The sequence below is a fragment of the Vibrio sp. BS-M-Sm-2 genome (assembly GCF_041504345.1).
GTDB classification, from domain to species: Bacteria; Pseudomonadota; Gammaproteobacteria; order Enterobacterales; family Vibrionaceae; genus Vibrio; species Vibrio satsumensis.
This window is the reverse complement of record NZ_CP167894.1, coordinates 2,422,200-2,537,542: the sequence shown is the minus strand read 5'-3', so window position 1 is coordinate 2,537,542 and position 115,343 is coordinate 2,422,200. Positions and strand designations below refer to the sequence as shown.

At 45.1% G+C, this 115,343-nt stretch carries 87 protein-coding genes, 10 tRNA genes and 3 pseudogenes (2 of these 100 cut by a window edge); 35 read left to right on the top strand and 65 right to left on the bottom strand.

Annotation, left to right across the window (positions count from 1 at the left end):
* Positions 1 to 530, bottom strand: the start of a protein-coding gene (tyrS, locus tag AB8613_RS11705) for a tyrosine--tRNA ligase (protein WP_017059402.1). The gene continues 658 nt to the left of window position 1, outside the view; the window shows 530 of its 1,188 coding nt (coding positions 1–530); it begins with the start codon at positions 528 to 530; its stop codon lies off the left edge, out of view.
* 129 nt (positions 531 to 659) lie between these two features.
* Here tyrS and AB8613_RS11700 point away from each other — a divergent pair, with 129 nt between their 5' ends.
* The gene (locus AB8613_RS11700) at positions 660 to 1,949 is read left to right on the top strand and encodes a peptidoglycan DD-metalloendopeptidase family protein (RefSeq protein WP_372383852.1); all 1,290 of its coding nucleotides are present in this window, start codon (positions 660 to 662) and stop codon (positions 1,947 to 1,949) included.
* 96 nt (positions 1,950 to 2,045) lie between these two features.
* Here the strand turns inward: AB8613_RS11700 and AB8613_RS11695 are convergent, their stop codons facing one another.
* The 3 genes from AB8613_RS11695 to erpA all read right to left on the bottom strand — a co-directional run bounded on the left by AB8613_RS11695 (position 2,046) and on the right by erpA (position 6,955).
* Positions 2,046 to 5,135, bottom strand: coding sequence for an efflux RND transporter permease subunit (locus tag AB8613_RS11695; protein ID WP_372383851.1), 3,090 nt, complete (start codon positions 5,133 to 5,135; stop codon positions 2,046 to 2,048).
* 10 nt (positions 5,136 to 5,145) lie between these two features.
* The gene (locus AB8613_RS11690) at positions 5,146 to 6,270 is read right to left on the bottom strand and encodes an efflux RND transporter periplasmic adaptor subunit (protein WP_285954255.1); all 1,125 of its coding nucleotides are present in this window, start codon (positions 6,268 to 6,270) and stop codon (positions 5,146 to 5,148) included.
* Positions 6,271 to 6,613: 343 nt separating this feature from the next.
* The gene (gene erpA / locus AB8613_RS11685) at positions 6,614 to 6,955 is read right to left on the bottom strand and encodes an iron-sulfur cluster insertion protein ErpA (RefSeq protein WP_004734539.1); all 342 of its coding nucleotides are present in this window, start codon (positions 6,953 to 6,955) and stop codon (positions 6,614 to 6,616) included.
* A gap of 296 nt (positions 6,956 to 7,251) precedes the next feature.
* On the opposite strand from erpA, the gene hemL reads away from it, so the two are divergent.
* The 14 genes from hemL (at position 7,252) to AB8613_RS11615 (ending at position 30,021) form a co-directional block, all read left to right on the top strand.
* Positions 7,252 to 8,547 (top strand): glutamate-1-semialdehyde 2,1-aminomutase, encoded by a 1,296-nt coding sequence (hemL, locus tag AB8613_RS11680; protein WP_146490649.1) that lies wholly within the window; start codon positions 7,252 to 7,254, stop codon positions 8,545 to 8,547.
* A gap of 342 nt (positions 8,548 to 8,889) precedes the next feature.
* Positions 8,890 to 9,975 carry an AI-2E family transporter gene (locus tag AB8613_RS11675; protein ID WP_285954254.1) on the top strand — a complete coding sequence of 362 codons (1,086 nt, stop codon included), beginning with the start codon at positions 8,890 to 8,892 and terminating at the stop codon, positions 9,973 to 9,975.
* Between the two features lie 110 nt (positions 9,976 to 10,085).
* Positions 10,086 to 11,108, top strand: a complete 1,023-nt coding sequence (rsmC, locus tag AB8613_RS11670; protein ID WP_372383850.1) for a 16S rRNA (guanine(1207)-N(2))-methyltransferase RsmC — start codon at positions 10,086 to 10,088, stop codon at positions 11,106 to 11,108.
* 216 nt (positions 11,109 to 11,324) lie between these two features.
* Positions 11,325 to 14,714, top strand: coding sequence for a response regulator (locus tag AB8613_RS11665; protein ID WP_372383849.1), 3,390 nt, complete (start codon positions 11,325 to 11,327; stop codon positions 14,712 to 14,714).
* Between the two features lie 699 nt (positions 14,715 to 15,413).
* Positions 15,414 to 17,096: an ABC transporter substrate-binding protein gene (locus AB8613_RS11660; RefSeq protein ID WP_060982640.1), complete on the top strand. Its 1,683-nt coding sequence runs from the start codon at positions 15,414 to 15,416 to the stop codon at positions 17,094 to 17,096.
* A gap of 169 nt (positions 17,097 to 17,265) precedes the next feature.
* A complete protein-coding gene (locus AB8613_RS11655) occupies positions 17,266 to 18,252 on the top strand; it encodes an ABC transporter permease (protein ID WP_017633262.1) in 987 nt (328 codons plus the stop codon).
* A 2-nt stretch (positions 18,253 to 18,254) separates the two neighbouring features.
* A complete protein-coding gene (locus tag AB8613_RS11650; protein WP_060982641.1) occupies positions 18,255 to 19,280 on the top strand; it encodes an ABC transporter permease in 1,026 nt (341 codons plus the stop codon).
* A 2-nt stretch (positions 19,281 to 19,282) separates the two neighbouring features.
* Positions 19,283 to 20,266: an ABC transporter ATP-binding protein gene (locus AB8613_RS11645; RefSeq protein WP_048658172.1), complete on the top strand. Its 984-nt coding sequence runs from the start codon at positions 19,283 to 19,285 to the stop codon at positions 20,264 to 20,266.
* 87 nt (positions 20,267 to 20,353) lie between these two features.
* Positions 20,354 to 21,349 (top strand): ABC transporter ATP-binding protein, encoded by a 996-nt coding sequence (locus tag AB8613_RS11640; RefSeq protein WP_060982642.1) that lies wholly within the window; start codon positions 20,354 to 20,356, stop codon positions 21,347 to 21,349.
* A 97-nt stretch (positions 21,350 to 21,446) separates the two neighbouring features.
* On the top strand, positions 21,447 to 23,168 hold the full coding sequence (locus tag AB8613_RS11635) for a glycoside hydrolase family 9 protein (RefSeq protein ID WP_372383848.1): 1,722 nt from the start codon (positions 21,447 to 21,449) through the stop codon (positions 23,166 to 23,168).
* 2 nt (positions 23,169 to 23,170) lie between these two features.
* Complete coding sequence (locus AB8613_RS11630; protein ID WP_372383847.1) at positions 23,171 to 24,055, top strand: BadF/BadG/BcrA/BcrD ATPase family protein; 885 nt, start codon at positions 23,171 to 23,173, stop codon at positions 24,053 to 24,055.
* 12 nt (positions 24,056 to 24,067) lie between these two features.
* A complete protein-coding gene (locus AB8613_RS11625) occupies positions 24,068 to 26,002 on the top strand; it encodes a beta-N-acetylhexosaminidase (protein WP_372383846.1) in 1,935 nt (644 codons plus the stop codon).
* Positions 26,003 to 26,128: 126 nt separating this feature from the next.
* Complete coding sequence (locus AB8613_RS11620) at positions 26,129 to 28,534, top strand: GH36-type glycosyl hydrolase domain-containing protein (protein WP_372383845.1); 2,406 nt, start codon at positions 26,129 to 26,131, stop codon at positions 28,532 to 28,534.
* A gap of 74 nt (positions 28,535 to 28,608) precedes the next feature.
* A complete protein-coding gene (locus AB8613_RS11615; protein WP_285954249.1) occupies positions 28,609 to 30,021 on the top strand; it encodes a phosphoglucomutase/phosphomannomutase family protein in 1,413 nt (470 codons plus the stop codon).
* A 150-nt stretch (positions 30,022 to 30,171) separates the two neighbouring features.
* On the opposite strand, the gene AB8613_RS11610 is transcribed toward AB8613_RS11615, so the two are convergent.
* The 10 genes from AB8613_RS11610 to hrpB form a co-directional block, all read right to left on the bottom strand.
* A complete protein-coding gene (locus AB8613_RS11610) occupies positions 30,172 to 31,200 on the bottom strand; it encodes an ABC transporter ATP-binding protein (protein ID WP_372383844.1) in 1,029 nt (342 codons plus the stop codon).
* The gene (locus tag AB8613_RS11605) at positions 31,200 to 32,825 is read right to left on the bottom strand and encodes an iron ABC transporter permease (RefSeq protein ID WP_285954247.1); all 1,626 of its coding nucleotides are present in this window, start codon (positions 32,823 to 32,825) and stop codon (positions 31,200 to 31,202) included. Before AB8613_RS11605 ends, AB8613_RS11610 begins: the two co-directional genes overlap by 1 nt.
* A gap of 245 nt (positions 32,826 to 33,070) precedes the next feature.
* Positions 33,071 to 34,084, bottom strand: coding sequence for a Fe(3+) ABC transporter substrate-binding protein (locus AB8613_RS11600; protein WP_048658180.1), 1,014 nt, complete (start codon positions 34,082 to 34,084; stop codon positions 33,071 to 33,073).
* Between the two features lie 295 nt (positions 34,085 to 34,379).
* Positions 34,380 to 35,609, bottom strand: coding sequence for an ammonium transporter (locus tag AB8613_RS11595; RefSeq protein WP_146490638.1), 1,230 nt, complete (start codon positions 35,607 to 35,609; stop codon positions 34,380 to 34,382).
* Between the two features lie 27 nt (positions 35,610 to 35,636).
* On the bottom strand, positions 35,637 to 35,975 hold the full coding sequence (gene glnK / locus AB8613_RS11590) for a P-II family nitrogen regulator (RefSeq protein ID WP_004738200.1): 339 nt from the start codon (positions 35,973 to 35,975) through the stop codon (positions 35,637 to 35,639).
* Between the two features lie 248 nt (positions 35,976 to 36,223).
* Positions 36,224 to 36,592 carry a YacL family protein gene (locus tag AB8613_RS11585; protein ID WP_372383843.1) on the bottom strand — a complete coding sequence of 123 codons (369 nt, stop codon included), beginning with the start codon at positions 36,590 to 36,592 and terminating at the stop codon, positions 36,224 to 36,226.
* A gap of 159 nt (positions 36,593 to 36,751) precedes the next feature.
* A complete protein-coding gene (gene acnB / locus AB8613_RS11580; RefSeq protein ID WP_146490637.1) occupies positions 36,752 to 39,340 on the bottom strand; it encodes a bifunctional aconitate hydratase 2/2-methylisocitrate dehydratase in 2,589 nt (862 codons plus the stop codon).
* 272 nt (positions 39,341 to 39,612) lie between these two features.
* The gene (locus tag AB8613_RS11575) at positions 39,613 to 41,946 is read right to left on the bottom strand and encodes a patatin-like phospholipase family protein (protein WP_372383842.1); all 2,334 of its coding nucleotides are present in this window, start codon (positions 41,944 to 41,946) and stop codon (positions 39,613 to 39,615) included.
* 38 nt (positions 41,947 to 41,984) lie between these two features.
* Entirely contained in the window at positions 41,985 to 44,384 is a 2,400-nt protein-coding gene (gene mrcB, locus AB8613_RS11570) for a penicillin-binding protein 1B (RefSeq protein ID WP_146490635.1), read from the bottom strand.
* Positions 44,381 to 46,819, bottom strand: a complete 2,439-nt coding sequence (gene hrpB / locus AB8613_RS11565; protein WP_372384820.1) for an ATP-dependent helicase HrpB — start codon at positions 46,817 to 46,819, stop codon at positions 44,381 to 44,383. Before hrpB ends, mrcB begins: the two co-directional genes overlap by 4 nt.
* Positions 46,820 to 46,913: 94 nt before the next feature.
* On the opposite strand from hrpB, the gene sfsA reads away from it, so the two are divergent.
* From sfsA to panC, 7 genes are all read left to right on the top strand, one after another.
* Positions 46,914 to 47,639 carry a DNA/RNA nuclease SfsA gene (sfsA, locus tag AB8613_RS11560; protein ID WP_327783530.1) on the top strand — a complete coding sequence of 242 codons (726 nt, stop codon included), beginning with the start codon at positions 46,914 to 46,916 and terminating at the stop codon, positions 47,637 to 47,639.
* A gap of 135 nt (positions 47,640 to 47,774) precedes the next feature.
* On the top strand, positions 47,775 to 48,221 hold the full coding sequence (gene dksA / locus AB8613_RS11555) for an RNA polymerase-binding protein DksA (RefSeq protein ID WP_004738189.1): 447 nt from the start codon (positions 47,775 to 47,777) through the stop codon (positions 48,219 to 48,221).
* 179 nt (positions 48,222 to 48,400) lie between these two features.
* A complete protein-coding gene (gluQRS, locus tag AB8613_RS11550) occupies positions 48,401 to 49,276 on the top strand; it encodes a tRNA glutamyl-Q(34) synthetase GluQRS (protein WP_372383841.1) in 876 nt (291 codons plus the stop codon).
* Positions 49,277 to 49,459: 183 nt separating this feature from the next.
* Positions 49,460 to 50,815: a polynucleotide adenylyltransferase PcnB gene (gene pcnB / locus AB8613_RS11545; RefSeq protein ID WP_017059432.1), complete on the top strand. Its 1,356-nt coding sequence runs from the start codon at positions 49,460 to 49,462 to the stop codon at positions 50,813 to 50,815.
* Positions 50,812 to 51,297: a 2-amino-4-hydroxy-6-hydroxymethyldihydropteridine diphosphokinase gene (gene folK, locus AB8613_RS11540; protein ID WP_372383840.1), complete on the top strand. Its 486-nt coding sequence runs from the start codon at positions 50,812 to 50,814 to the stop codon at positions 51,295 to 51,297. The genes pcnB and folK overlap by 4 nt, the downstream gene beginning before the upstream one ends.
* A gap of 22 nt (positions 51,298 to 51,319) precedes the next feature.
* On the top strand, positions 51,320 to 52,114 hold the full coding sequence (gene panB, locus AB8613_RS11535; RefSeq protein WP_372383839.1) for a 3-methyl-2-oxobutanoate hydroxymethyltransferase: 795 nt from the start codon (positions 51,320 to 51,322) through the stop codon (positions 52,112 to 52,114).
* Positions 52,115 to 52,122: 8 nt separating this feature from the next.
* Complete coding sequence (gene panC / locus AB8613_RS11530) at positions 52,123 to 53,013, top strand: pantoate--beta-alanine ligase (RefSeq protein WP_285954241.1); 891 nt, start codon at positions 52,123 to 52,125, stop codon at positions 53,011 to 53,013.
* Positions 53,014 to 53,117: 104 nt separating this feature from the next.
* Here the strand turns inward: panC and AB8613_RS11525 are convergent.
* From AB8613_RS11525 to AB8613_RS11515, 3 genes and pseudogenes are all read right to left on the bottom strand, one after another.
* A pseudogene (locus AB8613_RS11525) lies at positions 53,118 to 53,887 on the bottom strand (ABC transporter permease).
* Between the two features lies 1 nt (position 53,888).
* Entirely contained in the window at positions 53,889 to 54,806 is a 918-nt protein-coding gene (locus AB8613_RS11520) for an ABC transporter ATP-binding protein (RefSeq protein WP_146490628.1), read from the bottom strand.
* Between the two features lie 314 nt (positions 54,807 to 55,120).
* On the bottom strand, positions 55,121 to 56,752 hold the full coding sequence (locus AB8613_RS11515) for a SulP family inorganic anion transporter (RefSeq protein WP_327784267.1): 1,632 nt from the start codon (positions 56,750 to 56,752) through the stop codon (positions 55,121 to 55,123).
* Positions 56,753 to 57,038: 286 nt separating this feature from the next.
* Here AB8613_RS11515 and can point away from each other — a divergent pair, with 286 nt between their 5' ends.
* Positions 57,039 to 57,707 carry a carbonate dehydratase gene (gene can / locus AB8613_RS11510; protein ID WP_019824387.1) on the top strand — a complete coding sequence of 223 codons (669 nt, stop codon included), beginning with the start codon at positions 57,039 to 57,041 and terminating at the stop codon, positions 57,705 to 57,707.
* Positions 57,708 to 57,780: 73 nt separating this feature from the next.
* Here the strand turns inward: can and hpt are convergent, their stop codons facing one another.
* Entirely contained in the window at positions 57,781 to 58,311 is a 531-nt protein-coding gene (gene hpt / locus AB8613_RS11505; protein ID WP_017633235.1) for a hypoxanthine phosphoribosyltransferase, read from the bottom strand.
* Between the two features lie 337 nt (positions 58,312 to 58,648).
* Here hpt and AB8613_RS11500 point away from each other — a divergent pair, with 337 nt between their 5' ends.
* Positions 58,649 to 59,254 (top strand): LuxR/HapR/OpaR family quorum-sensing transcriptional regulator, encoded by a 606-nt coding sequence (locus tag AB8613_RS11500; RefSeq protein WP_019824386.1) that lies wholly within the window; start codon positions 58,649 to 58,651, stop codon positions 59,252 to 59,254.
* A gap of 192 nt (positions 59,255 to 59,446) precedes the next feature.
* Here the strand turns inward: AB8613_RS11500 and lpdA are convergent, their stop codons facing one another.
* The 5 genes and pseudogenes from lpdA to ampD form a co-directional block, all read right to left on the bottom strand.
* Complete coding sequence (lpdA, locus tag AB8613_RS11495; RefSeq protein ID WP_017630530.1) at positions 59,447 to 60,877, bottom strand: dihydrolipoyl dehydrogenase; 1,431 nt, start codon at positions 60,875 to 60,877, stop codon at positions 59,447 to 59,449.
* A gap of 241 nt (positions 60,878 to 61,118) precedes the next feature.
* Positions 61,119 to 63,012 (bottom strand): annotated as a pseudogene (gene aceF, locus AB8613_RS11490) (pyruvate dehydrogenase complex dihydrolipoyllysine-residue acetyltransferase).
* Positions 63,013 to 63,038: 26 nt separating this feature from the next.
* Positions 63,039 to 65,702 carry a pyruvate dehydrogenase (acetyl-transferring), homodimeric type gene (aceE, locus tag AB8613_RS11485; RefSeq protein ID WP_086711966.1) on the bottom strand — a complete coding sequence of 888 codons (2,664 nt, stop codon included), beginning with the start codon at positions 65,700 to 65,702 and terminating at the stop codon, positions 63,039 to 63,041.
* A 62-nt stretch (positions 65,703 to 65,764) separates the two neighbouring features.
* Positions 65,765 to 66,526, bottom strand: coding sequence for a pyruvate dehydrogenase complex transcriptional repressor PdhR (gene pdhR, locus AB8613_RS11480; RefSeq protein ID WP_017629813.1), 762 nt, complete (start codon positions 66,524 to 66,526; stop codon positions 65,765 to 65,767).
* 483 nt (positions 66,527 to 67,009) lie between these two features.
* Positions 67,010 to 67,608, bottom strand: a pseudogene (gene ampD, locus AB8613_RS11475) (1,6-anhydro-N-acetylmuramyl-L-alanine amidase AmpD).
* 83 nt (positions 67,609 to 67,691) lie between these two features.
* On the opposite strand from ampD, the gene nadC reads away from it, so the two are divergent.
* From nadC to yacG, 8 genes are all read left to right on the top strand, one after another.
* Positions 67,692 to 68,582, top strand: a complete 891-nt coding sequence (gene nadC / locus AB8613_RS11470) for a carboxylating nicotinate-nucleotide diphosphorylase (protein ID WP_285954237.1) — start codon at positions 67,692 to 67,694, stop codon at positions 68,580 to 68,582.
* A 252-nt stretch (positions 68,583 to 68,834) separates the two neighbouring features.
* Positions 68,835 to 69,299 (top strand): pilin, encoded by a 465-nt coding sequence (locus tag AB8613_RS11465; protein WP_372383838.1) that lies wholly within the window; start codon positions 68,835 to 68,837, stop codon positions 69,297 to 69,299.
* Entirely contained in the window at positions 69,299 to 70,984 is a 1,686-nt protein-coding gene (gene pilB / locus AB8613_RS11460) for a type IV-A pilus assembly ATPase PilB (RefSeq protein WP_372383837.1), read from the top strand. Before AB8613_RS11465 ends, pilB begins: the two co-directional genes overlap by 1 nt.
* Before the next feature lie 15 nt (positions 70,985 to 70,999).
* Positions 71,000 to 72,229, top strand: a complete 1,230-nt coding sequence (locus AB8613_RS11455) for a type II secretion system F family protein (RefSeq protein ID WP_285954234.1) — start codon at positions 71,000 to 71,002, stop codon at positions 72,227 to 72,229.
* A gap of 65 nt (positions 72,230 to 72,294) precedes the next feature.
* Positions 72,295 to 73,164: an A24 family peptidase gene (locus AB8613_RS11450; protein WP_327783519.1), complete on the top strand. Its 870-nt coding sequence runs from the start codon at positions 72,295 to 72,297 to the stop codon at positions 73,162 to 73,164.
* 2 nt (positions 73,165 to 73,166) lie between these two features.
* A complete protein-coding gene (gene coaE, locus AB8613_RS11445; RefSeq protein ID WP_372383836.1) occupies positions 73,167 to 73,781 on the top strand; it encodes a dephospho-CoA kinase in 615 nt (204 codons plus the stop codon).
* Positions 73,782 to 73,807: 26 nt separating this feature from the next.
* Positions 73,808 to 74,548, top strand: coding sequence for a cell division protein ZapD (gene zapD, locus AB8613_RS11440; protein ID WP_086711973.1), 741 nt, complete (start codon positions 73,808 to 73,810; stop codon positions 74,546 to 74,548).
* 80 nt (positions 74,549 to 74,628) lie between these two features.
* Entirely contained in the window at positions 74,629 to 74,826 is a 198-nt protein-coding gene (gene yacG, locus AB8613_RS11435) for a DNA gyrase inhibitor YacG (RefSeq protein ID WP_327783518.1), read from the top strand.
* A gap of 57 nt (positions 74,827 to 74,883) precedes the next feature.
* Here the strand turns inward: yacG and AB8613_RS11430 are convergent.
* The 6 genes from AB8613_RS11430 to ffh form a co-directional block, all read right to left on the bottom strand.
* A protein-coding gene (locus AB8613_RS11430; RefSeq protein ID WP_210446792.1) for an IS3 family transposase occupies positions 74,884 to 76,055 on the bottom strand; the annotation gives its coding sequence in 2 pieces (ribosomal slippage) (positions 74,884 to 75,773 and positions 75,773 to 76,055; 1,173 coding nt in all).
* Positions 76,056 to 76,362: 307 nt separating this feature from the next.
* The gene (gene rplS / locus AB8613_RS11425; RefSeq protein WP_004735514.1) at positions 76,363 to 76,716 is read right to left on the bottom strand and encodes a 50S ribosomal protein L19; all 354 of its coding nucleotides are present in this window, start codon (positions 76,714 to 76,716) and stop codon (positions 76,363 to 76,365) included.
* A gap of 59 nt (positions 76,717 to 76,775) precedes the next feature.
* The gene (gene trmD, locus AB8613_RS11420; protein WP_019826347.1) at positions 76,776 to 77,516 is read right to left on the bottom strand and encodes a tRNA (guanosine(37)-N1)-methyltransferase TrmD; all 741 of its coding nucleotides are present in this window, start codon (positions 77,514 to 77,516) and stop codon (positions 76,776 to 76,778) included.
* Between the two features lie 26 nt (positions 77,517 to 77,542).
* On the bottom strand, positions 77,543 to 78,097 hold the full coding sequence (rimM, locus tag AB8613_RS11415; RefSeq protein WP_017063236.1) for a ribosome maturation factor RimM: 555 nt from the start codon (positions 78,095 to 78,097) through the stop codon (positions 77,543 to 77,545).
* 23 nt (positions 78,098 to 78,120) lie between these two features.
* Positions 78,121 to 78,369: a 30S ribosomal protein S16 gene (rpsP, locus tag AB8613_RS11410; protein ID WP_004410028.1), complete on the bottom strand. Its 249-nt coding sequence runs from the start codon at positions 78,367 to 78,369 to the stop codon at positions 78,121 to 78,123.
* Positions 78,370 to 78,581: 212 nt separating this feature from the next.
* Positions 78,582 to 79,976, bottom strand: coding sequence for a signal recognition particle protein (gene ffh / locus AB8613_RS11405; RefSeq protein ID WP_146490618.1), 1,395 nt, complete (start codon positions 79,974 to 79,976; stop codon positions 78,582 to 78,584).
* Positions 79,977 to 80,176: 200 nt separating this feature from the next.
* Between ffh and AB8613_RS11400 the strand changes: the two genes are divergently transcribed.
* Together AB8613_RS11400 and AB8613_RS11395 are read left to right on the top strand one after the other, a co-directional pair.
* Positions 80,177 to 80,971 carry an inner membrane protein YpjD gene (locus tag AB8613_RS11400; protein WP_019825854.1) on the top strand — a complete coding sequence of 265 codons (795 nt, stop codon included), beginning with the start codon at positions 80,177 to 80,179 and terminating at the stop codon, positions 80,969 to 80,971.
* Between the two features lie 127 nt (positions 80,972 to 81,098).
* On the top strand, positions 81,099 to 82,370 hold the full coding sequence (locus tag AB8613_RS11395) for an HlyC/CorC family transporter (protein ID WP_019825852.1): 1,272 nt from the start codon (positions 81,099 to 81,101) through the stop codon (positions 82,368 to 82,370).
* Between the two features lie 132 nt (positions 82,371 to 82,502).
* On the opposite strand, the gene luxS is transcribed toward AB8613_RS11395, so the two are convergent.
* The 24 genes from luxS to pncC all read right to left on the bottom strand — a co-directional run bounded on the left by luxS (position 82,503) and on the right by pncC (position 101,547).
* Complete coding sequence (gene luxS / locus AB8613_RS11390) at positions 82,503 to 83,021, bottom strand: S-ribosylhomocysteine lyase (protein WP_146490617.1); 519 nt, start codon at positions 83,019 to 83,021, stop codon at positions 82,503 to 82,505.
* Positions 83,022 to 83,045: 24 nt separating this feature from the next.
* Positions 83,046 to 83,696, bottom strand: coding sequence for a hypothetical protein (locus AB8613_RS11385; protein WP_372383835.1), 651 nt, complete (start codon positions 83,694 to 83,696; stop codon positions 83,046 to 83,048).
* A 10-nt stretch (positions 83,697 to 83,706) separates the two neighbouring features.
* Positions 83,707 to 85,275 carry a glutamate--cysteine ligase gene (gene gshA / locus AB8613_RS11380; protein ID WP_372383834.1) on the bottom strand — a complete coding sequence of 523 codons (1,569 nt, stop codon included), beginning with the start codon at positions 85,273 to 85,275 and terminating at the stop codon, positions 83,707 to 83,709.
* A 99-nt stretch (positions 85,276 to 85,374) separates the two neighbouring features.
* Positions 85,375 to 88,233, bottom strand: a complete 2,859-nt coding sequence (locus AB8613_RS11375) for a M16 family metallopeptidase (protein ID WP_372383833.1) — start codon at positions 88,231 to 88,233, stop codon at positions 85,375 to 85,377.
* A gap of 9 nt (positions 88,234 to 88,242) precedes the next feature.
* Positions 88,243 to 88,704 (bottom strand): YqaA family protein, encoded by a 462-nt coding sequence (locus tag AB8613_RS11370; protein ID WP_146490614.1) that lies wholly within the window; start codon positions 88,702 to 88,704, stop codon positions 88,243 to 88,245.
* A gap of 6 nt (positions 88,705 to 88,710) precedes the next feature.
* Complete coding sequence (locus AB8613_RS11365) at positions 88,711 to 89,664, bottom strand: NADP-dependent oxidoreductase (RefSeq protein ID WP_146490613.1); 954 nt, start codon at positions 89,662 to 89,664, stop codon at positions 88,711 to 88,713.
* A gap of 174 nt (positions 89,665 to 89,838) precedes the next feature.
* Positions 89,839 to 90,969, bottom strand: coding sequence for a sodium ion-translocating decarboxylase subunit beta (locus AB8613_RS11360; RefSeq protein WP_019825842.1), 1,131 nt, complete (start codon positions 90,967 to 90,969; stop codon positions 89,839 to 89,841).
* A gap of 9 nt (positions 90,970 to 90,978) precedes the next feature.
* On the bottom strand, positions 90,979 to 92,754 hold the full coding sequence (oadA, locus tag AB8613_RS11355) for a sodium-extruding oxaloacetate decarboxylase subunit alpha (protein ID WP_372383832.1): 1,776 nt from the start codon (positions 92,752 to 92,754) through the stop codon (positions 90,979 to 90,981).
* A gap of 31 nt (positions 92,755 to 92,785) precedes the next feature.
* A complete protein-coding gene (locus AB8613_RS11350) occupies positions 92,786 to 93,043 on the bottom strand; it encodes an oxaloacetate decarboxylase subunit gamma (RefSeq protein ID WP_004741884.1) in 258 nt (85 codons plus the stop codon).
* A 375-nt stretch (positions 93,044 to 93,418) separates the two neighbouring features.
* Positions 93,419 to 93,495: transfer RNA gene (locus tag AB8613_RS11345), tRNA-Arg, on the bottom strand.
* A gap of 81 nt (positions 93,496 to 93,576) precedes the next feature.
* Positions 93,577 to 93,653: transfer RNA gene (locus AB8613_RS11340), tRNA-Arg, on the bottom strand.
* A gap of 57 nt (positions 93,654 to 93,710) precedes the next feature.
* Positions 93,711 to 93,787, bottom strand: a tRNA-Arg gene (locus tag AB8613_RS11335).
* 58 nt (positions 93,788 to 93,845) lie between these two features.
* Positions 93,846 to 93,922, bottom strand: a tRNA-Arg gene (locus AB8613_RS11330).
* 68 nt (positions 93,923 to 93,990) lie between these two features.
* Positions 93,991 to 94,067, bottom strand: a tRNA-Arg gene (locus AB8613_RS11325).
* A gap of 79 nt (positions 94,068 to 94,146) precedes the next feature.
* Positions 94,147 to 94,223, bottom strand: a tRNA-Arg gene (locus AB8613_RS11320).
* A gap of 53 nt (positions 94,224 to 94,276) precedes the next feature.
* A tRNA-Arg gene (locus AB8613_RS11315) sits at positions 94,277 to 94,353 on the bottom strand.
* Between the two features lie 88 nt (positions 94,354 to 94,441).
* Positions 94,442 to 94,534 (bottom strand) — tRNA-Ser (locus AB8613_RS11310).
* A 44-nt stretch (positions 94,535 to 94,578) separates the two neighbouring features.
* A tRNA-Arg gene (locus AB8613_RS11305) sits at positions 94,579 to 94,655 on the bottom strand.
* 43 nt (positions 94,656 to 94,698) lie between these two features.
* A tRNA-Ser gene (locus AB8613_RS11300) sits at positions 94,699 to 94,791 on the bottom strand.
* 474 nt (positions 94,792 to 95,265) lie between these two features.
* On the bottom strand, positions 95,266 to 95,463 hold the full coding sequence (csrA, locus tag AB8613_RS11295) for a carbon storage regulator CsrA (protein ID WP_004415691.1): 198 nt from the start codon (positions 95,461 to 95,463) through the stop codon (positions 95,266 to 95,268).
* 92 nt (positions 95,464 to 95,555) lie between these two features.
* Positions 95,556 to 96,737 carry an aspartate kinase gene (locus tag AB8613_RS11290; protein WP_083702796.1) on the bottom strand — a complete coding sequence of 394 codons (1,182 nt, stop codon included), beginning with the start codon at positions 96,735 to 96,737 and terminating at the stop codon, positions 95,556 to 95,558.
* A 220-nt stretch (positions 96,738 to 96,957) separates the two neighbouring features.
* Entirely contained in the window at positions 96,958 to 99,540 is a 2,583-nt protein-coding gene (gene alaS, locus AB8613_RS11285; protein ID WP_372383831.1) for an alanine--tRNA ligase, read from the bottom strand.
* 332 nt (positions 99,541 to 99,872) lie between these two features.
* Complete coding sequence (recA, locus tag AB8613_RS11280; protein ID WP_017056586.1) at positions 99,873 to 100,913, bottom strand: recombinase RecA; 1,041 nt, start codon at positions 100,911 to 100,913, stop codon at positions 99,873 to 99,875.
* 139 nt (positions 100,914 to 101,052) lie between these two features.
* Positions 101,053 to 101,547 carry a nicotinamide-nucleotide amidase gene (gene pncC, locus AB8613_RS11275; RefSeq protein ID WP_372384819.1) on the bottom strand — a complete coding sequence of 165 codons (495 nt, stop codon included), beginning with the start codon at positions 101,545 to 101,547 and terminating at the stop codon, positions 101,053 to 101,055.
* A gap of 124 nt (positions 101,548 to 101,671) precedes the next feature.
* Here pncC and mutS point away from each other — a divergent pair, with 124 nt between their 5' ends.
* Positions 101,672 to 104,233, top strand: coding sequence for a DNA mismatch repair protein MutS (mutS, locus tag AB8613_RS11270; protein WP_372383830.1), 2,562 nt, complete (start codon positions 101,672 to 101,674; stop codon positions 104,231 to 104,233).
* A gap of 140 nt (positions 104,234 to 104,373) precedes the next feature.
* Here the strand turns inward: mutS and rpoS are convergent, their stop codons facing one another.
* From rpoS to relA, 12 genes are all read right to left on the bottom strand, one after another.
* The gene (gene rpoS / locus AB8613_RS11265) at positions 104,374 to 105,354 is read right to left on the bottom strand and encodes an RNA polymerase sigma factor RpoS (RefSeq protein WP_017059027.1); all 981 of its coding nucleotides are present in this window, start codon (positions 105,352 to 105,354) and stop codon (positions 104,374 to 104,376) included.
* 98 nt (positions 105,355 to 105,452) lie between these two features.
* The gene (gene nlpD / locus AB8613_RS11260) at positions 105,453 to 106,367 is read right to left on the bottom strand and encodes a murein hydrolase activator NlpD (RefSeq protein WP_050620526.1); all 915 of its coding nucleotides are present in this window, start codon (positions 106,365 to 106,367) and stop codon (positions 105,453 to 105,455) included.
* A gap of 34 nt (positions 106,368 to 106,401) precedes the next feature.
* Positions 106,402 to 107,028 (bottom strand): protein-L-isoaspartate(D-aspartate) O-methyltransferase, encoded by a 627-nt coding sequence (locus AB8613_RS11255; protein ID WP_372383829.1) that lies wholly within the window; start codon positions 107,026 to 107,028, stop codon positions 106,402 to 106,404.
* Positions 107,029 to 107,772, bottom strand: coding sequence for a 5'/3'-nucleotidase SurE (gene surE / locus AB8613_RS11250; RefSeq protein WP_086711985.1), 744 nt, complete (start codon positions 107,770 to 107,772; stop codon positions 107,029 to 107,031).
* Between the two features lie 81 nt (positions 107,773 to 107,853).
* Positions 107,854 to 108,900, bottom strand: a complete 1,047-nt coding sequence (gene truD, locus AB8613_RS11245) for a tRNA pseudouridine(13) synthase TruD (protein WP_372383828.1) — start codon at positions 108,898 to 108,900, stop codon at positions 107,854 to 107,856.
* Positions 108,901 to 108,922: 22 nt separating this feature from the next.
* Complete coding sequence (gene ispF / locus AB8613_RS11240) at positions 108,923 to 109,402, bottom strand: 2-C-methyl-D-erythritol 2,4-cyclodiphosphate synthase (RefSeq protein WP_086711987.1); 480 nt, start codon at positions 109,400 to 109,402, stop codon at positions 108,923 to 108,925.
* A 2-nt stretch (positions 109,403 to 109,404) separates the two neighbouring features.
* Positions 109,405 to 110,106, bottom strand: a complete 702-nt coding sequence (gene ispD / locus AB8613_RS11235; protein ID WP_146490605.1) for a 2-C-methyl-D-erythritol 4-phosphate cytidylyltransferase — start codon at positions 110,104 to 110,106, stop codon at positions 109,405 to 109,407.
* Positions 110,106 to 110,387 carry a cell division protein FtsB gene (gene ftsB, locus AB8613_RS11230; protein WP_010435786.1) on the bottom strand — a complete coding sequence of 94 codons (282 nt, stop codon included), beginning with the start codon at positions 110,385 to 110,387 and terminating at the stop codon, positions 110,106 to 110,108. The genes ispD and ftsB overlap by 1 nt, the downstream gene beginning before the upstream one ends.
* Positions 110,388 to 110,693: 306 nt before the next feature.
* Positions 110,694 to 111,992, bottom strand: coding sequence for a phosphopyruvate hydratase (gene eno, locus AB8613_RS11225; protein ID WP_017059033.1), 1,299 nt, complete (start codon positions 111,990 to 111,992; stop codon positions 110,694 to 110,696).
* Positions 111,993 to 112,072: 80 nt separating this feature from the next.
* Positions 112,073 to 113,713, bottom strand: coding sequence for a CTP synthase (locus tag AB8613_RS11220; protein ID WP_017063214.1), 1,641 nt, complete (start codon positions 113,711 to 113,713; stop codon positions 112,073 to 112,075).
* 150 nt (positions 113,714 to 113,863) lie between these two features.
* Positions 113,864 to 114,661 (bottom strand): nucleoside triphosphate pyrophosphohydrolase, encoded by a 798-nt coding sequence (gene mazG, locus AB8613_RS11215; RefSeq protein WP_372383827.1) that lies wholly within the window; start codon positions 114,659 to 114,661, stop codon positions 113,864 to 113,866.
* Positions 114,662 to 114,922: 261 nt separating this feature from the next.
* A protein-coding gene (relA, locus tag AB8613_RS11210) for a GTP diphosphokinase (RefSeq protein WP_060982689.1) crosses the window boundary here: on the bottom strand, positions 114,923 to 115,343 show its 3' end. It continues 1,802 nt past the right edge of the window; the window shows 421 of its 2,223 coding nt (coding positions 1,803–2,223); its start codon lies beyond the right edge, outside the window; it ends in the stop codon at positions 114,923 to 114,925.

Sequence of the window (115,343 nt, the reverse complement as noted above, 5' to 3'; positions counted from 1 at the left end):
GAGTCGTGACCTTGTAGAAGTGGGTACATGAATTCGTGGATTGCAATCGGTTGACCACCAGCGTAACGCTTTTTGAAGTCATCACGCTCAAGCATACGAGCAACAGTTTGGTTAGAAGCAAGACGAATCATGCCTTCAGCACCAAGCTCAGATAGCCACTCAGAGTTGAAACGAATTTGCGTTTTCGCAGGATCTAGAATCTTGAATACTTGCTCTTTGTAAGTTTCAGCATTCTTCAATACGTCTTCACGGCTTAGCGGTGGACGGGTTGAGTTCTTACCTGATGGGTCACCAACCATTGCAGTGAAATCACCGATAAGGAATGTCACTTCATGACCAAGCTCTTGGAAAGCACGAAGCTTGTTAAAGATAACCGTATGGCCTAGGTGGATATCTGGAGCTGTTGGATCAGCACCCAGTTTAATGCGTAAAGGACGACCTTCTTTTAATTTAGCAATTAGTTCGTCTTCTGGAATCAGTTCTTCTACGCCACGTTTGATCTCGGCTAGTGCAGCTTCAATACTCGCCATTCTTGTTCACTCCCACAGATTTGGCAAAAATATAATAATTAGACATCTTACTTGAATAGCGATGTATTTTGAAACCAGTTACACTATTCCGTCGTCGATTTTCATAATATTTACAGAACGAACCGGAACATGTTGTCTATTTTTGCACGCCTTCCTATTTTGCACCGGGCTTTTATCGCATTTTTTAGTGCCGTAATTTTCGTCGCGATTTTCTTACTCCCCGACGTCAACAGTTTACGTGACGATACGGGCGCTTTAGTGGTGGGGAAACATTACCCACTGACTATCAATACATCCGCGCTTATGGGCTCAAGTGATGCGCCACCAACAGCTGTGCTCAATTGGGAAAAATATACCGTTCGTTCTGGCGAAAGCACTTCTGTTCTATTCGAACGTATTGGCCTCTCATACCGCTTGCTGATCACCCTACTTAATACCAACAATGATATTAAGAAGCAGCTGTCTAACCTAAGACCTGGTGATGTATTGCAGTTTGGCTTTGATGAAAACAACGACCTTATTCAGCTAAAACGACAGCTTAGTGCGTTTGAAAGCTTTAAGATCACTAAGTCTGGCGATTCGTTTTCCTCTAGTTTCGACAAAAAAGAGGTTGCCTACCAATACAATTATGCCGAAGCCGACATCACCTCGAATTTCTGGAACGCTGGCGTAAGCGCAGGTTTAACCGCAAACCAAATTATGGAACTGGCGGGCATCTTCGGTTGGGATATCGACTTTGCGTTAGATATTCGTAAGAATGACAGCTTCAAAATCTTATACCAAGAAAAAGTAGTTGAAGGTGAAGTGGTTGGTCGCGGTAAGATCATGGCAGCCGTATTCAAAAACCAAGGTGATTCATTTACCGCGGTATTAGATGATAAGAGCGGCAATTACTTCGATGAAAATGGTCGTGCAATGAAGAAAGCGTTCTTGCGCTCTCCTATTGATTTTCGTCGTGTAACATCGAACTTTAACCCTAACAGAAAACACCCAGTAACCGGTAAGGTTCGCGCTCACCGCGGCACTGACTACGCAGCCCCTGTTGGCACGCCTATCTGGGCTGCCGGTGACGGTATCGTTCAGAAGTCTGGTTACAACCAATTCAATGGTAACTACGTGTTCATACGCCACAGCAACACCTACATCACCAAGTACCTGCACATGAAGCGACGTATGGTGAAAACTGGTCAGCGCGTAAAACAAGGCCAAACCATTGGTACTTTGGGTGGTACGGGCCGAGTGACTGGCCCACACTTACACTATGAATTCTTGGTCAATGGCGTACATAAGAATGCGCGTACCGTGAAATTGCCTCAATCTAAGTCGTTAACCGGTAAGGCAAAAGCAACCTTTATTGCCAACTCAGAGATTCGACTGAATAACCTAGAGCGGTACGGCCAGTTGCTAGCGACTAATTAGGCTACTAGTGACTAATTAGATTAATAGCCATATAAACCAACGAAAAGAGCGCCCACCAAGGCGCTCTTTTTTATGTTCATCGAACCACTGTATCGACTATTCTTCAGGCTTCTTGTCTCGCCCTAGCATCAATAGACAAGGCGTCAGTACCAAAGTTAGGACTGTCGCGAATGCTAAGCCTCCCGCAATTGCGGTAGCGAGTTGCGACCACCACTGCGTACTCGGAGCACCGAATTCTATCTTTTGATTAATCAGGTCGATGTTCATCTCTAACACCATCGGCATCAAACCTAAAATAGTAGTGACAGTAGTCAGCATTACAGGTCTTAAACGTTGAACTCCGGTTCTTAGAATCGCATCTCGCTTATCCAAGCCTCTTTTAATCAACTGGTTATAGGTATCGATCAGCACAATGTTGTTGTTCACCACTATACCTGCCAGTGCAATCAATCCAATACCAGACATCACGATGCCAAACGGACGCTGGAAGATAAGCAAACCAACAAATACACCTACCGTCGAAAACAACACTGCACTAAGAATCAAAAACGCTTGATAGAAGCTATTAAACTGAGTAATCAGAATCAAAGCCATCACCGCCAGAGCAACCAAGAAAGCACTTTGTAAGAAAGCAGAAGAGTTTTCTTGTTCTTCATTTTGACCACGAATACGAAACTCGACACTACTTGGTAGACCCAACTCACTCAACGCTTGCTCGATCTTTGGCAACTCGAGAGCAAGGTTATAGCCCTCTTCCATATCACCCATGATGTTCACTACACGCTTACCATCAAGACGTTTGATCGTGTCTTGCTTATGGTCAGGGACTATCTGCGCAAAATTGGTGATCGGCACTAAGCCTGCAGGCGTTTTAACTCTCAGTTGGTCGAAGCGTCCGATATCTCTTTTATCATTAGGGTAACGCACCAAGATATCGACCTCTTCTGAAGAATCATCAGGCAGGTAATCACCAATCTTGAGACCATTGGTAACAAATTGAACGGTATTACCCACCAAAGTCGCATCAGCTGCAAAACGAGCGGCATCGTCGCGGCGAATATCCACCTTCCAATCGATGCCGTCTTTGCTTGCTGTATCGCTGATATTAGTCAGCGCTTGATTACCATCCGCCCAATGTCTCACAATTTTTGCGGCCTGATTCAGTTGCTCTGGCGTTCTTGCCGACAGCTCTATCACTAAATCATTCTCAACCGGAGGCCCTGCATCTGGAAACTTATATTCAATCTCAACACCAGCGTATTGATCGGTTTGTACCTTCAACTCATCAATGATCGCTTTAACACTGCGGCGGTATTGCCAATCAACAGGCGTAATCGAGATCAAACCAATCTGGTCGTCACCACCAGTGCGCGTATAAACGGTATCGAACTCATCATAGTTGAGCATCATCAGCTCAATATCACGCATGATGCCATCCTTTTCTTGGATAGAGAGATCACCATGTGAGCGGACTTTGACATTAAAGAATGGCGGATCAACCTCAGGGAAGAATTCAGCCCCAAGACCGGCTTTGGAGTAAGTAAATCCAACCGCAACCGCGAGCAGTATCGCACTACAAAGAATCTTAAAGGGGTGCTTAATCGCAATCGACAGTGTGTGGTAATACGCCTTAGTTAAGCCGGTGGCTTGTGAAAAGTCACCATTATGCAGTGCGACCATTCGAGCTTGGCTTTTAGACGATACGTATTGAGGTTTGCCAATCAAGCCGCCTAATACGGGCACAAATAACAGCGCCATGATCAATGAAGCAGTTAAAGTAGCGATAAGGGTTAACGGCAAATACTTCATGAATTCGCCCGTCACATCCGGCCAAAACAATAACGGAGCAAATGCCGCCAAGGTTGTCGCAGTAGACGCTGTTATCGGCCATGCCATACGTTTAGCTGCATCCCGGTAAGCGGCTTTACGTCCTTCACCTTCTTGCATTCGCCTGTCTGCAAATTCGGTCACCACAATCGCGCCATCGACCAACATACCAACCGCCATGATCAAAGAGAACAGCACTACAATGTTGACGGTTAAACCGAATACAGACAGCACTAGTAGCCCGGTAAGGAATGATCCAGGAATTGAAATTCCGACCAATAGCGCGGTTCGGACACCAAGAATGGCGATGATAACGATCACCACTAAAATGATGGCGGATAGAATGTTGTTTTGCAGATCATTGAGCATGATCTTCACATCTTTGGATTCATCCCAAGTGTACTTAACCAATAAGTTATTTGGCCATTCGGCTTGCTGTTGAGCGCCAGCCATTACGGCTTTCACTAACTCAACCGTTTCAATGATGTTTTCACCTGCGCGCTTCTTAATGTCCAAGACAACCGCGGATTTACCATCTAAGCGAGCAAAGCTTTCAGGATCTCGAAACGCTCGACGAACCGTGGCCACATCACCAAAGGTCACGACCTGCTTACCATCCACTTTAATTGGTAGCTCAAGCACGTCTTTTAGAGAGTTAAACACCGAAGGAACTTTAACCGAGAAACGACCATAGCCAGTATCGACAAAGCCTGCAGCAACCACTCGATTGTTTAACGCAATCAGGTTATAGATATCGGCTTGATCTAGGCTGTAGCTTTCCATTAAAAGAGGATCAACAATGATTTCAACAATATCTTCCCTGTCACCCGCTATATCGACCTCTAATATCTGACGATAACTTTCGAGTTTATCTCCCAGCTCTCGAGCAATTTGTACGATAGTACGTTCTGGTACAGTTCCAAACAGAACTACAGAAAGTACAGGCTGCTCCGAAGCAAGTGTCACTTCATTTACAACCGGTTCATCACTATCTTCTGGCAGTTTTGGCTTAGCCAGATCAACCGCGTCACGCACATCGGCCATCGCTTTGGTAAGATCGACGCCAACATTAAACTCCAACACAACAGAAGCGTGGCCTTCTGCAGCGGTTGCCGTCATCTCTTTTACGCCTTCAATCGACCTAAGCTCTTGTTCTATTGGGCGTACCAGTAAACGCTCCGCATCGGTTGGCGAGATCCCTTGGTGCCCTACTGAAACGTAGATAATTGGAATGGTGATATCTGGGCTAGATTCTTTGGGTATCGTGATATAGGTAATGATACCGGCGACAATAATTAACGCCAAAAGGGAGAGCATTGTTCGAGCACGAGACAATGCTGCATCAATAATTGAATACATCGATTGTCTCCTACTCTGCGGTTACGTTAGAGAGTTCAGCGCCTTGCTCAACAGCAATCACCGGATCACCATCACGCACAAAACCTTGCCCCACCGTGATGATATCGACACGCTGACCTAACCCCGTCAGCCACACTCCATCTTGCTCAGCTTTCACCAGTTGAATACCGACAAATTTCACGATTGGTGAGTCATCAATTGAAACCAAAGTTTTGACTCCAAGATTGCCCGCCTCATCTAGTGCCAACATGGCAGGTGTCACTTTGATAGCGTCTCTCGTTTCTAGATTGAGGGTTACTTCGGCACTGACACCAGCAGGTAACAGGCCATCGGAGTTATCGATTTCAATCTCAATTGGGAAGGTATTGGTTGAGGCAGAAGAGATTCGAGAAACATAACGTAAACGGCCTTCCGCTTCTTCTCTTCCCAGCAAGCGAACCAAGGTAGACTGATTAACTAACAAATGCTGGATATGACGTTCACTCACATCGGCTTCGATGACCAGAGGATCGAGGTCAATCACGCCCGCGACCGGATCGCCAACCCCAACAAAGTCACCAAGCTCCACCATCAAATCTTGAACCACACCAGAGAACGGGGAAGTAATTACCGTATTCTTTAAAGCCAACTCCGCATTGCGCATCATGGCTTTTGCTTCTGTTAACGAAGCCTCTGCTGTGGTGTAGGCGATTTCGCCTTGCAGCCCTCTTTTCTTCAGTGATTGCGCCGCTTTAAACTCTTTCTGCTTCAAGCGATATAAAGCTGAGGCTCGCTCAAGTTGAATCTCCAAATCACCCTTATCTATCTGGGCAATGGCTTGTCCTGCTTTAACCATATCCCCCTTAACAACATTCAATCTGACAATTTTGCCCGCGACTTCTGCGCCTAGACGAGCATGCCTATCGGGCGCCGTTCTTCCATAGAGATCAATCGTTTTAAAGGTCGGTGATGAAGTGAAGGTTTGAAAGGAAACTTTAGCCAACGGAATTTCTGTCGCCTTTTTTTCAGGTGACTCTTCTGCTTGCCCTACGCCTAAACCAAGCCAGATCGACAACAACACGACTAGAGTCAGAGAAACTAGCCACGGCTGCTTAAGTTTCTGAAAAAGTGGTGAGTTAGGAAATAGAGTGGGCATAACAAATCCTTTTGTCCGATGTAATTAAGGTGAGCTAATTGGCTTAACACTGTTATGTGCAACTTCCATATGCACAGAGATAACCTTACCAGACCAAAACCAAACGAAGTTGGACGCTATCGACAGTTTAAAGAATATGCCGTGTACTAAAAATGAAGGAAATACTTTGAAAAATAATAGGTTAAATATCGAGGTAAGTACTGATTTCGATGAAAAAGCCAAGCGGTCGACAGTCAGGTTTAACTTACTACGGCTTTTTGAGGAGTCTATAACACAAAAACGCCGAACATAGGTTCGGCGTTTGCAGTGTTTCTAATGTAGCTTTCAGCTTTTTCTGTTCAAGCTATACGCTAAATGAAGCACCACAGCCACATGTTGTTGTAGCGTTCGGGTTGTTCACAAAGAAACGTGCGCCTTCTAGGCCTTCTGTGTAATCAACCATGCCGCCCATTAGATATTGTAGGCTCATTGGGTCAACAACTAGCGTTACACCGCTGTTTACAATCGTAGTGTCGCCATCATTTACTTTTTCATCAAATGTGAAGCCGTATTGGAAACCACTACAACCACCACCTGTAATGTATACACGCAGTTTTAGTTCTGGGTTTTCTTCTTCAGCGATTAGCGTTTGTACGCGGGTAGCTGCTGCATCAGAAAAAGACAATGGGATATTTACTTCGCTCACGACAACCTCTCTTACCTGTGTCAAAAACAACATGATACAAATCTAATTCGAGACCATAGTTGTTGAGTATTTTCTTATATTCTACTGATTATCTAATACCTGACTGAAACGTTCAAGTATTCACCACCGGATCGCCTCTTTTAGTGCAGTAAAGTAGTCAATATTGAGCAATTAAAACGTGTAACCACACAAAACAACCAGATTCGGGCGATTATATCAGCGAAAGCATTCCTAGTTGGATTATGGATAGGTACAATGCGTGCCAATTGGTCCGACAGTCAAAAGAGGATATATCAATGACCAAATCAGCAGAGCTGTACGAAAAAGCACAGCAAACTATTCCTGGTGGCGTAAACTCTCCAGTTCGTGCATTCAATGGCGTAGGTGGTTCTCCAATCTTCGTTGAACGCGCTGATGGCCCACTTATTTTTGATGCTGATGGTAAAGCGTATATCGATTACGTTGGCTCTTGGGGTCCAATGATCCTTGGTCACAACCACGTTGTCATTCGTGATGCTGTTATTGCAGCAGCTCAACGTGGCCTTAGCTTCGGCGCTCCAACCGAAACTGAAATCAAAATGGCTGAACTTGTCTCTGAGATGGTTCCATCAATGGAACAGCTACGTATGGTGAGCTCAGGTACAGAAGCAACAATGAGTGCAATTCGTCTAGCTCGTGGCTTCACTGGTCGTGACAAAATTCTTAAGTTTGAAGGCTGCTACCACGGTCACGCAGACAGCCTACTTGTAAAAGCAGGTTCTGGCGCACTGACTTTAGGTCAGCCAAGCTCACCAGGCGTACCGGCTGATTTTGCGAAACTAACGCTAACAGCAACCTTCAACAATCTAGATTCAGTACGTGAAATCTTCGCAGCAAATAAAGGCGAGATCGCTTGTATCATCGTTGAGCCAGTCGCGGGCAACATGAACTGTATCCCTCCTGTAGAAGGCTTCCACGAAGGTCTACGTGAAATCTGTGACCAAGAAGGTGCATTGCTAATCTTTGATGAAGTAATGACAGGTTTCCGCGTTGCTGAAGGTTGTGCTCAGGCTTACTACAACATCAAGCCAGATCTAACGTGTCTTGGTAAAGTAATCGGCGGCGGCATGCCAGTGGGTGCTTTCGGTGGTCGCAAAGAAGTGATGCAATACATCGCACCTACAGGCCCAGTTTACCAAGCGGGTACTCTTTCAGGTAACCCTGTTGCAATGGCTGCTGGCTACGCGTGTTTGAACCTTCTAAGAGAAGAAGGCAACGAAAAGCGTCTAGCTTCAAAAACTAAGCAATTAGCAAATGGCTTCAAGCAACTTGCTGACAAACACGGCATCCCAATGCTAGTTCACCAAGTTGGTGGTATGTTTGGTTTCTTCTTTACAGATCAAGAAACTGTGACGTGCTACGAAGATGTAACTAAGTGTGATGTAGAACGCTTCAAGCGCTTCTTCCACCTAATGTTAGATCACGGTGTTTACCTTGCACCTTCAGCATTCGAAGCAAGCTTTACTTCTCTTGCTCACGGTTCAAAAGAACTGGATGCAACACTAGAAGCCGCCGATCGCTCTCTTGCGATCATTGCAGCTGAAAGCAAATAATCGAAAGCACTTTATAAGTCGCTAACTGATTGAATTTAGGGCTGCATTAGGTGCGGCCCTTTTTGTACGCCACGTTCATCAACTGTGAATATGGCAGCTTGCCTATCAGCCAACTAAGACCAAAATTGAACTAAAAACACCTAACGTTCCCAAAAAAGAAAAACCAACAGCATCAAGGTACCTAGGAACATTCTGAACCAAGGGATCTCTTTTTTTGTTTGCTGTTCTTCATCTTGGCATTTCTTATCTTTATTACAGCATCCCATTATCAAAACTCCTCATTGCTAACTCTCTGTTTTGCAGCCATTATAAACTTAGAACGCAAATATAGAGACCATTACCGTGTCAGAAAAAATTAGAATCAATTCCAGTCACTGGGTGATCATCATAGCCTTACTTGCGGCTGCTTATGCTTGTTACCTGCTTATCGAGCCGTACGTTAATTCAATTGTGATGGCTTTCATCATTTCACTGTTGATGTTCCCGATCCACGAGTGGCTTGAAAAGAAGATTCCGAATAAAGAAAACATCGTCTCTCTGCTGTCTTGTGTCATCCTGACTTTCATTATTGTGATTCCTTTATTAGCAGTGTTCGCAGCGATTGTGCAGCAAGGTTCTCTGTTCTCTCAGAACACTTACCAATGGGTGACACACGGCGGTATTCAGACTCTGTTTGAGCACCCTATCGTTGTTAAAGCACTGTCGTTCGTAAATAACTACCTGCCTTTTGATAACATTGAACCTAAAGCCATCGCACAGAAAGTTGGCGAATTCGCGACAAGTTTTGGTTCTAAGTTGGTTGGGATCAGTGCGAAAATCTTAGGTGATGCGACCAATTTCTTAATGGACTTCTTCTTGATGCTGTTCGTTTTGTTCTTCTTATTAAGAGATCACGACAAAATCATTAGTGTGGTGCGTCATATTCTTCCGCTATCTCGTAGCCAAGAAGACAAGCTTCTAACAGAGATAGAGCAAGTATCTAAATCAGCAGTAATGGGCTCATTCTTAACGGCCATCGCGCAAGGCTTTGCGGGTGGTTTAGGTATGTGGATTGCTGGTTTCCCTGGGTTGTTCTGGGGAACCATGATGGGCTTTGCCTCTTTCATCCCAGTCGTGGGAACCGCTCTCATCTGGATCCCTGCTGCGACATACTTGTTCCTAACAGGCGATACCACTTGGGCGATTTTCCTAACGGTTTACTGTGTAGCAATTGTTGGTTCAATTGATAACCTGCTACGTCCGTTGTTGATGCAAGGCAGTGCAGGCATGAATACCCTAATGATCTTCTTCTCACTGTTAGGTGGTATTCAACTGTTTGGCCTAATTGGTCTTATCTATGGCCCACTAATCTTTGCGATTACCATTGTCCTATTCAACATCTACGATGAAGAGTTTAAAGACTTTTTAAACCAGCAAGACAAGAGTTAATCAACAGCTCAGCAACTTGGTTGCCGAACGAGTATTAAACACTTCAAGCTTTGGGCGGATTATGCGAAAATCCGCCCTCATTTTTTGCTAACGATTCAACAGAGTATCCTATGTCAGCTTATATTGCCCCAAGCCAGATTGCTCAACGCCAACTCGCCTACTTTGAAGGCAAACATGTTTTAGTTGCAGGTGAGGCAGAAGACTTGTTCCCTGTTGAGTTAGCGAAACATTGTGAATCTGTCTCTGTATTTACGTCTAATTACAGCTACTACCGTCAATTGGAAGGCTGTAACACCATCCAACGTTTTTATGGTGCTGAGTTTACTGAAGAGACCAAAGCAGACTTAGTGATGCTGTATTGGCCAAAGGCCAAGGCAGAAGCAGAATTTTTGTTAGCGATGTTATTTGCCAAGCTAGGCAAAGATACCGAAATCGTCGTGGTTGGTGAGAACCGCTCAGGCGTGAAAAGCATCGAGAAGATGTTTACTCCTTACGGCAAAGTCGTTAAATACGATTCAGCACGTCGCTGCTCTTTCTACTGGGGTCAATGCTTCGAGCAACCACAAGCATTCAACCTAAAAGACTGGTTTAAGACCTACACGGTTAACATTGATGAACAACCTCTGACGGTAAAAAGCCTTCCTGGCGTCTTCAGTCACGGTCAATTCGATGTCGGCAGCCAACTTCTGCTTGATACTCTGCCAAAACTAAAAGGCAAAGTACTGGACTTTGGTTGTGGTGCAGGCGTATTAGGCGCGGTAATGGCATCTCGTAACCCTGATATCGAACTAGAAATGTGCGACATCAGTGCATTTGCCGTGGCATCCAGCCAAGCAACCCTAGAAGCGAACGGTTTAACGGGTAAAGTCTTCGCTTCAGATGTCTATTCTGATACTGCAGAAGACTACCAGTTCATCATCAGTAATCCACCATTCCACTCAGGTTTGGATACTAGCTACAGTGCGACTGAGACCTTACTTGCTCAGGCTCCTAAGCATTTGAAACGTTCTGGTGAGATGATTATTGTTGCGAACAGTTTCTTAAAATACATTCCAATTATTGAACAAGCGTTTGGAAAATGCGCGACTCTAAATAAGACCACTAAATTCGCGATTTATCACGCAAGCAAATAGCCTACCTAACACAGCGCAGGGTCATTATCTGCGCTGTCTGTTCATATTTTTGTCAAAACTCTATAAAAATGAGCTTTTGCACACGCTTTAAATACCACTTACTTGTCAAAGTAAAAAAACTCGTTAATTTCGTTAAATTGGAACCCGTTAATTCTATTCTCTGTACTTGTTTTCGCCCCTTTTAGCAGTACATCAAAGGAAAGTAGTACCCAATTTATGTTTAGATTCTATCGTAAGCAGAAGTTTAAGCGCCTTCAAAATACCCTAATGCTGGCATTTCTTGTCCTCAGTATTACCCCAGTGACACTTATCGCGATGTTTTTCCTCCAATCGCACAGTCAGGATCTCCAGGAACAAAGCACCTCACACCTTGTTTCGGTTCGTGATACTAAGCAGCAGCAAATTGTCGATTACCTACAAGCCCAAGAATCCCAAGTGATGGGCTTTGTTCGCTCAGAATTGGCCAATGCCAGTGGCGGGCGATTTTATGGTTTAATCAATGCTTTCCAACGATTGGGGTTAGATATTGACGAGGCACGCAGTAATGCGCAGCAACGCTACATTCAGGGATCTGGCGATCAAATCAAAACGTCGATTCTTCCAGAGTCCAGTAGCTTTATTGGCAGCGAGCGTTATCGACTACTTCACAAGCGCTACCATAATGCTTACCTAGAGCTGCTTAAACGCTCTGATTTTGACGATATTCTCTTGGTTGATATCAACGGTAACGTCGCTTATTCCGTCTTTAAAAATGATGATTACGGCACCAACCTGCTGACTGGAAAATACAAGGACTCCAACCTAGGTATTACCTTTCAACGACTAGCGAAAGACGTAACCGACCGACGCAAATCTAACGAAGATTACACGCCGGTTATCGTTTCTGACTTTAAAGACGAGAACGGCAAGCAGACCGCATGGCTAGGCGCACCTATCGTTCAACAGGGCTACCTACACAGTTACGCGATGTTTAGATTGCCAATCAACGGCATTACTAAGCTGATTGCGGATCTCAACAAGAGTTCGAATATTCAAACACTACTTGTGGGTGATGATCACCTGCCGCGTAGCCTTGCTCATTCACAAGAATCTATCAACTTAAGCTTAGATGTTGTCGATAAAGCATTGGCTGGCGAAACAGCGGTTGGCACCTTCGACAACACCCTGAATCAAGCGATCATCGCAGCCTATACACCAATTGAACTCAAGTACGCGACTTGGGCTCTTGTTGTCGAGCTTCCGGAGAAAGAGGCATTTGCCCGTATTCATCAGTTAGAAAAGATCTTCGTGATAGTGATGTTAACCGCGATCATTCTGGTTGTTGTCGCATCGCACTATCTGTCTAACTTCATCACCTCACCGCTACTTAAACTGACGTGGGCAGCCGAGAAAGTTTCTGCGGGTGATCTTGATGAGACGATGATCAATACCGAACGTAAAGATGAAATCGGTCGTTTGGCGGTAAGCTTTGAACGAATGCAGCGCTCCATTCGTGAAAAGATGCTGCTTATCAAAAGCCAAAATGATGAGCTTGAAGACAACCTCAAGACCATTAAAAAGCAAAACGAAGATTTGCAGCTGGCTAACAAACTCAAAGATGAGTTCTTAGCAACCACCTCTCACGAATTGAGAACACCACTGCATGGCATGGTGGGCATTGCTGAAGCGTTGATATCTGGAGCGAATGGTCCTATTCCTGCTAATCAGAAGTATCAGTTGGATATCATCATCAATAGTGGTCAGAGATTGGCGACCTTGGTTGATGATCTGCTTGATTATCACAAGATGCGCTATGGCAGCTTGGACATTAAGAAGTCAGCCGTTGATTTGTCTGCAGCCACCAGCTTGGTCCTAGAGTTGTCTCATCACCTGTTGGGCAATAAGCCAATCCGTATTATTAACCAAGTGCCAAGTGATTTAGGGCTGGTTTCATCGGATCCTCAACGACTTGAGCAAGTAATGTATAACTTGGTCGGCAATGCCATCAAGTACACCTCAGAAGGTAAAATTGTTATCTCTGCCAGCGTTATCGACGACAACATTCGTGTACAAGTTGTCGATACTGGCCAAGGTATTCCAGCCGAGTATCTTGAACACATCTTTGAGCCATTGATTCAAGCAGGACAAGATGCGAGTAACTACCGCCAAGGTGCTGGGCTTGGATTATCGATCAGTCGTCAGTTAATTGAGTTAATGGGCGGTTCGCTGTACGTAAGTAGCCAGCCAATGCTTGGCACTACGTTTAGCTTTACCCTGCCCCTAGCTACTCAAGATGAGCTGGACAGTTACAACGAATCAGGTCACTACTCGCACTTCCAAGCACCTGATTTAATTGATAACAGCCAACAAGAAAACAGTGTTATCAGTGAAAACCCAGATGGTCCGTTACTGGTTATCGCCGATGATGAGCCGGTTAACCTGCGAGTATTAGACAGCTTCTTGAAGTTAGAAGGTTATCGAGTACGTACTGCATGTGACGGCCCTGAAACCATCGAGTTAATTGAAAAAGAGAAACCGGAACTACTGCTGCTCGATATAATGATGCCAGGTATGAGCGGCTATCAGGTTTGTGAAGCACTGCGTAAGCAATACGATCATGCTCAATTGCCAATCATCATGCTAACGGCACTCAACCAAGCAGAAGACCGTGTTCGAGGTTTCGAAGCGGGTGCCAATGACTACTTATCGAAGCCATTCAACAAACAAGAACTGGCGGCTCGAATAACAGCGCATCTATCAGCAAGTAAAGCCGAACAGAGGCGCCTTGAAAACGACCAACTGCAACTCGAGCTCAAACATAGAGCGATGGTTGAGGCTAACCTGTTGGAAACTCAAGGACGCTTATTAGAACAGTTAGAATCGGCACCTGAGGCTATCATCTGTATTCGTGATGACCAACGTATTCGCTTTGCTAACGAAGCGGCAGCGAAGCTATTCAGGCGCGGTCAAGAACAACTTAAACGCTCAATGGCTGACGAGATCATCGCACCTAAATACCTTAAGGTGGAACAAGCACACTACTGCGGTGACATTGATATCTATATAGATGACACACGTCAGCGCATACCAAGTGACATCCTTAAGCTACCTGAAGGCTCAGGGCTCGACACCATGTATATCTTTAATGTAGGCGGTGGCGTTAACTCAAACCGTATTAATAACCTTGAGACCGCTGTTGAAGCGCTTTCTAGCTATGCATTTGAAGGTGATAAGGACAAACTGCAACAATTGAAAGAACTCGGTGGTGAGTTTACTCGTCTTGCAGATAAAGCCACTGGAGAAGGTAAAAACAAGCAAGAGTTAATGCGTGAGGTCTTAGTCGATGCGATGACTAATGCCATTATCTACTGGGAATCGGTGACTGGTGAAACCAAATTTGCTTTCGCCGAGAAGAGTGGCTTGTGGCGTGTCTACTTAGATCGCAGTACGTTGCAAACTCGAACGCTAGACAAATACCTACGCGTCGAAACCTTACCAAAAACACCTCGCTGGCGAACGGTATTGAGTTCTATCGAATTCATACTTGAGCACTGTAAAGAACAAACACCAGAGAGGACGCATATTGAGATGCTAAGGGATAAACTGCAGAAACTCTTGACCAGTTAAACCTGAACCAATACCTCCTTATTAGCCCACCTAGCGTGGGCTTTTTTGTGGGTATCATTCGTAATCAAAACACAAGAATGTCCATTCAAATACACTTCTTTCACGGTATTAAACAAGCAAAATGACACGTTACTCAAGCTTAAACAATCACCTGCTCAATCGCTATTTAGAAGCTTATTCTTGGCTGAATTTCACAGTTCTCCGACTCTTTGTTGCAGTTTGAGAAGCGAGTCACAACAGAACGGCAGATTTAATTCTCTAGGGAAATTTAACGTAAAACTGGCAAGTGACCGAGATCTACAATTACATCAGCACACCTTAAGGCATTATAAAAAAAGGCTAAAAGAGTAAGTAAGCACTAACATTATGATGCCATTGCAAAATCAAATGCGAGTCACATCACCTTAACAATTGCGCACAAAAAACCACCAAACCACCCATTTTTGACGTTAATGACGTGGAGTTAAGTATTTTTAACGTTTTTGACGGGAAACGAGTTTGATTAATTCATCGATAAGGTGTTTTCTTACTCCTGCCAAAGGCCTACAGGCCACTCTTACCACTTCTCAGAATCAACGATGAATCTGGAGCAACGAAGAAGAGGTAGGCCTTTAACCAGAGTGTGTATCTACTAAACAATTTAGCGACAGATAACATTCAATCCATTAGTGAAATGAAAGCAAATAGTAAGGAACAGCTATGCTTGCCAATATAAAAAAAACAGCAATAGCAACAGCAATTATTGCAACTGCTACAACAGGTTTTGCATCAGTAGCAACTGCTGCAGAACGCAGCGAACTGACCGTTCACCCGAAAGAGTACACTACATTCGTACGTAACTTTAACCCGTACCTTGGTGCTACTAACCTACATACTACAACTGACTTCATGTATGAGCCGCTAGTAGTATTTAACGAAATGCACGGTAACACTCCAGTGTTCCGTCTAGCTGAAAACTTCAAGATGTCAGATGATCTGATGAGCGTTGTTTTCGACATTCGTAAGGGTGTTAAATGGTCTGACGGAGAAACTTTCTCTGCTGATGATGTTGTTTTTTCTTTCAACCTTGTAAAAGAGAAGCCAGAGCTTGACCAATCTGGTATCAACTCTTGGGTAACTTCTGTAGAAAAACTAAACGACAACCAAGTTAAGTTCACTCTAACAGAAGCAAACTCAAACGTACCTTACGAGATTGCTAAAGTACCTGTAGTACCTAAGCACATCTGGAAAGACGTTAAAGATCCATCAACGTTTACCAATGAGAACCCGGTAGGTTCTGGTCCATTTACAGAAATCGATACGTTTACAGCGCAACTATACATCCAGTGTGCAAACCCGAACTACTGGGATGCAGACAACCTAGATGTTGACTGTCTACGTGTTCCACAAATTGCGAACAACGACCAATTCCTAGGTAAAGTTGTAAACAGTGAAATGGACTGGACGTCTTCTTTCGTTCCAGATATCGATCGTACATACGCAGCAGCTAGCCCTAAACACCACTACTGGTACCCGCCAGCAGGTACACAGGCATTCATCGTTAACTTCAAGCACCCTGATGCTGCGAAGCATGAAGCATTGAGTAACGTTGACTTCCGTCGTGCTTTCTCTATGGCTCTTGACCGTCAAACTATCATCGACATCGCATTCTACGGTGGCGGTACTGTGAACGATTTCGCATCGGGTCTTGGCTACGCGTTTGAAGCTTGGTCTGATGAAAAAACTCATAACAAGTACAAAGGCTTCAACACATACAACGCTGAAGGCGCGAAGAAGCTTCTTGCTGACGCTGGCTTCAAAGATGTAAACAAAGATGGTTTTGTTGACACTCCATCAGGTAAGTCTTTCGAACTAATGATTCAATCGCCAAACGGCTGGACTGACTTCAACAACACAGTTCAACTAGCGGTAGAACAGCTGAACGAAATCGGTATTAAAGCGAAAGCTCGTACACCTGACTTCTCTGTTTACAATCAAGCAATGCTTGAAGGTACATACGACGTAGCATACACAAACTACTTCCACGGTGCGGATCCATACACGTACTGGAACAGTGCTTACAACTCATCACTACAATCTGGTGATGGTATGCCTCGTTTCGCTATGCACTTCTACAAAAACGACAAGCTAGATGGTCTTCTAAACAGCTTCTACAAAACAGCTGATAAGAACGAGCAGCTAGACATTGCACACGGTATTCAGCAAATCATCGCTGCAGACCAAGTGACAATCCCTGTGATGTCTGGTGCTTACATGTACCAATACAACACAACTCGCTTCACTGGTTGGTGGAACGAAGAAAATCCAAAAGGCCGTCCAAACATTTGGGCTGGTATTCCAGAGCGTCTACTTCATGTACTGGACCTAAAACCAGTTAAATAAGTAATCGTTCAATCCTTGCGGCGTAACCTCTTACGCCGCTTATAAAAATCCCCACACTCTCAATTGAAAGTATGGCGCTAGTCGTCAGGGGATTTTTCGTTCCAAATTTCGCTAGGAGCGACCTGAATCCAGAAACAGGGAAACAATCTGGGTGAGTAAGGTGTGAGTTATGGGTTATTTTTTAAGACGTTTGTCATTTTATTTTGTCGCGCTATTAGTTGCTGCGACGTTAAACTTTATTATTCCAAGAGCAATGCCTGGTGACCCCGTTACCATGATGTTTGCGAACGCTTCTGTACAAGTTACTCCAGAGCGTATTGCTGCAATGAAAGAACTATTAGGCTTCGTTGATGGCGGTCTACTGGTTCAATACGTAGCGTACATGAAGAACATTCTTAGCTGGGAACTTGGTACATCAATTCAATTCTACCCACTTTCTGTAAACACACTGTTGGGTGGAGCATTCGGTTGGTCGCTTTTCTTAGCTGGCACTGCAGTTATTCTTTCTTTCTCGATTGGCTCAATCCTAGGTATTTTCGCAGCGTGGAAACGCGGCAGTAAATACGATGCCTTCGTAACTCCAGGGATGCTGATTCTACAAGCTGTTCCTCAAGTTGTTATCGCGATGATTGCACTATTTACCTTTGCAATTGGCTTAAAGTGGTTCCCAACAGGTTACGCCTACACCGCAGGTACTATGCCAGATTGGACAAGCTGGGCATTCATTAAAGATGTCGCTTACCACGCCTTCTTACCACTGTTCTGTGCTTCTGTTGTTCAAATTGGTGGCTTCCTAGTAAACATGCGTAACAACATGATCAACCTACTAGCAGAAGACTACATCACCATGGCGAAAGGCAAAGGCCTGAGCGAAAACCGAGTGGTATTCAACTACGCAGCTCGTAACGCGATGCTACCAAGTGTGACTGCTCTTTCAATGTCTCTAGGTATGGCAATCGGTGGTCAGTTAATTATCGAAATCATCTTTAACTACCCAGGTCTTGGCAGCGTACTTTTCAACGCAATTAACGCTCGTGACTACCAAGTACTGCAAGGTCAGCTGCTTATCATGACGCTATTCATGCTGTTCTTTAACCTAGTTGCAGACATGCTTTACGTTGTTCTTGACCCTCGTCTTCGTAAGGGTGGTAAATAATCATGAAAGACTTTCTAAAACTCATTTGGCGTAACCCGATGGCCCTAACAGGCGTCATCATCCTAAGTATTTTTATTCTTGGCGCGATTGCAGCACCATTAATCACCAAGCATGTGCCAGACAAACGTACAGGTAACCCACACGAATACCCTGGTTTCGTCGTTAAGTCTGCACAAACTAACCCTGATGGCTGGGTTGCTCAAAACCTAGCAGACGACCGTCGCACACTTATCATGTCTAAGAAGGCAGACCACGTACTAGGCACAACTCGTATGGGTCGTGACGTTTGGTCTCAGGTGGTATACGGCGCACGCGTATCTCTTGCAGTAGGTTTTGGTGCGGGTCTAACCGTATGTTTACTCGCAACTGTTATTGGTGTTTCTGCAGGTTACTTCGGCGGCCGTGTTGATGATGTGCTAACAGCCGCAATGAACATCATGCTGGTAATCCCTCAATACCCATTACTGTTCGTAGTAGCAGCCTTTATCGGTGAGGCAGGGCCACTCACCATAACCTTGGTTATCGGCTTTATGTCCTGGGCATGGGGAGCCCGTGTTGTTCGCTCTCAGACATTAGCACTGCGTGAAAAAGAGTTTGTAAAAGCCGCTGAAGTTTTGGGTGAATCTTCATTCCGCATCATCTTCGTAGAGATTCTGCCAAACCTTATCTCTATCGTTGGCGCAAGCTTCATCGGTTCGGTGATGTACGCAATCATGATGGAAGCAACCATCTCGTTCTTAGGTCTTGGTGACCCTAACACAATCAGCTGGGGCATCATGCTTTACAACGTTCAAACCTCTTCATCAATGCTGATTGGCGCTTGGTGGGAACTATTGGCTCCTTGTATCGCATTAACACTACTTGTAACTGGCCTTGCTCTGCTTAACTTCGCTGTCGATGAAATTGCCAACCCGCAACTGCGTTCTCATAAAGGCATGAAGCGTTGGAAGAAACTAGCGGCACAAGACAAACAAGAACGTGAACCAGAACTACCACCACAAAATGCACTTTGGAGCGGAGATAAATAATCATGTCTGAACCACTAATTTCTATCCGCAACTTATGCGTGGATTACATCACAGAGTCTGGCGATGTTCGTGCGTGTAACAACGTAAGTTTCGACATCGCTCCAGGTGAAGTATTCGGCCTAGCTGGTGAATCTGGCTGTGGTAAATCAACGGTCGCTTTCTCTCTTATGCGTCTTCATAAGCCGCCCGCTTACATCAGTGGTGGTGAGGTTATTTTCAACGGTGAGAACATCCTTGAATACAGTGATGACCGTATGCAAGCGTTCCGTTGGAGCGAGATGTCGATGGTATTCCAGAGCGCGATGAACGCGCTCAACCCAGTCCTACCAATGGAAGAGCAGTTCTGTGACGTAATCATGCGTCACACCAACATGACTCGTGAGCAAGCTAAACAACGTGCTGAAGGTCTACTAGAAATCGTAGATATTCACCCGAGCCGATTGAGTGACTACCCTCACCAATTCTCTGGCGGCATGCGTCAGCGCTTAGTTATTGCTATCGCGTTGGCACTGAATCCAAAGCTGATCATCATGGATGAGCCGACAACCGCACTTGATGTGGTTGTGCAACGCGAAATCCTACAAAAGATTTATGCACTGAAAGAAGAGTTTGGCTTCTCGATTCTGTTCATCACCCATGACCTGTCATTGATGGTCGAGTTCTCTGACCGTATCGGCATCATGTACTCAGGTGAGCTAATCGAAGTGGCTAACTCTCAAGATATTCTAGAAAACCCTTACCACCCTTACACCAAAGGGCTGGGAAGTTCTTTCCCTCCACTGACAGGGCCAAAGACAAAACTAGCAGGTATTCCGGGCAACCCTCTGAACCTGTTAGAGATCCCTGAAGGGTGTCGTTTCCAAGCTCGTTGTGACCGTGTACATGAAACGTGTACCAAGGTACCAACCAAGCTGCGTTCTATCGACCCGGGACATTTGTCTAACTGCCACCTGTACGGTGACCCAATAGTACAAAGGAAGCTATAGCTTGCACGCTAACTCAGCGTGAATAACGAACAAGGCGGCTCGACCACCTAAAAACAAGCAAAGCGAATAAGGATTCTGGAGACAATTATGAGCAAAGATTTCGGTCAATTATTGGTAGAAGGCAAGAATGTCGTAAAAGACTTCCCAATAAGCAGTACCACAATTCAAACCCCAATGATGCGTGCGATTAACGACGTGTCATTCAAGATGTACAAAAGCCGCGGCCTAGCAGTGGTTGGAGAGTCTGGTTCAGGCAAATCAACAACCGCAAAAATGATCGCAAAAATGTACGCACCTTCAGGCGGCACGATCGAATACAAAGGTCGTGATATCCAAGAGATCTCAAGCAGAAAAGATCTTATGCACTACCGTGAAGGCGTGCAGATGGTATGGCAAGACCCGTTTGGTTCTCTGAACCCAACGCACAATATCTTCCACCACATTGCTCGACCGCTGTTGATCCACAAGAAAGTATCCCCGGGTAACAAGAAAGAGTTAGAAGAACGCGTTTACGATCTTTTGGAGCAAGTGGGCTTAATCCCACCAAAAGAGACGGCGCAAAAATACCCTCACCAACTCTCTGGTGGTCAGCGTCAACGTGTCAACCTAGCTCGTAACATCGCGGTAGGTGCAGAGGTCGTTCTAGCGGACGAACCAACCTCAATGTTAGATGTATCAATCCGTGCAGGTGTTTTGAACCTAATGGAAGAGATGAAGTTTGAGAAGCAAATGTCTCTGCTTTACATCACGCACGATATCGCAACCGCTCGTTATATCGCGGAAGACCTATCGGTAATGTACGTGGGACACATGGTGGAATGGGGGGATACCGATGACGTTATTGCTAACCCTCAGCACCCTTATACCCAGCTACTGGTTTCAGCGGTTCCAGATCCTAAGAAATCGATCCATGAACAACTTGCTGGCAACAAAGGTGAGATCCCTCTTTGGACGCCAGTATCAGCAGGCTGCCCATTTGCAGGTCGTTGTACTCATGCAATGGACAAATGTAAAGAGCAGCTACCAGGGGTTACGCAACTAGCTGATAACCACTTTGTACGTTGTTACCTACACGAAAGCTAAGCAATAAAATCAAGTTAGGGTCTGCGGGCCCTACCTATTTATATCCAAAACATTCAAGTACCTAGCCAATAGAAACTAGGACTGTCGGAGAATATTGATGCTGTTATTGACCAACCATATTGGCTATGAATCCACAGGCCCCAAGCAGGCAATCTTACAAACTAAGAAAGCTCGCCTATCTAGCACAACGGCTTTACTCGTCTGTGCAGACAACCATATCACTGTCGGAAGTTTTGATGTGGTAAAACAAGGCCACGTAGCAAATTGGCATCAAGGGCAATTCTTCACTATCGACTTCAGTTCAGTCACTGAATCTGGTCGCTACTATCTACGTTTTGACAACCTGCGCTCTGAAGTATTTGAGATTGCTAGCAACCTATTAATGAACCACACGTTTTCTGATGTGCTTCATTACTTTAAGTCACAACGCTGTGGCGGTACTTTCGACAAGAAAGATCGACAAGCACAAATTCTCGGTACCGACAGGTACGTCGATGTCCACGGTGGATGGTATGATGCATCAGGTGATGTCAGTAAGTATTTTAGCCACCTGTCTTATGGCAACTACCTAAACCCGCAACAGATTCCAATGGTCGTTTGGAACATGCTGAAAAGCGTGCGCTTAACCAGCGACGATCCGGACTTCCCTAAATTCTCCATGACTCGTCTAACGGAAGAAGCGCTATTTGGTGCTGATTTCTTAGTGCGTATGCAAGACGCGGCTGGATACTTCTACATGACAGTATTCGATAAGTGGAGCAAAGATATCAACCAGCGCGACATCTGCGCTTATGCGACTCAAGAAGGCCATAAATCAACAGACTTACAAGCAGGCCATCGACAAGGTGCAGGTGTAGCTATCGCAGCATTGGCAGCCGCTTCTGAGCTTGAAATCTCTGGCAGCTACTCGAGCGATACTTACCTTGATACGGCAGCTAAGGGTTACTGGCACCTAAAAGAGCACAACCTCCAGTATCTAAACGATGGTGAAGAGAACATCATCGATGAGTACTGTGCCCTACTCGCAGCCAATGAACTGTATCGCGTAACAAAAGACCAGCAATACCTATCAGAAGCAAGAACTTGGGCAACTCGTTTAATTTCTCGCCAACAGTCAGATGATTCATTTGAGCACTTCTGGTCAGCGAATTCTGATGGCACTCGACCATACTTCCATGCAGCCGAAGCTGGTCTTCCTGTGATTGCGCTATGCGAATACCTCGACAACGAAACCGATGATGAATTAAAAGAACAGGCTCGCACAGTTGTTGAACAAGCTTGCCAGTTCGAAATCAACATTACCGACAAAGTCACTAACCCATTTGGCTACCCAAGACAGTACGTTAAGTCTGTCGATGGTGATAAACGTGATGCCTTCTTTGTCGCTCAGCAAAACGAAACAGGTTACTGGTGGCAAGGCGAAAACGCTCGCCTTGGCTCAATCGCAACCATGGCGTACTTAGTTCAGCCACACATTCAAGATAGCGAACTTAAAAAGCGTTTGATCCAACTTTCGCAAAACAGCCTCGACTGGATCTTGGGCCTCAACCCATACCACATGTGCATGCTCGATGGTCACGGTCACAACAACCCTGATTACCTACCACAACTTGGTTTCTTCAATGCGAAGGGCGGTATCTGCAACGGCATCACAGCTGGTTTCGAAGATGAACACGACATCGCGTTTAATCCACCAGCACAAAAAGACGACATGCTTCAAAATTGGCGCTGGGGTGAACAATGGATCCCTCATGGCGCTTGGTTCCTATTAGCAACCGCTGCACAGTTCAACTTCTTAGCACAAAGTAAGGAGCAATAATCATGACTCTTTACTTCATAGGTATTGATGGCGGCGGTACATCTTGTCGAGCTCGAATCCGAGATGACCAAGGCACACTCATTGGTGAAGCGAAAAGTGGCAGTGCTAACATCCTTTTAGGTGTCGATGTTGCAATGAGCTCAATTATTGATGCCATTACAAAAGCGGCACAACAAGGGCAACTAAACTCAAACCATTTTTCAAATATGCATGTTGGCCTAGCTCTGGCTGGTGCTGAGCAAAAGTCGGCATGGTTCGATTTCATGGCTCAACCACACCCTTTCGCAAGTATGACGCTCAACACTGACGCTTACGGTGCTTGTATTGGTGCTCACAATGGCCAAAACGGCGCGATCATGATTGGTGGAACTGGCTCATGCGGCATCTACCTGCAAGATGGTGAGCAGCACGTAGTTGGCGGTCGTGAATTCCCAATTTCTGACCAAGGTGGCGGTGCTGTGATGGGCCTTCGCTTGATGCAACAAGTTCTGCTTGCTGAAGATGGCATTCGCAACAAGACACCACTCACTCAACACGTGATGAACCACTTTGGCAATGATGTTGATGCCATCGTCGAATGGTCCAAAGGCGCGATTCCAAAAGACTACGGTCAATTCTCGCCAGTGATTTTTCAACTCGCTAACGAGGGCGATGAGCTAGCTATCGAGATGCTCAAGCAAACCGCAGCTGATATCGAAATGTTTGTGCTAGCACTTCATCGTAAAGGTGCGGATAAGGTATGCCTGATGGGCAGTATCGCTGAGCGCATTCTCAACTGGCTATCACCACCAGTACAACAATGGATCGTTGAACCTCAATTTGACGCTATCGAAGGCGCATTGATGTTTGCCGGTAAACCACAACACAACTTGTATCAACAGGCTTAGCAGGGAAGTTATATGAACTATCGCATCGACTTAGCTGTTCTCTCTGAACAAAAAAATAACTGCCGATTTGGCCTTACGGTACATAACTTAAGTGATCTTGATGTAACAGATTGGTCACTGCATTTTGCGTTTGATCGATTCATCCTTCAAGAGAGTCTGTCGCAGGGCGAACTGACTCAAGTTGGCAGTTTTTGTTCGTTCAAACCAAGTTCGTCAGTGTTAAAGGCGAACAACCATTACTACCTTGAATTCAGCATTCAAAGCGCCCCATTCCGTTTTTATTCTGACGGTCTAAACGATGCCTTTATCCAAACGCATCACCAAGGCGAAACCTCAGTACTGCCAGTTGCGATATCACCCATTGTTCTGGCGTCACCATACCGTGAACGCAATCAGACACCTGAAGTGAACGCTGCTGAGATGGCATTAATTCCTCAGCCGAACCTGATCGAACTTAAGCAAGGTAGCTTCGCGTTAAATAGTAAATGCAAGATTGAGGTTCAATCTCACCTAGCAGATAAAGCCGTCACTTGGCTAAAACAAGAATTACTTTCTACCTTTGAACTGTCGATTTCGAATCAGCTTCCAACAGAAGAAAGCCATGACATTCTATTCCGCAGTAATCCGACTTTAGACGAAGCCGAATACAAACTCCGCATTACTGAACAGCAGATAATTGTTGAGTCAGGTAGCCAGTCTGGATTTACACACGCTGTAGCAAGTCTGATTCAGTTGGTTCAACAACAGGATGCCGAAAGCTTCTCTGTGCCATGTTGCAAAATCGCTGACCAACCGCGTTTCAAATACCGTGGCATGATGTTGGACTGCGCTCGTCACTTCCATTCAGTGGAGCAAGTGAAGCGCTTAATCAACCAATTAGCGCACTACAAGTTCAACGTTTTTCATTGGCACCTAACTGATGATGAAGGTTGGAGAATCGAGATAAAGAGCCTACCTCAACTTACTGAAATCGGTGCTTGGCGAGGTCCTGACCATGCATTGGAACCACAATATACCCATATTGCTGAAAACTACGGCGGCTTCTACACACAGCAACAGATTCGCGAAGTTATTGAATACGCAGAGCAGCGTAGCATCACTGTTATCCCTGAGATCGATATCCCGGGACACTGTCGTGCCGCGATCAAATCACTGCCTGATATGTTGGTAGAGCAAGCTGACACCACTCAATACAAGAGTATCCAGCACTACAACGACAACGTGCTAAACCCAGGCTTGCCAGGTACTTACCAGTTCCTAGATGCGGTTATTGAAGAAGTGGCAGAGCTATTCCCTAGCGAATTGATTCATATGGGCGCAGACGAAGTACCACCGGGTGTGTGGACTAACAGCCCTGCCGCTCAAGCACTGATGAAAGAGCACCAGTACCAAGACAGCAAAGACTTGCAAGGCCACCTGTTCCGCTATGCCGAGAACAAACTTAAGCAGCTAGGCAAACGCATGGTGGGCTGGGAAGAAGCACAGCACGGCGACAAGGTGAGCAAAGAGACCATCATCTACTCGTGGCTCAGCGAAGAAGCGGCTGTGAACTGTGCTCGCCAAGGCTTTGATGTGGTGCTGCAACCTGCACAATTTACCTATCTCGACATGACCCAAGATTATGCACCGGAAGAGCCGGGCGTAGATTGGGCTGCAGTTATCCCATTAGAACAAGCTTATACCTACGAAGCGCTTGCTGAGATATCCGACACCGACCCAATTCGTAAGCGGATCCGCGGAATTCAGTGCGCTCTATGGTGTGAGATCGTCACCAACCAAAAGCGTATGGATTACATGGTCTTCCCAAGAATTAGCGCTTTAGCTGAAGGATGTTGGACACATAAAAACAACCGAAACTGGCTAGATTACCTATCTCGCCTAAAGGGTCACTTGCCGCTGCTCGACAGACTCAATGTGGAGTACCGCAACCCTTGGAAAGCTGAATAAAACAAACCACAGCACACTCACGTCGAGTGCTTGCTGACTCAAATTAAGGTGCTCAGTCTAATAAAACTCAGCATCACTATTTAAAAATTAGCTGCATAGATGCAGTTTGTTAAAAAGGAAATGACAATGAAATACGGCTATTTCGATAACGACAATCGCGAATACGTCATCACTCGCCCTGATGTACCAGCACCTTGGACCAACTACCTAGGTACTGAAAAGTTTTGTACCGTGATTTCGCACAATGCGGGCGGTTACTCGTTCTACAATTCTCCGGAATACAACCGTGTTACTAAATTCCGTCCAAACGGTACCTTTGATCGTCCTGGACACTATGTTTACCTGCGTGATGATGAGACGGGTGACTACTGGTCTATCTCTTGGCAACCTGTGGCAAAAAGCCTAGATGAAGCGAATTACGAAGTTCGTCACGGCCTGTCATACTCAAAGTTCAAATGTGAATACAGCGGTATTACCGCGACCAAAACGCTATTCGTACCTAAAGGCGAAGATGCAGAAATTTGGGACGTTGTCCTAAAGAACAACACTGATAAGCCTCGTACCATCAGCACTTTCTCATTTGTTGAGTTCTCGTTCAGCCACATCCAATCGGACAACCAGAACCACCAGATGTCTTTGTACTCTGCGGGCACGTCTTACCAAGAAGGGGTGTTGGAATACGACCTGTACTACAACACTAATGACTTTGAAGGCTTCTACTACTTAGCGTCAACTTTCTCACCAGACAGCTACGACGGCCAACGTGACAACTTCCTTGGCATGTACCGTGATGAAGCAAATCCAATTGCAGTTGAAAATGGTAAATGTTCTAACAGCGCTCAAACCTGTTACAACCACTGTGGCTCTCTACACAAGCAATTTACCATTCAACCAGGTGAAGAGGTTCGCTTTGCCTATGTACTAGGTATCGGCAAAGGCAATGGTGAACGCCTACGTGAAAAATACCAAAACACAGCAAACGTAGATGCGGCGTTCCAAGGCATCAAAGATCACTGGGACGAGCGTTGCAACAAGTTCCAAGTTAAGTCTCCAAATGAAGGCTTAGACACCATGATCAACACGTGGACACTATACCAAGCAGAAACTTGTGTGGTGTGGTCGCGCTTTGCATCATTCATTGAAGTTGGTGGCCGTACTGGTCTTGGTTACCGTGATACTGCGCAAGATGCGATCTCAGTACCTCATGCCAACCCACAAATGACTAAGAAACGTATTATCGACCTGCTTCGTGGCCAAGTGAAAGCGGGCTACGGTCTACACCTATTCGATCCAGACTGGTTCGATCCAGAGAAAGCAGACGTTGAACCATCAAAATCACCAACGGTTGTTCCAACACCGTCAGATGACGACAAGATCCACGGCATTGAAGATACTTGTTCTGATGATCACTTGTGGATCGTACCAACCATCATCAAATACGTGATGGAAACCGGTGAGCACGACTTCTTTGATGAAGTAATTCCATACGCAGACGGCGGTGAAGCAACTGTTTACGAACACATGAAAGCGGCGCTGAACTTCTCTGCTGAATACGTAGGTCAAACCGGTATCTGTAAAGGTCTACGTGCTGACTGGAATGACTGCTTGAACCTAGGTGGCGGTGAATCTTCAATGGTTTCATTCCTACACTTCTGGGCTCTGCAAGAATTCTTAGACTTAGCTAAGTTCCGCAATAACGACGCTGATGTTGCGAAATACACTGAAATGGCAGCGAATGTTCGCGAAGCGTGTGAAACACACCTTTGGGATGACGAGGGTGGCTGGTACATCCGTGGTCTAACTAAAAATGGCGACAAGATCGGTACAGCTCAACAAACTGAAGGTCGTGTACACCTTGAGTCAAACACACTAGCAGTTCTGTCTGGTGCTGTTTCTCAAGAGCGCGGCGAGAAAGCGATGGACGCAGTTGATGAGAACCTATTCTCAGAATACGGCCTACACCTAAACTCTCCATCGTTCGCGACACCAAACGATGATATCGGCTTCGTAACTCGCGTTTACCAAGGCGTAAAAGAGAATGGCGCTATCTTCTCTCACCCGAACCCATGGGCTTGGGTAGCAGAAGCAAAACTTGGCCGTGGCGACCGTGCTATGAAATTCTACGATGCACTCAACCCATACAACCAAAATGACATGATTGAAACACGTTACGCAGAACCATACTCATACGTGCAGTTCATCATGGGTAAAGACCACCAAGACCACGGCCGTGCAAACCACCCTTGGTTAACCGGTACTTCTGGTTGGGCTTACTTTGCGGTAACCAACTTCATTCTTGGTGTTCGAACAGGCTTCGAAGGCTTAACCGTCGATCCTTGTATTCCGACGGATTGGCCAGAATTCGAAGTTACTCGTCAATGGCGCGGTGCGACTTACAACATCACAGTGCAAAACCCGAATGCAGTCAGCAAAGGCGTTGCTTCTATCACTATCAACGGTGAGTCAGTTGAAGGTGCAATTCCAGTACAAGCAGAAGGCAGCGTGAACGATGTTGTCGTTGTTCTAGGCTAGTCACTCAATTTAACGAACAGCTCTTGTCTCAAGTCTTTACAGGCTTGAGACAATGAGACTAAAAGGATTTTCTAATGATTAAATTTGGTACAGGTGGCTGGCGCGCTTTCATTGGTGAAGAGTTCACCAGAGAGAACGTTCGCTTAGTAGCGCAAGCGCTCGCTAACATCATTAACAACGAAGATGCAGCCAAGAATGGTTTTGTGATCGGTTATGACCGTCGTTTCCTTTCAGATAAAGCGGCATGCTGGTTTGCAGAAGTACTTGCAGCGAATAACATCAAAGTAAGCTTCATTGATAAATTCGTTCCAACACCTATCGTGATGTTCCAAGCAAAAGAGATGGGGTGTACCTACTCAGCGTGTATTACCGCTTCTCACAACCCAGCAGACTACAACGGTATCAAGGTGTTCATTGAAGGTGGTCGTGATGCTGACGAGATCATCACCGAGAAGATCGAACAGCAAATCGCAACCCTAACCAACGAAGACGTTATCCGTGTCGATTTCGAACAAGCGTTAAATGACAAAGAGATCGAGATCATCAATCCGATGAACGACTTTGTGGATTCGATCATCAACTTTATTGATATCGATTCGATCAAAAAAGCCAACCTACGCGTACTGATTGATCCTATGTTTGGTGTAGCAAAAAATGCTCTGCAAACAGTACTGATTAACGGTCGCTGTGATGTCGATGTCATCAACGATGGCAAAAACCCAGATTTTGGTGGCTTGATGCCATCGCCAAATGCCGCAACGCTGTATCGCTTGAAGCACTTAGTAGCCGCTGAAGGTTATGACATCGGTATCGGTACCGATGGCGATGCCGACCGCTTAGGCATTATCGATGAGAAAGGTCACTTCATTCATCCTAACGAAGTGTTATTGCTGCTTTACTACTACTTACTGAAATACAAAGGTTGGAAGGGCTCTGTCGTGCGTAACATCGCAACCACACACCTGCTAGATAAAGTCGCGGCTGATCACGGCGAGAAGAGCTTTGAGGTTCCGGTAGGCTTTAAACATATCAGCTCGCAAATGGAAGCCGATGACTCACTGATTGGTGGAGAAAGCTCAGGTGGTTTAACCATTCGTGGTCACATCAAAGGTAAAGACGGCGTATTTGCTTCTAGCTTGCTGGTTGAAATGATCAGCGTGACGGGCAAAAAGCTGTCTGAACTGCTTGATGAGATCTATTCCAAATACGGCTATGCCTACACCGCTGAAGGCGACTGCAAGTTTAAGCCTTCAGAGAAAGAAGCACTCTACACCAAGATCTATGTAGAGAAGCAACTGCCTGAATTTGAATACGAAATTGAAAAAGTCAGCTATGAAGATGGTGCCAAGGTGTACTTCAAGAATGGCGGCTGGGTAATTGCTCGCTTCTCAGGAACAGAGCCGTTACTACGAATCTTCGCAGAAATGGAAGATAAAGACACTGCAGAACGTGTTCTTCAAAAAGTGAAAGACTTCCTCTCTCTATAGGCTTATAGAGTGCAGCAGTTTTGTATGGGATTTAACAAATCACTGCCTTGTTAAAGCCTATAGGTGAAGAACTCTTGCCCAGTACTTTAATTAAAGTGCTGGGCTTTTTTATCGTGATTCTTGTAACGATTAGTATCGTGTTGTATCCCTTTAAAAAGCCAACACGCCTTTGGCATCGACTTTTACGTTTACTGGCATACCCACTTCAAGCGCTTCTGATGAGGTTGCCAACAACTTCTGACCATGAGCTTCAATAACATAGCGACAGTGGTCTCCCATAAATTGCTGTTCTAGCACTGAAATAGCGCTGTCTTGCTCATAACTTGCTTGGATCTGCTGTGGTCTTAGTAACAACGAACATTCCGATCCCACTTCAATCTGAGTTTGTGCTTTAGCTTCTATCAGGCCTAAGCTTGTTTCAAATTCATTTCCTGAAATACGCTGTGCATTCAGATAACTGCCACCACCCAGGAAATCAGCAACGAACTTACTCGAAGGGTGGAAATACAACTCAGATGCCGAACCATACTGTTCAATCACACCATGGTTCATTACAGCCATCTTATCTGCGAAAGCAAATGCCTCTTCGCGACTATGAGTCACAAAAATAGCGGTAACACCCTGCTTCTTAAAGATCTTACGAATTTGAGAAATCAGCTCATGACGAACTTGAGTATCGATGTTCGAGAATGGTTCATCTAACAACAGTAAGTCAGGTTTGTATGCCAAAGATCGGGCAATCGCAACACGCTGTTGTTGACCACCAGAAAGTTGATGTGGGTATCGGTCACCGAACTCATCTAAATGAACCAGTTCCAACATCTCTTGAACTTTCTCTTTCTTTTGTTGCTCAGAGAGCTCTTTAAGGCCAAAGCCAACATTCTGTTTTACCGTCAAGTGCGGAAACAGGGCGTAATCTTGGAAAATCATACCTATGTTTCGTTGCTCAGGTGGCAACCAATTATCGCTGTCATCGATAGTTTGACAGTTCAGGCTCATTACACCGCTACTCAATGGAAGTAGACCGGCAATCGCCTTAAGTAAGGTGGTTTTTCCGCAGCCACTAGCACCAAGAAGACAAACAATTTCACCATGCTCTACTTCTAACGAGAGCGCTTCCAAGATAGTTTGCGACTCATATTTACAAGTCAGATCTTTAATTGATAATGCACAACTCATTAGTGTTTCTGCTCCAAAGAACGGTTTACGATGATCAGAGGAATTAAACCCACCAACACCAATAATACAGCAGGCATTGCCGCCAATTCTAGGTGCTCATCTGAGGCATAGTTATAAACGTAAGTCGCCAATGTTTCGAAATTGAAAGGACGTAACAGCAATGCCGCATTCAACTCTTTCATTGATTCGATAAACACCAGTAAACCTGCGATCAACGCACCGCGTTTAATCAAAGGTAAATGAACACGACGTAACATCTGGTTGGTATTGCAACCCATAGTTTTAGAAGCCATATCCAATGAAGGAGAGATTTTACTCAAGCTACTTTCAACACTGCCAATCGCCACGGCAGAGAAACGCACGACCATCGCAAAAATAAGCGCAAACATAGAGCCAGAGAAAATCAGCCCCGGGCGCCCCCACTCCATCACTTTCGCAATATCATTGACTAAGTGATCCATAAACAGCACAGGCACCATCACACCAATAGCCAACACGGTGCCTGGAACGGCATAGCCCATCGAAGCGAGACGCATATAAGCCTGATTTTTCTTACTCGGGCTAACACGTTGATTGAAGTTAACAATCATCGCTACAATTACACCAATAATTGCCGCTACCACCGACACATAAAGGCTGTTAACCGCATACTCTCTGAATTCAGGCGTCCAACTTTGTGCAAAGTATTTGTAGGCATAGATCATCAACTGGCCTAGAGGGAATAAGAATGCAACGCACACTAATCCCCAGCACCAAAATAGTGCCAACCACTTCTTCCAACCGGACAGGTCGTAACGAAAGTCTTCACGACTGCTGAATTGATTCTGGAACAGTTTCTGTTTACGACGACTGTAGCGCTCTGAACTCAACAGTAGGATCACGATAACCAGCATAATTGCCGATATTTTCGCAGCAGCCGTTAAACTTGAGTAACCTAACCAGGTATCGTAAACCGCTGTCGTTAAGGTGTTGACTGCAAAGTAACTCACGGTACCAAAGTCACCAATGGTTTCCATTGCAACAAGCGATAGACCTACGGCCATTGATGGGCGAACAAGTGGCAACGAGATACGACGAAAACTTTCCCAAGGTGAGCATTTTAGCAACCGAGCTGATTGCAGTAAGGAGACGTTTTGCTCCATAAATGCCGCTCGGCACAGCAAGTAAACATAAGGATAGAGAACGAGAGACAGAACAATAATAGCACCAGATAAGGTTCTAATATCCGGGAACCAATACTCACCAGGTCCCCACTCAGTAAGATTTCGCAGTAGAACTTGAACAGGGCCAGCAAAGTCGAACCAATCGGTAAAAATATACCCGACAATATAGCCTGGCATTGCTAATGGCAGTACCAGCGCCCATTGCAAAACCCGCTCGCCCGGTATACGGCACATTGCCATAATCCAAGCAGACGGAATACCAAAAACCAAAGACAGGAACATGGTTCCTATGACTAAAACCACCGTATTGTAAGCATAGGTGGGCATCACTGTGGACATCAGATGAGAAAATAGCTCATCTGTTTCTCCAACAGCCGTCGTAAAAATCGCTAAGATCGGTAAAACCAGCAAGACAGCAATGACGCCGCTACTGGTGTTCCATAAATAATTCTTTTCTTTCATCGCCTAACTACAACGAGGCTTAATGAAACACAAATGCATTTGCAAATACATCTCATATCCTTTTAATGGTGGGGTTATTTATACCCATATACTGTAACGACTTCAAGGTGAGATGCTCATAACTCAAGGGATCAACAGCTAGCTTTGTATCAAAAAGTGATTTTCCAAAAACAAACAACCTCAAGTGACCGAAAATGGTGACTTGAGGTTGTCATTTTACTTGGGCCGAAGCCTACAGTAATAAATTAAAGATCAAACTTAACTTCGTCTAATAGTTTGATTGCTGCTGCGTGATGGTCAGCAATTTGGTCTAGAGAAATTGTATCTGCTTTGAATTCACCCCATGAAGCAACAAGCTCAGAAGGTTTAACATCAGCTTTCACTGGGTATTCATAGTTCACTTCTGCGTACATGCTTTGTGCTGTGTTACCCGATAGGAATTCCATTAGCTTAACGGCATTCTCTTCGTTTGGAGAGTATTTAGCCATTGCCATACCAGAGATATTCACGTGAGTACCCGTTGTCTCTTGGTTAGGGAAGTTAATGTAAACAGCGTCAGCCCAAGCTTTTTGCTCTTTATCGTTAACCATCTTGCCTAGGTAGTAGCTGTTACCAAGAGCAACATCACATAGGCCTTCTTTAATCGCTTTAACTTGTGCGCGATCGTTGCCTTGAGGCTTGCGTGCTAGGTTAGCTTTTACGCCTTCTAGCCACTCTTTCGTTTCAGCTTCACCTTTGTGAGCTATCATCGAAGATACTAGAGAAACATTGTATGGGTGCTTACCGCTACGCGTACAGATCTTGCCTTTAAATTCAGGCTTAGTTAGATCTTCGTAAGTAAACTCCTCACCTAGACGACCAACACGGTCACGAGAAGAGTAAACGCTACGTGTACGTGTTGTTAGAGCGAACCACTCATTGTTTGTATCTTGGTATTGAGCAGGAATATTCTTTTCAAGAACTTCGCTTTCAACAGACTGAACTAAACCTTGTTTAGTTAGCTCAGATAGACGACTGATGTCTACAGTTAACACTACGTCTGCAGGGCTGTATTCGCCTTCTTGAGCTAACTTTTCTGCTAAACCTTTTTTAGCAAACTTAACGTTTACTTTAATGCCAGTCTCTTTTGTGAATTCCTTGAACATTGGTTCAACTAGGAAAGGTTGACGGTAAGAGTATACGTTCACTTCTTCCGCAGCCATTGCAGCAGGGGCAATGACACTACACGCTAGAGCTGAAAGTGTTAGCAGTTTTTTCATGGTAAAATCCTTTATATCGAAATGATAATCTATATCAGTTGCGTTATTATATTCATCAGTAACACAATTACAATGATGTCCGACAAAAAAATTGTTCGCTCTGCGTCATCAGCCTCGCACTTTTGTAACAATTCATTTCAAAGTGACCGCTTATTCTTGCGAAGAGTTGCCGGCTAGCTCGGTTTATCTACATCAATCAAAACTACTCGACCATTAATAACAAAACCCCACAACCAATGGCTATGGGGTTTGCTTTGTCCTGCCTAATCCGTTCAGATTAGACAAATACTATTGATTATTTTACTGATACAAACTCTGGGTAAGCGCCGACACCACAATCGTGCATGTCCATACCTTCTAGCTCTTCATCTTCACTAACACGAATACCGATTGTTGCTTTAAGCACTGCCCATACCGCTAGGCTCGCACCGAATACCCATGCGAAGATTACGGCAGCACCCAATAGTTGAGCACTAAACGTTGCGTCAGTATTACTCAGTGGCACTGCCATTAGACCGAAGAAACCACACACACCGTGCACTGAGATAGCACCAACTGGATCATCAATCTTAGCTTTATCTAAAGCGATGATGCTGAACACAACCAATGCGCCAGATACCGAACCAATTGCTACTGCGAATAGAGGTGATGGTGATAGAGGATCTGCAGTGATTGCTACTAGGCCAGCTAACGCACCGTTAAGAATCATTGTTAGGTCTGCTTTGCCCCAAGTCGTTTTACATACTAGTAGTGCTGCGATTGCGCCTGCTGCAGCTGCTGCGTTGGTGTTAAGGAAGATTTGACCCACTGCTGTCGCGTTCTCGAAATCTGAAACCATCAGTTGAGAACCGCCGTTGAAACCGAACCAACCAAACCAAAGAATAAATGTACCTAGTGTTGCAAGCGGCATGTTTGAACCAGGAATCGGGTAGATTTCACCGTTCTTACCGTATTTACCTTTACGAGCACCAAGTAGTAGAACACCTGCTAATGCAGCTGCTGCACCGGCCATATGTACAATACCCGAACCTGCAAAGTCACTGAAACCCGCTTCTGATAGGAAACCACCGCCCCAAGTCCAGTAACCTTCAACTGGGTAAATGAATGCTGTTAGTACTACCGAGAAGATAAGGAACGACCAAAGTTTCATACGCTCAGCAACTGCACCAGATACCACCGACATTGCAGTTGCAACGAATACTACCTGGAAGAAGAAGTCTGATTCTAGAGAGTGGTCTGCGCCTTCACCTTGAGTACCAATCAGAGTACCGAATGATGGCAACCAACCGCCTTCGCCGTTGTCGACATACATGATGTTGTAACCAACCACTAAGAACGCTGTACAAGCAATTGCGTACAAGCAGATGTTCTTAGTTAAAATTTCAGTGGTGTTCTTTGAACGAACTAGGCCAGCTTCTAACATTGCGAAGCCTGCTGCCATCCACATTACCAACGCACCTGAAATGAGGAAGAAAAAAGTGTCTAGTGCGTAACGTAGTTCCGTTACTGTTGTTGTAAGTTCCATATTAAAGTCTCCAGTCCTTGTAATTCTTTAAAGTGCTTCAGCATCCATTTCACCAGTACGGATTCGTACGGCTTGGCTTAGGTCATACACAAAAATTTTGCCGTCGCCGATTTTTCCGGTATGTGCCGCTTGGCTAATCGCTTCAACAACTCGGTCAACATTTTCAGCTTGGGTAGCAATCTCTAGCTTCACCTTTGGTAGGAAGTCCACTTGGTACTCTGCACCACGATACAATTCAGTGTGTCCCTTCTGACGACCAAAGCCTTTCACTTCAGAAACAGTCATACCTTCAATACCCACATCAGAGAGCGCTTCGCGTACATCGTCTAATTTGAATGGCTTAACAATGGCATTTATTAATTTCATATTCTTTCCTTAAATTCTTACTTAATCCGTTAATTCTCTTATAACAATCCAAGTAGCATGCCAAAAAGTTAAATTATTGATTTTAAAGAACATGATAATAATAAAACCGTAATAACAAAAAAGGCCGCACCAATATGGTGCAGCCTTTTCACTATCTTAATGCGTTGCACTATTGTTGCTCCAGTTTTGGGCAACAAGGTCTCAAAGCTAAAAATAGAAACAGAATATTGAGCTTAGAAAATAAAAGACTAGTAACCTAGAAACTCCATCCAGCGCTCAATCAACAGCTCGAAGTCATCGATGCCACAACTTGCTTGGCTCTCACAGTTATAAAAGTCGAACTCACTGCCCTCTTCCATCTCTTGCTCGTGGCCAAGTACGTTTTCTTGAATCGTCACTTCGTCTTCATTGATCGCTAAACTGATCTCTTTACCAAGCAGGGTCACTTCATTGCTCAGATCCTGTCGAGATTGCTCAATAAGCGCCATCACATGATCTAATTTCAGCTTATCTTTACCAATCTCTTCTTGTAGCCAACGGCCAACGATCTCATGCCCCATACTGCATTTCACGTAGTACTCACCCATCAAAGTGTTTCTTGTAAATTCGAATTCCATAGTAGCTCCACGCAGTGACTGCAGACAGGGTTAAAAATGAGGCGAGAGTATATAGCGAAGTCATCAAGAGATCGAGTCGCTCGTCGTCCAGCATTCAGACATAAAAAAACGCCTTCTACGAATAGAAGGCGTTTAATCAGTTATTTAACCAGTCAGCGATTAAGCCGGCTCTTGGAAGATAACCGTATCTGCTTTTTCCGTGTACTGACCCATTTTATGGAAGTTCAGGTAACGGTATGTATCTGCAGCCGTTGCATTGATCTTATCAGCGTACTCTAGGTACTCTTCTTTCGTTGGAATACGACCAAGAATCGCACCTACCGCAGAAAGCTCAGCAGACGCTAGATAAACATTCGCGCCAGTACCCAAACGGTTCGGGAAGTTACGAGTAGAGGTAGACATTACTGTCGACTTGTCTGCAACACGCGCTTGGTTACCCATACATAGTGAACAACCCGGAGTTTCGATTCGAACCCCAGCACGACCGAAGATACCGTAGTAGCCTTCTTCTGTTAGTTGGTCTTTATCCATCTTAGTTGGCGGAGCCACCCAGAGACGAGTGCTTAGCGAGCCGTTGAACTCTTCAAGCATTTTACCTGCAGCACGGAAGTGACCGATGTTCGTCATACAAGAGCCGATGAACACTTCTTGAATCTCAGTACCTTGAACGTCAGATAGAAGACGTGCATCATCTGGATCGTTTGGTGCACATAGGATTGGCTGATCGATGTCAGCAAGGTCAATCTCGATAACGTGAGCGTATTCAGCATCTGAGTCAGCAGATAGCAATTCAGGGGTCGCTAACCACTCTTCCATTGCCGTGATACGGCGCTCAATCGTACGAACATCACCGTAGCCTTCAGCGATCATCCACTTAAGCATAACGATATTAGAGTTCAGGTATTCAGAGATAGACTCTTCAGAAAGCTTCACTGTACAGCCAGCTGCCGAACGCTCAGCAGATGCATCAGAAAGCTCAAACGCTTGCTCAACAGATAGGTGTTCAACACCTTCAATTTCTAGTACACGACCAGAGAATTCGTTGATCTTACCTGCTTTTTCTACCGTTAGTAGACCTTGCTTGATACCGTAAAGAGGAATGGCATGTACTAGGTCACGTAGCGTGATACCCGGCTGCATTTCGCCTTTAAAACGAACCAAGATAGATTCAGGCATATCAAGAGGCATTACACCCGTTGCCGCAGCAAATGCTACTAAGCCTGAGCCCGCAGGGAATGAAATACCTAGAGGGAAACGAGTATGCGAGTCACCACCTGTACCTACAGTATCAGGAAGAAGCATACGGTTTAGCCATGAGTGGATAACACCATCACCTGGGCGTAGTGAAACACCGGCACGGTTCATGATGAAATCAGGCAGCGTGTGGTGCGTGTTTACGTCAACCGGCTTCGGGTATGCCGATGTGTGACAGAAAGACTGCATGACTAGGTCTGCAGAGAAACCAAGACACGCCAGATCTTTAAGCTCATCACGAGTCATAGGACCAGTCGTATCTTGAGAACCGACTGTCGTCATTTTAGGTTCACAGTACTGACCAGCACGCACACCTTCAACGCCACACGCTTTACCAACCATCTTCTGAGCTAACGTGTAGCCTTTATCAGATGCAGATGGGTCGATTGGTTTAGCAAACAGATCGGTTTCTTCTAGACCTAGAGCGTCACGAGCGCGACCCGTTAGACCACGACCGATGATCAGTGGAATACGGCCACCAGCACGCACTTCATCGAGAAGTACTTTGCTTAGCTCAAAGTTTGAAATCACAGAACCGTTCTTGTGAACAACACCTTCGTACGGGTAGATATCAATGATATCGCCCATGTTCATGTCTTGTACGTTCAGTTCAATGGGTAGTGCGCCTGAGTCTTCCATTGTGTTGTAGAAGATCGGTGCAATTTTACCACCAAGACAAACACCGCCAGTACGCTTGTTTGGTACGAATGGGATGTCTTCCCCCATGAACCAAAGTACTGAGTTTGTTGCCGATTTACGTGAAGAACCAGTACCAACAACATCACCAACGTAAGCCAGTGGAATGCCATCTTTTTGCATTTCTTCAATTTGATTGATTGGACCAACGCTACCCTGTTCATCAGGAGTAATGCCATCACGTTCCATCTTCAGCATCGCTTTCGCGTGTACTGGGATATCAGGACGTGACCAAGCATCAGGTGCTGGAGATAGGTCATCGGTGTTAGTTTCACCAGTGACTTTAAATACTTTAACGGTGATCTTGTCCGCTACTTTATCTTTAGCTGTAAACCATTCGGCATCAGCCCAAGATTGAAGTACTTGTTGCGCTGAAGCATTGCCTGCTTTCGCTTTCTCTTCTACGTCGTAGAACGCGTCGAACATCAGTAGAGTATGAGACAGAGCTTTAACAGCGATAGGTGCAAGCTCAGCATCGTCTAGTAGAGATACTAGAGATTCGATGTTGTAACCGCCTTGCATAGTACCAAGCAATTCTGCAGCTTTTGCTTTACTTACTAGTGGAGAAGCTACTTCACCTTTAGTGATAGCCGTAAGGAAGCCAGCTTTTACGTAAGCAGCTTCATCTACACCCGGTGGAATGCGATTTTCTAGTAGGTCAAGAATGATTTCTTCTTCACCTTGAGGTGGATTCTTCAGAAGTTCAACTAGGCCAGCTACCTGCTCAGCATCTAGTGGTTTTGGAACAACTCCTTCGGCAGCACGTTCTTCGACGTGTTTACGGTAGGCTTCAAGCACGACTTTTTTCCTCTCATTGCGGTTCACTTCTTCCCTTCATAATTGTTAGTAAAATAAAGAAGTGAACATCCTTGGAAACTTGGCTCTCCATTGCCATTTTTGTCATTCAATTTGTATTGATGAGCGGCGTCATAGAGGCCAAACTGTGGGCGGTAGAATAGCAAATTTAACGTTAAATTAAAATCTTATCATTTTGACCAACATAGCAAGTTAAGACGAAAGTCCCACTATTTTTGCCTAATTACGCAGTAAAATGGCAGCTCTACGCATGATTATTTGTAGGAAGTACCTACAATCAAATACACCGAATCATAGTTATCTTCGGTTCGGCCATAAGCCAAAATGATCGGTCCTATTGGTGAATCGACACCCGCAAAAACGGAGCCCGCGGTGAACATTGGTGCTTCATCAAGTCTTAAATCATTGTTTGACCAAACACCACCATGTTCAATGGAAGCACCCACATAGAATGGTGACTCAAAGAGACCAAAGTCATTTTCAAACCACTTATAGCGGTAAATAAGACTCGTATAAGCTAAGTTCTGACCGATCATACTATTCCTAGGAATACCAGATAGGTTTAGGAAACCACCGAGCTCTTTGGGATCGATAGGAAAAACCGAGTTTTTGCTTTCTACGATACCGTAATCAAGCTTTGCGACTAAAGTATGCTTCTCAATACTTTGTGCCGCCATGAAATTAGCCGAAAACTCATAGACGGTATCGCTCTCCGAGGTTAATTCCGAATTTTCGATAGACGAATCATTCTCAAAATCATCATGAGAGACAAGGTACTCCAAATCGACAAAATAACCTTCGGTCGGCAAACTAAAGTTATCTAATGTATCGAGTCGATAGCTAATGAAGCCACCAATACGAGTGTACCCGCCATTACCAAGATAAGGCAGCGAAGAGACCTCCACATCACCATCGGTATAGCGAGCACCAAATTTAAGTTCTTGCCACAAAGTGGGTTGATAACCTAATGCTAACTCACCCACATACTCTTTATAAGACATGGGAAAGTAGTTTTGAGTTACATCCAATGTAGGCTCTTCGATTTCATCAATATCAACGGGTAAATTTCTTTGTTGATTACTATAAGCAAGAGATGCCGACGTGAATAGCTTTTGACTTGAGAAGAATGGGGAAAAAAGTTCAGCCTCTATACGCTTATCTGTACCCATCTCAACGTTGGTTCTTAGTTCTGCACCGTGTGAGTTGATATCGGTAAAATTAGCAGATACACCAAGCGAATACTGGCTCTCTGTTGAAAAGTCATCTTCAAGGAAAAAACGGAAATTGAGGTAATTAGGCCCCCAAGACTTTTCGTTCACATCGACCTGAAGTTGATCTTCGCCATCGACATTTTCGAACTCATAGGTGATCAACTCAAATCGGTCTAAGGCATACAGATCTTGCACTTTTGATTCAATTTCACTGGTCTTCAGAATCTCACCAGAATCGAGGTTCAAGCGGTTCTCAATCAGCTTATCGGTGTAATGAGTATTATTGTTGATAACAACCCTATCGACGACAGTCTTATCGCCATGTTTCAGCTGCTTTCGAGCTTGCTGCTTATGATCGATATACTTCTGATAGTCTGCGTTAGAGAGTGACAGCTTAGAAAGCTCAGAGCTGTTCTGGATCGCTGCGTCATAACCGGCTTGGTAGGCACCCGGCATTTTATCGAATTCTGTCGTCTCCATTTGCCCAACATCAGGGCGTAAAAAAACATCATCATCCGTCAGTGTCTCAGCTTGCTCTTGAGTGCTGCGTTGGACCAGATAATTAGAAAGTTGGTTAGCTGCCGCTAGAAAATTCGTGAAGTCTTCTTTGCCTTTGTAATTGGTACTGATATCCACCGCAATGACAATGTCCGCTCCCATCGCTCTGGCAACGTCGACTGGCATATTATTGGTGACACCGCCATCAACCAGCATTTGACCATCTAGAGAGTAAGGGGGAAGCGCGCCGGGTACCGACATACTCGCCATCATGGCATCAACAAGGTGACCATGGTCGATGACCACCTCTTCAAGTTCGATGATGTCGGTTGCGACGGAACGGTATGGAATAGCAAGATGATCAAAAGAGTCGAGTGGAGATAGATTACCTGTGGTCTCTCGCAGAATACGCAACATATTCTGACCTTGAACCACCCCTTTACTTGCTTTGATTTCGCCCCAACCTAAACCGAGGTCAGTGTTCAGTTGGTAGCGGTCTTCATATTCTTTGTCACGTACACGGCGATCACTACGGTTAACACGATCACGATAACCGCGATTCCAATCGACTGTATAAATAAAGCTCTCAATCTCGTCTGCGCTCATCCCTGTCGCATAAAGGCCACCAACGTATGAGCCCATACTAGTACCAGTAATGTAATCAACCGGGATTTGCATTTCTTCTAGGGCTTTAAGCACTCCAATGTGAGCTGCACCTTTGGCCCCACCACCAGCAAGAACGACAGCAACGGTTGGCCTTTTATGAGCTTGTTCAGCCTGCTGAGGTTGATCAACCTGTGTCACGGTAGATGCAAACAGCTGAAAACTGATCACAGTACCGACAATGCCTAAGCCGCTCACCATCCAACGAGAAATCATTCTTTACACTATCCTTGTCATTCTTTTCTGTTACGACTTTACCACTGAAAAAGCTTCTTTAGCCACTGTTTTGGTTGACTTTCACAGCTCTTTTTAATCTTTCCACTTTCATCCCAAACCGGCAATTTAACGGCACCATCACAGTCAAATTCTAAAGCCCCTTGAGCGGTTCGAGTAAAACTTGCCGTCGCAATTCCATTAGGCCAAGGCAATATTAACTGCTCTGGTGTTCTCTGTTTCAAATAATCGGCATAAACACGTAACGCGCCACTGGAGCCCGTTAGTTTAGTTGGCTTATTATCATCACGCCCTAACCAGATGGTGGTAACTTCACGGCCATCAACACCCACAAACCAACTGTCTCGGCTGTCGTTACTGGTGCCTGTTTTACCGGCTAAACCAGCCCATGCAAACTGACCTTGTAGGAAGCGCCCCGTGCCTTCCGACACACCACGCTTCATCGCGTAGGTGGTTAGCCAAGCCGCTTGCTGGTCAACGCTCTGTGATACACGAGGAATCGACTGATACAGAACCTCACCATCATTATCAACCACCGAACGAAGCGCAGACAAAGGTGCGATACGGCCAGAGTTGGTGATGGTTTGGTACATCTGTGCCACCTGGAACGGAGTCAGTGAGAACGAACCCAAAAACATCGATGGCACTGGACGAATTTCATTCTTATCGACGCCCAGTTTTCCAATCGTATCGGAGACGCTATCAATGCCTAACTGCATACCTAAGCGAACCGTAGGTACGTTATAAGACTTAGAAAGCGCCACATACAAGGGCACATCTCCACGGAACTTACGATCGAAGTTTCTTGGGCTCCACACACTTCCTTTGCTGCCTTTCAAGCTTAATGGCGTATCCATCAATGTTGTCGCAAGTGTGTACTTATCAGGTTGTTCCAATGCGGTTAAGTAGATTGCAGGCTTAACTAAAGAACCAATAGGACGACTCGCGTTCAAGGCACGGTTAAAGCCATCGTAGCCAGTACGCTTACCACCAACCATAGCTCGAATTTCACCGGTATTTCTATCTACGGCAATAGCTGCTGCTTCCAGTTTGTTACCTGCGGTTTTCGATAAATCAGGCACCTTGCGTGCAATCGACTTCTCTAACTTGTCTTGGGAAACCGGATCCAGAGAGGTGAAGACTCGAATCCCTTTTTTCGCTTCAAATCGATCACCGACATACTTCTTAAGCTCAATATTGACTTGTTGGAAGTAAGCTGGCTGACGGCTAGCAATACGTGGATTGTCTTGAATATCCAAATCACGACTCGCCGCTTCTTCGTATTGTCGCGGAGTTAATATGTCTTGCTGCATCAATAAGCGAAGAACCAAATCGCGTCGAGTCTTGGCACGCTCAGGATAACGAACCGGATTGTAATACGAAGGTCCTTTCACCATACCCACCAACAATGCTAGTTGATCAATGCGGAGCTCTTGAATGGGCTGACCGAAGTACAAGCGAGACGCTAAACCGAAGCCATGGATCGCTTGCCCACCATTTTGCCCTAGGTAAACCTCATTTAAGTAAGCCTCTAGGATACGGTCTTTGCTGTAACGATGGTCCAAGATAAGTGCAATGTAAGCTTCACGAACCTTACGCCACAATGTACGTTCACTGGACAAGAACAGGTTTTTTGCCAACTGTTGTGTCAGCGTACTACCACCCTGTACCGTTCGCCCAGCTTTGACGTTAACGACCATTGCACGAGCGATTGCCAGTGGCGACACACCGTCATGTTGATAGAAGTTTCGGTCTTCGGTTGCTAATAAGGCATCAACCATCACTTCTGGGAATTGATTACGTTTTAAGAACAGGCGCTGCTCATCGTTACTTTTCTCAAGCATACCAAGCATTTTCGGTTCAACACGTAGGTAGCCCATGTCGCCTTTCTTCTCTAGCGATTGAATGCGAGTCAACTCGTTACCATTGAAATGCAGCATCACATGACGATCCGCTTCCGGTCCATCGACAAACTCGAACGGACGACGAATCATTTCAATCTTGGTTGAAGAAGAGGAGTATTCGCCCGGGTGACGAGGCGCATTCACCTTACGGTAATTAAGCACATCCAGTTCATTCTTAACCTGTGTCAAACTCACCGGAGTACCCGGAGACAAATCCAACACACGAGCATAAACAACGGTCGGCAAATCAAACAATTGGCCTTCAAAGCGCTGCTTGACCACCGAATCTAGGTAGATACCGACGAACAGCAGTAGCGCAGCCAAGGCTAAGCCCGCTTTCCACGCAATGCCCCAAAGGATCTTCAACCAACCTCGGTTACCCGTTTTTTTGGCTCTTGGTTTGGTCTTCTTCGCGGCGGCTCTCGGTTTTCGAGGCTTGGCTTTGGTCGCTGGTGACTTCTTTGCTGGCGCTTTTTTAGGTGGTGCCTTTTTTGGCGTTAACATTTTGGTCATCATCGGTTCAACTGTCGTTTGGTTTTAGTGGTTGCTACATGGTTAGCAGGATCATCGGGCCAAGGATGTTTTGGGTAACGGCCTTTCATCTCTTTTTGTACTTCTTTGTACGCGCCAGCCCAAAAGCCAGCTAAATCTTGAGTGATTTGCAGTGGTCGCTGCGCTGGAGAAAGTAACTCAAGCACGACTTTTTTACGACCTTGCGCTATCAATGGTGAGTCTTGTTCACCAAAGACTTCTTGCATTCGCACCGAGATCACAGGCTCCGATTGATATTGGTATCGAATCGCCTTTTTACTGCCTGTAGGCATCACGTAGTGAGTTGGTAACCATTGATCGATTTCTTGATTCAACGGCCAACCAAGGTAAGCCGATAGTGCTTGTTCAATGGAAACATTCGACAACCCTTTCGCTGACTTTATGCCATTCAAATACGGTGATAACCAAGTATCTAGATGTTCAATTAAGCTAGCATTATCCATCGCAGGCCAATCATGTTCTGGCATCCAAAGCTGAGCGCAACGTACGCGCTCAACTAGCTGCTTCGCGGCAGGCGTCCAATGTAAATGATCAAGCCCACATCGAGCGATATAATTGAGTAGCGCTTGGCTCGCCTGATTCGCACTCGGCTCTGGTAACGCTTTGGTGCTGATAATCAGTTTACCCAAAGAGACTCGCTGCTCGGCAACTAAGCGACCACGCTTTTCATCCCAATCCGCATAATCCGAACAGGCAAAGAGATTTGGAAACGCTTCTTCTAACTGCGCAATATCAACGGCGGTTGCCAAAAAAATCTGACTGGCTCGTCCTGTGCTGCGTATCAAATCAATCACCACGATGTAATCGTTATTCGCCAGTGGATCATCATCACGCACCTCAGCGCCGTGACCATTCGCAAGTAGGAAAGCACTACCGGTTGCGCTTCTCGCTTGAGCTATTCGGTCAGGGAATGCAAAACAAAGCACTAATGGTAACAATGATTCGTCAAGTTGTGACAAATCTACGTGATGATTGAGTTTGTTGGCGAGACTTTTCGCTCGCTGCATCACCACGCTGTTTTTCGAATGCTTTCTTTGTTTAAGCCGGTGCAACGAATGCTGAATATCAGTGACGTTGCGTTCAGGCTCTTCAAGTAAAGCGGCGGCGACAATCGCAGCATTCAGCAATGCTGGGCTGCCTTGTTGCGCTTTTATCAGCATGCTGACGATACGTGGTTCAAGGCCTAAACGCTGGGCCTGCTTACCTAGCGCCGTAAATTGGCCATTACTATCTAATAGCTCAAGGCTTTGCAGCAGTTGCTTGGCTTGTTCCACTGAAGCTTGTGGCGGAATATCTAGCCATTGCAACTCGTCTGCATTTGCAGCGCCCCACTGCGTCAATTCAGCCACCAGCGAAGAGAGATCTGAATGTAGAATTTCAGGCTCAGGTACAGCAGGTTGCTGCATCAGCTGCGTTTCGCTGTACAAACGAACGCACAAGCCCTCTTCAATTCGTCCCGCACGACCCGCTCGTTGCTCAGCTGAAGATTGCGAGATTTTCACTTGCTCAAGCTTGGTGATACCGGTTTTCAAATCAAACTTCGCCACACGTTCAAGCCCGGAATCGACCACCAGTCGAATACCTTCAATCGTCAAAGAAGTCTCAGCAATATTGGTGGCTAACACCACCTTTCGACGCCCTTTCTCTGATGGCGCGATCGCTTTCTGCTGTTGAGGAAAGCTGAGTTGCCCATACAAAGGACACACATCGATATCGCTAGAGAGTTGTTCTAGTTGCGACTCCACCTGCTTAATCGCAGACACTCCTGGTAAAAATGCTAATAACGAACCGGATTCCTTCTCCATCAAAGAGCGAATTACATTAGCCATTTTAGGAGCTAAATATTCATTAGTACTGAGAGGTTGATAACGGAAGTCGACCGGAAAAGTACGACCTTGAGATTCAACATATTTGGCATTCGGCAATAAAGACTGCAGCGCTTGTTGATCTAAGGTTGCCGACATCACAACCACTTTCAGATCATCACGTAGCGCCTCTTGGATCTCTAGACTAAACGCCAAAGCGGTATCGGCATGAATGCTGCGTTCGTGGAATTCATCGAAGATCACCATATCCACCCCGGTCAGTTCAGGGTCGGTTTGGATCATTCTTGTCATGATCCCTTCGGTAACGATCTCCAAGCGAGTTGCACTGCTGGTTTTAGATTCACCACGAACTCTAAAACCTATGCTCTCCCCGACCTTCTCTCCCAATTGGCTCGCCAAGTAAGTCGCAATATTTCTTGCCGCCAAACGCCTAGGTTCAAGCATGATAATTTTGCCTTGAACGGCATTGCTCTTAACCAGTTGTAAAGGGAAGAATGTTGACTTACCTGCACCGGGAGCGGCCTTTAGAATAAGTTGAGTGTGTGTTTCTACGCCAGCGAGCAGATCTGGCATCACAGCTTCTATGGGCAGTTGTGGCAATGGGAGAACCTTGTGGTGTAATGTTGGCAACATTGTACATAAAAACCTACTCGTCTAAATAAGTAATATGCACTTCAATCCGCCATTAGAGTCAGCGACTCTTATCAAACGCTATAAACGTTTTCTCACTGACATCAAACTTCCTGACGGCAGCGAGCGTACTATTCACTGTGCTAACACTGGAGCGATGACAGGGTGTGCGACCCCAGGTAACACCGTTTGGTACTCAACATCTGATAATGCAAAAAGAAAGTACCCAAACAGCTGGGAGATCTCAGAAACAGACAAAGGTCATCGTATTTGTGTAAATACTGCGCGGGCAAACCAGCTAGCAGTGGAAGCAATTGAAAATGGGACTATAGTTGAACTCTTAGGTTATAACGCGTTACGAACCGAAGTGAAATATGGCAGTGAGAATAGTCGCATTGATATTCTACTTGAAGATAACGAAAAGCCGCCTTGCTATATCGAAGTAAAAAGCGTCACTTTGCTCGACGAGCAAGAAACCTCTACTAAAGGGCAAGGCTTTTTCCCTGATGCGGTCACAACCAGAGGCCAAAAACATCTGCGTGAACTCACAGAAATGGTCGAATCTGGAAATAGAGCCGTACTTTTATTCACTGTTTTACATTCAGGTATTGAAAAAGTGTCTGCGGCACACCATATAGACGCCAAATATTCGTTATTACTAAAACAAGCACAAGACGCTGGAGTTGAAGTGCTTTGCTATAAAGCAGAGCTCAGCAGTACTCAAATACAACTAAAACAAGCTGTTGAATTTATCAATAGCTAAGCAAAGATGCTGAACTAATCACATTGATTGCAAGTTTGAATAAGAGTATTTGCCACCATTCGTTCTTTCTGCTATAGATACCCGCCTTAAAATTAGCTGCTTTGCAGTTGACTAGGTGTAAATAGGAGATGCTGTATGCCAGAATCTAAGAAAAAAGCGCTAGGCATCCTAGCCATCGCAGGTGTTGAACCGTACCAAGAGAAGCCAGGTGAAGAGTACATGTCACCTGAGCAAACGGAACATTTTACAAAAATTTTAGCAGCTTGGCGCAACCAGCTCAGGGAAGAAGTTGATCGTACTGTGCACCACATGCAGGACGAAGCAGCGAATTTCCCAGACCCAGTTGACCGTGCTTCTCAAGAAGAAGAATTCAGCCTAGAGTTACGTAACCGTGACCGTGAGCGTCGTCTTATCAAAAAAATTGAGAAGACATTAGACAAGATCGAAGAAGACGATTTCGGCTTCTGTGATTCTTGCGGTATCGAGATTGGCATTCGTCGCCTTGAAGCTCGTCCAACTGCTGATCTTTGTATTGACTGTAAAACACTTGCAGAGATCAAAGAGAAACAGATGCAAGGTTAATTCTTGCAGATGTAAAGAAAGGGAGCCTTGGCTCCCTTTTTTGTTTGTTATCCAAGCGAAGTATTTCACACGCTTGATAGTAAATAGCAGCTTTAAGCCTTAGTTCTACGCATTAAAGCTCTTGTTAAACGTCTTAAGAATCGGCTACTGCGGTACCATTTAGATTAGGTTGTTCACTCATGAATTATATCGGGCGCTTTGCACCATCACCGTCAGGTCCTCTTCATTTTGGCTCACTTGTTGCTGCTCTTGGTAGCTACTTTCAAGCGAAATCTAACCAAGGAAAATGGTTAGTTCGTATGGAAGACCTAGATCCTCCACGAGAAATGGCCGGCGCTGCAGACCTCATTCTTAAGACACTTGAGGCTTACCACCTATTTTGGGATGGCGAAGTCGTCTATCAAAGCCAGCGTCATGGCTTGTATCAAGCTCAAATCGATCAATGGGTCGCTGACAATCAAGCCTACTACTGCCAATGCACCCGCAAGCAGATAAAGGCTTTGGGTGGCTTTTACAATGGTCACTGTCGAGATGCAGGCTTAATCGATTCAGGTGAACAGGCGGTGCGCTTGCGCATGGATTTTCCTGTAGAGTCCTTTGATGATGTTCGCCACGGCACCATTCAAATCCCTAAAGCATTGGCTGAAGAAGATTTTATTATAAAACGCAGAGATGGATTGTTTGCCTATAACTTGGCCGTTGTCCTAGATGACATCGAACAAGGAGTAACAGAAGTTGTAAGAGGCGCAGACCTGATAGAGCCAACAGGTCGACAAATCAGTTTGTACAAGACGCTCAAGCAAAAAACAGTCAGCTACCTGCACTTACCATTGGCAACCGATGGCTTGGGGAATAAACTGTCAAAACAGAACCATGCCACCGCGATAGATATCGACAATCCAAAACCAACGTTACTCAACGCGATGCGATTCTTAGGTTTTGATATCCCGACAGCCCTTTGTGAGGCTTCAATGGATGAGATTTTATTGTGGGGCAGCCAGCAATGGAACGTCAGTCAGTTACCTGATAGTTTACAAAAAGAGCACTGTAATTAGCTCGAAACTCACGGCAAATAGCAAAAACGACACATAAAAATGCCATAACCAACCACTGTGGTTAAGCAGACGATGTTCTCAAATGGCTCGCGCTAGGCTATTATTAGCCGCAATTAAACTCTGCACTACCACTTTGGACTAAGAGAAAAACAAAGTTGGCGATACCTACTTTGTTCTAAACTAATGAATACAAACGACAATACCCCAAGCGAACAACGCGGATTCCACGAATTAGCTCTGAATATTTATACTCGTCAAGAGCACAATATTTCACGCAAGCAGATCAGCGACAACGCACTAAAAGTGCTATATCGCCTGAATGGTGCGGGTTTTGACGCATTTCTAGTCGGTGGTGGTGTGCGCGATATCTTATTAGGCTCTCAGCCAAAAGATTTTGATATTGCGACCAACGCAACGCCAGAGCAAATCAAACACCTCTTCAGAAACTGTCGCCTTATCGGTCGCCGTTTCCGCTTGGCACATATCATGTTTGGTCGCGACATCATTGAAGTGGCAACTTTCCGTGGTCACCACCAAGAACCATCGAAAAACGTGTCTGCACAATCTAAAGAAGGCATGCTACTGCGCGATAACGTGTACGGCAGTGTTGATGAAGATGCAGAACGCCGTGATTTCACAATCAACGCGATGTACTACAACATTGCAGACTACAGCATCCACGATTACGCGGGTGGTGTAGAAGATTTAGAAGATAAACTGATCCGCCTGATTGGTGATCCAGAAACACGTTACCGCGAAGACCCAGTACGTATGCTACGTGCAATGCGCTTCGCCGCTAAACTGGATTTCGATATTGAAGAAGACACAGCTGACCCAATTGAAGAGTTAGCTCACCTCCTAAGAGATATCCCTGCAGCGCGCCTTTACGAAGAGTCTCTGAAATTGCTGCAATCAGGTCACGGTTTAGAAACCTACCACCTGATGCGCGAGTACAATCTATTCCAACAGATGTTCCCAGCGGTAGCTGAGCACTTCACAGAAGATTACGACTCTCACACAGAGCAGATGCTTGATTTGGTTCTCGATTCAACCGACCTTCGCATCGAAGATGGTAAGCGAGTAAACCCAGCATTCATGTTCGCAGCGATGCTTTGGTACCCAATGAACAAGCTGGCAGACAAACTTGTCGCTGAACAGGGTATGGCACACTACGATGCGATCATGGAAGCGAGTAACATCATTCTAGATCAGCAAGTAAAGTCTATTGCTATTCCTCGTCGTCACACCGCAACCATTCGCGAAGTTTGGCAACTGCAACTTCGACTGCCTCGTCGCAACGGTAAACGCGCTGTTCGCCTTATGGAGCTCAACAAGTTCCGTGCAGGCTACGATTTCCTAGAAATGCGTGGTGAGATTGAAGGTGGCGAAACCAAAGAGTTAGCAAAATGGTGGGAGCGTTATCAGACTGCAGGTCGCAACATGCGTCAAGCAATGGCTAACGACGTTGCAGCACCATCAAAGTCAGGCCATCGTCGCCGTAAGACTTACCGAAACAAAAAGAGTAAGCAATCCGAATGATAACTGCTTACATTGCGGTCGGCAGCAACCTTGCCGACCCAGTTGGCCAAGCAAATTTGGCTATCGAAACGCTAAAAAGCCTACCGCGATCAACGTTTATTGCGACCTCTCAGCTATATAGTAGCACTCCAATGGGGCCGCAAAATCAACCGGACTACATCAACGCGGTAGTCGCTATCCAGACCGAATTAACGCCAATTGAACTACTTGATTGCACTCAAAAGATCGAGTTAGAGCAAGGGCGCGTCCGTAAAGACGAACGTTGGGGTCCAAGAACCTTGGATCTCGACATTGTGTTATACGGCAATGAGGTGATCGATTCAGAGCGCTTAATCGTTCCTCATTATGGAATGAAAGAACGAGAGTTCGTACTCTATCCGCTTGCTGAAATCGCACCAAGTTTACAACTCCCTGATGGGACTGAGCTGACAGAACTACTGAAAATAGTAGATAAGAACGGGCTCAATGTTTGGCAACAATAGCCAAGCGCATTAAGGAAAACCAATGAAAAAAGTAACCATTAACGACCTGATCAAATGCAAACGTGAAGGCCGTAAATTCGCGACGTCGACAGCTTATGATGCGAGCTTTGCTCAATTATTCGAAAGCCAAGAGATGCCTGTACTGCTTGTCGGTGATTCACTGGGTATGGTTTTACAAGGCCATAACGATACATTACCAGTAACCGTTGAAGACATTGCTTATCATACTCGCTCAGTGCGTGCTGGTAGCCCAAACTGTCTTCTTATGGCTGACATGCCTTTCATGAGCTACGCAACACCAGAGCAAGCTTGTGAGAGCGCAGCTACCTTGATGCGTGCTGGCGCGAACATGGTAAAAATCGAAGGCGGAAGCTGGTTGGTTGATACTGTGAAGATGCTAACAGAACGTGCAGTGCCAGTATGTGCACACTTAGGCTTAACGCCTCAATCTGTGAACATCTTTGGTGGTTACAAGGTTCAAGGTCGCGACGACGATCAAGCAGATAAAATGGTTGCTGACGCACTAGCGCTACAAAACGCAGGTGCTCAAATCGTTCTACTTGAATGTGTACCAGCTTCATTGGCAAAACGAATTACAGAAGCTTGTCACGTGCCAGTAATCGGTATCGGCGCAGGTAATGTTACCGATGGTCAGATCTTGGTTATGCATGACATGTTCGGTATTTCTGCGAACTACATGCCGAAGTTCTCTAAGAATTTCCTAGCAGAAACAGGTGATATGCGTAAAGCAGTAGCTCTATACAAAGAAGAAGTAGAGAGCGCGCGCTTCCCTGATGAAGCTCATACAATCGCTTAGGAGTAAGTATGCAAACTTTTGCTGAGATAGCGGCTCTTCGTGAGCAGATTAAACAGTTTAAGCGTGATGGACGTACGGTTGCTTTTGTACCGACAATGGGAAACCTGCATGAAGGTCACCTGACTCTTGTAAAGAAAGCTCGTGAACTGGCAGACATTGTTGTGGTAAGTATCTTTGTAAACCCAATGCAGTTTGACCGTGCCGACGACCTAAACAACTACCCTCGAACGTTAGAAGCAGATTTAAGCAAACTGACAGGCGAAGGCGTTGAGCTAGTATTTACACCCACGCCAGATGTGATGTACCCAGAGGGATTAGACAAACAAACGTTTGTTGAGGTCCCAGGCATATCTCACATGCTTGAAGGTGCGTCTCGTCCAGGTCACTTCCGTGGCGTAGCGACGATTGTCACCAAGCTGTTTAACATTGTTCAGCCAGATTTTGCATGCTTCGGCAAAAAAGACTTCCAGCAGCTTGCTGTTATTCGCCAGATGACCACTGACTTAGCGTTAGACATTAAAGTTGTGGGCGTTGCGACTGTTCGTGAAATGGATGGCTTAGCAATGAGCTCTCGCAATAGCAACCTAACGATTGACGAGCGCCAACGAGCGCCAGTTCTAGCGCGTACTATGCGCTGGATCAGCAGTGCTATTCGTGGTGGTCGCGATGACTACGCATCAGTGATTGAAGATGCAACCGACCAGCTACGCGCTGCCGATCTTGAACCAGATGAGATATTCATTTGTGATGCGAAAACGCTGCAAGCGATCACTCCAGAATCAACTCAAGCTGTGATTCTAATGTCGGCTTTCCTAGGTAAGACTCGCCTTATCGACAACCAAGTTTTAGATTTGGTCACGGAAACCAAAGAAGAAGTGAAAGAAGAAGTAACTGAATAATCAGTTTCTGCTCCTAACGCAAAACATAAAAAAGGTCGATTATATATCGACCTTTTTCTTTGCCTGCGATTCAGGAGCATTAATAAATCCTGGATAATTACGTATTAGCTACGTAAGCCGATACCCTTAGTCACTAGGTAGTGTGCAATACCATACAACGCTACGATAAACACACCCAATACACCAAACGACGTCACAATACCCACATCAGACACACCCAAGAAGCCATATCTGAACGCGTTAACCATGTACACGATAGGGTTCAACTTCGATACACCTTGCCAGAACTCAGGCAACAGGCTAATTGAGTAGAACACACCACCAAGATAGGTCAGCGGCGTCAGGATGAAGGTCGGAATGATCGAGATATCATCAAACGTGCGTGCGAACACCGCGTTAATCAAACCACCCAGAGCGAACACAACTGAAGTTAAAAATACCGTCGCAATGATCACGCCCCAATGGTCAACTTGTAGGTCGACAAAGAACAAAGATACAAACGTGACTATGGTACCCACTAACAATCCACGAACCACCCCCCCATTACGAAGCCAGCGATAATCACGTAATTAGGAACAGGTGCCACAAGCAACTCTTCAATGTTCTTTTGGAACTTAGCACTAAAGAATGAAGAAGCAACGTTGGAATATGAATTGGTGATCACCGACATCATGATCAGGCCAGGAACAATGTATTCCATGTAGCTAAAGCCGTTCATTTCACCAATACGTGCACCGATAAGATTACCGAAGATAATGAAATAAAGCGTCATGGTAATCGCAGGTGGAACCAACGTTTGCACCCAGATACGAGTAAAGCGATTGATCTCTTTGGTCAACAAACTGCAGAAAGCTGTCCAATATAGGCTGTACATATTACTTACTCCCCTCACGGACAATACTCACAAATAATTCTTCTAGACGGTTTGCTTTGTTACGCATAGAAAGGACTTTAACCTGTTGCTCGCTCAATTGAGCAAAGATGGTATTCAAACCTAGGTTCTTATCGATTTCGATTTCTAGCGAGCCATTAAGCATGACTTGGCTATTCACACCTTCAAGCTTAGGTTCTGTCGCGCCCTCTTCCAGATCCAGAATAAAGGTCTCAGCACTCAACTTGCCCAGCAGCGCTTTCATGGTTGTATTCTCAATCAACTCACCGCGATTGATGATGCCAATGTTACGACACAGCATTTCTGCTTCTTCTAGATAGTGCGTGGTCAAGATAATGGTAATGCCCTGCTTCTCATTGATCTCTTTTAGGAATTCCCACATTGAACGACGCAGTTCAATATCGACACCCGCAGTTGGTTCATCAAGGATCAACAAATGAGGTTCATGCATCAATGCACGCGCAATCATCAAACGACGCTTCATACCACCAGACAAGTTACGCGCACGTTCACCACGTTTTTCCCACAAATCGAGTTGAGATAGGTACTTTTTCGCTCGCTCTTTCGCCAATGCTTTTGGCACGCCATAATAGCCCGCCTGTTGCAACACGATCTGTTCAACGGTTTCGAACGGGTTAAAGTTGAACTCTTGAGGCACAAGGCCTAGGTTCTGCTTCGCCAACTCCAGATCGGTATCAATGTCGTAACCGAACACTTTAACCTTGCCTGAAGTTTTATTTACCAGTGAAGAGATAACACCAATTGTGGTTGATTTACCCGCACCATTTGGACCAAGTAGTGCGTAAAAGTCGCCTTTTTCTACTTGTAAACTAACGCCCTTAAGAGCCTCGAAGCCCCCAGCATAAGTTTTTCTTAATTGCTCAATTTCTAATGCATACATAGAGATAGACTGCCATTTGCTATAGATAAGATGTCGACGACCGAGCTTGAGGAGAGAGTAATGCTTAAAACGGCTAGCAGAAAACTAACCCAAACTTGTTTACTCGGCCATTTTGCAAACAAGTTTATCGTTGATTAACGATGAATACAAATATCGATTAATGCTTTCTTTTTAAAACAGTGGAAGTTCTAAGCTAACTAAAGACAATTAATATGTTCTATAAATAAAAAAATGCCGCCAAGTCATTCGCTTAACGGCATTTTTATCAGAACTAAATGAAGGACTGATTAATCAAATCAGTTCATCAATGAAACTTAGACGGACTCAAATTGGTGCTCGTCTCTCTCAACATAACTGGTTGCAGCCGTCAGCGCTTCGTATCTGAATCGGTAAGTATTGGACTCAGGAACCAAGTCAATCACATGGAACTTCTCAAGCTGCTGACGCGTATTCTCGTTTGGACACAACAAATACACCTCACATTGCGCATCTAGAGCATCCTTAATGGCATTCTCCAGCGCTAGACCAACGGTTACATCAATCATCGGAACGTCCGTTAAATCTAGAATCATCGCTTCATAGTCAGAGATACTCGAGTGCTGGCGAGAAATAGCCTTAGAAACACTGAAGATCATTGGGCCAGAAAGATAGAAGAACAGAACTTTACCATTCGCGCTATCGAGCAGCTGACGTTCACTATCAGTGAGTGGAATATCGTCTTCATCATCTCCATCACTGATCGCCTTAACTTGTCTGGCTTGCTCTCGGCTCAATCTTTCAATAATCAGAATATTCGAGATAAAGACACCCAGCCCAACAGCAATAATCAGGTCAACGAATACGGTTAGCAACATTACGCCATACATAACGCCCATGCCCGCATAACTCACCTTGTGCGCACGCTGAATAAAGCTCCAATCGAGAATGTTGAAGCCCACATACATGGCGATACCTGCCAACACCGCCATAGGAATAGGTTCGGTTAAGCCACCCGCGACCAATACCACCAACGCCAGAACTAATGCACGAACAACACCTGATAGTGGAGAACGAGCACCTACTTGGATATTGGTGACCGTCCCCATAGTAGCGCCCGCGCCCGGCAAAGCGCCGAACAAGCCAGAAATCATATTCGCAATACCTTGGCCACGAAGTTCTTTGTCTGAGTCATGCTCTTTACGAGTCAGTGAATCTCCGATAACCGCGGTCAGAAGCGTATCAATACAGCCAAGAGTACCCAGTACTAAGGCATCAATAACCATGGTAGTAAACTGCTCAGCGTTGATCGTAGGGATAACGAGAGAAGGCAAACCGGCTGGAATTTCACCAATACGGCGAATAGAGTCAGTATCAAAAATAATGACTGACAAGAGCGTCACTGCAACCAAAGCGACCAGTTGAGCAGGCACATACTTACGGTACTTAGCTGGAAAACCGAAAAGAATACCGAGCGTCAATGCCCCTAAAAACAGTTCGCTCACTTTTAGGTTTGCTAGTGTATCTGGAAGCGCAGAGAGCGTGCCCATCACACCACCGGAAGGTGCAGCATGTCCTAATAAAGGGGACAACTGCAGAATAATTAGAATAACGCCGATGCCCGACATAAACCCGGAGATCACGCTATATGGCATCAAAGTAACGTATTTTCCGAGCTTTAATGTACCGAGTAATATCTGAAAAGCACCAGCCATCATTACCACGGTAAAGGTCATTGCCATTCCGGTTTCAGGATACTTGGCCACCATGCTGGTCATGACTGCCGTCATGATCACCGTCATCGGGCCGGTCGGCTCAGAGATCAGGCTGCTCGAGCCACCAAACAATGCCGCAAATAGGCCAACCATGATGGCGCCCCAAAGGCCAGCTTCCGCGCCCGCGCCAGAAGCAACACCAAATGCCAATGCTAAAGGCAACGAGATGATGGCTGTAGTGACACCGCCAAACATATCCCCTTTGAGATTGATATCCGTAAAACGACTTCCAAACAAAACACACCTTCCTGATGATGAAATGACAAACCTTATCACTTTAACAAATGTATCAAGTGTTCAGAAAGTGTTAATTCAATCACATTATTCATGTCTTATAACCGGATCATAGCTTCTACACTAAGTTAATGATTTTAACGACTAGTACACGTCAGATGAGTACTATTTGACACAGTTTTTACGAGATTGAATTTGTAACATTGTGTATAGTTGAGATTCTTAATTAAGGGATGTAAGACGCAAAATGCCAGAGATTAAACAGCTTTTTGAAAACAACTCTAAATGGTCAGAAGAAATTCGCTCTCAACGACCTGAGTATTTTACAACGCTTGAAGAGGGTCAAAGCCCCGGTTTTCTATGGATAGGCTGCTCAGATAGCCGTGTTCCGGCCGAGCGTCTCACTGGTTTGTATTCTGGCGAACTGTTTGTTCACCGAAATGTGGCGAACCAAGTGGTTCATACCGACTTAAACTGCCTCTCAGTTGTGCAGTACGCCGTCGATGTACTCAAAGTTAAACACATTATTGTCTGTGGTCACTATGGCTGTGGTGGTGTTAACGCGGCGATTGATAACCCTAAACTTGGCCTTATCAATAACTGGTTACTTCACATCCGTGACAACTACCTAAAATACCGTAAGCAAATCGAGGGGCTGCCTCGTGAGCAATGGGGTGATAAGCTGTGCGAAATTAACGTCGCAGAGCAAGTTTATAACCTAGGCAACTCAACTATCATGCAAAGTGCATGGGAGCGTGGCCAAGAAGTTGAAATCCACGGTGTGGTTTATGGTATTGGCGATGGCAAGCTGCAAGACCTTGGCGTACGTTGCTCAAGTAACGATACCCTAGAGAACAGTCACTTAGAGGCATTAAATAAGATCTTAACAACGCCTCTGCTTAGTCAACAAAGCTAGCCCCTTTCGTAATAAATACAAAAAGCCCGCATATGCGGGCTTTTTAATGACTTCTAACCGACAAGCGTAATGATTACTCTTGAGGTACTACCTTACCGATGTATGGTAGGTGACGATATTTTTGTGCGTAGTCGATACCAACACCAACAACGAACTCATCTGGGATTTCAAAACCAATCCACTTTGTATCTACAGTCACTTCACGGCGAGAAGGTTTGTCTAATAGCGTACAAATTTCGATAGACTTAGGACCACGTAGGCTTAGAATCTCTTTCACTTTAGTCAGCGTGTTACCCGTATCGATAATATCTTCTACAAGTAGAACATCTTTACCTTGGATATCATCATCAAGGTCTTTCAAAATACGAACATCACGTGAGCTTTCCATGCCGTTGCCGTAGCTAGACGCGGTCATGAAATCAACTTGGTGAGTTAAATCGATAGCACGAGCAAGATCCGCCATAAAGACAAAAGATCCACGCAATAAGCCAACTAAAACTAGATCTTCACTACCCTTGTAGTGTTCCGTGATCTGTTTGCCTAGTTCGTTCACTCGATCCTGAACTTCTTGCTCAGAGATCATGACTTCAACTGTATGCTTCATACTGCTCTCATTTTATTTGGTGATTGCGACGAATGTTGACAGTTTCGTCAGTTGTGTCGCTCAATTTTGTGCGTAAGTCTAGCACTGCTCAAATACCCACACCACCTTATGGTTCGAATTTACTGTCAGATTCTCAATGAAATGTGCGCTGGTGCCTTATCCAATACTCGTCTCCTTTCACATCAATGCTGATCACGCTTTATGTATCAAGTTTGATGTAACTGTCTATAAAACAAGCTGAAAGGATTGACCATTCGCATATGCACCATTACACTCATCTTGGCTTAAATAATAATAAAATCATTAATATAAAAATTTCGTTGGCAAGGAAAACAAAATGGACTCAATATCTAAGAGACCTAGAACTAGGCTTTCACCTTTAAAAAGAAAACTTCAATTGATGGAAATCGCTCTTGAGGTATTCTCTCGCCGCGGTATCGGTCGTGGTGGACACGCTGATATTGCAGACATCGCTCAGGTGTCTGTAGCAACCGTATTTAACTACTTCCCTACCCGTGAAGATCTGGTTGATGAAGTGCTAAATCACGTTGTACGCCAATTCTCTAACTTCCTTTCAGACAATATCGATCTGGATATTCACGCAAAACAAAACCTACATAATATTGCGACTGAAATGGTGACGTTAGTGGCTCAAGATAGCCATTGGTTGAACGTATGGTTTGAATGGAGCGCTTCGACTCGTGATGAAGTGTGGCCTCTATTCGTAACCACAAACCGCACTAACCAAATGTTAGTACAAAACATGTTTAGCAAAGCGATTGAACGCGGCGAAGTTTGCGACGATCACGACCCTAAACATCTTGCAAACCTATTCCACGGCATCTGCTACTCGCTGTTCATTCAAGCGAAACGTGTGGAAACGCCAGAAGAGCTTTCAAGCTTAACCGATAGCTACCTAAACATGCTGTGCATCTATAAGTAGATTCGAGATAAATTGTTAAAGGGCTGGCCTAATGGGTCAGCCCTTTTTTGTGGTGTGTAGTCGCTCTTCGCATCCCGAAGCGCAGCGTACTCGCATCTCGGAGTGAAACGTTACTGCTCTTTTCTTCAGACATAAAAAAGCCGCTGACGAATCAGCGGCTTTTAAAAACATTAGCGAGTGGCTAAGAAAGAATTACTTCTTCTTTTTCACTGCTTTTTTGTTTGGAAGGTCAGTGATTGAACCTTCGAATACTTCCGCAGCTAGACCAACAGACTCGTGTAGAGTTGGGTGAGCGTGGATAGTAAGAGCGATATCTTCTGCGTCACAACCCATTTCGATTGCTAGGCCGATTTCACCAAGAAGCTCACCACCGTTGGTACCAACAACAGCACCACCGATTACGCGATGAGTATCTTTATCGAAGATCATCTTAGTCATACCGTCTGCACAGTCAGAAGCGATTGCACGACCAGAAGCAGCCCAAGGGAAAGTAGCAACTTCGTAGTTCAGGCCTTCCGCTTTCGCTTCTTTCTCAGTCTTACCTACCCAAGCAACTTCTGGCTCAGTGTACGCAATTGATGGGATTACTTTAGGGTCGAAGTAGTGCTTCTTACCAGAGATAACTTCAGCAGCTACGTGACCTTCATGCACACCTTTGTGAGCAAGCATTGGTTGGCCAACAACGTCACCGATCGCGTGGATGTGAGGAACGTTAGTACGCATTTGCTTATCAACATTGATGAAACCGCGCTCATCAACTTCGATACCTGCTTTTTCAGCGTCGATAAGTGCACCGTTTGGAACACGACCGATAGCGACAAGAACAGCATCGTAACGCTCAGCTTCAGCTGGTGCTTTTTTGCCTTCCATTGAAACGTAGATACCGTCTTCTTTCGCTTCAACAGCTGTTACTTTAGTTTCAAGCATTAGCTTGAACTTGTTCTTAATGCGCTTAGTGAAGACTTTAACGATGTCTTTATCCGCAGCAGGGATAACTTGGTCGAACATCTCAACTACGTCAACTTTAGAACCTAGAGAGTGGTAAACCGTACCCATTTCAAGACCGATGATACCACCGCCCATGATAAGCAGTTTTTCAGGAACTTCGTTTAGCTCAAGTGCATCCGTAGAATCCCAAATACGTGGGTCTTCATGTGGGATGAAAGGAAGCTTGATTGGGCGAGAACCCGCAGCGATGATTGCGTTGTCGAAGTTAACAGTTGTTGCTTCGCCTTCGCCTTCAACAAGAATGCTGTTAGGACCTGTGAACTTACCGAAACCGTTAACAACAGTTACGTTACGCATCTTAGCCATACCGCCAAGACCGCCAGTTAGTTGGTCTACTACTTTTTCTTTCCAGATACGGATCTTGCTGATGTCCGTTTGTGGCTCGCCGAATACAACGCCGTGCTCTGCCATCGCTTTAGCTTCTTCGATTACTTTAGAAACGTGAAGAAGTGCTTTTGATGGAATACAACCAACGTTTAGACATACACCACCAAGAGTGCTGTAACGTTCAACTAGTACTGTTTCTAGACCTAAATCCGCACAACGGAATGCAGCTGAGTAACCAGCAGGACCTGAACCAAGTACAACAACTTGGGCTTTAATTTCTTTGCTCATTGTGACCTCTTGTAGTCATTATCCCTAACAGGCTGAGTAGATGTTCTTAAATTATTGGGCTTTCAAACAGGAAACATTTTACAGAGATGTTAACAGTGTGAAAGTAGCTTTAAGTTAGCCTGTGAGCTAGACAACAATTCCCTTCCGCTTTATGAGAAATGCGGGAAACTGTTCTCTAAAAATAGTCTTTATATAAAGAATTAAGGTGACCCGAAAGCCACCTTAATAATTACTTTCTCAATTACAGTACTAGACGACGAATGTCAGATAGTGCGCTGTTTAGGAAAGTAATGAAGCGTGCACCTTCAGCACCATCGATCACACGGTGGTCGTATGATAGAGATAGTGGAAGCTGTAGACGTGGTTGGAACTCTTTACCATTCCAAACTGGCTTAATTTCAGACTTAGATACACCTAGGATACCTACTTCTGGCGCATTTACGATTGGAGTAAATGCAGTACCGCCAATACCACCAAGGCTAGAGATTGTGAAACAACCGCCTTGCATGTCTGCCGCTGTTAGCTTACCAGAACGTGCTTTCTTAGAAACAGCCATTAGCTCTTCAGATAGCTCGTAAATGCCTTTCTTGTTCACGTCTTTGAATACAGGAACAACTAGACCGTTTGGTGTATCAACAGCAATACCCACGTTTACGTACTTCTTAAGAATGATGCTTTCGCCATCTTCAGAAAGAGAAGAGTTAAACGCTGGGAATGCTTCTAGCGCTTTAGCAACAGCTTTCATGATGAACACAAGTGGAGTGATCTTCATGCCAGTGTCTTTCTTCGCTTCGATTGCGTTCTGTTCTTTACGGAATGCTTCTAGCTCAGTGATGTCTGCGTTATCCCACTGTGTAACGTGAGGGATCATTACCCAGTTACGGTGTAGGTTTGCGCCAGAGATCTTCTTGATCTTAGAAAGTTTCTGAACTTCAGTTTCGCCGAACTTGCTGAAGTCAACTTTTGGCCATGGTAGTAGACCAAGAGCAGAACCGTCGCCGCCTTTGCCAGATGCCGCAGCACCAGACTCTAGACGCTTAAGTGCATCTTTAACGTAAGACTGAACGTCTTCTTTAAGGATACGGCTCTTACGACCAGTACCTTTAACCTTAGAAAGGTTAACGCCAAATTCGCGAGCAAGACGACGAACTACTGGAGAAGCGTGCGCGTAGTCACCGTTCTCTTGGAAGTCGCCAGCTGCTGCTGGAGCCGCTGCAGGTGCTTCTGCTTTAGGAGCAGGTGCCGCCGCTGGAGCTGCTGCTTGTGCAGGTGCTGCAACAGGAGCTGGAGCTGCGCCTTCAACTACGAAAGTCATGATTAGAGAGCCAGTTGATACTTTATCGCCAGCTGCAATCTTGATTTCTTTTACTGTACCAGCGAATGGTGCAGGAACTTCCATTGAAGCTTTGTCGCCTTCAACAGTAATTAGAGATTGCTCTTCTTCTACTGTATCGCCAACCGCTACCATGATTTCAGTAACTTCTACTTCGTCACCACCGATATCAGGAACGTTTACTTCTTTCTCAGCAGATGCTGCTGGAGCCGCTGCAACTGGTGCTGCTGCCGCAGGAGCCGGAGCTGCTGCAGGTGCTGAACCAGCTACTTCGAATACCATTACTAGAGAGCCAGTAGAAACTGAATCACCAGAAGCGATCTTGATTTCTTTAACGATACCAGCGAATGGTGCAGGAACTTCCATTGAAGCCTTGTCGCCTTCAACAGTAAGAAGAGATTGCTCTTCTTCTACTGCATCACCGATAGCAACCATGATTTCAGTTACTTCAACTTCATCACCGCCGATATCTGGTACGTGAACTTCTTTAAGCTCAGCTGCCGCTGCAGGAGCTGCAGCAACTGGTGTCGCCGCTTCAACTGCTGGCGCAGCCGGTGCTGCCGCAGCACCTTCCGCTTCTGAAGATCATGATAAGAGAACCAGTAGAAACAGAATCGCCTTCTGCTACTTTGATTTCTTTAACGATACCCGCTTGAGACGCTGGAACTTCCATTGAAGCTTTGTCGCCTTCAACAGTAATCAGTGACTGCTCTTCTTCAACCTTGTCGCCAACGTTTACAAGAATCTCAGTTACTTCAACCTCGTCAGCACCGATGTCTGGTACATTAATTTCGATTGTCATTGTATTTACCTACCTTAATGCCAGTCTTATGCGTATTGCGGGTTAGTTTTTTCAGTGTCGATATCGAACTTAGCAATTGCTTCAACAACTACTGATTTCTCGATGTCACCACGTTTAGCCAGTTCAGTTAGAGCTGCAACTACGATGTAGCCAGCGTTAACTTCGAAGTGACGACGTAGGTTTGCACGGCTATCAGAGCGGCCGAAACCATCTGTACCAAGTACTTTGTAAGACTCAGTTGGCATGTACGCACGTACTTGCTCAGCGTAGTTCTTCATGTAGTCAGTCACTGCGATTGCAGGTTCTTTACCAAGAACAGTCGTGATGTACGGTACTTTCTCTTCAGCTTCTGGGTGAAGCATGTTGTCACGCTCTACCGCTTGGCCGTCACGAGTTAGTTCGTTGAACGACGTTACTGAGAATACGTCAGATGCTACGCCGTACTCTTCGCTTAGAATTTCAGCTGCTTTACGCGCTTCGTTCATGATAGTACCAGAGCTCATTAGTTGAACTTTGCCCTTAGCACCAGCGTGAGATTCAAGCTTGTAGATACCCTTACGGATGCCTTCTTCAGCGCCTTCTGGCATTGCTGGCATTGCGTAGTTCTCGTTCATTACTGTTAGGTAGTAGTAAACGTTCTCTTGCTCAGGACCGTACATGCGACGGATACCGTCTTGCATGATTACTGCTAGCTCGTAAGCGAACGTTGGGTCGTAAGAGATACAGTTAGGGATCGTGTTCGCTTGAATGTGCGAGTGACCATCTTCGTGCTGTAGTCCTTCACCGTTCAGTGTTGTACGACCAGCTGTAGCACCTAGTAGGAAGCCACGAGCTTGTTGGTCACCTGCTAGCCATGCCATGTCACCAATACGTTGGAAACCGAACATTGAGTAGTAGATGTAGAACGGGATCATTGGTAGGTCGTTCGTGCTGTATGAAGTTGCAGCTGCAACCCATGAAGCCATAGAACCTAGCTCGTTGATACCTTCTTGAAGTACTTGACCAGACGTTGCTTCTTTGTAGTAAGAAACGATGCCTTTATCTTCAGGTGTGTATTCTTGACCGTGTGGGTTGTAGATACCAACCTGACGGAATAGACCTTCCATACCGAATGTACGAGCTTCATCACAGATGATAGGAACGATGTTCTTACCGATGTTTTTGTCTTTCAGTAGGATGTTTAGCGTACGTACATAAGCCATAGTTGTAGAGATATCACGCTTCTGTTCACCTAGTAGAGGTGCGAATGCGTCTAGCTCAGGAACTTTGAATTCTTGAGTGAACTTAGGCAGACGTGCTGGCGTGTAACCTTGTAGGGCTTTACGACGAGCATGTAAGTATTCGTACTCAGCAGAACCTTCTTCCAAAGTCAGGTAAGGAAGCTCAGATACTTTCTCATCAGAAAGTAGATCTTGTAGACCTAGACGGTCACGTAGATATTGTACGTGAGTCATGTCCATCTTCTTAACACCGTGAGCGATGTTCTTACCTTCTGCAGCTTCACCCATGCCGTAACCTTTAACTGTTTTAGCTAGGATTACTGTTGGTTTGCCACCTGTCTCTTTTGCATTGTTGAATGCAGCGAACAGCTTAGAAGAATCGTGACCACCACGCTTCAGTTCGAAGATTTGGTCGTCAGTCATGTCTGCAACTAGTGCAGCTGTTTCTGGGTACTTACCAAAGAAGTGCTCACGTACGTATGCGCCATCTTTAGATTTGAATGTCTGGTAGTCACCATCGATAGTTTCGTTCATTAGTTGAAGAAGCTTACCAGTAGTGTCTTTAGCTAGTAGAGAATCCCAGTTGCTACCCCAGATAACTTTAACAACGTTCCAACCTGCACCTTTAAATAGGCCTTCAAGTTCTTGGATGATGCTACCGTTACCCATTACAGGGCCATCTAGACGCTGTAGGTTACAGTTGATTAGGAAACATAGGTTATCTAGCTTCTCACGCGCAGCGAAAGAGATAGCACCACGTGATTCTGGCTCATCCATCTCACCGTCGCCTAGGAACGCGTATACGCGTTGCGCGGAAGTATCTTTAAGACCACGGCCTTCTAGGTACTTAAGGAAACGAGCTTGGTAGATCGCAGAGATCGGACCTAGACCCATAGATACTGTAGGGAACTGCCAGAACTCAGGCATCAGTTTAGGGTGCGGGTAAGAAGGGATACCTTTACCATCAACTTCTTGACGGAAGTTATCTAGCTGCTCTTCAGTTAGACGACCTTCAACGAATGCACGAGAGTAGATACCTGGAGAGATGTGACCTTGGTAGTAAACTAGATCGCCACCGTCAGTCTCGTTTGGAGCACGGAAGAAGTGGTTGAAACATACTTCGTAGAACGCTGCTGCTGACTGGTAAGAAGCCATGTGACCACCAAGGTCTAGGTCTTTCTTAGAAGCACGCAATACGATCATGATTGCGTTCCAGCGAATAATCGAACGAATACGACGCTCAAGAGTTACGTCACCAGGGTAAGCTGGCTCTTGTGCTGCTGGAATTGTGTTGATGTAGTTTGTGTTGATGCCTGTAGCCATATCAACACCATCTAAACGCGCTTTATCTAGAACTTGTTCTAGTAAAAACTGTGCACGTTCTACACCTTCTTCACGTACTACTGACTCAAGAGCTTCTAACCAATCTTGAGTTTCCAGAGCATCAACGTCATGCTTCATGTCAGACATGGCGATCTATCCTTTTTGTTAGTTGGATTCTACTAAACACGTAAAAAGCCGAAGTATTACGGCTATTTACCCTGTTGAATTCGACGTAAAGAACGTTCGCGACGCGACTCTTCCTTCGTCAAATCCAGCAATGTTTCTTCGATGTAAGCTAAATGAGAGTGTGACATTTCACGTGCCTGTTCTGGCTGCCCTGAAACAATCGCATCTACAATGTTAGCTCGATGTATACTCACTTTCTCCACAACGTCTTTACGACGATGCAACAGCTTTAAATTCTCTAAGACATTTTGTTCGAGTAACGGAGCCAAACTACGAACAATGTGCAATAACACCACATTGTGCGCTGCCTCTGTTAAAGCAATAAGAAAAGCCATCACCGCTGCAGATTCGGCTTCAATATCACCCTTATCTTGCGCGCCGTGAATTTTATCTTGGCATGCTTGAATTCGAGCAAAGTCTTCATCAGTGCCACGCAATGCCGCAAAGTAAGCCGAAATCCCTTCCATCGCATGACGCGATTCCAACAAGTCTAGTTGGGTTTCAGAATGGGAGGACAACAAATTAAGCAAAGGATCTGAAAAGCTTTTCCAGATATTTTCGCTAACAAACGTACCTCCGCCTTGACGGCGAGTAAGCAAGCGTTTTGCTTCTAAACGTTGTATCGCTTCTCGGATTGAAGGACGAGACACATCGAACTGTTTCGCCAGTTCGCGCTCAGGCGGCAGCTGCTGCCCAGGAGCCAGTGTTCCTTCCACTATCAACCTTTCTAACTCTTGTTCGATAACATCGGAGAGTTTTGGCTGACGAATCCTTTGATAAGCCATAGTTTGTTGTTCTTCTTTTTCTTCGCTGACAATTGGTAATACCAATTTTAAGTTGGGCAGAAATTAACATAATTAAAACGCCACTGTCCAGTGTAAAATTGACCTGCATCATAGAATGCAGGGTGAATTAACCGTGACTTAACAAATGAAATTTAAAACGGCAACCAAATTGGTCTTACCATTTACAGGGCTAATACTTTTGGGGAGGTTTCGTGCTAGAAAATTTCAGGATAAAAATGAATTGTTTCAGAAAGATTAGTGTCACTTGTTTAAAAATCAAACCAAACGCACATTTAGGATGGAAATCCTGTTCATAACCTTTAACAAATGGGCGTTTGATAAGCTCGTCACACTCTTGGTTTATTGCTGCTCTTCCATCCACCACTTTCTTTACATAGCAACAACAAAAATTCACAAGTGGTTATGCTAAACGTTGATTAAGCAAGGCTCTGTAATTGGCAGAGCCATGAAGAATATGAAGAATTAGAAGCGCAATTTGCCTTTAAATTTTGTCCAGTCGAAGACCAAACCTGGGTCTGTTTTGCGTAAAGGTGCTATGTATTGATGGCCAGTGATACGCTCGGTGGTGATTTGAGGGAAAGTCGATACGATCGTTTCTGTTAATTGGGCAAGCGCTTGATACTGCAGCTCGGTGTAAGCAACAAAGTCACTGCCTTCCAGTTCAATACCAATCGAGTAATCATTACACCGCTCTCTACCTGCAAAGCTCGACTGACCTGCATGCCAAGCACGATCAAGAAACGAAACAAACTGAACAACCTCACCATCACGACGAATTAAGCAGTGTGCTGATACGCCCATTTGGTGAATCACCTTAAAAAATGGGTGTTCTGACGGGTCTAGCTTACCTGTAAAAAACTGTTCGATGTAAGGCCCACCAAATTGCCCCGGAGGCAAACTAATATTGTGAACCACCAGCAGAGAGATATCATCGACATTTGGTCTTGTATCAAAATATGGGGAAGGAACATGCCGAGCGTTGTCGTACCATCCATTGGAGCAGATCGTCATCTTGGTCTCACTTTCTTTTTTGCCAGCACATAGATTGTGACCTTGCCCATAGAGCAGTCGCGCTAGCCTCTTTAATTTGAAGTTAAGCAAGAGTATCATTCCATTCCCACTCCCTTTCAAGATTAGATTTGCGATGAAAAACACACATAACAGCCACCAACGCCTTGACTACTTAAAACAGCAACTGCCTCTAGAAATCACTCGTGCAGTCGCTGAGACCATCAAAGAAGATCTAGGTGGAACGTTAGATCCAGCGGCTGATATTACGGCAAGTCTAATCCCTGCAGACGCAGTCAACAGTGCCACCATCATTACCCGTGAGCACGGCGTGTTCTGTGGTAAAGCTTGGGCTGATGAAGTGTTTAAGCAACTGGGCGGTGAAGTGACTATCGAGTGGAACGTCGAAGATGGCGACAAGGTTGAACCAAACCAAACGCTTTGCACACTAACAGGCCCAGCACGCGCGTTATTAACGGGTGAGCGTAACGCAATGAACTTTATTCAAACACTGTCTGGTTGTGCGACGGCAACAGCTATCTACGCAGACAAAATCAAACACACAGAGTGCCGTCTGTTAGATACTCGTAAAACCATCCCAGGTCTACGTAGTGCACTAAAATACGCAGTCGCTTGTGGCGGCGGTTTCAACCACCGTATCGGTGTTTTCGACGCTTACCTAATCAAAGAAAACCACATCATCGCTTGTGGTGGCATTGAGAAAGCTATCTCTACAGCAAAAGAGCTAAACCCTGGTAAACCTGTGGAAGTAGAAACGGAAAGCCTAGCAGAACTAGAGCAAGCGATCAGCGCTGGCGCAGACATCATCATGCTAGACAACTTCACCACAGATATGATGCGTGAAGCAGTTAAAATCAACGCTGGACGTGCAGCACTAGAAAACTCTGGTAACGTGACGCTAGATACCATCGCTGAGTTCGCTGAAACGGGTGTTGATTACATCTCTGTAGGCGCGTTAACTAAGCACCTTAAAGCCATGGATCTATCAATGAGATTCAAAGCGTAATTTACTGAATAGTAAATAGTTTCCCTAAGGGCACTGTTGATAGCAGTGCCTTTTTTATTGCCTTAATTATCAGTATTTCAAGCAGTTATTTAAGTTGATCGCATAAATTTGCGTGCTATATGAAACACTGCACTAATAAATACAAAACCACTCGCGACCGCACCTGAACATCATTCCACTTCCCCATCTCGACTTCTATTCTCTCACCAACCAGTGCTTGCGCTGAAACAAACTAAAGAATGGAATTAGAAAATGAATAACAAGAACAAAAGAACGAACCAAAAAGGCTTTACGCTGATTGAATTGATGATTGTAGTGGCTGTAATAGGTGTCCTTTCTGCGATTGCAATTCCTCAATATCAAAAGTATGTAGCTAAGGCTGAGGTTGCTTCCGCTCTTGCTACTGCAACAGGAGTAAAAACAAATGTTGAAGCTTATTCTGTCGAAAATGGAAGCTTCCCAGATGGTTCTACTAGTGGGCAAACCGAAGATGCTCTCGGAGTCCCATCATCAATCCCATCAGGAACGATAGCATTTGCTAAAGGAAGTTCAGCTGGTGTGGGGACAATTACATTTACTTTTGCTAGTGCAGGCGTTAGCACTCTTTTAGTAAATAAGAAATTTGCGCTGTCCAGAGCACAAGATGGAGCTTGGGAGTGTAAAGGAACAACAGCGACTCCTGTAACTGACGATTTATTACCGAAAAACTGTAAATAGTGCTAACCAATCTCCCAACCGTTCTTCGTCAGGCTGGCTTACTTAGCCTGACTCAAGAACAAGCCGTGGCGGAACACGTACAAGCTTCCGGTGTTTCGACACCTGAAGCTCTGCTCGTTCTTGAGCTCTTCACAGGTGATTCCTTAGCAAACAACATAAAAACCATTTTCGGTTTGCCGTTAGTGCAGCTTGCCAATGTTGATTATGAAGTCTTGTGCGACCAATTAGGGCTTCGCGAGCTAATCACCAAGTATCGTGCTATCCCGATTTCAGTCTCTAGCTCAACTCTCACACTCGCCTCGGCCGACCCAACCGACTTACAGGCGGAAGATGATTTTCGCTTTGCAACGGGATTACAGATTGAATTGGTTGTCGCTAACTACTCAGAACTAGAAGGTGCAATACGAAAGCTGTATGGACGCTCTATTTCTGGGCAAGACTCCAAGCGTAAAGAGATCACCCAAGATGAACTCGCCAATCTCGTTGAAGTCTCTGACGATGAGATGACTTCAATTGAAGACCTCAGCCAAGACGATTCTCCTGTTAGCCGTTTTATCAATCAAATACTGGTTGATGCGGTGCGTAAAGGTGCATCCGATATCCACTTCGAACCTTATGAAGAAAACTATCGTGTGCGCTTACGTTGCGATGGCATCCTTGTTGAAATACAACAACCGGCTTCCCATCTAAGTCGCCGTTTATCTGCTCGCTTAAAGATCCTCGCTAAGCTGGATATTGCCGAACGTCGCTTGCCTCAAGATGGACGTATTAAGCTTCGTTTAAACGACGAACTGGCGATTGATATGCGTGTATCGACTCTACCGACACTGTGGGGAGAAAAGATCGTACTGCGTCTTTTAGATAGCAGCGCTGCTAATTTAGATATCGATAAGTTGGGTTACAGCGAGGATCAAAAAGCACTCTATCTCAATGCATTGAAGCGCCCACAAGGAATGGTCTTAATGACCGGCCCAACCGGCAGTGGTAAAACCGTTTCTCTCTACACTGGCCTTCGGGTACTTAACACCATAGAGCGCAACATCTCAACAGCTGAAGATCCGGTCGAGATCAATCTATGTGGTATCAATCAAGTTCAAGTCGCACCCAAAATCGGTTTTGGGTTTGCTGAAGCATTGCGATCATTTTTACGACAAGACCCCGATGTGGTAATGGTTGGGGAGATCCGCGATTTAGAAACCGCAGAGATCGCGATCAAAGCATCGCAAACTGGTCACTTAGTGCTTTCGACACTGCACACTAACTCTGCAGCGGAAACCGTGACTCGACTCGCTCATATGGGGATAGAACCCTTTAACCTAGCTTCATCACTGAGTTTGATTATCGCTCAACGACTAGCAAGACGATTGTGCAACCATTGCAAAGAAGTTGACGACTCACCGGACATATTTCTGCGTCACTCGATTCCTAACAGCCGAACCATCTACAAAGCTAATCCCCAAGGGTGTAATGAATGTAATCAGGGGTACTCAGGCCGAGTGGGTATCTATGAAGTGATGCCTTTTACCGACAAGCTCAAGACCAGCCTTATCAGTCAACCCAATGCGCTAGCGATTGAAGATCTCGCGCGTCGAGAAGGCATGAGAACTCTGCAAGAGTCAGGGCTAGATAAATTGCTTGAAGGCACCACCAGCTATCAAGAACTGCAACGTGTTCTGTACCTATAACCGAATGGAACACCAATGAGTAGCAAGTCCAAACAATCACAATTAAAAAGCTATCACTGGAAAGGCATTAATAGCTCAGGCAAGAAAGTGTCTGGGCAGACCTTAGCGCTCACCGAATTGGAAGTACGAGAAAAGCTCAAAGAGCAGCACATTCAGATTAAGAAAATCAAAAAGAAAAGCATCTCAGCCGTCACTCGTTTAACCCATAGAGTCAAAGCCAAGGACATCACTATTTTAACTCGGCAGCTCGCTACCATGCTGGCTACTGGCGTGCCTATCGTGCAAGCCATCAAGTTGGTCTCAGACAATCACCGCAAAGCAGAAATGAAATCGATTTTATCGCACATATGCAAAGGTGTAGAAGCCGGCACGCCAATCTCAAAAGCAATGCGAACTGCAAGTCGTCACTTTGATGACCTCTATACTGATTTGGTCGCGACAGGCGAACTCTCCGGCAACCTCGCACAAGTGTTCGAACGCTTAGCGACCTATCGAGAAAAAAGCGAGCAGTTAAAGTCTAAAGTCGTCAAAGCACTGATTTATCCTGCCATGGTGGTCACGGTAGCACTGACCGTTTCTTATTTAATGCTGACCATGGTGATTCCGGAATTTGAGTCGATGTTTTCAGGCTTTGGCGCCGACCTACCTTGGTTCACTCAACAAGTACTCTACCTTTCCCATTGGATGCAGACTTACAGTTTTTATACGGCTGTAGGCATAGGGCTTGTTGTCCTGATTATTTACCAACTGTGTCAGCGTTCCCACTCGTTCAGACTGTCTGTCAGTCGGCTAGGACTACGTTTTCCTGTTCTCGGTGGCATATTAGCCAAAGCCTCTATTGCCAAGTTTAGCCGAACCTTATCAACAAGCTTTAGTTCTGGTATTCCGATTTTAATGAGCCTCAAAACCACAGCCAAAACCGCAGGTAATCTGCATTATGAATCAGCCATCATTGAAGTTCACCGAGAAACAGCTGCAGGCATGCCGATGTATATCGCAATGCGCAATACCAACGCCTTCCCCGAAATGGTGTTGCAGATGGTGATGATTGGTGAAGAGTCTGGCAACCTTGATGATATGCTCAATAAAGTCGCCTCGATTTACGAGTTTGAAGTAGACAACACCGTCGACAATTTAGGCAAGATTCTAGAGCCACTGATCATCGTGTTTTTAGGCACCGTGGTTGGTGGGCTTGTGGTTGCGATGTACTTACCGATCTTTAATCTTATGAGTGTGTTAGGATAGTTAAAGCAACTAAACACCCATGAGCAGCAATCTCTGCTCACTTTGATTAAGTGGTAAAGGACACTATGGAAGTATTTCACTACTATCCTTGGCTATTCCCCGTATTAGCTTTCATTTTTAGCCTTCTTATCGGCAGCTTCCTCAACGTAGTCATACACCGTTTACCGATTATGATGGAACGCGAATGGCAACAAGAGTGCTCGGAATATTTCTCTCAATATAAAATTCCAGCACCAGAGGGAAAGTTTAATCTCAGCATTCCTCGTTCAACCTGCCCGAAATGCAAAACCCAATTAAGAATCGTCGACAATATTCCAGTGTTAAGCTGGTTGTTCTTAAAAGGTAAGTGTCACAGCTGTGCCAATCCAATCAACGCTCGCTACCCTTTGGTCGAACTGCTTACCGCAATACTTTGTACAATGGTTGCTAGCCACTTTGGTTTCAGTTACTACGCTATTGCTTTGATTTTTTTCACGTTTGCATTGATTACCGCAACCTTTATCGATCTCGATACTATGCTGTTGCCTGATCAAATTACCTTACCTTTAGTTTGGTACGGTATCGCGTTAGCTCTGTTTAATATCAGCCCTGTATCGCTTCAAGATTCCGTGGTTGGTGCAATGGCAGGTTACCTAGCACTTTGGTCGGTTTATTGGCTGTTCAAGCTGTTAACAGGCAAAGAAGGCATGGGTTACGGTGATTTCAAGTTATTAGCTGCGCTTGGCGCTTGGCTTGGTTGGCAACACCTCCCAATGATCATTCTTCTATCCTCACTTGTCGGCTTAGTTTTCGGATTGATTCAACTTCGCTTGAAACAACAAGGCATAGATAAAGCCTTTCCATTTGGACCTTACCTTGCGATTGCGGGTTGGGTGAGTTTGATGTGGGGCAACGACATCATGGGCTGGTATTTCACTTCTGTACTAGGAATTTAACCATGGCAATCATTATCGGATTAAGTGGTGGTATCGCCAGTGGCAAAACCACCGTCGCTAACCTGTTCAATGAACACTTTAATATTGATATTGTTGATGCTGATATCGTGGCACGTGAAGTAGTCACTTTGGGCAGTGACGGCTTAAAACAGATTACAGACCACTTTGGTGAGTCTATCTTGCTTGACGATGGAACACTCAACCGAAGTAGGCTGCGTGAGCTTATCTTCTCTGATCCTAAAGAGAAGCAGTGGCTCAATGATCTTCTTCATCCCATGATCCGTGACAAAATTGACAGTGACCTGTCTAAAATCACATCCCCTTATGGTTTATTAGTCGCACCGCTATTGGTCGAAAACCAAATGCAAGGCATGACCGATCGCGTATTAATCGTTGATGTGCCAGCAGAAGTGCAAATAGAACGAACGATGAGTCGTGATAATGTTTCTAGGGAACAAGTTGCATCAATTTTAAAATCACAGGCTTCAAGAGAACAACGCTTAGCAGTTGCAGATGACGTGATTAAAAACCATACTAAAAACCAAGAACTTTTGCCTCAAATCACAGATTTACATCAAAAGTATCTGGCAATCAGTGCTGTAGATGGGTCAGAATAGAACAATGTTGAATGAAGGTTTGCTCGATGATCACCCATAAATTTGAACATCCTCTAAATGAGAAAACACGCATCTACTTAAGAGTCGAATCACTCTTGAGGCAGCTACACTTGTCTTCTACATTTTCCGATGCTCAACAGTATCAACTCTTTTTCCGTTCCATCTTTGATCTGATTGAAATCTTCGAACAGATCCAACTCAAGAGCGAACTCGCAAAAGATATTGAGAAACAACGTGTAACCTACAAAAGCTGGTTAGATGTTGAAGGTGTCGATCAAGAGATGCTGACATCATTGCTTACTGACATTGGTAACATCTATCGTGATCTGATGCAGGCAGAGCGTTTCGGGCAATCACTTAAGGAAGACCGCTTTCTAAGTGCGATTCGCCAACGCTTTAATCTTCCAGGTGGCTCATGCTGCTTTGATTTACCCGCACTGCATTATTGGCTGCACCTTCCGCTCGATAAGAGAATGAGAGATGCTAAAGCTTGGATGGATAGCCTACAGCCTCTGTATGAAGCGCTAACACTATGGTTGAAGCTCACCAGGGAAACAGGGCACTTTAAAGAGCAAATCGCTCGTGCTGGCTTCTTTCAGAGCGATGCCGATGAAGCGAATATCCTTCGTCTTTCTATTCCGATGCAATACGGTGCCTACCCGATGATCTCAGGTCACAAGAACCGCTTTGCAGTTAAGTTCATGAGCTTTGAGACGGGGCAAGCTTGTACTCAAGATATCGAGTTTGAATTAGCGATCTGCACCTAATTAGTTTCCTTTTATAGTTTGGCTTGAGTCCTCACTCGAGCCTAAACTCACTATTATTATCCCTCAAATTAAGAATCACTATGTCGAAGAAAATCACCATCGTTAAATGCCCTCAATGTAATACTGACGTTGAATGGGGTGAACAAAGCCCACACCGCCCGTTTTGCAGCAAGCAATGTCAGATGATTGATTTCGGTGAATGGGCAGACGAAGAAAACAGCATCGCTGGCGCACCAGACATGTCTGATAGCGATGGTTGGTCGGAAGATCAGTTCTAAGATTCGAGATTCGAGATTCGAGATTTGATATGGCCCCTAAAAAGTAGACACAGGGGTTTAGTTGATTAGTTCAAAGTCCATGGGACTCACTCCACCTAGAGTCCCATGCCTTCTTACTGGATTATAATAGGTATCGATATAAATTCGACTTTGCATCGTCATTTCTTGTCGTGAAAGCTGATCTAAGTTGTTCATCCACTCTTTCTTATATTGCGCAAAGAAACTTTCGGAACAAGCGTTATCCCAACAGTTTCCTTTTCTCGACATGCTGACTTTAATCTTTCGTTTACGGTGCCAACGGATCGTCTCCAACGCTCGATACTGTATACCTTGATCGGAGTGAAACAAAAGCTCGTGACCTAAGGGCTGCCTTTGTTCCCAAGCCTTATTCAGGCTTCTTAGCACTAACTTTGCGTTATTAATACGACTTGTCGACCAACCAATCACTTTGCGTGAAAACAAATCTAAGACGACGCACAGGTATTGCCAACCATCAGTACAGCGCACCTGAGTGATATCTGACACCCAAACTCGATCGGGTTTATCCACCTTAAATTGGCGGGCAAGAATGTTATAGGCAGGTATAAGCGTATTTTGTCTTGGCGCTCGTCCATATCGCTTCTTGCTCGCGCAAGAGCGATAGCCCATATTCTGCAAAAGCCTCTGTACTCGCTTTTTATTACAAATAAAGCCGTTAGCGACTGCTGCTTCCCAAAGCTTTCGATAGCCTGGAATACAATACTGAGCTTCGCTTTCTCTCCTCAAGTAGTGACTTAAAGACTCATTGTCTGTCTCTCGCTTCGATGGTTTCCTTGTTAGCCACTTGTAATAACCCGCTTTAGAAACGCCCAACCATTGGCATAGTCGAATGACAGGAAGCTTCACACTGGCCTTCTTAAGGATATACTCGAACCTTATTCTTTTTGGCTGTCGAAGAAAGCCTTCGCTTCCTTTAAGAAATCATTCTCCAGCTCTGCCATCTCAAGCTTCTTTTTCAATTGACGGATCTCTTTCTCCAGTTGTGTAACGGATGTTTCGGGACCGTGGTTAGGTATTGGGAGGGAGTTAGTCTTCTTCGACGTCATTTGGCATCTCCATTTAGAAAGTAGCACCGGCGATATTCCTAAGGATAGTGCTACTGACTTAACGGTGTCAGAAGAATCGAGAGATCGCTGAACAGCTTCTCGTTTAAATTCGTCTGTATATTGTCTTTGTGATTTTACTTTCATTACACTCAATGCTCTGTATTAAGTGTCTACTTTTATGGGGTCACATCAGATTCGGAAAAATGATTAAAGGGTTGGCGTTTGCGTCAATCCTTTTTTATTGCCGATAGTTTGGTGTTTACCAAAAGAGTTTCCCTACTCCTTCGTCAGTCTAGGGAATGACGGTTGCATTTAAGCCTACTTTCCAGTCGTCATCCCCAAGAGTGAGGAACGAAAGAGTTGGGGATCTCTTACTTTCAAAGCTCTAACTAGCAGGCACAAAAAAGCGGAGCCAAATGGCTCCGCTTTTATCGATAGAATGCAAAAAGAATTACTTCTTAGTAAGCTTCTCTTTAATACGAGCTGACTTACCAGAACGCTCACGTAGGTAGTACAACTTGGCACGACGTACTGCACCACGGCGTTTAACTTCGATGCTATCAACCATTGGAGAGTGAGTTTGGAACGCACGCTCTACGCCTTCACCGTTCGAGATCTTACGAACTGTGAATGCAGAGTGTAGACCACGGTTACGAATAGCGATTACAACGCCTTCGAAAGCCTGTAGACGCTCACGGTCACCTTCTTTTACCTTAACCTGAACTACAACAGTGTCACCTGGTGCGAATTTAGGAAGGTCTGATTTTAGTTGCTCTTCTTCAAGAGCCTTGATGATGTTGCTCATTTGTATAAATTCCTAGAATAAACTGATACTAAATTTAATAGGTTACTGCTTGCTTTTCGTTAAGAGCGTTGCTCTTTAATGAATTCAGCCAGTAATTGTTCCTGTTCGTCAGTCAGAGCTAGGTTTTCCAGGAGTTCTGGTCTTCTTAGCCAAGTTCGGCCCAACGATTGTTTTAATCGCCAGCGACGAATGTCCTTATGGTTTCCAGACTTGAGTACCGATGGCACATCTTTATCGTCTAGCACCTCAGGGCGCGTATAATGGGGACAATCTAGCAAACCATTTGCAAAAGAATCTTCTTCTGCTGAAGCGAAATCTCCAAGTACACCCGGAACAAACCGAGATACTGAATCAATCAGCGTCATGGCTGGCAGTTCGCCACCCGTCATCACAAAATCTCCAATCGACCATTCTTCGTCAACTTCAGATTGAATGATGCGCTCATCTACCCCTTCGTAGCGACCACAAATAAGAAGTAAATTCTCGTTTGTTGCCAGCTCTTCAACACCTTTCTGGTCGAGTTTACGACCTTGAGGTGAAAGATAGATCACTTTCGTCTTTCCCGGTGCTGCTTGCTTGGCTGTTTTGATAGCGTCGCGCAAAGGCTGAACCATCATTAACATGCCAGGACCACCACCGTAAGGTCTGTCATCAACAGTGCGATGTTTATCATGAGTGAAATCACGAGGATTCCATGTCTCAATAGATAAAAGACCTTTTTTAACCGCTTGACCTGTTACTCCAAAATCAGTAACAGAACGGAACATTTCAGGAAAAAGGCTAATAATGCCAACCCACATGTGTTCTCTCGCTCTGTAATTTGGAGTTAGAATCCAGGATCCCAGTCAACTTCGATCCGGCGAGCTTCGCGATCAACTTTCTTGATCACTTGCTCTTCAAGGTACGGTACTAACCGTTCCTTTTGGCCAAAAGCATCTTTAAGATTTGCTTTGATTACTAGAACATCGTTCGAGCCAGTTTCTAATAGGTCAGTGACCTCACCAAGGTCGTAACCTTTAGTGGTAAAAACTTGCATACCGAACAATTCGCGCCAGTAGAATTCATCTTCTGACAATTCAGGTAACGAAGCAGGGTCAATAGCAATTTCAAAGTTAGTCATCAGTTGCGCGTCTTCACGAACATCTAATCCCGCTAGCTTACATACATAACCTTGGCCATGACGTTTCCAGCTCTCAACTTTGTACTCAACCCACTTGCCCTTTAGGTTTAAATACCAAGGGCTGTAATCAAATATGCTTTCAGCATTGTCTGTGTAGGAGAACACTTTAAGCCAGCCACGAATACCATAGGTAGACCCAAGTTTACCCATGACAATTCTATTGTTTTGCTCGCTCATAGTTTCTTTACCCTTCATCGACATAAGCTATTTCTCTTTAAAAAGAATTAAGCCGCTTTTTGAGCGTCTTTAACTAGCTTAGCTACACGATCAGATAGAGATGCGCCTTGACCAACCCAGTGGTTAACACGATCTAGGTCTAGACGTAGACCTTCTTCTTGACCTTGAGCAGTAGGGTTAAAGAAACCTACTTTCTCGATGAAACGGCCAGTTGCAGCGTTACGGCTATCCGCAACTACGATTTGATAAAATGGGCGCTTCTTTGCACCGTGACGTGCCAAACGAATGGTTACCATGTCGTCCTCTTTGCTTTCTTAATAAAATAATTAACCCCAAGTATAAGTAAATAGCTTGGGGTCTCGTGCCAAATTAAAGCCCCGGAATTTTACTCTTATTCCGGTGCAATGCAAGGGCTTTAGCTATTTTTTCACCAACATAGCTGCCGTACACTTTCTGTGACACGGCTAACACTATGAAAAGTAACGTAGCTAAAGCTTACATTTGTAGATTATCGACCAAACGGGTTAAAGCCACCACCCATTCCGCCCATACCTCCACCGCCGCCCATCATGCCTTGCATGTTGCGCATCATGCCTTTCATGCCACCTTTCTGCATCTTCTTCATCATCTTCTGCATTTGGGTGAACTGCTTAAGCATACGGTTTACATCTTGTACCTGTGTACCAGAACCAGCGGCAATACGCTTTTTGCGTGAACCTTTGATTAGATCAGGGCGTTGACGCTCTTTCATAGTCATCGAGTTGATGATCGCTTCCATCTGCTTGAACATCTTGTCATCAACTTTATCTTTAACGTTATCTGGTAGCTGAGACATGCCTGGAAGCTTATCCATCATGCCCATCATGCCGCCCATGTTTTGCATCTGACCTAGCTGTTCACGGAAATCTTCAAGGTCAAAGCCTTTCTTCTCTTTGAACTTCTTAGCCAGTTTCTCAGCTTTCTCGGTATCAACGTTCTTTTGTAGGTCTTCAATAAGAGACAGTACGTCGCCCATACCTAAGATACGAGAAGCAACACGATCTGGGTGGAACGGTTCTAGTGCGTCAGTCTTTTCACCAACACCTAAGAATTTAATCGGTTTGCCTGTGATATGACGAACAGACAGAGCAGCACCACCACGCGCATCACCATCAACTTTCGTCAAGATAACACCGGTTAGTGGTAGCGCATCACCAAAAGCTTTTGCCGTGTTCGCAGCATCTTGACCTGTCATTGCATCAACAACGAACAGTGTCTCTACTGGATTAATTGCAGTATGAAGCTCTTTGATCTCGCCCATCATCTCTTCATCGATAGCCAAACGACCGGCAGTATCGACAAGTAGCACGTCGTAGAATTTCTTCTTCGCGTGATCGATTGCAGCGTTTGCAATATCAAGAGGCTTTTGATCAGCTGAAGATGGGAAGAAGTCTACGCCAACATCGCTTGCTAACGTTTCAAGCTGTTTGATCGCCGCTGGACGGTAAACGTCGGCAGACACAACCAAGACTTTCTTCTTGTCACGCTCAGTTAGAAGCTTAGATAGCTTACCTACCGATGTAGTTTTACCTGCACCTTGTAGACCCGCCATTAAGATAACTGCTGGCGGCTGCGCTGCTAGGTTAAGAGCCTCGTTAGACTCACCCATCACCGCTTCAAGTTCAGCTTGAACGATCTTAATAAATTCTTGACCAGGCGTTAGAGATTTAGAAACCTCAACACCTACAGCGCCTTCTTTTACGCGCTTAACAAAATCGCGGACAACTGGCAGTGCAACGTCGGCTTCAAGTAGCGCCATACGTACTTCACGCAGCGTCTCTTTAATATTGTCTTCGGTCAGACGACCTTTACCGCTGATGTTCTTCAGCGTTTTGGATAGACGATCCGTTAAATTATCAAACATAGTTTTCTCTTCGCTCAAAACTGCGACTATTACTGTGAGTATACATTAGCGCGGATTAGAGTCATACCCGTTGTAGAGCCTTAATCATCCGTCCTTGTGATGTGAGACATTATTCACTTGGAATTGAATGAGGTTCGCCATAGCCCCAAAGAGCGATGCGAGGTATAATTCACCAATTAGTAATCATTTAAATGGATACCATGGACAGTCTTATTGCGATCGCAGCAGCCTTTCTTTATACAATGGCGATTTCCACGATCATTCCAGGTCTCGTGCACCAAACAGGAATCCGTGTAAAAACGGTGTTTATCAGCGCATTACTTGCTCTAGCTTTCCATGCTTGGTTGCTTGGCGATTTGATTTTTAATGCTAGTGGCCAAAACCTCAGTATCTTGAACGTTGCTTCATTAATCAGCTTAATCATATCTGTGGTTATGAGCGGCGCTATGCTCAAAACTCGTTTGTGGTTTATCTTGCCCGTCGTTTATAGCTTCGCTGCACTAAACTTGATGGCTGCTACTTTTCTTCCAAGCACATTCATCAAGCATCTAGAGAATGACCCTAAACTGCTCGTTCATATCTCTTTGGCTCTATTCTCATACGCGACACTAACTATCGGGGCACTCTACGCTCTGCAGCTCGCGTGGCTAGATCACAAACTTAAAAAGAAAAAAGCGTTGGTGATCAACCCTAACCTACCTCCTTTAATGATGGTAGAAAGACAGCTTTTCAAGATCATTCTGATTGGTAATGGCTTATTAACGGGTACTTTGTTGACAGGTCTCATTTTCGTACAAGATATGTTTGCTCAAGGTAAAGCACACAAGGCTGTGTTGTCTTTTATCGCTTGGGTTATCTACTCCATCCTTCTATGGGGTCATTATCAAAAAGGTTGGCGTGGACAGAAAGTCACTTGGTTCGCCCTAGCCGGCGCCAGCATGCTCACATTAGCCTACTTCGGTAGCCGCTTCGTTCAGGAAATCATCCTGAACTAGTCTGTAAAATAAAGGCAAGGTCTCACATACCTTGCCTTTAAAATATTGAGTGCAATACATTCAATTGACATCTCGACCATGTTCGGTCATAAATTAATCAAGATACACAAATAGGAAAAGAATAGTTTTGGACGACATATCAACGGGTATCTTATTTGCGCTACTCGCGTGTCTCATTGTAATTTCCGGTTATTTCTCTGGTTCCGAAACGGGCATGATGTCCCTGAACCGCTACCGTTTAAAGCACTTGGCCAATACGGGTCATAAAGGTGCCAAACGCGTAGAAAAACTTCTGAACCGCCCAGACAGATTGATTGGCCTCATTCTCATCGGCAACAATCTCGTCAACATTCTTGCATCTGCGATCGCTACTATTCTTGGTATGCGCATCTACGGGGATATCGGTGTAGCTATCGCTACCGGTACCCTGACTCTAGTGATCCTCGTATTCGCCGAGGTAACACCAAAAACCATCGCTTCTCTATTTCCTGAACGTGTCTCTTACGCGAGTAGCATCCTTTTGATGATACTGATGAAGGTGCTGTCACCATTGGTAATCTTGGTCAACTTCATTACCAACGGCTTCATTCGTATCTTAGGTGTTAAAGCCAGTCACGATGCGACCGACCACTTGAGCTCAGAAGAGCTTAGAACCGTGGTAAATGAAGCAGGTAGCTTAATCCCTCAGCGTCACCAAGATATGTTGGTGTCTATTCTGGATTTGGAACATGTCACCGTGAACGACATCATGGTGCCGCGTAATGAGATTACTGGTATCGACATCAATGACGACTGGAAATCTATCGTTCGTCAACTGACTCACTCGCCCCATGGCCGCGTGGTGCTGTATCGTGACCAAATAGATGAAGTAGTTGGTATGCTTAGGCTACGTGAAGCTTACCGATTGATGCTTGAAAAGAACGAATTCAATAAAGAGACCTTGTTGCGTGCAGCGGATGAGATCTACTTCATTCCTGAAGCAACACCACTCAATATTCAACTGCTTAAGTTTCAGCGCAATAAACAGCGTATCGGTTTGATTGTTGATGAGTATGGCGATATCAATGGTTTGGTTACCCTTGAAGATATTCTAGAAGAGATCGTAGGTGAGTTTACCACCTCAATTGCGCCAAGCTTATCTGAAGAAATTACTCCGCAAAGCGATGGCAGCTTCTTGATTGAAGGCAGCGCCAATATCCGAGACATCAACAAAGGCTTACAGTGGGCACTGCCTACCGATGGCCCAAGAACGCTGAATGGTTTGATACTAGAACATCTTGAAGATATTCCAGAGAGTCACCTCAGTGTTCAGGTTGCCAGTCATCCAATGGAAATTGTTGAGCTCGAAGAGAACCGAATCAAACTGGTACGTGTGTTCCCGCAGATCGTAAATGGATAAAATTGGCTTATTAGAATAGCTAAGTAATCACAAGCTCACATGCGACAACAGCCTAGCCCTAAAATACGTTGACAAAAAAGGCCCGGTTCATTGAACCGGGCCTTTTAATATCTAACTCACCGCTAACAATGATTAGTCGATTTTAAGCTCTTGCAGCATAGACTCTGGCAGTGCCAGTTCATCATTCTTGTTTACAGAGATACCAGCAGCGATGATCGCATTAGCGATCTCTTTCGCTTCATCCAAAGAGTGCATTGCTGCGGTACCACATTGGTATTCGTTCAGCTCAGGGATCTTATTCTGGCTCTCAACTTTCAGTACGTCTTTCATCGCGGCCAACCAACCGTCAGCCACTTGTTGCTCTGTCGGTGTACCAATCAGGCTCATATAGAAACCAGTGCGGCAGCCCATAGGTGAAATATCGATGATCTCTACATCTGAACCGTTCAATTGATTACGCATGAAGCCAGCGTATAGGTGCTCTAGAGTATGGATACCTTTCTCAGATAAGATGTCTTTGTTTGGCGCAGTAAAACGCAGGTCAAACACAGTGATGGTATCCCCTTTTGGGGTTTGCATTGTTTTAGCAACACGAACTGCAGGTGCGTTCATGCGTGTGTGATCAACAGTGAAACTATCTAATAAAGGCATTGCTCTTCTCCGTGACGGCTGGCTTTAGAAAAACCAGCTTCGATTGTCTTCTAGTTCTTTGCGGCACTGTTTCAGCTGCCATCCATAATCTTTTGCTTGTTGTTCGACTTTACGCGCTACTTTAATCAACGATGGTTTGCTGTTGTATGACTTGCGCTTATAACCACCACGGCCTTCATGATAAGCCAGGTATTGGTTATATGGGTCCCATAGTGAGATACCCAACTGACGACGCGTTTCGCTGGTGTACCAACCTATAAACATCAGCGCATCATCAAAATTGGTTCTTGAACCGCCATTGTTGGTCGATTTTTGGAAATCTTCCCAAGCTGGGTCCTGAGCTTGAGCATAGCCATAAGCGCTGCTTACACGGCCCCAAGGAATAAACCCAAGAATGTAATCTTTTGGTGGGCGCGCATCATGACGAAAGCTACTCTCTTGTTTTACAAAAGCCATCGCTACGTTGATGGGAGTGCCCCACTCTTCTTGCATATCTAAGGCATCTTCGTACCACGATGGATGCTCTCTGAAGATGCTACATAGGTTGTCTTGCTGTTTCGGCGGTGGTGTTGCACAACCAACCAAAAGGCTAGAGACAACACCGACAGTGACTACAGGTAACCATTTACTACTCACACGAGTAGGCTTACCTAATAAGGCTTGCTTCCTTTCCACCAACGTCTCGCTATGCTTTTAAATACGAAAAATAATCCGCTAAGAAGCTGTCAAAATCTTGAGTGCTCGCTTCTTCACTTTGTTGCTGAGCAATCACAGAGCGTTGAACCTCTGCTTCCATCAGCTCAGCTGAATACACTTTGTATTGGTGTGCCTTGTGCTGTTGAGCGTACGTTTTACCTAGCGCACAGCCAACTTTACCTAAGCCACCTAACTTTTTAGTCTCTTCTAGCAATTGGCCAGAAATGGTTAGCTCTGGGTTATCAATCCAAGCTTCAAGCGTATCGCAGGTTTCTTGGTAAGCTCGACCGCCTTGTTCTGCATCCATCATCTCAGCAATTGAGCGTAGATCTTTGAACACGCGCTTCGCCCAATCTTGCAGAGACAAGCGCTCACCGTAACAACCAATTTGCAGTTCTAGACCGACTTGACGACCTTCTAGGATCACCTTGTTCCAGTTGTCGCGCCAGCACTCAAGCTCACAGTTATCCATCTCAGCAGAGTCAGTTAGCACACTCCACGTTAGGAATAGATCTAAGAAGCGAACTTGTTGCTCCGTGATACCAATTGAGCTGAATGGGTTTACGTCTAGAGAGCGAACCTCGATGTACTCAACACCAGCACGTGCTAGTGCTTCAGATGGTTTCTCACCATTTTTCGCTACACGCTTAGGACGAATTGGAGCATAAAGCTCATTCTCAATTTGCAGTACGTTGCTATTCAATTGACGGTATTCACCATCAACCTTAGTGCCAATCTCTGCGAATTCTTCTGATGGTGTACGAATCGCTTGATTCAAACCTTCAAGGTATTGGTCTAGGCTGTTGAAGCCAATTTTCAATACGCTTTGCGCACTGTTGGTGTAACCAAGATCGCTTAGGCGCAGTGCCGTTGCTTTTGGTAAGTACAGTGTCTCGCCAATCTTTTCAAAAGGCAGGTTAGTTTCTCTTCCTTTGATGAAAGAAGAACATAACGCAGGTGAAGCACCGAAGAAGTATGGGATTAACCAACCAAAGCGATAGTAGTTACGAATCAAACCAAAGTAAGCATCTGACTTCGCTTCACAACGCGCTTCTCCTGTTTGTTCTCCAAATAGGCTATCCCAAAAGCTTTCTGGGAAAGAGAAGTTGAAGTGAACACCAGAAATAATCTGCATCAGACTACCGTAACGACGCTTTAGGCCTTCACGATATAGCGTCTTCATCTTACCGTTATTAGATGTGCCGTATTGCGCTAGCTGAATATAATCTTCACTACCAACGTAACAAGGCATAGAAAGCGGCCATAGTTTTTCGCCATCTAACTTGGTTTGCGTGAAATGATGTATATCAGACAACTGATTCAAAAGCGTCGGAACGTCGTTAGAAACAGGCGTGATAAATTCCAGTAGCGACTCAGAGAAATCGGTCGTTACCCATTCGTTCATCAACGCAGATCCTAAAGCCTTAGGGTGCGGCCCAGTAGCAAGGTGCCCATCTTCCGTGTAGCGTAATGTTTCCCTTTCAACACCACGACCAAATTGAGAGAAGGTCTTAGGGTTGGTTGCAACTTGCTTTAGTCGCGCAGCAAAATCAGTCAAAATTCAGTTCACTTATCTTATATCGTTCTGATTAGAACTATCATAAATTAGGTTGGAGGAGAAAAGTAGAGTCTCTTCCCTCCCCCTTTAATGTGTACTCTAACGAATGATTTCAAGCTCTTCTATTGGAATATCTAACTTTTCTAATTGCGGGCGAAGCGAAGCCGCATCGCCAACCACAATTATTTGATAATCATTCGGGTCGAACCATTTCTTCGATAGTTCATTCAATGTCTCTTTTGAGACCGTCTCAACTATCTGATTACGCTGTTGTAGGTAATCTTCATCAAGGCTCAATGCAACAATATTACTCAACAACCCAGCTTTCTGACTTGGTGTTTCGTATTTGAGTGCATCTTGTTGACCGACGGCAAGGCGCATAAATTTCACCTCTTCATCAGTTAATCCACTTTGGCTAAACTCATTCAGTTCATTAATAAACTCTTGAATCGATGGCACTGTCGCGTTAGCTCTTACTTGCGCGCTAAATACCACCGCGCCTGTTTCTCGAGTACTTGCGAAGTAACCGCTTGCACCGTAAGTGTAGGCTTTGTCTTCACGCAAGTTCTGGTTAATACGGCTATTAAAGTTACCCGCTAAGTTAAAGTTAGCTAACTGGCTCAAGTACAACTCACCAGTAGCGTCAAACGGCAGGCCTTTACGAACCAGGCGAACAATGCTTTGCGGCGCACCCGGTTTGTCGACCAAGTACAGGTGCTGACCAGAAAGCTCTTTGACGATCTGCGGACGCGTTAGTGGTGCCGCATCGCCTTGCCATTGCTCAAAGAATTGTAGCTGCTTCTCTATCTCTTTCTTCGAGATGTCCCCTACGATAACAATATTAGCTCCTTCAGGAGTATAGTGCTGACTGTAAAACAGTTTTACATCGTCCAGAGTTAACGATTCTAGAGAGTCCTTAGTACCATCACTTGCACGAGCAAAAATACTATCACCAAACAGCACTTCACGGGTTGCTTGAGACGCCATCCAGCTTGGCTGCTGATGCTGATACACGACGCCTTCTAACATCTGTTTCTTAACACGCTCGAAATCTTGCTCATCAAACTTAGGCTCGAATAGAACCTCTTGTACAATAGCTAAGGTTTGAGGAAGGTTTTTCTCTAGCGTAGAGACTGAAATGTCAGTGGTGTAACTGCCCGCACTAATGCTGACGCTACTGCCAAGCTTATCCAAAGTCGCCTGTAACTCTTCAACAGTTCGTTTAGTCGACCCCTCTTCCATCATAGAAGCAGTTATGTTCGCCAGGCCCTCTTGCCCTTTGCGAACGTAACGCTCACCGGCTGGAAGTTGAATCTGTAGCTGTACTGTCGGCGTTTCACTGGTCACAGTACCAATTAAATCCGTACCGTTTGCAAAGTGCATGCGGTACAAATCAGGCATGGTCGCCTCAACACCAAAGTTCACTTCTGGCATCACGCTGCGATCAAAGGTATTCGGTGCCTTTCTAAAATCCAGCTGGTCTTCCGTCACCTTGCTGTATTCAGGCAGAGTACGTGCAGGTGTGGTAAATGTCGCTTCTCGAACGGCTAAATCAAGCTGCTTTTTCGGAACCACACTCAAAGTCACCTTGTGCTTACCTTCGATGAAATCTTGGTAGGCCTTGCTCACGCTTTCAGGAGTGACAGCTCGGATTTGATCAAGTTGCGATTCAATTCGATCTGGCTGACCATAGAAGGTTTGGTTAGATGCCAGTTGTGAAACCTTGCCTTTAACACTTTGCAGAGCGAAAACCGCGTCCGCTTCTGCCATACCGGTGATCTGGTCTAAACGTTCTTGTTCAACACCCTCTTTCGAGAATTGCTCTAGAGTATCCATCAGCTCTTTATTAAGAACCGTCAGATCGCCTTTTTCACCGGAGTTACCCATCGCATACACATACATGGTACAAGCAAGTTCAGCACAATCATGGAAAGATCCTGCACTTACTGCTTTTTGTGTTTTTACGAGGTTTTGGTATAGGTAGCTGTTGGTACCTGAACCTAACACGTTAGACAATGCATTCAGTGACGCTTGCGTCTCTTCACCGCGATACGTTGTAGGCCAACCAACAAGCACCATCGGCTGACGGATATTATCTTCTAGGGTGATGTACTTATCTTCAGTTAGCACAGCTGGTTGTTTCTCTGCCGCCTTAACTTCTGGGCCTTGAGGAATAGGGCCAAAGTACTTGTTCACCCACTCTAGCGTGTCATCAACGTCGATATCACCACCAATCGTTAGCACGGCATTATTTGGGCCATACCAACGTAGGAAGAAGGCCTTGAGGTCATTCACATTAACTCGGTCGAGATCTTCCACATAACCGATTGGTTGCCATGAATAAGGGTGACCTTCAGGGTAAAGCGCTTCCCCCATGCGTTCCCACATCAAACCATAAGGACGGTTTTCATAACTTTGAGCACGTTCGTTTTTGACCGTGCCTCTTTGTACTTCGAATTTCTTCTGAGAAACCGCATCCAATAAGAAACCCATTCGGTCTGATTCTAACCACAACATTTTCTCTAGTTGGTTAGATGGAACGGTTTCAAAGTAGTTGGTACGGTCACGGTTAGTGGTGCCATTTAACGAACCACCCGCTTCAGTGATGATCTTAAAGTGCTGCTGGTCACCAACGTTCTCAGATCCCTGGAACATCATATGCTCGAAGAAGTGAGCAAAACCCGACTTACCAATCTCTTCACGTGCTGAACCTACGTGATAGGTCACATCAACATGCACCAATGGATCGGAATCATCAGGGGAAAGAATAACTGTCAGGCCGTTTTCAAGCTGATATTTGGTGTAAGGAATCACCACTTTATCTTTAGAGAGCTTTACCTCTTCTAAAAGAGTGACACCTTCTGGTAATGAGGAAAAGAAGGATGTTGAGCTAGGTACATTGTAAGAACAGCCGGCAATGGCGATAAGAGAAAATGTACCAAGTAAAACCTTTTTCATAGGTTCTCCTTAGAAAAAACCGAAGTAGATAGCAGCAAGTAAGCTGTAGCGAGCGGCTTTGCCAATCGCTATCAAAATAACGCTAGGGATAAATTTCATTCTCAACCAACCCGCCGCCAGACACAAAGGGTCACCAATAACGGGTAACCAACTGAATAACAGTGCCCAGTAACCATAACGGCTCAGCCAAGCCATAGCCTTATGACCATGCTTTTCAGATTGAGTTCGATTGGGCAACCACAAACCAATCCAATAATTGGTCAGGCCGCCTAAGGTGTTACCGAGTGTCGCTATGAGAATAATCGACGATGTAGAGAATTGATCTAAGCTCAATGCTGCAACAAGGCTGGCTTCTGAGCCACCGGGCAATAATGTGGCACTCAAGAAGCCACTGATGAAGAGTACCCAAAGCGCCGAGTCAGAGAACCACAGCGCTATGTTTTCAAAAAGGGAATTAAAGAATTCTAACACTGCATATCAACCTTCTTGCATCTTAAGCAGTACCTTGCCTCTAGTGTGTCCGCTTTCAACCTGCAGATGCGCCGACTGTGCTTCGTCTAGTTGGTAGATACCTTGAATTTCTGTTTTAAGCAATCCAACACTCACCATATAAAGCATGGTGTCCATTTGCTCAGTGTTTGGTTCAACCAACATGCCTGATGCAGTAAAACCTAGGAGCGTGGCTTTCTCACAAATCAACTCAGCAGACAAAGTTGGTACTGTCACGACTCTCGCACCGTCTTTCAGGCACTTCAACGCATCAAGCGCGGTATCGCCACCGACCAAATCAATCAACACATCAACATCAGAAACTCGTTCTGAAGCTGGGGCAAACTTATAGTTGATAGCATGAGCGCCTAGCGTTGCAAGATAGTCGAGATTGGCTTCGCTGCAGGTCGTGTAAACCTCTGCTTTTGCTGCCACTGCGATTTGAACCGCAAGGTGACCAACCCCGCCTGCGCCCGCTAAGATAAGCACGCGATCGCCTTCTTTTACTTCGGCTTTATTGAGTGCTTGGGCTGCTGTTTGACTAGCAAGTGGTAATGCCGCTGCCGCTTCTAGGGTGACAGAATCAGGAACCATGCTGAGTGCCGCTTCTGGAACACATACGAATTGGCTATAACCGCCACCTTGCAGTGGAAAACCAATAAACCCTGCCACGTTATCACCAACAGTAAAACGTTCAGCCTGATCGCCTAGCGTTACAATTTGCCCCGAAATATCATATCCCGGCACCCAAGGTAGATTGTCTTTGTTTTGTGCTGCTGCCCAACCAAGGCCAGCACGGGTTTTCACATCAATCGGATTAATGCCCGAAAAGGAAACTTTAACCACCACTTCTCCAGCCTTAGGCTCTGGAATCGCACTAGTTTGAATACTAAGGTTTTCGACACCGCCGAATTGAGTAATCGCAATCTGTTTATTTTCCATTTCCACATTTCCTTGATTGATAAAAGCTCTAATGAGCAAGCACCCTAATTAATAAAAAAAGAAAGGGATGCGAAAGCATCCCTTTGACTATAAACCATTTAATAAGGCTAAGTTAACCGCTCATTCGTAAATTAACGACCAATTAACGTAACGATACATGACCTAAGTAATCCATTAACCGACTAGCGCTAATAGAATACCCGCCGCAACCGCACTACCAAGTACACCTGCTACGTTCGGGCCCATCGCATGCATCAACAAGAAGTTCTGAGGGTTTGCCTCAAGGCCTACCTTGTTCACAACACGTGCCGCCATTGGAACCGCTGATACACCAGCTGCACCAATCAATGGGTTGATGTCCTCTTTCGAGAAGCGGTTTAGAACCTTCGCCATCAATACACCACCCGCAGTACCAATACTGAACGCGACCGCACCTAAGCCAAGAATACCCAGTGTCTCTAAGTTCAAGAAAGTATCCGCTTGAAGCTTAGAACCAACACCGAGGCCAAGGAAAATAGTCACAACGTTAATCAGTTCGTTTTGCGCTGTTTTCGATAGGCGATCAACCACACCCGCTTCACGCATCAAGTTACCCAGACAGAACATACCCACTAGAGGTGTCGCTGAAGGTAGGAACAAAATCGTCATCAGTAGTACAGCAAGCGGGAAGAGAATCTTCTCTGCTTTGCTAACGTGACGAAGTTGAGCCATCTTGATCTTACGTTCTTCAGGAGACGTTAACGCCTTCATGATTGGCGGCTGAATAATAGGAACCAATGCCATATAGCTATACGCCGCTACTGCAATCGCACCTAAAAGATCAGGAGAGAGCTTACTCGCCAAGAAAATCGCGGTTGGGCCATCGGCACCACCAATGATCGCAATGGAAGAAGCGTCGGCCATCGAGAATTCCATTCCTGGAACATAGTTCAGCAAGATCGCACCAAATAGCGTCGCGAAGATACCAAACTGAGCCGCAGCCCCTAACCACAATGTTTTAGGGTTCGCAATCAACGCACCGAAGTCCGTCATCGCACCAACACCCATAAAGATCAGCAGTGGGAAAATACCCGTTTCAATACCAATGTAGTAAACGTAGTAAAGCAAACCACCTGGATCAGTAAACCCAGCATTTGGAATGTTCGCTAATACAGCACCAAAACCAATCGGTAGTAGAAGTAACGGTTCAAATCCTTTGCGAATTGCCAAAAACAACAATAAGCAACCAACCAACATCATACAGATCTGGCCGAACTCAAAGTTCGCAATCCCTGTTTCAGACCATAAGGTCATCAATCCTTCCATGGTGCTCCCTTACGCTAAGCTTAGTAGTGGAGCGCCTACAGTAACTGCATCGCCTTCTTTAACATTCAGTTCTTGAACGATACCACCACGAGCAGCACGAACTTCCGTTTCCATCTTCATCGCTTCTAGGATAAGTAGAACATCGCCTTCAGCAACCTCAGCACCCGCCTGAACGTTAACTTTAAAGATGTTACCCGCCAATGGAGCAGGAACCGCTTCAGCGTCAGAAGCTGCTACAGGTGCAGCCTGAGCAGGTTTTGCAGATGGCGCAACAGATGTTAGTTCACCTTGTGGGCCAACCTCGACATCGTAAACTTGACCATCAACCTTCACGCTGTAGCTTTCGATACCACCAGAAGCAGGCGCTGGAGCTGCAGCTACTGGAGTCGCAACTTCTGCCGTTGGTGCTGGTTCAAATGCTTCTGGGTTACGACGGTTCTTAAGGAACTTAAGACCTACTTGTGGGAAAAGTGCGTAAGTCAGTACATCATCAACGGTATCTTTAGCTAGAGAAATGCCTTCTGATTTCGCTTTCTCTAAAAGATCCGTAGTCAGCGTATCCATTTCTGACTTAAGCAAATCAGCAGGGCGACAAGTAATTGGCTCTGCACCATCCAGAACTTTTGCTTGCAGTTCAGCATCTACTTCCGCAGGTGCTTGGCCGTATTCGCCTTTCAGCAGACCTGCAGTCTCTTTCGTGATGCTCTTATAGCGCTCACCCGTTAGTACGTTAATAACCGCTTGAGTACCGACAATTTGAGAAGTTGGTGTTACCAAAGGAATGTAACCAAGCTCTTTACGTACGCGTGGGATCTCTTCAAGAACCTCGTCCATACGATCGGCTGCGCCTTGTTCTTTCAGCTGACCTTCCATGTTAGTCAACATGCCGCCAGGAACCTGAGCAATCAAGATACGAGAATCGACGCCTTTTAGCTGGCCTTCCCATTTTGCGTACTTTTTACGTACATCGCGGAAGTAAGACGCGATAGGTTCAATTTGGTCAAGCTTAAGATTCGTGTCACGCTCTGTACCTTCTAACATAGCCACAACCGTTTCAGTTGGCGTGTGACCGTAAGTACAGCTCATTGAAGAGATCGCCGTGTCTAGAATATCGATACCCGCCTCAACCGCTTTAACCGCTGTTGCTGTCGATAGACCGGTTGTCGCGTGGCTATGTAGCGCTAGAGGAACATCACACGATGCTTTGATGCGTGTAATTAACTCTTCCGCTTCATAAGGCTTTAATAAACCTGACATATCTTTGATACATAGTGAATGACAACCTAGGTCTTCTAGACGCTTAGCCAGATCAACCCAAGTATCAGAGTTGTGAACCGGACTGGTTGTGTAAGACAAGGTACCTTGAGCGTGGCCGCCAACATCAATCGTTGCTTTCACCGCTTTTTCAAAGTTACGTACGTCATTCATCGCATCGAAAATACGGAATACGTCCATGCCATTCTTATGGGCACGTTCAACAAATTTTTCTACTACATCATCCGCGTAGTGACGGTAGCCCAATAGGTTTTGACCACGCAGTAGCATCTGCATTGGTGTGTTTGGCATCGCTTTTTTCAGCTCACGCAAACGCTCCCATGGATCCTCGCCAAGAAAACGGATACACGAATCAAACGTCGCGCCGCCCCAAGTCTCAAGTGACCAGTAACCGACTTTATCCAGTTCTGCCGCAATTGGCAGCATATCTTCGATACGCATACGAGTAGCAAATAGTGACTGGTGCGCGTCACGAAGTACCACATCTGTGATAGCTAGTGGTTTAGACATGCTCATAAACTCCTTTTTAATCCTTTAAATGCTACTTAGCAGTAGACGCACGGTATTGATGAACCGCGGCCGAAATTGCTGCCACTACCTGTGGACTAACAGCTGAAGGGTTTGATTGTGATTTTTGAATTTTTTTAGGTGCTGCGATCGGCTCTGGTACTTCTTCTGGTACCAGTTTTGACATCAACCGAACGAGGTAAACTAGAATAGTTAGGAAAATAAAGACAACGGACATCCCCGTTATCATTAGAGTCGCCGCATCTCCTAGCAGGCTTCCAATATTAGTCATGTTGCTTCCTTTCTTCGTCATCCTGACATACGTACAGGATTTCAGCGAATAGTGATCCCGACCCATGGATTATCTCGATTGGTAAAAGTTTGTCAATTTTGTTTAAGGTTCTGTTACGGATAACGCACACATAAGGTTAATTATTCGCCTATCAGATCACATAAATCTGTCAAATGAGTCATTTTTAGATATTTAAACTGTGACTTAAACGGGGCTTTTCTGAGAAATGATATGAGAAAGGTGGAATAACAAAGAAGCATTCAAGAAGTACTTAAAATACAACAAGTTAAATGTTAGGTAAATTTAACATTTAATCAACATTTATATAGCAGGCATAAAAAAAGCCTCGTATAAACGAGGCTTTTTTTAATAATGTGGCGCGCTCTGGAGGATTCGAACCTCCGACCGCCTGGTTCGTAGCCAGGTACTCTATCCAGCTGAGCTAAGAGCGCACGGTTTTAATATCAATTCATTGTTACTAACAACGTATCAATATAAGGATTTCATTCTCATAAGAAAAAAGCCCTAAATAGTGGCGCGTCCTGGAGGATTCGAACCTCCGACCGCCTGGTTCGTAGCCAGGTACTCTATCCAGCTGAGCTAAGGACGCACGGTTTTCGATATCAGTATTCCCAATATCAGGAGTTCACAAAGAAACCCTAAATAGTGGCGCGTCCTGGAGGATTCGAACCTCCGACCGCCTGGTTCGTAGCCAGGTACTCTATCCAGCTGAGCTAAGGACGCGCAGTTTTCGATATTGGTATTCGCAATATCAGGAGTTCACGAAGGAAACCCTAAATAGTGGCGCGCTCTGGAGGATTCGAACCTCCGACCGCCTGGTTCGTAGCCAGGTACTCTATCCAGCTGAGCTAAGAGCGCACGGATTTTAGTATCAACTTAGTCAATACAAGGATTTTCATTCTTATAAGAAATAAACCCTTAAATAGTGGCGCGTCCTGGAGGATTCGAACCTCCGACCGCCTGGTTCGTAGCCAGGTACTCTATCCAGCTGAGCTAAGGACGCACGGTTTTGATATTAATTCTCGACGAACGATTTATCAATATCAGGATTCACATTCTTATCAGAACTAAACCCTAAATAGTGGCGCGCTCTGGAGGATTCGAACCTCCGACCGCCTGGTTCGTAGCCAGGTACTCTATCCAGCTGAGCTAAGAGCGCACGGGTTTTAGTATCAACTTAGTCAATACGAGGATCAATAGACCCTTAAATAGTGGCGCGTCCTGGAGGATTCGAACCTCCGACCGCCTGGTTCGTAGCCAGGTACTCTATCCAGCTGAGCTAAGGACGCACGGTGTTCATTCATTAAGAATGAAGTTGTGAAACATATCACATTCTTCTTGCTACGAAGAAAAAAAAGGCCATTGGCCTGTAATGAATGGCGGTGAGGGAGGGATTCGAACCCTCGATGCAGCTACAAACCACATACTCCCTTAGCAGGGGAGCGCCTTCGGCCACTCGGCCACCTCACCTAATTCATTATTCTCACGTTACTTACAAGTAAGAAAAGAGAGAATGGCGCGTCCTGGAGGATTCGAACCTCCGACCGCCTGGTTCGTAGCCAGGTACTCTATCCAGCTGAGCTAAGGACGCACATTTACATTGCCTAAACTGCTAATTTTAGACTCACAAGAAATGGCGGTGAGGGAGGGATTCGAACCCTCGATGCAGCTACAAACCACATACTCCCTTAGCAGGGGAGCGCCTTCGGCCTCTCGGCCACCTCACCGTCTTGCGGAGGCACATATTACGTTTTACCGAAAATATGTCAAACACTTTATTGAAAAAAATTGGACAAAAACACTCAACCGTTTGCTATTTAATCAAAGCGCTTGCAAATTGAACTTATAACATTCAAATCGCGCTTTTTTCCTTAAAAATTAAGGTGAAAGATTGGCAATAATAAACAGCCGAAAACAATTATCTAATTTCTCCAGCAGCAAGTGCTACCGCTGATGGCACAATACTACGGGATGCGTATTTGCGCCATAGGGGAAGCTAATAAATCTTGAATTTTGCCAAACAAAATACAGAGCAACAGTTCTGTTCAACCTTGTCTGTATCTCACAACATCACAAAGCATTCACTTCACCACTTTGAGACCGATCCGCTATCCAACCTATCTATGTCCCAATGAGCGTTTCTATTCCCCAAGATCAAAAAAGGCTAGCAACAATGCTAGCCTCTTCTCTACGCAAAAGTATTAGTAGTTGCCAGATGCAACGTTACCATTACCTTTTTCAGCTTGAATGCGCATGTAGATCTCTTCACGGTGAACAGATACTTCTTTAGGTGCGTTAACACCGATACGTACTTGGTTACCTTTAACGCCTAGTACAGTAACTGTTACTTCATCACCAATCATCAGTGTTTCGCCAACGCGGCGAGTCAAAATTAGCATTCTTTGCTCCTTGAGTAATCTCTAAATTTATCTAGCTACGAGAGCATTATCCAACAAAAGTTATATTTTCGTAAACTATCGATTGAGTTTATTTAACCAAAATGCACTTCTTTTTTAGGATAACCCTGTGTTTCACGCGCTACGATGTATGCATTGTGTAATATGTTAGCAGCCATATCGACTTGCGTTGGTGATATCACCAAAGTTAAAGACTGCTGCTGCAATAAGTGATGTTGTACATCAATTTCGCCTTCAGACAACAATCCATGTGAACTGACCACAATTTCTTGTGTTCGGCTTCCTACCACAGTTAACAAACTAACCTGTTCACTATTACGGATTTTCTCAGCAAAAACTAGTTTTAATTTGGCACTTATGTCTTGTTTAATAATGAGTGCTGCCCGTTCTGTTTCCTCGATCACACTACAGACTTCGATCCCCAACAGTTGGCAATGTGAAATGAAAGACGGTAAATCTTCATTCAAACACTCGATACGCACCATATCTCTTTGGATGGCGATACCAGCAATATCATTCAAACACTGATTACCCGCGATCAATGTGCCCTCGCCTTGTTCAAAGCTTGAAAGCACTCGCAATGGCACGTTATGCTGCCATGCATACTGAACACATGGAAGATGTAAAACCTTAGCGCCTCGGCGGGCCATCTCTTCCATAGAAGGGAAGTCTAAAGTATCTAATTTCTGAGATTGCTTCACAACTCTAGGGTCACAAGAATAAACACCATCAACATCAGTATAGATCTGGCATTCTTTCGCCTGCAAGGCACCCGCAAGCGCTACCGCTGTAGTATCTGAACCACCGCGACCTAATGTTGTGATATCGCCTTTCGCATTGAACCCTTGAAAGCCTGCAACAATGACAATCTGGTTGTCATCTAGCAGAGCTTGAATAGGAGCAGTATCAATACGCTCAATCGCTGCATTATTATGATTAGAATCAGTGTGTATCTTGGCTTGATAGCCAGTCATTGATGTCGCTTCATAACCTAACTTGTGTAACGTCATTGCTAACAAGGCCATGGAAACTTGCTCGCCAGCCGTTAACAACACATCCAGTTCTCTAGCGTTTGGTACGCTATCAATTTGTGTGGCTAAGTTAACTAACCGATTTGTTTCACCAGACATAGCAGAAACGACAACCACGATCTGGTTCCCTTCATTTTTCGCTTCAATGATTTTTTCTGCTACATGATGGATTCGTTCAATTGAACCCACCGACGTTCCACCAAATTTCTGCACGATAAGAGGCATTTTCACCCGTCCTCACCTTCCCAAGACCAATGTCTATATATGACAAAAAAATACATACTCCGCGTCAGGGCGAAGCAATAAAAAATTAACCAAGGAGTCTAACGCCACCATTAGACTTCTTGGTTAATCTCAATCAAACCTTGTTTAAACACGCTTCCAATAGGCAAAATAAAAGATGCCCAATCAACTGATTGGGCATCTTTGTATCAATTACTTAAGCTTAAAGACGCTCTTCTAGCCAAGTGCGTACAGATTTAAGCGCTTCTGGCAGTGCTTCAACGTCTGTACCGCCCGCTTGAGCCATATCTGGACGACCACCGCCTTTACCGCCAACTTGCTCAGCAACCATCTTAACGAGGTCACCCGCTTTTACTTTGCCGATTAGGTCTTTGGTTACACCAGCAATCAAGCCAACTTTACCGTCTGCTACGTTTGCGATCAGGATGATGCCGCTACCTACTTGGTTTTTAGCGTTATCAACCATAGTACGTAGGTTCTTATTGTCTGCGCCTTCAATTGCAGCAACCAAAACTTTAGTACCAGAGATCTCTTCTACTTTGCCCATGATGTTTGCGCTTTCTGCAGCAGCCATCTTTTCTTTAAGCAGTTGGATTTCTTTCTCTAGCGATTTCGCTTTCTTAGCGGATTCAGTAAGTTTCTCTTCGTAAGCGTTAACCTGAGCTTCTACTGCATCTAGAGCAGCTTCACCCGTTACCGCTTCAATACGACGAATACCCGCAGCAATACCACCTTCAGAAGTGATCTTGAACAGGCCGATATCACCCGTGTTGCTTGCGTGGATACCACCACAAAGCTCAGTAGAGAAATCGCCCATAGATAGAACGCGAACTTCATCATCGTACTTTTCGCCAAACAGTGCCATTGCACCTTTTTCTTTCGCTGACTCGATATCCATGATGTTGGTTTCAATCACGTGGTTCTTACGAACTTGTGCGTTAACCAAGCGCTCTACTTCTTTAATCTGTACCGGTGTTACCGCTTCAAGGTTAGAGAAGTCAAAACGTAGATTGTCTGGCTTAACTAAAGAACCTTTCTGAGCAACGTGCTCACCTAAAACTTCGCGCAGTGCAGAGTGAAGCAAGTGAGTTGCAGAGTGGTTTAGTGAGATAGCAGCACGACGCTCAGCGTCAACCGTTGCTTCTACTTTATCGCCCTCAGCAAATACACCTTCAACTAGCTCACCGTGGTGCGCAAATGCGTTACCTAGCTTCTGAGTATCTTGTACTTTGAAAAGACCCGAAGCTGTTTTTAGTGTACCAGCATCACCACATTGACCGCCTGACTCAGCGTAGAATGGTGTCTCTTCAAGGATGATGATGGCTTTGTCGCCCGCTGATAGTGAAGATACTTCTTCACCATCAACAAATAGCGCAGAGATTTCACCAGCACCTTCAGTAGCTGTGTAACCACAGAACTCGGTGTTAGTGTCTACTTTGATCGTTGCGTTGTAATCAGTGCCGAATTGACCAGCTTCACGAGCACGCTTACGCTGTGCTTCCATCGCCTTCTCAAAGCCTTCTTCATCGATAGTAAAGTCGCGTTCACGTGCTACATCGTTAGTAAGGTCAGCTGGGAAACCGTATGTGTCGTAAAGTTTGAAAACTGTTTCACCGTCAAGCTCTTTGCCTTCAAGTGCGTCTAGTGCGTCATTAAGAATAACCATGCCGCGCTCTAGAGTACGACCGAAGTTCTCTTCTTCAATGCGAAGTACTTTTTCAACAAGCTCTTGTTGTTTCTTAAGTTCATCTGCCGCAGAGCCCATCACTTCAGCCAATACACCCACAAGTTTGTGGAAGAACACGCCTTGTGCGCCAAGCTTGTTACCGTGACGAACTGCACGACGAATAATACGACGTAGAACGTAGCCACGACCTTCGTTTGAAGGCATAACGCCGTCAGCGATTAGGAATGAACAAGAACGGATATGGTCAGCAATAACGCGTAGCGATTGGTTAGATAGGTCGTCATGACCCACAACTTCCGCTGTCGCTTTGATTAGCTTTTGGAATACATCAATTTCGTAGTTAGAGTGAACGCCCTGCATGATTGCAGAAATACGCTCAATACCCATACCTGTATCTACAGCAGGCTTAGGTAGCGGTTCCATTGTGCCGTCAGCGTGACGGTTGAACTGCATGAATACGTTGTTCCAGATCTCGATGAAGCGGTCACCATCTTCTTCAGGTGTACCAGGACGGCCGCCCCAGATGTGCTCACCGTGATCGTAGAAGATTTCAGTACATGGACCACAAGGACCTGTGTCACCCATCGTCCAGAAATTATCAGACTCGAACTGTTTGCCGCCTTCTTTGTCGCCAATGCGAACGATACGATCAGCAGGTACACCTACTTTCTTGTTCCAGATATCGAATGCTTCATCATCTGTCTCGTATACCGTTACCAACAGACGGTCTTTTGGCAGTTGAAGAGTTTCAGTCAGGAATTCCCAAGCAAAACCAATCGCTTCTTCTTTGAAGTAGTCACCAAAGCTGAAGTTGCCTAGCATTTCGAAGAACGTGTGGTGACGAGCCGTGAAACCTACGTTTTCAAGGTCATTGTGTTTACCACCCGCACGTACACAACGCTGAGCCGTAGTTGCTCGAGTGTAGGCACGTTTTTCGGCGCCTAAGAAGCAATCTTTGAATTGGTTCATACCTGCGTTAGTGAATAGCAGGGTTGGATCGTTATGTGGAACTAACGATGAACTGTCTACGATTTGGTGTTCTTTGCTCTCAAAGAACTTAAGGAACGCGTTGCGAACCTCATCAGTGCTCATGTACATGCAGCTCTTCCTGAAAATAGTCGAGTTAGAATTTTGCCGTATTGTAGATCATGGTTAAGGCTTCGACTAGTTTTCTTGTAGAAAAGACACCCTTGGGCAGGATTTTAGTGGGAATTCGATAAAATGAAGAATATTCCACTATATCTAGCCGCGGAAAAGCAGAACTAAATTGACGACCTAGTAACTAAGAAACTCACTCAACGAAAGAGAGTTGACCAAAGACATGCTCTACGGAGCTGAACCAATAAAAAAGCCCCGCATAAAATATGCGAGGCTTTAAATTCTTTCAAAGCAGATGCTTCTTTCAAACATCTACTCTGTAAAACGTCAGCTTATAGCTCTTCGTTTTCTTCTTCTTTCTCTACGTCTTTCTCTTCAAGAACAGCAGGAGTCAGTAGCAATTCACGAAGCTTAGTATCGATCTCTAGAGCAACCTCTGGGTTTTCACGCAGGTATTTACCAGCGTTAGCTTTACCTTGGCCGATCTTGTCGCCCTTGTAGCTGTACCAAGCGCCCGCTTTTTCTACCAGCTTGTTCTTAACGCCTAAATCGATAAGCTCACCTTCACGGTTGAAGCCTTTGCCGTATAGGATTTGAGTTTCAGCTTGTTTAAACGGTGCAGCAATCTTGTTCTTAACAACCTTGATACGGGTTTCGTTACCAACAACCTCATCACCATCTTTGATCGCACCAGTACGGCGGATATCAAGACGAACAGATGCGTAGAACTTAAGCGCGTTACCACCCGTTGTTGTTTCTGGGTTACCGAACATCACACCAATTTTCATACGGATTTGGTTGATGAAGATAGCCATACAGTTAGACTGCTTTAGGTTACCCGTCAGCTTACGCATCGCTTGAGAAAGCATACGAGCCTGAAGACCCATGTGGCTGTCGCCCATTTCGCCTTCGATTTCTGCTTTTGGTGTTAGTGCTGCAACTGAGTCAATAACAAGAACGTCGATTGCACCTGAACGAGCCAGTGCATCACAGATTTCAAGCGCTTGCTCACCAGTATCTGGTTGAGAAACAAGAAGTGCATCGATATCAACACCAAGCTTTTGAGCATAGATAGGGTCTAGTGCGTGTTCCGCATCAACGAATGCACACGTTTTGCCCACTTTCTGTGCTGCAGCAATAAGCTCAAGCGTTAGCGTTGTTTTACCTGATGATTCTGGACCGTAAACTTCTACGATACGTCCCATCGGTAGGCCACCAGCACCTAGTGCGATATCTAGAGATAGAGAACCTGTAGAAATAGTTTCTACGTCCATTGTGCGGTTATCACCAAGACGCATGATAGAACCTTTACCAAATTGCTTTTCAATCTGACCAAGGGCTGCGGCTAACGCTTTTTGTTTATTCTCGTCCATTTCTATCTCCACATAATCGGTTGTCTCAACAAGCGATCTAGAATCTATTTCTAACCCACATAGGGGTGACTAATTGACTTTCATTATACTGTTGATTCATACAGTGTCTATACCTGTATGAAAATAATTTGTGCAAATGTTACTTACCTTCCATTGATAGGTAATCATAAATAACTTGCAGGGCATGGTGCGTAGCTTGTTGGCGTACTTGTGATCTGTCGCCTGTAAATACATGCGTTTCTACTTTATCCCAGCCATTTAGCGCTCTCCACGCGAAGCATACCGTACCAACAGGCTTATCTTCGGTCGCGCCACCTGGGCCAGCAATGCCACTGATTGATACAGAGAGCGTCCCATTTGAATGTTGCAATGCCCCGCTCGCCATTTCTATTACGACAGGCTCACTTACAGCGCCGAACTCAATTAAGGTTTTAAGCTGTACACCTATCATCTCTTGCTTAGCTTCATTGCTGTACGTAACAAAAGCGCGATCAAACCACCCAGAGCTGCCCGCAATATCGGTGACTGCACTCGCAACACCTCCGCCAGTGCAAGATTCAGCCGTCACTAACACTTGTTTGTGTTTAGCGAGTAAATGTCCAAGCTGTTCACTAAGGTCTTGAGTCATCTGCATCATCAACTTCCCTTTATTTACTGTCATATCATTTGGATTCGCATCTTTTCGCATCAGCCGCTTTTCGCACGAAACGCTTTCACGTATCCTAAGCCGCAATAGAAATAAACGAAAGAAGTTAACTGTGAAAGCCGATCAAAAACATACTCCCATGATGCAGCAGTACCTAAAACTGAAAGCAGAAAACCCAGAAATTCTGCTGTTCTACCGCATGGGCGATTTCTACGAGCTTTTCTATGATGATGCTAAAAAAGCTTCTCAACTCCTCGATATTTCACTGACTAAACGTGGTTCATCAAATGGTGAGCCTATTCCTATGGCGGGTGTTCCTTACCATGCCGTTGAAGGGTACCTTGCAAAGTTAGTACAACTTGGTGAATCCGTAGCAATTTGTGAACAGATTGGTAATCCAGCACTTTCAAAAGGCCCTGTTGAGCGTGCTGTTGTACGTATCGTTACACCCGGTACCGTGACCGATGAAGCATTACTTTCTGAGCGCGTTGATAACCTAATTGCAGCCATTTACCACCACAACGGTAAATTTGGTTACGCGACACTTGATATTACCTCCGGTCGATTCCAACTTTGCGAACCAGAAACGGAAGAAGCAATGGCAGCAGAACTGCAGAGAACCTCACCACGTGAGCTACTGTTCCCTGAAGATTTCGAGCCAGTAAATCTAATGGCAAGCCGTAATGGCAATCGCCGTCGCCCTGTATGGGAATTTGAATTAGACACTGCTAAGCAGCAATTAAATAAGCAATTTGGTACTCGCGATCTGGTTGGCTTTGGCGTAGAAAGCGCAAAACTGGGTCTATGTGCGGCTGGTTGTTTGATCCAATACGTAAAAGATACTCAACGTACAGCCCTTCCACATATCCGTTCACTGACGATGGATAAACAAGATCACTCTGTGATCCTCGATGCAGCGACTCGCCGCAATCTAGAGATCACGCAAAATCTTGGAGGTGGTACTGATAACACCCTTGCCGAAGTACTTGATCACACCGCAACAGCAATGGGTAGCCGTATGCTTAAGCGTTGGTTACATCAACCAATGCGCAATATCTCTGCGCTCGATCAGCGCCTAGATGCGATTGGTGAGATGAAAGATTTGGCTCTATTCACAGAGCTACAGCCAACCTTAAAGCAGATTGGTGATATCGAGCGTATTCTTGCTCGTCTTGCACTTCGTTCTGCTCGCCCTCGCGATATGGCACGACTTCGCCAAGCAATGGAATACTTGCCAGAGCTTGCTGAAACGCTAACGCAACTTAAGCACCCGTACCTAACTCAACTTGCTCAATATGCTTCTCCTGTGGACGAAGTTTCTGAACTACTCGAGCGAGCGATCAAAGAGAACCCACCGGTGGTTATCCGTGACGGTGGTGTGATCGCAGAAGGCTATAATACCGAGCTAGATGAATGGCGTGACCTTGCAGCAGGTGCAACTGAGTTTCTGGATAAGCTTGAGCAAGAAGAGCGTGAACGTCATGGTATCGACACTCTAAAAGTTGGTTACAACAACGTACACGGTTTCTTCATTCAAGTGAGCCGCGGACAAAGCCACCTAGTGCCGCCACATTATGTTCGCCGTCAAACGCTGAAAAACGCTGAGCGTTACATCATTCCCGAGCTAAAAGAGCACGAAGACAAAGTGCTTAACTCTAAGTCGAAAGCACTCGCTATCGAGAAACAGCTGTGGGAAGAGTTGTTTGACTTACTACTGCCGTATCTAGAGCGCCTACAAAACATCGCCTCTTCAGTATCTCAGCTTGATGTTCTACAAAACTTGGCTGAGCGTGCAGATACGCTGGATTACTGTCGTCCAACCATGACAGAAGCTGCAGGTGTGCAGATCCAAGCAGGTCGTCACCCTGTTGTTGAACAAGTGATGGACGAACCCTTTATTGCTAACCCTATCGACCTTAATGATCAACGTAAGATGCTGATCATCACAGGTCCAAATATGGGTGGTAAATCGACCTATATGCGCCAAACGGCACTCATCGCATTGATGGCTCATATCGGTTGTTATGTTCCTGCAGAAAGCGCGACCATCGGCTCTATCGACCGTATCTTTACGCGTATTGGCGCATCGGATGATCTGGCTTCTGGCCGTTCAACCTTCATGGTTGAGATGACAGAAACTGCCAATATCCTGCATAACGCAACACCAAACAGCCTTGTGCTAATGGATGAAATCGGTCGTGGTACCAGTACTTACGATGGTTTGTCATTAGCTTGGGCAAGTGCAGAATGGTTAGCTAATCAAATCAACGCGATGACACTGTTTGCAACGCATTACTTTGAGCTAACCGAGTTACCAAACCAACTTCCAACGCTAGCAAACGTACACCTAGATGCGGTTGAGCATGGTGACAGCATTGCCTTTATGCACGCAGTTCAAGAAGGTGCAGCAAGTAAATCTTACGGCCTAGCGGTTGCAGGATTGGCTGGTGTACCAAAAGCGGTGATCAAGAACGCTCGCGCGAAGCTAACACAGCTCGAAGCATTGAGTCTTGAGTCTCCGACATCGAAGCCAAGCGGCGTTGATATTGCAAACCAACTAAGTCTGATCCCTGGACCAAGCGAAGTAGAACAAGCACTTGCGAATGTTGATCCTGATGATCTAACTCCTCGCCAAGCATTAGAAGAACTTTACCGCTTGAAGAAGCTGCTTTAGTTTCTTACCAAGTAGTTTGTTCTTGCCGTACTGCTATTTTGTTTAGACGGTATGAAATACCAAAGCCACAAACAAAAAAACGCTGACTTAAAGTCAGCGTTTTTATTTTTCTTCTATTTAGAGAAGCATCATCCGTTCAATTAGTCGTTTTCTACGTTGAACAGGTTTTCCATATTCAGACCTTGCTTGATAAGAATCTCACGTAGACGGCGAAGACCTTCAACTTGGATTTGACGAACTCGCTCACGAGTTAGGCTGATTTCACGGCCAACTTCTTCTAGCGTTGACGGTTCATAACCTAGTAGTCCAAATCGACGTGCAAGCACTTCTTTCTGCTTCGGGTTTAGTTCATCAAGCCAGAATATCAGTGAGTTCTTGATATCGCTATCTTGAGTTGAAACCTCAGGATCTGAATTGTTGATGTCTGGAATAATATCCAACAGTGCTTTCTCACCGTCACCACCAATTGGCGTATCAACAGAGCTCACTCGTTCGTTTAGACGAAGCATCTTACTCACATCACCAACTGGCTTATCTAGCTTAGAAGCAATTTCTTCTGCCGTTGGTTCATGGTCAAGCTTTTGTGATAGCTCTCTTGCAGTACGTAGGTAGATGTTCAGCTCTTTCACAACATGAATTGGCAAACGGATAGTGCGAGTCTGATTCATCAACGCCCGTTCAATGGTTTGACGAATCCACCATGTTGCGTAAGTTGAGAAGCGGAAGCCACGCTCTGGGTCAAACTTCTCTACGGCGCGAATCAAGCCTAGGTTGCCTTCTTCGATTAGATCGAGAAGTGCCAAGCCACGGTTGCTATAACGACGAGAAATTTTTACCACCAAACGCAGGTTACTTTCGATCATGCGTTTACGTGCTGCTTCATCACCGCGTAGAGCTCGACGTGCGTAAAGCACTTCTTCTTCTGCGGTTAGTAGTGGTGAGAAACCGATTTCGCCTAAATACAGTTGAGTGGCATCTAAGCTTTTAGACGTAACTTCAACTTCTTCTTTCGCTTCGGTTTTCTTCGTGACTGTTCGTTTTGCTTTTCCAAGAGCTTCCGGTTCCGTGGTTGCTTGGTCAAGATCGAACTCTTCTTTGGTTACTGCATTGCTTATACTCATAACGCCTCCCCCTGGCGAAATTAGCATGACATTACAACTTCATATGTCGCTAAATGACTATGTCACTCAATACAATACGTTAATCATTCATATTGTATTTAAGGTAAATACCGTTTTGGATTAACTGATTTACCTTGGTAACGAATCTCAAAGTGCAGCCTAACACTGCTGGCTCCAGAGCTTCCCATTGTTGCAATCTTCTGCCCTGGTTTCACACTTTGCCCTTCAGATACTAATAATCGGTCGTTATGCGCGTATGCACTTAAGTAATTATCATTGTGCTTCACAATCACTAGATTGCCGTAGCCTCGTAGTGCATTACCCGAATAAACAACCGTTCCCCCTGCAGTAGATACTATTGGCTGACCTCGCTGTCCTGCTATGTCTATGCCTTTATTTCCTTGTTCGCCTACAGAGAAATTCTTGATTACTCTCCCTTTAGTTGGCCATAACCATTTGGATACTTTATCACTGGTTGGTTTGGTGGACGGTGTAACATTCTGTTTACCTTTAGACCCAACATACTCCTTTGATTTGGATTGTTCAACCTTCTTTGGTGGATCTTTTTTCACCACTTTGGTGGTAGTTTGAGCTGGAGCCGGTTTAGAGTTTTTGCTCTTTTGTGGTGTGGTTTTCGGTTTACTTGCCGCAGATGACGTTGTGGATGCGGCGACAGGCGCTGCAACTGCTGCTGCCGCTACCGTTGACTTACCATACGCTGGCGCATTATAGCTAGGACGCCACAACTTAAGCTTCTGCCCTGGGTGGATAGTGTAAGGAGCAGACAACTTGTTATAACCGATGAGGTCTTTAACGTCTTTATTGGTGACATAAGCAATGAAGTAAAGGGTGTCGCCTTTTTTAACTTCATAGTAACTGCCACGATAACTACCACGATCAATCGATGAGTAATTCTTGTTTAGGCTTGAAACGGGCGCAGGCGAATTCGCTGCACACCCAACAAGGGCACAGCTAAGCAGTAAAGTACTTCCTTTTAACAACTTCGAACGCATCGACTCTCTATCCACCTACACCATTAGTCTTTTATTAAGCTAGCTCACCAGGAACAAGAGGTACAAATCTCACCATCTCGATAACACTCGATAAAAACTCATCGCCGTGTCGAACGATCTTCAATAGTTGCTGTTCGTCATAACCAACTGGAATCAGTAAACGACCACCATCTTTCAGCTGTTGCAGAAGCGCTTGAGGAATCGACTCTGCAGCGGCGGTGACAATAATCGCATCAAAAGGGGCTTTTGAAGACCAACCTTGCCAACCATCACCGTGTTTAGTTGAGATATTGTAGAAATCGAGTTGCTTCAACCTACGTTTTGCATCCCATTGTAGCGACTTTATTCTTTCAACCGAATAAACATGATCAACAAGTTGAGCCAATACCGCAGTTTGGTAACCAGAACCCGTTCCGATCTCCAAGACACGGCTATCTTGTTGTAATTCAAGTAGCTCTGTCATTTTAGCAACAATGTACGGCTGTGAGATTGTCTGACCCTGACCGATAGGCAGCGCATTATTATCATAGGCTTGGTGATACATCGCCTGTGATAAAAAACTCTCTCTCGGCAGTTGGTAGATCGCATCAAGAACCTTTTGATCCTGAATACCATTTTCAATCAGAAAAGTAATTAAACGCTCAGCTTGCGGATTACTCACTTACTTCTCCCCTAACCATGTTGCCATCGCACCCAACGACTCATGCGCTGTTAGATCAACTTGTAACGGTGTTACCGATACAAAACCATGCTCAATCGCGTAAAAATCGGTACCTTCACCGGCATCTTGCTCTTTGCCCGGAGGGCCGAGCCAATAGATATCGTGACCACGCGGGTCTTTTTGCTTGATCATATCTTCAGCGTGATGACGAGCACCTAGGCGTGTCACCTGAGTACCGGACAGTTGTTCTAAGGCTAAATCAGGAACGTTCACGTTCAACAAACGATTGGTCGGGATTGGGTTTGCTAAATGTTGTTCGACAATACGACGAGCAATCGTTGCCGCTGTCTTAAAATGTTTTTTTCCCACCAGAGAAAACGCTACCGATTGAACGCCTAGAAAGTGCCCTTCCATTGCTGCTGCTACCGTGCCTGAATAAAGCACGTCATCACCAAGGTTAGCACCGTGATTAATACCCGTTAACACCAGATCCGGCATATCATTCTTTAGCAGTTCGTTTAACGCAAAATGCACACAGTCGGTCGGTGTTCCTTGTACCGAATAGGTATTTTCAGCAATCTCTTGAACACGCAGAGGCTGTTCTAAAGTTAATGAATTTGACGCACCCGAGCGATTACGGTCAGGGGCAACAATGATAACTTCAGCAAGATCACGTAGCTCATTTGCCAGCTCATGAATACCTTGAGCGTGCACACCATCATCATTGCTGAGTAAAATCTTCATCTTGTATCCTTTCTTTTGTTCCCATGCTAAGCCAAGTCACTTAAATTCCAATATCAAGTGACCCAGCTCCAAGCAGAATCGTTATTGCTCGTAGGTTCTCTCTACGTGTACTTCTTCAACCAACTCACGAACGATAGCGGTTGCGAAACAACCTGCGTCTAGAGAGAACTTAAGAGTGACATTATCTTCGTTCACTTCCCAAGTTAGACCCGCTGGTTTTAACGATGCTTCACGACGGTCATGGCGCATGCGGTTACCGCGAATCAGCGCCATTAGGTCAGGTTCAGAATCAAGATGTTTTTGCTCTAACGCTTGAGACTCATTTGTTGTTGGTAAGGCATTATCACCAGCCAAAGCAACAGTAACCAATGCTGCGCCATTCGCGATGTCTTGGTTTACTGCTTCAATATTGTCCGCTGTTACCGCTAGTTGAGCGCCGTCTTTCATGACAATATCGCCAACCAATGCCGATGCAAACGCATCTTGCTCAATACGGTCTGACAGGATCAGGTTGTAAATCCACGAGCGAGCCGCAGAAAGGTACAAGCTGCGCTTATTCTGGTTACGAGTACGAACGTTATCACGGCCCCAACGACGAGCTTCAGATAAGTTGTTACCTTCATTACCAAAACGCTGAGCACCGAAATAATTTGGCACGCCGACTTGAGCGACTTTTTCCAAACGTTTTACGACATCATCACAATCTGTTACTTCAGACAAAGTCAGCTCGAATTGGTTGCCAACTAAATCACCCGGACGTAACTTTTTGTTGTGACGTGCTGTCGCCAAGATCTCAATGCTTGGGTACTGTGCTAAAAAAGCTGAAAAGTCAGGCTCACCTTTTGGTAGGTGTACACTCAACCACTGCTCAGTAACCGCGTGACGGTCTTTTAAACCTGCCCAGCTCACGTCCTTCGACTTAACACCGCAAGCTTTAGCCAGCTCGTTTGCCACGAAGCTCGTGTTTTCACCAGTTTTACGAATACGAACCATTAGGTGCTCGCCTTCACCAGTAAACTCAAAACCCAAGTCTTCATTAACGACAAAGTGTTCGGCTTTTGCTTTTAGTTTTGCTTTCGCAGTTGGTTTACCGTTTAGATAAGCCAATGAAGATAAAATATCTGACATGCTGTTCTTTTCGTGTTGGTGCTTACGCACTTTTAGTAATTAGGACCACCGCTTCACATGCGATGCCCTCTTTGCGACCTGTAAAACCTAAACGCTCAGTGGTCGTCGCTTTTACATTCACATTGCTAATGCTGGTTTCTAAGTCTTGAGAAATAGCTTGGCACATAGAGTCTATATGAGGCGCCATCTTTGGAGCTTGCGCCATGATAGTAATATCAGCATTACCAATCACGTAACCTTGCTCTTTTACTCGACGATAAACATCTTTCAGCAGTTCACGGCTATCTGCACCTTTCCATTCGTCGTCAGTATCTGGGAAATGACGACCAATATCACCCGCAGCAATCGCACCTAATAAAGCGTCACACAACGCATGAAGGGCAACATCACCGTCTGAGTGTGCAATAAGACCTTGCTCGTAAGGGATGCTTACACCACCAATAATTACTGGGCCTTCACCACCAAACTTATGTACATCAAAGCCATGGCCAATACGAATCATCATTATTCCTTATTCTGACTTAAATAGAACTCAGCAAGCGCTAAATCTTCAGGCTGAGTAATCTTAAAATTATCTGAGCGCCCTGCCACTATAGCGGGCGATAAACCTTTCCATTCGAAGGCTGAGGCTTCATCAGTAATCGAAGCGCCTTGGTGCAACGCCTCACTTAATGCATTCCACAGAGGCTTTGCTCTGAACATTTGCGGCGTAAGAGCATGCCATAAATCGGCTCGCTCAACGGTATGCTCGATCTGCCCTTGGGAACCTCGCTTCATGGTGTCACGAACTGGAGCCGCTAAAATAGCGCCCACATCATGGCTCATCGCACCAGAAATTAGCTTGTCGATATCACTTAGCTGAACACAAGGCCTTGCCGCATCGTGAACCATTACCCAATCACCAAGTTGCTGCTCAGCGATATAGTTTAGCGCAGAGAGCACAGAGTCCGCTCGCTCGCTTCCGCCAGACACTCTGATCACTTGTGGATTCTGATTGAGTGCTAGTTCAGGGTAGTATGGGTCATCATCGCTGATCGCAACGACAATTTGAGCGACTTGTGGGTGAGACAGTAATTTCTCGAGGGTGTGCTCTAAAATCGTTTTGCCGTGAATTTTAAGATATTGCTTAGGGCGATCAGCCCTCATTCGGCTACCGACGCCTGCTGCAGGTACAACGGCAATCACGCTTTGAAGTTGAGTCGACATTAATGGGATTCCTCACCAATGATGCGATAAAACGTTTCGCCTTCTTTGACCATACCAAGCTCGTGACGTGCGCGTTCTTCTATCGCGTCTAAGCCTTGGCGTAGATCGTCAATTTCAGCAAACATTTCTGCATTTCGAATATGTAGCTTTTCGTTTACTTGTTGTTGAACTTGGATTTCGTTGTTCACACCGTAGTAATCAGAGATACCATTTTTACCGAGCCACAGTGTGTGTTGTAGCCAGCCAAACACTATGAGCAGTACTAAAGCAAAAATTCGCATAACACCTTTCGCCGGTTGAAAAAGAAGGAACTAGAATAAGGCACATATATACCATAATGAGCTTATTGGTGCGAGATATGCGGTGTCAGGGAATTAAGAAGTCAGGGAATTATTGGACAGAATAGTGAGTGGTAACAATGAAGTTCCCTACTCCTTTCTTCGTTAGTCTAGGGAATGACGAACTTTCGGTATCAAAAAGATAGCTTTAGAGCCTAGAGGTTCTTCACCTCACTTTTTTACAGGCAAAAAAAACGCCCTACCGAAGTAGAGCGTTTCAAAAGCTTTAAGTTAACAATTCGCTAGGAATTATTGACCTTTAACTTCTTTAAGACCGTTGTAAGGAGCTTTAGAACCTAGAGCTTCTTCGATACGGATAAGTTGGTTGTACTTAGCAACACGGTCAGAACGGCTCATAGAACCAGTTTTGATTTGACCTGCAGCTGTACCTACCGCTAGATCAGCGATAGTTGCATCTTCAGTTTCGCCAGAACGGTGAGAGATTACTGCAGTGTAGCCAGCGTCTTTAGCCATCTTGATAGCAGCTAGAGTCTCTGTTAGAGAACCGATTTGGTTGAACTTGATAAGGATAGAGTTAGCTACGCCTTTCTCGATACCTTCAGCAAGAATCTTAGTGTTTGTAACGAACAGATCGTCACCAACGATTTGAAGCTTGTCGCCTAGAAGTTCAGTTTGGTGCTTGAAACCATCCCAATCTGACTCGTCAAGACCGTCTTCGATAGAAACGATTGGGAAGTTGTTCGCTAGCTCAGCTAGGTAGTGGTTGAACTCTTCAGAAGTGAAAGTTTTACCTTCGCCCTTCATGTTGTAGATGCCAGCTTCTTTGTCGAAGAACTCAGATGCTGCACAGTCCATAGCAAGAGTAACGTCTTTACCTAGTTCGTAACCAGCAGCTGCAACAGCTTCTGCGATAACTTCTAGAGCTTCAGCGTTAGACTTAAGGTTAGGAGCGAAACCACCTTCATCACCAACTGCAGTGCTGTAGCCTTTAGACTTAAGAACTTTAGCTAGGTTGTGGAATACTTCAGCGCCGATACGTAGACCTTCTTTAAGAGTCTTAGCGCCAACTGGTTGGATCATGAACTCTTGGATGTCAACGTTGTTATCTGCGTGCTCACCACCGTTGATGATGTTCATCATTGGTAGAGGCATAGAGAACTGACCAGCAGTACCGTTTAGCTCAGCGATGTGCTCGTATAGAGGCATGCCTTTCGCAGCAGCAGCAGCTTTTGCGTTAGCTAGAGATACAGCTAGGATAGCGTTCGCGCCGAACTTAGACTTGTTATCAGTACCATCTAGGTCAAGCATGATTTGGTCAACGTCAGCTTGTGCTTTAGCGTCAGTACCAACTAGAGCTTCAGCGATTGGGCCGTTTACAGCTTCAATAGCTTTAAGAACACCTTTACCTAGGAAACGTGATTTGTCGCCGTCACGTAGCTCAAGAGCTTCGCGAGAACCAGTAGATGCGCCAGATGGAGCAGCAGCCATACCTACGAAACCGCCTTCTAGGTGTACTTCAGCTTCTACAGTTGGGTTACCACGTGAATCGATGATTTCACGACCTAGAACTTTAACGATCTTAGACATTGAATGTTTCCTTCTCGTTGAATATATAAATGTCAAATTTAAAGGTAGCAGCACAACTTACGCAGCTACCTGTATTCCTTTTACTTCTCTAACTCGCCGCGCTGGAACTCGCCAGCCGCTTTAACGAAACCTGCAAACAATGGGTGACCATCGCGAGGTGTTGAAGTGAACTCTGGGTGGAATTGAGCAGCAACGAACCATGGGTGGTTCGGGTTCTCAATAACTTCAACCAGTTTCTTGTCCGCAGATAGACCCGATACTTTTAGGCCCGCTTTTTCGATTTGTGGACGAAGATTGTTGTTCACTTCGTAACGGTGACGGTGACGTTCATGGATCGTCGCGCTACCGTATAATTCGTAAGCTTTCGTCCCTTTCGCTAGGTGACAAAGCTGAGAACCAAGACGCATTGTGCCGCCAAGGTCAGATGTTTCTGTACGCTCTTCAACTTTACCTTCGCCATCAGTCCACTCAGTGATAAGACCAACAACTGGGTACTTAGTTTCAGTACAGAATTCAGAAGAGTGTGCCCCTTCCATTTTCGCAACGTTACGAGCGTACTCGATAAGTGCTACTTGCATACCTAGACAGATACCTAAGTACGGTACTTTGTTTTCACGAGCGTATTGAGCAGCAAGAATCTTACCTTCAACACCACGGTCACCAAAGCCACCAGGAACTAGGATTGCATCTAGGCCTTCTAAAACTTCTACGCCACGAGACTCAACGTCTTGTGAATCTACGTATTTAATATTAACGCTTAGGCGGTTTTTCAAGCCTGCGTGTTTTAGTGCTTCATTTACTGATTTGTATGCATCTGGTAGTTCAATGTACTTACCAACCATACCAATCGTCACTTCACCCGTTGGGTTAGCTTCTTCGTAAATTACTTGTTCCCATTCAGACAGGTCTGCTTCTGGAGCTGTAATGCCGAAACGCTTACATACAAGTTCATCAGTGCCTTGAGCTTTAATAAGCTGAGGGATCTTGTAGATAGAGTCAACATCGCGCATAGAAATAACTGCATTTTCTTGCACATTACAGAACAGAGCAATTTTCTTACGCTCGTTCGAAGGAATGTTGCGGTCTGAACGACAAACTAGGATGTCTGGCTGAATACCAATAGACAGCAACTCTTTTACAGAGTGTTGCGTTGGCTTAGTTTTCACTTCGCCCGCAGCTGCTAGGTATGGCACTAGAGTAAGGTGCATGAACATTGCGCGTTCACGGCCTAGTTCTACTGCTAGCTGACGAATCGCTTCCATGAATGGTAGAGATTCGATATCACCAACCGTACCACCAACTTCAACGATCGCGATATCGTGGCCAGCTGCGCCAGAAATTACACGCTCTTTGATAGAGTTAGTGATGTGTGGGATAACCTGAATAGTTGCACCTAGGTAATCACCGCGACGCTCTTTCGCGAGTACGTCTGAGTAAACACGACCTGCAGTGAAGTTGTTACGCTTAGTCATCTTGGTGCGAATGAATCGCTCATAGTGACCAAGGTCAAGGTCAGTTTCAGCGCCATCTTCCGTAACGAACACTTCACCGTGCTGAGTCGGGCTCATAGTGCCTGGATCAACGTTGATGTAAGGGTCAAGCTTCATCATAGTCACTTTAAGACCACGAGCTTCTAAAATAGCCGCAAGAGATGCTGCAGCAATACCTTTACCTAGAGAGGATACAACCCCGCCAGTAACAAAAATGTAATTTGTCGTCATGTTTAACCTGAAATTGGTTGAATGAGGGAAATGGACTACTTCTGGACGGGATGAAAATATACCAGAAGCCCCTTATCGCCACAACGTGAAATCTATCACACTGCTATTTTTTATTTTTTGCTTCAAATCAATTCATGATAAAAGCTTTGGTTATCTTTTCTCCGCCACCTTGACTTCATCCCACATGGAATCAAGCTGTTGTAGTGAAAAATCGGTCAAAATTTTATCCTGCTGACGAACTTTTTGTTCCACCCCTTTAAAGCGACGTGAAAACTTCAGATTGGCTTTATTGAGCGTCGTTTCTGGATTTTTGCCTAAATGTCGCACCAAATTGACCGTCGCAAACAGCAAGTCACCTAACTCTTCTTCAACCAAATCTTCATTAGGCGTCACTTGAAGAGCTTCCTCTAGCACCTCATCGACTTCCTCTAAAACCTTGTTAGCCACTGGGCCAATAGAGTCCCAATCGAAGCCATACTTCGCTACCTGTTTTTGAATCTTTGTAGCACGTGAAAGCGCAGGTAGAGAGTTTGGTATTGAGTCTAGAATACTTTCTGGAGTTTTGCCTGCTTGCGCTTTTTCTTTGGCTTTTTCGGCTTCCCAATTGGCATTAATCTCTTCATCGCTCGCAAACTCGGTATCAGAGAACACATGCGGATGGCGGCGCGTTAGCTTCTCATTGATGCCATCAACCACATCAGAAAACTCAAATAGCCCCTGCTCTTTCGCTAGCTGGCTGTAGAAAATCACCTGAAACAACAGATCACCTAACTCTTCTTGTAGGTTTGGCCAATCTTTATTATGAATAGCATCCACCACCTCGTAGGTTTCTTCGATAGTATGCGGAACAATGGTTTCAAAATTTTGTTTCAAATCCCAAGGACAGCCACCTTCTGGATCGCGCAGCTTAGTCATAATCTGTTCAAGTTGTTCAATCGGGTGATTCATCTTTTCTTCCTATTCACTGTCTTTGATTTTTAAATTTAAAACTTCTGTTAAAACTAAAAAAGGTGAGCAGCCAAAACCACTCACCTTTCTATTTTTCTTGTTAAACCAACGCGTCATTCAATGCATTGTTCGGTTTTTACTAAGTAATTGGTTCTTCTAACAAGGCAACAAACTTACGAGACTTCTGAGCATAGCTTGCCTATGTGATGAAGCGAGTATAGTGCAGTTAACACGGTTAGAAAGCCAAGTACGACGTAAAAGCTAGCCTAGTCTTTTGACGCTCATTACATCTTTGATCTGCTCGACACGACTTGTCACTCGACTCAGAATCTCAATATTGGTCACTTCCAAATCGAAATCCATTACCGATAGCTGACGCTTGTAATCGATGCGGCTCTTCATTGTTGTCACGCTGATCTTCTCGTTCGAGAACAGTGAGGTGATGTCTTTCAACAAGCCATTACGCTCTAGCGCTTCAACGCGCAGAGTTAGGATGTAAGAACCGACGAAGCCATTGCCCCAGACAGTATCAATAATACGTTCTGGCGCATGCAGGCTTAGCTCACTCAACTGTTCACAGTCAGCACGGTGTACTGAGATACCACGACCTTGCGTAATGTAACCTTTAATAACATCGCCTGGGATTGGCTGACAGCAACGCGCTAGGTGCGTCATTAAGTTA

What these genes read in the sequence shown, in the direction of transcription:
- AB8613_RS11655 (WP_017633262.1), top strand. Translation starts at nt 17,266, where the DNA reads ATGGGTTATTTTTTAAGACGTTTGTCATTTTATTTTGTCGCGCTATTA.
- AB8613_RS11600 (WP_048658180.1), bottom strand. Translation starts at nt 34,084, where the DNA reads ATGAAAAAACTGCTAACACTTTCAGCTCTAGCGTGTAGTGTCATTGCC.
- luxS (WP_146490617.1), bottom strand. Translation starts at nt 83,021, where the DNA reads ATGCCTTTATTAGATAGTTTCACTGTTGATCACACACGCATGAACGCA.
- rpsP (WP_004410028.1), bottom strand. Translation starts at nt 78,369, where the DNA reads ATGGTAACCATTCGTTTGGCACGTCACGGTGCAAAGAAGCGCCCATTT.
- gluQRS (WP_372383841.1), top strand. Translation starts at nt 48,401, where the DNA reads ATGAATTATATCGGGCGCTTTGCACCATCACCGTCAGGTCCTCTTCAT.
- lpdA (WP_017630530.1), bottom strand. Translation starts at nt 60,877, where the DNA reads ATGAGCAAAGAAATTAAAGCCCAAGTTGTTGTACTTGGTTCAGGTCCT.
- glnK (WP_004738200.1), bottom strand. Translation starts at nt 35,975, where the DNA reads ATGAAATTAATAAATGCCATTGTTAAGCCATTCAAATTAGACGATGTA.
- AB8613_RS11615 (WP_285954249.1), top strand. Translation starts at nt 28,609, where the DNA reads ATGATTAAATTTGGTACAGGTGGCTGGCGCGCTTTCATTGGTGAAGAG.
- ispF (WP_086711987.1), bottom strand. Translation starts at nt 109,402, where the DNA reads ATGATTCGTATTGGCCATGGCTTTGATGTACATAAGTTTGGTGGTGAA.
- can (WP_019824387.1), top strand. Translation starts at nt 57,039, where the DNA reads ATGCCAGAGATTAAACAGCTTTTTGAAAACAACTCTAAATGGTCAGAA.
- AB8613_RS11625 (WP_372383846.1), top strand. Translation starts at nt 24,068, where the DNA reads ATGAACTATCGCATCGACTTAGCTGTTCTCTCTGAACAAAAAAATAAC.
- AB8613_RS11650 (WP_060982641.1), top strand. Translation starts at nt 18,255, where the DNA reads ATGAAAGACTTTCTAAAACTCATTTGGCGTAACCCGATGGCCCTAACA.
- AB8613_RS11465 (WP_372383838.1), top strand. Translation starts at nt 68,835, where the DNA reads ATGAATAACAAGAACAAAAGAACGAACCAAAAAGGCTTTACGCTGATT.
- sfsA (WP_327783530.1), top strand. Translation starts at nt 46,914, where the DNA reads ATGCACTTCAATCCGCCATTAGAGTCAGCGACTCTTATCAAACGCTAT.
- AB8613_RS11605 (WP_285954247.1), bottom strand. Translation starts at nt 32,825, where the DNA reads ATGAAAGAAAAGAATTATTTATGGAACACCAGTAGCGGCGTCATTGCT.
- AB8613_RS11620 (WP_372383845.1), top strand. Translation starts at nt 26,129, where the DNA reads ATGAAATACGGCTATTTCGATAACGACAATCGCGAATACGTCATCACT.
- csrA (WP_004415691.1), bottom strand. Translation starts at nt 95,463, where the DNA reads ATGCTAATTTTGACTCGCCGCGTTGGCGAAACACTGATGATTGGTGAT.
- ispD (WP_146490605.1), bottom strand. Translation starts at nt 110,106, where the DNA reads ATGTCGACTCAACTTCAAAGCGTGATTGCCGTTGTACCTGCAGCAGGC.
- AB8613_RS11350 (WP_004741884.1), bottom strand. Translation starts at nt 93,043, where the DNA reads ATGACTAATATTGGAAGCCTGCTAGGAGATGCGGCGACTCTAATGATA.
- AB8613_RS11700 (WP_372383852.1), top strand. Translation starts at nt 660, where the DNA reads ATGTTGTCTATTTTTGCACGCCTTCCTATTTTGCACCGGGCTTTTATC.
- pdhR (WP_017629813.1), bottom strand. Translation starts at nt 66,526, where the DNA reads ATGGCTTATCAAAGGATTCGTCAGCCAAAACTCTCCGATGTTATCGAA.
- nadC (WP_285954237.1), top strand. Translation starts at nt 67,692, where the DNA reads ATGAAAAACACACATAACAGCCACCAACGCCTTGACTACTTAAAACAG.
- AB8613_RS11400 (WP_019825854.1), top strand. Translation starts at nt 80,177, where the DNA reads ATGGACAGTCTTATTGCGATCGCAGCAGCCTTTCTTTATACAATGGCG.
- nlpD (WP_050620526.1), bottom strand. Translation starts at nt 106,367, where the DNA reads ATGCGTTCGAAGTTGTTAAAAGGAAGTACTTTACTGCTTAGCTGTGCC.
- AB8613_RS11695 (WP_372383851.1), bottom strand. Translation starts at nt 5,135, where the DNA reads ATGTATTCAATTATTGATGCAGCATTGTCTCGTGCTCGAACAATGCTC.
- AB8613_RS11690 (WP_285954255.1), bottom strand. Translation starts at nt 6,270, where the DNA reads ATGCCCACTCTATTTCCTAACTCACCACTTTTTCAGAAACTTAAGCAG.
- folK (WP_372383840.1), top strand. Translation starts at nt 50,812, where the DNA reads ATGATAACTGCTTACATTGCGGTCGGCAGCAACCTTGCCGACCCAGTT.
- eno (WP_017059033.1), bottom strand. Translation starts at nt 111,992, where the DNA reads ATGTCTAAGATCGTTAAAGTTCTAGGTCGTGAAATCATCGATTCACGT.
- trmD (WP_019826347.1), bottom strand. Translation starts at nt 77,516, where the DNA reads ATGTGGGTTGGCATTATTAGCCTTTTTCCTGAAATGTTCCGTTCTGTT.
- AB8613_RS11595 (WP_146490638.1), bottom strand. Translation starts at nt 35,609, where the DNA reads ATGGAACTTACAACAACAGTAACGGAACTACGTTACGCACTAGACACT.
- panC (WP_285954241.1), top strand. Translation starts at nt 52,123, where the DNA reads ATGCAAACTTTTGCTGAGATAGCGGCTCTTCGTGAGCAGATTAAACAG.
- AB8613_RS11515 (WP_327784267.1), bottom strand. Translation starts at nt 56,752, where the DNA reads ATGTTTGGCGGTGTCACTACAGCCATCATCTCGTTGCCTTTAGCATTG.
- hpt (WP_017633235.1), bottom strand. Translation starts at nt 58,311, where the DNA reads ATGAAGCATACAGTTGAAGTCATGATCTCTGAGCAAGAAGTTCAGGAT.
- AB8613_RS11575 (WP_372383842.1), bottom strand. Translation starts at nt 41,946, where the DNA reads ATGATTTCTCGTTGGATGGTGAGCGGCTTAGGCATTGTCGGTACTGTG.
- rsmC (WP_372383850.1), top strand. Translation starts at nt 10,086, where the DNA reads ATGTCAGCTTATATTGCCCCAAGCCAGATTGCTCAACGCCAACTCGCC.
- yacG (WP_327783518.1), top strand. Translation starts at nt 74,629, where the DNA reads ATGTCGAAGAAAATCACCATCGTTAAATGCCCTCAATGTAATACTGAC.
- AB8613_RS11360 (WP_019825842.1), bottom strand. Translation starts at nt 90,969, where the DNA reads ATGGAAGGATTGATGACCTTATGGTCTGAAACAGGGATTGCGAACTTT.
- AB8613_RS11455 (WP_285954234.1), top strand. Translation starts at nt 71,000, where the DNA reads ATGAGTAGCAAGTCCAAACAATCACAATTAAAAAGCTATCACTGGAAA.
- AB8613_RS11635 (WP_372383848.1), top strand. Translation starts at nt 21,447, where the DNA reads ATGCTGTTATTGACCAACCATATTGGCTATGAATCCACAGGCCCCAAG.
- AB8613_RS11220 (WP_017063214.1), bottom strand. Translation starts at nt 113,713, where the DNA reads ATGACGACAAATTACATTTTTGTTACTGGCGGGGTTGTATCCTCTCTA.
- dksA (WP_004738189.1), top strand. Translation starts at nt 47,775, where the DNA reads ATGCCAGAATCTAAGAAAAAAGCGCTAGGCATCCTAGCCATCGCAGGT.
- AB8613_RS11365 (WP_146490613.1), bottom strand. Translation starts at nt 89,664, where the DNA reads ATGGAAAATAAACAGATTGCGATTACTCAATTCGGCGGTGTCGAAAAC.
- hemL (WP_146490649.1), top strand. Translation starts at nt 7,252, where the DNA reads ATGACCAAATCAGCAGAGCTGTACGAAAAAGCACAGCAAACTATTCCT.
- AB8613_RS11450 (WP_327783519.1), top strand. Translation starts at nt 72,295, where the DNA reads ATGGAAGTATTTCACTACTATCCTTGGCTATTCCCCGTATTAGCTTTC.
- mazG (WP_372383827.1), bottom strand. Translation starts at nt 114,661, where the DNA reads ATGAATCACCCGATTGAACAACTTGAACAGATTATGACTAAGCTGCGC.
- mrcB (WP_146490635.1), bottom strand. Translation starts at nt 44,384, where the DNA reads ATGATGACCAAAATGTTAACGCCAAAAAAGGCACCACCTAAAAAAGCG.
- AB8613_RS11500 (WP_019824386.1), top strand. Translation starts at nt 58,649, where the DNA reads ATGGACTCAATATCTAAGAGACCTAGAACTAGGCTTTCACCTTTAAAA.
- AB8613_RS11585 (WP_372383843.1), bottom strand. Translation starts at nt 36,592, where the DNA reads ATGGAATTCGAATTTACAAGAAACACTTTGATGGGTGAGTACTACGTG.
- ftsB (WP_010435786.1), bottom strand. Translation starts at nt 110,387, where the DNA reads ATGCGAATTTTTGCTTTAGTACTGCTCATAGTGTTTGGCTGGCTACAA.
- rpoS (WP_017059027.1), bottom strand. Translation starts at nt 105,354, where the DNA reads ATGAGTATAAGCAATGCAGTAACCAAAGAAGAGTTCGATCTTGACCAA.
- rimM (WP_017063236.1), bottom strand. Translation starts at nt 78,097, where the DNA reads ATGTCGATGAAGGGTAAAGAAACTATGAGCGAGCAAAACAATAGAATT.
- AB8613_RS11375 (WP_372383833.1), bottom strand. Translation starts at nt 88,233, where the DNA reads ATGAAAAAGGTTTTACTTGGTACATTTTCTCTTATCGCCATTGCCGGC.
- ffh (WP_146490618.1), bottom strand. Translation starts at nt 79,976, where the DNA reads ATGTTTGATAATTTAACGGATCGTCTATCCAAAACGCTGAAGAACATC.
- panB (WP_372383839.1), top strand. Translation starts at nt 51,320, where the DNA reads ATGAAAAAAGTAACCATTAACGACCTGATCAAATGCAAACGTGAAGGC.
- pncC (WP_372384819.1), bottom strand. Translation starts at nt 101,547, where the DNA reads ATGCAGATGACTCAAGACCTTAGTGAACAGCTTGGACATTTACTCGCT.
- truD (WP_372383828.1), bottom strand. Translation starts at nt 108,900, where the DNA reads ATGTCAGATATTTTATCTTCATTGGCTTATCTAAACGGTAAACCAACT.
- AB8613_RS11660 (WP_060982640.1), top strand. Translation starts at nt 15,414, where the DNA reads ATGCTTGCCAATATAAAAAAAACAGCAATAGCAACAGCAATTATTGCA.
- coaE (WP_372383836.1), top strand. Translation starts at nt 73,167, where the DNA reads ATGGCAATCATTATCGGATTAAGTGGTGGTATCGCCAGTGGCAAAACC.
- AB8613_RS11640 (WP_060982642.1), top strand. Translation starts at nt 20,354, where the DNA reads ATGAGCAAAGATTTCGGTCAATTATTGGTAGAAGGCAAGAATGTCGTA.
- hrpB (WP_372384820.1), bottom strand. Translation starts at nt 46,819, where the DNA reads ATGCCAGATCTGCTCGCTGGCGTAGAAACACACACTCAACTTATTCTA.
- pcnB (WP_017059432.1), top strand. Translation starts at nt 49,460, where the DNA reads ATGAATACAAACGACAATACCCCAAGCGAACAACGCGGATTCCACGAA.
- AB8613_RS11630 (WP_372383847.1), top strand. Translation starts at nt 23,171, where the DNA reads ATGACTCTTTACTTCATAGGTATTGATGGCGGCGGTACATCTTGTCGA.
- alaS (WP_372383831.1), bottom strand. Translation starts at nt 99,540, where the DNA reads ATGTACATGAGCACTGATGAGGTTCGCAACGCGTTCCTTAAGTTCTTT.
- AB8613_RS11645 (WP_048658172.1), top strand. Translation starts at nt 19,283, where the DNA reads ATGTCTGAACCACTAATTTCTATCCGCAACTTATGCGTGGATTACATC.
- aceE (WP_086711966.1), bottom strand. Translation starts at nt 65,702, where the DNA reads ATGTCTGACATGAAGCATGACGTTGATGCTCTGGAAACTCAAGATTGG.
- AB8613_RS11290 (WP_083702796.1), bottom strand. Translation starts at nt 96,737, where the DNA reads ATGCCTCTTATCGTGCAGAAATTTGGTGGAACGTCGGTGGGTTCAATT.
- AB8613_RS11665 (WP_372383849.1), top strand. Translation starts at nt 11,325, where the DNA reads ATGTTTAGATTCTATCGTAAGCAGAAGTTTAAGCGCCTTCAAAATACC.
- AB8613_RS11520 (WP_146490628.1), bottom strand. Translation starts at nt 54,806, where the DNA reads ATGTATGCATTAGAAATTGAGCAATTAAGAAAAACTTATGCTGGGGGC.
- zapD (WP_086711973.1), top strand. Translation starts at nt 73,808, where the DNA reads ATGATCACCCATAAATTTGAACATCCTCTAAATGAGAAAACACGCATC.
- oadA (WP_372383832.1), bottom strand. Translation starts at nt 92,754, where the DNA reads ATGTCTAAACCACTAGCTATCACAGATGTGGTACTTCGTGACGCGCAC.
- recA (WP_017056586.1), bottom strand. Translation starts at nt 100,913, where the DNA reads ATGGACGAGAATAAACAAAAAGCGTTAGCCGCAGCCCTTGGTCAGATT.
- surE (WP_086711985.1), bottom strand. Translation starts at nt 107,772, where the DNA reads ATGAAGATTTTACTCAGCAATGATGATGGTGTGCACGCTCAAGGTATT.
- rplS (WP_004735514.1), bottom strand. Translation starts at nt 76,716, where the DNA reads ATGAGCAACATCATCAAGGCTCTTGAAGAAGAGCAACTAAAATCAGAC.
- AB8613_RS11610 (WP_372383844.1), bottom strand. Translation starts at nt 31,200, where the DNA reads ATGAGTTGTGCATTATCAATTAAAGATCTGACTTGTAAATATGAGTCG.